97 protein-coding genes and 1 pseudogene are annotated in these 100,683 nt (G+C 55.0%); 43 read left to right on the top strand and 55 right to left on the bottom strand.

What is annotated here, in order from left to right:
* Positions 1-142: 142 nt before the first annotated feature.
* Positions 143-4,045: an ATP-dependent RNA helicase HrpA gene (gene hrpA, locus ACMWKA_RS19045; RefSeq protein WP_414760515.1), complete on the bottom strand. Its 3,903-nt coding sequence runs from the start codon at positions 4,043-4,045 to the stop codon at positions 143-145.
* 204 nt (positions 4,046-4,249) lie between these two features.
* Between hrpA and azoR the strand changes: the two genes are divergently transcribed.
* Together azoR and ACMWKA_RS19035 are read left to right on the top strand one after the other, a co-directional pair.
* Positions 4,250-4,855: an FMN-dependent NADH-azoreductase gene (gene azoR / locus ACMWKA_RS19040; protein WP_013096706.1), complete on the top strand. Its 606-nt coding sequence runs from the start codon at positions 4,250-4,252 to the stop codon at positions 4,853-4,855.
* Positions 4,856-4,945: 90 nt separating this feature from the next.
* Positions 4,946-5,632, top strand: a complete 687-nt coding sequence (locus ACMWKA_RS19035; protein ID WP_097533483.1) for an RluA family pseudouridine synthase — start codon at positions 4,946-4,948, stop codon at positions 5,630-5,632.
* 6 nt (positions 5,633-5,638) lie between these two features.
* Here the strand turns inward: ACMWKA_RS19035 and ACMWKA_RS19030 are convergent, their stop codons facing one another.
* Complete coding sequence (locus ACMWKA_RS19030; protein WP_013096708.1) at positions 5,639-6,178, bottom strand: DUF2058 domain-containing protein; 540 nt, start codon at positions 6,176-6,178, stop codon at positions 5,639-5,641.
* Between the two features lie 268 nt (positions 6,179-6,446).
* Here ACMWKA_RS19030 and ACMWKA_RS19025 point away from each other — a divergent pair, with 268 nt between their 5' ends.
* The 4 genes from ACMWKA_RS19025 (at position 6,447) to ACMWKA_RS19010 (ending at position 9,889) form a co-directional block, all read left to right on the top strand.
* Entirely contained in the window at positions 6,447-6,968 is a 522-nt protein-coding gene (locus ACMWKA_RS19025; RefSeq protein WP_047351759.1) for a DUF2778 domain-containing protein, read from the top strand.
* 253 nt (positions 6,969-7,221) lie between these two features.
* Positions 7,222-7,713, top strand: coding sequence for an Hcp family type VI secretion system effector (locus ACMWKA_RS19020; RefSeq protein ID WP_414760514.1), 492 nt, complete (start codon positions 7,222-7,224; stop codon positions 7,711-7,713).
* A gap of 145 nt (positions 7,714-7,858) precedes the next feature.
* Complete coding sequence (locus tag ACMWKA_RS19015; protein ID WP_414760513.1) at positions 7,859-8,833, top strand: DUF1852 domain-containing protein; 975 nt, start codon at positions 7,859-7,861, stop codon at positions 8,831-8,833.
* Between the two features lie 27 nt (positions 8,834-8,860).
* Entirely contained in the window at positions 8,861-9,889 is a 1,029-nt protein-coding gene (locus tag ACMWKA_RS19010; protein ID WP_045295212.1) for a methionine synthase, read from the top strand.
* On the opposite strand, the gene ACMWKA_RS19005 is transcribed toward ACMWKA_RS19010, so the two are convergent.
* Complete coding sequence (locus tag ACMWKA_RS19005; protein WP_414760512.1) at positions 9,890-10,831, bottom strand: LysR substrate-binding domain-containing protein; 942 nt, start codon at positions 10,829-10,831, stop codon at positions 9,890-9,892. It abuts the gene before it with no gap.
* 95 nt (positions 10,832-10,926) lie between these two features.
* Here ACMWKA_RS19005 and ACMWKA_RS19000 point away from each other — a divergent pair, with 95 nt between their 5' ends.
* A complete protein-coding gene (locus ACMWKA_RS19000; RefSeq protein ID WP_058660712.1) occupies positions 10,927-11,361 on the top strand; it encodes a DMT family transporter in 435 nt (144 codons plus the stop codon).
* A gap of 4 nt (positions 11,362-11,365) precedes the next feature.
* Entirely contained in the window at positions 11,366-11,824 is a 459-nt protein-coding gene (locus tag ACMWKA_RS18995; RefSeq protein WP_062729568.1) for a DMT family transporter, read from the top strand.
* 2 nt (positions 11,825-11,826) lie between these two features.
* Here ACMWKA_RS18995 and ACMWKA_RS18990 read toward each other — a convergent pair whose 3' ends face one another.
* From ACMWKA_RS18990 to ACMWKA_RS18955, 8 genes are read right to left on the bottom strand one after another with little or no spacing between them, the layout of a single operon-like run.
* Positions 11,827-12,354 (bottom strand): DUF3833 domain-containing protein, encoded by a 528-nt coding sequence (locus ACMWKA_RS18990; protein WP_020688129.1) that lies wholly within the window; start codon positions 12,352-12,354, stop codon positions 11,827-11,829.
* Positions 12,351-12,875: a hypothetical protein gene (locus ACMWKA_RS18985; protein ID WP_023621043.1), complete on the bottom strand. Its 525-nt coding sequence runs from the start codon at positions 12,873-12,875 to the stop codon at positions 12,351-12,353. Before ACMWKA_RS18985 ends, ACMWKA_RS18990 begins: the two co-directional genes overlap by 4 nt.
* Entirely contained in the window at positions 12,872-13,357 is a 486-nt protein-coding gene (locus ACMWKA_RS18980; RefSeq protein ID WP_414760511.1) for a DUF2878 domain-containing protein, read from the bottom strand. The genes ACMWKA_RS18985 and ACMWKA_RS18980 overlap by 4 nt, the downstream gene beginning before the upstream one ends.
* Positions 13,354-14,574, bottom strand: a complete 1,221-nt coding sequence (locus ACMWKA_RS18975; protein WP_230135486.1) for an SAM-dependent methyltransferase — start codon at positions 14,572-14,574, stop codon at positions 13,354-13,356. The genes ACMWKA_RS18980 and ACMWKA_RS18975 overlap by 4 nt, the downstream gene beginning before the upstream one ends.
* Entirely contained in the window at positions 14,571-15,293 is a 723-nt protein-coding gene (locus ACMWKA_RS18970; RefSeq protein WP_414760510.1) for a DUF1365 domain-containing protein, read from the bottom strand. The genes ACMWKA_RS18975 and ACMWKA_RS18970 overlap by 4 nt, the downstream gene beginning before the upstream one ends.
* Positions 15,290-16,552 (bottom strand): NAD(P)/FAD-dependent oxidoreductase, encoded by a 1,263-nt coding sequence (locus ACMWKA_RS18965; protein ID WP_414760509.1) that lies wholly within the window; start codon positions 16,550-16,552, stop codon positions 15,290-15,292. The genes ACMWKA_RS18970 and ACMWKA_RS18965 overlap by 4 nt, the downstream gene beginning before the upstream one ends.
* On the bottom strand, positions 16,549-17,268 hold the full coding sequence (locus ACMWKA_RS18960) for an SDR family NAD(P)-dependent oxidoreductase (protein ID WP_020688135.1): 720 nt from the start codon (positions 17,266-17,268) through the stop codon (positions 16,549-16,551). The genes ACMWKA_RS18965 and ACMWKA_RS18960 overlap by 4 nt, the downstream gene beginning before the upstream one ends.
* Complete coding sequence (locus ACMWKA_RS18955; protein ID WP_414760508.1) at positions 17,265-17,699, bottom strand: nuclear transport factor 2 family protein; 435 nt, start codon at positions 17,697-17,699, stop codon at positions 17,265-17,267. The genes ACMWKA_RS18960 and ACMWKA_RS18955 overlap by 4 nt, the downstream gene beginning before the upstream one ends.
* 257 nt (positions 17,700-17,956) lie before the next feature.
* Between ACMWKA_RS18955 and ACMWKA_RS18950 the strand changes: the two genes are divergently transcribed.
* From ACMWKA_RS18950 to ACMWKA_RS18935, 4 genes are all read left to right on the top strand, one after another.
* Complete coding sequence (locus tag ACMWKA_RS18950) at positions 17,957-18,154, top strand: hypothetical protein (RefSeq protein WP_013096722.1); 198 nt, start codon at positions 17,957-17,959, stop codon at positions 18,152-18,154.
* Position 18,155: 1 nt separating this feature from the next.
* Positions 18,156-18,926: a hypothetical protein gene (locus ACMWKA_RS18945; protein ID WP_029883111.1), complete on the top strand. Its 771-nt coding sequence runs from the start codon at positions 18,156-18,158 to the stop codon at positions 18,924-18,926.
* A 63-nt stretch (positions 18,927-18,989) separates the two neighbouring features.
* On the top strand, positions 18,990-19,583 hold the full coding sequence (locus ACMWKA_RS18940) for a TetR/AcrR family transcriptional regulator (RefSeq protein ID WP_038419347.1): 594 nt from the start codon (positions 18,990-18,992) through the stop codon (positions 19,581-19,583).
* Between the two features lie 74 nt (positions 19,584-19,657).
* The gene (locus ACMWKA_RS18935) at positions 19,658-20,254 is read left to right on the top strand and encodes an NAD(P)H-dependent oxidoreductase (RefSeq protein ID WP_020688138.1); all 597 of its coding nucleotides are present in this window, start codon (positions 19,658-19,660) and stop codon (positions 20,252-20,254) included.
* A gap of 51 nt (positions 20,255-20,305) precedes the next feature.
* Here the strand turns inward: ACMWKA_RS18935 and ACMWKA_RS18930 are convergent, their stop codons facing one another.
* Positions 20,306-20,884 (bottom strand): TetR/AcrR family transcriptional regulator, encoded by a 579-nt coding sequence (locus ACMWKA_RS18930; RefSeq protein WP_045901120.1) that lies wholly within the window; start codon positions 20,882-20,884, stop codon positions 20,306-20,308.
* Positions 20,885-20,986: 102 nt separating this feature from the next.
* Here ACMWKA_RS18930 and ACMWKA_RS18925 point away from each other — a divergent pair, with 102 nt between their 5' ends.
* The 6 genes from ACMWKA_RS18925 to ACMWKA_RS18900 all read left to right on the top strand — a co-directional run bounded on the left by ACMWKA_RS18925 (position 20,987) and on the right by ACMWKA_RS18900 (position 28,275).
* On the top strand, positions 20,987-21,454 hold the full coding sequence (locus ACMWKA_RS18925) for a DUF1348 family protein (RefSeq protein ID WP_414760507.1): 468 nt from the start codon (positions 20,987-20,989) through the stop codon (positions 21,452-21,454).
* A gap of 152 nt (positions 21,455-21,606) precedes the next feature.
* Positions 21,607-22,221: a TetR/AcrR family transcriptional regulator gene (locus ACMWKA_RS18920; RefSeq protein ID WP_014831802.1), complete on the top strand. Its 615-nt coding sequence runs from the start codon at positions 21,607-21,609 to the stop codon at positions 22,219-22,221.
* 74 nt (positions 22,222-22,295) lie between these two features.
* Entirely contained in the window at positions 22,296-23,402 is a 1,107-nt protein-coding gene (locus ACMWKA_RS18915) for an efflux RND transporter periplasmic adaptor subunit (protein WP_038419345.1), read from the top strand.
* Positions 23,399-26,470, top strand: coding sequence for an efflux RND transporter permease subunit (locus ACMWKA_RS18910; protein WP_414760506.1), 3,072 nt, complete (start codon positions 23,399-23,401; stop codon positions 26,468-26,470). Before ACMWKA_RS18915 ends, ACMWKA_RS18910 begins: the two co-directional genes overlap by 4 nt.
* A 244-nt stretch (positions 26,471-26,714) precedes the next feature.
* Positions 26,715-27,653, top strand: a complete 939-nt coding sequence (locus tag ACMWKA_RS18905) for an omptin family outer membrane protease (RefSeq protein ID WP_013096729.1) — start codon at positions 26,715-26,717, stop codon at positions 27,651-27,653.
* A gap of 151 nt (positions 27,654-27,804) precedes the next feature.
* Entirely contained in the window at positions 27,805-28,275 is a 471-nt protein-coding gene (locus ACMWKA_RS18900; RefSeq protein ID WP_013096730.1) for a hypothetical protein, read from the top strand.
* 46 nt (positions 28,276-28,321) lie between these two features.
* On the opposite strand, the gene ACMWKA_RS18895 is transcribed toward ACMWKA_RS18900, so the two are convergent.
* A complete protein-coding gene (locus ACMWKA_RS18895; protein ID WP_038419341.1) occupies positions 28,322-29,245 on the bottom strand; it encodes a LysR substrate-binding domain-containing protein in 924 nt (307 codons plus the stop codon).
* A 37-nt stretch (positions 29,246-29,282) separates the two neighbouring features.
* Positions 29,283-30,185 (bottom strand): LysR substrate-binding domain-containing protein, encoded by a 903-nt coding sequence (locus tag ACMWKA_RS18890; RefSeq protein WP_414760505.1) that lies wholly within the window; start codon positions 30,183-30,185, stop codon positions 29,283-29,285.
* Between the two features lie 134 nt (positions 30,186-30,319).
* Between ACMWKA_RS18890 and ACMWKA_RS18885 the strand changes: the two genes are divergently transcribed.
* A complete protein-coding gene (locus ACMWKA_RS18885; protein WP_058650343.1) occupies positions 30,320-30,862 on the top strand; it encodes a hypothetical protein in 543 nt (180 codons plus the stop codon).
* Complete coding sequence (locus ACMWKA_RS18880; RefSeq protein WP_038980540.1) at positions 30,859-31,698, top strand: MBL fold metallo-hydrolase; 840 nt, start codon at positions 30,859-30,861, stop codon at positions 31,696-31,698. Before ACMWKA_RS18885 ends, ACMWKA_RS18880 begins: the two co-directional genes overlap by 4 nt.
* A 24-nt stretch (positions 31,699-31,722) precedes the next feature.
* Here ACMWKA_RS18880 and ACMWKA_RS18875 read toward each other — a convergent pair whose 3' ends face one another.
* The 4 genes from ACMWKA_RS18875 to ACMWKA_RS18860 form a co-directional block, all read right to left on the bottom strand.
* Positions 31,723-32,226, bottom strand: coding sequence for a DUF523 domain-containing protein (locus tag ACMWKA_RS18875; RefSeq protein WP_097533528.1), 504 nt, complete (start codon positions 32,224-32,226; stop codon positions 31,723-31,725).
* Positions 32,227-32,349: 123 nt separating this feature from the next.
* On the bottom strand, positions 32,350-33,093 hold the full coding sequence (locus ACMWKA_RS18870; RefSeq protein WP_013096733.1) for an SDR family oxidoreductase: 744 nt from the start codon (positions 33,091-33,093) through the stop codon (positions 32,350-32,352).
* Between the two features lie 155 nt (positions 33,094-33,248).
* A complete protein-coding gene (locus ACMWKA_RS18865; protein WP_414760504.1) occupies positions 33,249-34,037 on the bottom strand; it encodes a phosphotransferase in 789 nt (262 codons plus the stop codon).
* Positions 34,038-34,111: 74 nt separating this feature from the next.
* On the bottom strand, positions 34,112-34,621 hold the full coding sequence (locus tag ACMWKA_RS18860; RefSeq protein ID WP_242465769.1) for a DUF1963 domain-containing protein: 510 nt from the start codon (positions 34,619-34,621) through the stop codon (positions 34,112-34,114).
* A 273-nt stretch (positions 34,622-34,894) separates the two neighbouring features.
* Between ACMWKA_RS18860 and ACMWKA_RS18855 the strand changes: the two genes are divergently transcribed.
* A complete protein-coding gene (locus ACMWKA_RS18855; RefSeq protein WP_045295241.1) occupies positions 34,895-35,305 on the top strand; it encodes an ASCH domain-containing protein in 411 nt (136 codons plus the stop codon).
* Between the two features lie 122 nt (positions 35,306-35,427).
* Here ACMWKA_RS18855 and ACMWKA_RS18850 read toward each other — a convergent pair whose 3' ends face one another.
* On the bottom strand, positions 35,428-35,739 hold the full coding sequence (locus ACMWKA_RS18850; RefSeq protein WP_040023215.1) for a YebG family protein: 312 nt from the start codon (positions 35,737-35,739) through the stop codon (positions 35,428-35,430).
* A 238-nt stretch (positions 35,740-35,977) separates the two neighbouring features.
* Here ACMWKA_RS18850 and ACMWKA_RS18845 point away from each other — a divergent pair, with 238 nt between their 5' ends.
* Positions 35,978-36,808 (top strand): alpha/beta fold hydrolase, encoded by an 831-nt coding sequence (locus ACMWKA_RS18845; RefSeq protein ID WP_020688164.1) that lies wholly within the window; start codon positions 35,978-35,980, stop codon positions 36,806-36,808.
* A 48-nt stretch (positions 36,809-36,856) separates the two neighbouring features.
* Here ACMWKA_RS18845 and ACMWKA_RS18840 read toward each other — a convergent pair whose 3' ends face one another.
* Entirely contained in the window at positions 36,857-37,219 is a 363-nt protein-coding gene (locus ACMWKA_RS18840; protein ID WP_013096738.1) for a helix-turn-helix domain-containing protein, read from the bottom strand.
* 334 nt (positions 37,220-37,553) lie between these two features.
* Here ACMWKA_RS18840 and ACMWKA_RS18835 point away from each other — a divergent pair, with 334 nt between their 5' ends.
* Positions 37,554-38,729, top strand: coding sequence for an efflux RND transporter periplasmic adaptor subunit (locus ACMWKA_RS18835; protein ID WP_194500172.1), 1,176 nt, complete (start codon positions 37,554-37,556; stop codon positions 38,727-38,729).
* A gap of 23 nt (positions 38,730-38,752) precedes the next feature.
* Positions 38,753-41,905, top strand: a complete 3,153-nt coding sequence (gene oqxB, locus ACMWKA_RS18830; protein ID WP_347500489.1) for a multidrug efflux RND transporter permease subunit OqxB — start codon at positions 38,753-38,755, stop codon at positions 41,903-41,905.
* 58 nt (positions 41,906-41,963) lie between these two features.
* On the opposite strand, the gene ACMWKA_RS18825 is transcribed toward oqxB, so the two are convergent.
* The 3 genes from ACMWKA_RS18825 to ACMWKA_RS18815 all read right to left on the bottom strand — a co-directional run bounded on the left by ACMWKA_RS18825 (position 41,964) and on the right by ACMWKA_RS18815 (position 44,680).
* Positions 41,964-42,443 carry an RrF2 family transcriptional regulator gene (locus tag ACMWKA_RS18825; RefSeq protein ID WP_013096741.1) on the bottom strand — a complete coding sequence of 160 codons (480 nt, stop codon included), beginning with the start codon at positions 42,441-42,443 and terminating at the stop codon, positions 41,964-41,966.
* Positions 42,444-42,614: 171 nt separating this feature from the next.
* Complete coding sequence (locus ACMWKA_RS18820) at positions 42,615-44,003, bottom strand: sensor histidine kinase (protein ID WP_414760503.1); 1,389 nt, start codon at positions 44,001-44,003, stop codon at positions 42,615-42,617.
* A complete protein-coding gene (locus tag ACMWKA_RS18815; protein WP_284155871.1) occupies positions 44,003-44,680 on the bottom strand; it encodes a response regulator in 678 nt (225 codons plus the stop codon). Before ACMWKA_RS18815 ends, ACMWKA_RS18820 begins: the two co-directional genes overlap by 1 nt.
* A gap of 205 nt (positions 44,681-44,885) precedes the next feature.
* Here ACMWKA_RS18815 and ACMWKA_RS18810 point away from each other — a divergent pair, with 205 nt between their 5' ends.
* The 3 genes from ACMWKA_RS18810 to ACMWKA_RS18800 all read left to right on the top strand — a co-directional run bounded on the left by ACMWKA_RS18810 (position 44,886) and on the right by ACMWKA_RS18800 (position 47,526).
* Positions 44,886-45,719 carry a MipA/OmpV family protein gene (locus ACMWKA_RS18810; protein ID WP_414760502.1) on the top strand — a complete coding sequence of 278 codons (834 nt, stop codon included), beginning with the start codon at positions 44,886-44,888 and terminating at the stop codon, positions 45,717-45,719.
* A gap of 266 nt (positions 45,720-45,985) precedes the next feature.
* Positions 45,986-46,702 (top strand): SDR family oxidoreductase, encoded by a 717-nt coding sequence (locus ACMWKA_RS18805; protein WP_414760501.1) that lies wholly within the window; start codon positions 45,986-45,988, stop codon positions 46,700-46,702.
* 128 nt (positions 46,703-46,830) lie between these two features.
* The gene (locus ACMWKA_RS18800) at positions 46,831-47,526 is read left to right on the top strand and encodes an alpha/beta fold hydrolase (RefSeq protein ID WP_414760500.1); all 696 of its coding nucleotides are present in this window, start codon (positions 46,831-46,833) and stop codon (positions 47,524-47,526) included.
* A 71-nt stretch (positions 47,527-47,597) separates the two neighbouring features.
* On the opposite strand, the gene ACMWKA_RS18795 is transcribed toward ACMWKA_RS18800, so the two are convergent.
* The 15 genes from ACMWKA_RS18795 to paaA form a co-directional block, all read right to left on the bottom strand.
* Positions 47,598-48,080, bottom strand: coding sequence for a hypothetical protein (locus ACMWKA_RS18795; protein WP_414760499.1), 483 nt, complete (start codon positions 48,078-48,080; stop codon positions 47,598-47,600).
* Positions 48,081-48,162: 82 nt separating this feature from the next.
* Positions 48,163-48,675 (bottom strand): N-acetyltransferase family protein, encoded by a 513-nt coding sequence (locus ACMWKA_RS18790; RefSeq protein WP_414760498.1) that lies wholly within the window; start codon positions 48,673-48,675, stop codon positions 48,163-48,165.
* A gap of 37 nt (positions 48,676-48,712) precedes the next feature.
* Positions 48,713-49,309 carry a phenylacetic acid degradation protein PaaY gene (gene paaY, locus ACMWKA_RS18785; protein WP_414760497.1) on the bottom strand — a complete coding sequence of 199 codons (597 nt, stop codon included), beginning with the start codon at positions 49,307-49,309 and terminating at the stop codon, positions 48,713-48,715.
* 9 nt (positions 49,310-49,318) lie between these two features.
* A complete protein-coding gene (gene paaX / locus ACMWKA_RS18780; RefSeq protein WP_029883661.1) occupies positions 49,319-50,251 on the bottom strand; it encodes a phenylacetic acid degradation operon negative regulatory protein PaaX in 933 nt (310 codons plus the stop codon).
* A 136-nt stretch (positions 50,252-50,387) separates the two neighbouring features.
* A complete protein-coding gene (paaK, locus tag ACMWKA_RS18775) occupies positions 50,388-51,704 on the bottom strand; it encodes a phenylacetate--CoA ligase PaaK (protein WP_023621640.1) in 1,317 nt (438 codons plus the stop codon).
* Positions 51,705-51,730: 26 nt separating this feature from the next.
* On the bottom strand, positions 51,731-52,936 hold the full coding sequence (gene pcaF / locus ACMWKA_RS18770; protein ID WP_414760496.1) for a 3-oxoadipyl-CoA thiolase: 1,206 nt from the start codon (positions 52,934-52,936) through the stop codon (positions 51,731-51,733).
* Entirely contained in the window at positions 52,936-53,358 is a 423-nt protein-coding gene (gene paaI, locus ACMWKA_RS18765; RefSeq protein WP_013096754.1) for a hydroxyphenylacetyl-CoA thioesterase PaaI, read from the bottom strand. The genes pcaF and paaI overlap by 1 nt, the downstream gene beginning before the upstream one ends.
* The gene (paaH, locus tag ACMWKA_RS18760; RefSeq protein ID WP_045901087.1) at positions 53,348-54,772 is read right to left on the bottom strand and encodes a 3-hydroxyacyl-CoA dehydrogenase PaaH; all 1,425 of its coding nucleotides are present in this window, start codon (positions 54,770-54,772) and stop codon (positions 53,348-53,350) included. Before paaH ends, paaI begins: the two co-directional genes overlap by 11 nt.
* Position 54,773: 1 nt before the next feature.
* Complete coding sequence (gene paaG, locus ACMWKA_RS18755) at positions 54,774-55,562, bottom strand: 2-(1,2-epoxy-1,2-dihydrophenyl)acetyl-CoA isomerase PaaG (protein WP_095439401.1); 789 nt, start codon at positions 55,560-55,562, stop codon at positions 54,774-54,776.
* Positions 55,562-56,329, bottom strand: coding sequence for a 2,3-dehydroadipyl-CoA hydratase PaaF (gene paaF / locus ACMWKA_RS18750; RefSeq protein ID WP_129328302.1), 768 nt, complete (start codon positions 56,327-56,329; stop codon positions 55,562-55,564). Before paaF ends, paaG begins: the two co-directional genes overlap by 1 nt.
* Positions 56,326-57,396, bottom strand: coding sequence for a 1,2-phenylacetyl-CoA epoxidase subunit PaaE (gene paaE / locus ACMWKA_RS18745; protein ID WP_414760495.1), 1,071 nt, complete (start codon positions 57,394-57,396; stop codon positions 56,326-56,328). The genes paaF and paaE overlap by 4 nt, the downstream gene beginning before the upstream one ends.
* Before the next feature lie 7 nt (positions 57,397-57,403).
* Positions 57,404-57,901, bottom strand: a complete 498-nt coding sequence (paaD, locus tag ACMWKA_RS18740; RefSeq protein WP_038980517.1) for a 1,2-phenylacetyl-CoA epoxidase subunit PaaD — start codon at positions 57,899-57,901, stop codon at positions 57,404-57,406.
* Positions 57,902-57,912: 11 nt separating this feature from the next.
* On the bottom strand, positions 57,913-58,659 hold the full coding sequence (gene paaC, locus ACMWKA_RS18735; protein WP_023621630.1) for a 1,2-phenylacetyl-CoA epoxidase subunit PaaC: 747 nt from the start codon (positions 58,657-58,659) through the stop codon (positions 57,913-57,915).
* A gap of 8 nt (positions 58,660-58,667) precedes the next feature.
* Positions 58,668-58,955 carry a 1,2-phenylacetyl-CoA epoxidase subunit PaaB gene (gene paaB / locus ACMWKA_RS18730; protein ID WP_003857353.1) on the bottom strand — a complete coding sequence of 96 codons (288 nt, stop codon included), beginning with the start codon at positions 58,953-58,955 and terminating at the stop codon, positions 58,668-58,670.
* A 12-nt stretch (positions 58,956-58,967) separates the two neighbouring features.
* Positions 58,968-59,897: a 1,2-phenylacetyl-CoA epoxidase subunit PaaA gene (paaA, locus tag ACMWKA_RS18725; RefSeq protein WP_246931869.1), complete on the bottom strand. Its 930-nt coding sequence runs from the start codon at positions 59,895-59,897 to the stop codon at positions 58,968-58,970.
* Between the two features lie 284 nt (positions 59,898-60,181).
* Here paaA and paaZ point away from each other — a divergent pair, with 284 nt between their 5' ends.
* From paaZ to ACMWKA_RS18705, 4 genes are all read left to right on the top strand, one after another.
* A complete protein-coding gene (gene paaZ, locus ACMWKA_RS18720) occupies positions 60,182-62,224 on the top strand; it encodes a phenylacetic acid degradation bifunctional protein PaaZ (RefSeq protein ID WP_414760494.1) in 2,043 nt (680 codons plus the stop codon).
* A 240-nt stretch (positions 62,225-62,464) separates the two neighbouring features.
* Entirely contained in the window at positions 62,465-64,741 is a 2,277-nt protein-coding gene (gene tynA, locus ACMWKA_RS18715) for a primary-amine oxidase (protein WP_414760493.1), read from the top strand.
* Between the two features lie 166 nt (positions 64,742-64,907).
* Positions 64,908-66,881 (top strand): alkyl/aryl-sulfatase, encoded by a 1,974-nt coding sequence (locus ACMWKA_RS18710; protein ID WP_047352532.1) that lies wholly within the window; start codon positions 64,908-64,910, stop codon positions 66,879-66,881.
* A 73-nt stretch (positions 66,882-66,954) separates the two neighbouring features.
* Positions 66,955-68,061 carry a diguanylate cyclase gene (locus ACMWKA_RS18705; protein ID WP_038419318.1) on the top strand — a complete coding sequence of 369 codons (1,107 nt, stop codon included), beginning with the start codon at positions 66,955-66,957 and terminating at the stop codon, positions 68,059-68,061.
* A gap of 99 nt (positions 68,062-68,160) precedes the next feature.
* On the opposite strand, the gene ACMWKA_RS18700 is transcribed toward ACMWKA_RS18705, so the two are convergent.
* Positions 68,161-69,660, bottom strand: a complete 1,500-nt coding sequence (locus ACMWKA_RS18700) for an aldehyde dehydrogenase family protein (protein ID WP_047023970.1) — start codon at positions 69,658-69,660, stop codon at positions 68,161-68,163.
* 241 nt (positions 69,661-69,901) lie between these two features.
* Between ACMWKA_RS18700 and feaR the strand changes: the two genes are divergently transcribed.
* Positions 69,902-70,810, top strand: coding sequence for a transcriptional regulator FeaR (gene feaR, locus ACMWKA_RS18695; RefSeq protein ID WP_414760492.1), 909 nt, complete (start codon positions 69,902-69,904; stop codon positions 70,808-70,810).
* Here the strand turns inward: feaR and ACMWKA_RS18690 are convergent, their stop codons facing one another.
* Genes ACMWKA_RS18690 through ACMWKA_RS18680 form a run of 3 tightly spaced genes read right to left on the bottom strand, consistent with a single transcriptional unit; the run spans position 70,811 to position 73,963 of the window.
* Entirely contained in the window at positions 70,811-71,128 is a 318-nt protein-coding gene (locus tag ACMWKA_RS18690; RefSeq protein ID WP_028028066.1) for a YdbL family protein, read from the bottom strand. It lies immediately after the preceding gene.
* A gap of 7 nt (positions 71,129-71,135) precedes the next feature.
* Entirely contained in the window at positions 71,136-71,327 is a 192-nt protein-coding gene (locus tag ACMWKA_RS18685; protein WP_020688201.1) for a YnbE family lipoprotein, read from the bottom strand.
* On the bottom strand, positions 71,324-73,963 hold the full coding sequence (locus ACMWKA_RS18680; protein WP_414760491.1) for a YdbH family protein: 2,640 nt from the start codon (positions 73,961-73,963) through the stop codon (positions 71,324-71,326). The genes ACMWKA_RS18685 and ACMWKA_RS18680 overlap by 4 nt, the downstream gene beginning before the upstream one ends.
* A gap of 210 nt (positions 73,964-74,173) precedes the next feature.
* On the opposite strand from ACMWKA_RS18680, the gene ACMWKA_RS18675 reads away from it, so the two are divergent.
* Complete coding sequence (locus tag ACMWKA_RS18675; protein WP_013096773.1) at positions 74,174-75,163, top strand: 2-hydroxyacid dehydrogenase; 990 nt, start codon at positions 74,174-74,176, stop codon at positions 75,161-75,163.
* A 39-nt stretch (positions 75,164-75,202) separates the two neighbouring features.
* Here the strand turns inward: ACMWKA_RS18675 and ACMWKA_RS18670 are convergent, their stop codons facing one another.
* The 4 genes from ACMWKA_RS18670 to dcp form a co-directional block, all read right to left on the bottom strand.
* Positions 75,203-76,411 carry an MFS transporter gene (locus tag ACMWKA_RS18670; RefSeq protein ID WP_347479880.1) on the bottom strand — a complete coding sequence of 403 codons (1,209 nt, stop codon included), beginning with the start codon at positions 76,409-76,411 and terminating at the stop codon, positions 75,203-75,205.
* Positions 76,412-76,611: 200 nt separating this feature from the next.
* Complete coding sequence (locus ACMWKA_RS18665; protein WP_348593572.1) at positions 76,612-79,194, bottom strand: EAL domain-containing protein; 2,583 nt, start codon at positions 79,192-79,194, stop codon at positions 76,612-76,614.
* A 210-nt stretch (positions 79,195-79,404) separates the two neighbouring features.
* Positions 79,405-80,523: an aspartate-semialdehyde dehydrogenase gene (gene asd / locus ACMWKA_RS18660; protein ID WP_284954060.1), complete on the bottom strand. Its 1,119-nt coding sequence runs from the start codon at positions 80,521-80,523 to the stop codon at positions 79,405-79,407.
* Between the two features lie 266 nt (positions 80,524-80,789).
* Positions 80,790-82,823 (bottom strand): peptidyl-dipeptidase Dcp, encoded by a 2,034-nt coding sequence (dcp, locus tag ACMWKA_RS18655; RefSeq protein WP_335280834.1) that lies wholly within the window; start codon positions 82,821-82,823, stop codon positions 80,790-80,792.
* A 143-nt stretch (positions 82,824-82,966) separates the two neighbouring features.
* On the opposite strand from dcp, the gene ydfG reads away from it, so the two are divergent.
* Positions 82,967-83,713 carry a bifunctional NADP-dependent 3-hydroxy acid dehydrogenase/3-hydroxypropionate dehydrogenase YdfG gene (ydfG, locus tag ACMWKA_RS18650; RefSeq protein ID WP_020688209.1) on the top strand — a complete coding sequence of 249 codons (747 nt, stop codon included), beginning with the start codon at positions 82,967-82,969 and terminating at the stop codon, positions 83,711-83,713.
* Positions 83,714-83,804: 91 nt separating this feature from the next.
* Positions 83,805-84,491 carry a GntR family transcriptional regulator gene (locus ACMWKA_RS18645; protein WP_414760490.1) on the top strand — a complete coding sequence of 229 codons (687 nt, stop codon included), beginning with the start codon at positions 83,805-83,807 and terminating at the stop codon, positions 84,489-84,491.
* Between the two features lie 32 nt (positions 84,492-84,523).
* Here ACMWKA_RS18645 and ACMWKA_RS18640 read toward each other — a convergent pair whose 3' ends face one another.
* Positions 84,524-84,955: a universal stress protein gene (locus tag ACMWKA_RS18640; protein ID WP_038419309.1), complete on the bottom strand. Its 432-nt coding sequence runs from the start codon at positions 84,953-84,955 to the stop codon at positions 84,524-84,526.
* Between the two features lie 289 nt (positions 84,956-85,244).
* On the opposite strand from ACMWKA_RS18640, the gene ydfZ reads away from it, so the two are divergent.
* Positions 85,245-85,448 carry a putative selenium delivery protein YdfZ gene (gene ydfZ / locus ACMWKA_RS18635; RefSeq protein ID WP_013096785.1) on the top strand — a complete coding sequence of 68 codons (204 nt, stop codon included), beginning with the start codon at positions 85,245-85,247 and terminating at the stop codon, positions 85,446-85,448.
* A 42-nt stretch (positions 85,449-85,490) separates the two neighbouring features.
* Here the strand turns inward: ydfZ and ACMWKA_RS18630 are convergent, their stop codons facing one another.
* The 7 genes from ACMWKA_RS18630 to ACMWKA_RS18600 form a co-directional block, all read right to left on the bottom strand.
* Complete coding sequence (locus tag ACMWKA_RS18630) at positions 85,491-86,954, bottom strand: mannitol dehydrogenase family protein (protein ID WP_100168506.1); 1,464 nt, start codon at positions 86,952-86,954, stop codon at positions 85,491-85,493.
* A gap of 224 nt (positions 86,955-87,178) precedes the next feature.
* Positions 87,179-88,717 (bottom strand): MFS transporter, encoded by a 1,539-nt coding sequence (locus ACMWKA_RS18625; RefSeq protein ID WP_414760489.1) that lies wholly within the window; start codon positions 88,715-88,717, stop codon positions 87,179-87,181.
* Positions 88,718-88,744: 27 nt separating this feature from the next.
* Complete coding sequence (uxaC, locus tag ACMWKA_RS18620; RefSeq protein ID WP_414760488.1) at positions 88,745-90,151, bottom strand: glucuronate isomerase; 1,407 nt, start codon at positions 90,149-90,151, stop codon at positions 88,745-88,747.
* Positions 90,148-91,533, bottom strand: coding sequence for an MFS transporter (locus ACMWKA_RS18615; protein ID WP_045901048.1), 1,386 nt, complete (start codon positions 91,531-91,533; stop codon positions 90,148-90,150). Before ACMWKA_RS18615 ends, uxaC begins: the two co-directional genes overlap by 4 nt.
* Positions 91,534-91,606: 73 nt before the next feature.
* Entirely contained in the window at positions 91,607-92,626 is a 1,020-nt protein-coding gene (locus ACMWKA_RS18610; RefSeq protein ID WP_029882822.1) for a Zn-dependent oxidoreductase, read from the bottom strand.
* Between the two features lie 14 nt (positions 92,627-92,640).
* Complete coding sequence (rspA, locus tag ACMWKA_RS18605) at positions 92,641-93,855, bottom strand: starvation-sensing protein RspA (protein WP_013096791.1); 1,215 nt, start codon at positions 93,853-93,855, stop codon at positions 92,641-92,643.
* Between the two features lie 111 nt (positions 93,856-93,966).
* Positions 93,967-94,293, bottom strand: coding sequence for a YnfA family protein (locus tag ACMWKA_RS18600; protein WP_013096792.1), 327 nt, complete (start codon positions 94,291-94,293; stop codon positions 93,967-93,969).
* Positions 94,294-94,446: 153 nt separating this feature from the next.
* Between ACMWKA_RS18600 and ACMWKA_RS18595 the strand changes: the two genes are divergently transcribed.
* Together ACMWKA_RS18595 and speG are read left to right on the top strand one after the other, a co-directional pair.
* Positions 94,447-94,785: a DUF1283 family protein gene (locus ACMWKA_RS18595; protein WP_013096793.1), complete on the top strand. Its 339-nt coding sequence runs from the start codon at positions 94,447-94,449 to the stop codon at positions 94,783-94,785.
* Positions 94,785-95,342, top strand: coding sequence for a spermidine N1-acetyltransferase (gene speG / locus ACMWKA_RS18590; RefSeq protein WP_013096794.1), 558 nt, complete (start codon positions 94,785-94,787; stop codon positions 95,340-95,342). Before ACMWKA_RS18595 ends, speG begins: the two co-directional genes overlap by 1 nt.
* A gap of 17 nt (positions 95,343-95,359) precedes the next feature.
* Here the strand turns inward: speG and ACMWKA_RS18585 are convergent, their stop codons facing one another.
* Complete coding sequence (locus ACMWKA_RS18585) at positions 95,360-96,070, bottom strand: YnfC family lipoprotein (protein WP_014831730.1); 711 nt, start codon at positions 96,068-96,070, stop codon at positions 95,360-95,362.
* Positions 96,071-96,317: 247 nt separating this feature from the next.
* Between ACMWKA_RS18585 and ACMWKA_RS18580 the strand changes: the two genes are divergently transcribed.
* The 5 genes and pseudogenes from ACMWKA_RS18580 to ACMWKA_RS18560 all read left to right on the top strand — a co-directional run.
* The gene (locus tag ACMWKA_RS18580; protein WP_038419302.1) at positions 96,318-96,800 is read left to right on the top strand and encodes an Hcp family type VI secretion system effector; all 483 of its coding nucleotides are present in this window, start codon (positions 96,318-96,320) and stop codon (positions 96,798-96,800) included.
* Positions 96,797-97,276 (top strand): DUF2778 domain-containing protein, encoded by a 480-nt coding sequence (locus ACMWKA_RS18575; RefSeq protein ID WP_071843268.1) that lies wholly within the window; start codon positions 96,797-96,799, stop codon positions 97,274-97,276. Before ACMWKA_RS18580 ends, ACMWKA_RS18575 begins: the two co-directional genes overlap by 4 nt.
* 410 nt (positions 97,277-97,686) lie before the next feature.
* On the top strand, positions 97,687-97,980 hold the full coding sequence (locus tag ACMWKA_RS18570; protein WP_013096796.1) for a DUF1161 domain-containing protein: 294 nt from the start codon (positions 97,687-97,689) through the stop codon (positions 97,978-97,980).
* Between the two features lie 146 nt (positions 97,981-98,126).
* Positions 98,127-100,565 (top strand): annotated as a pseudogene (gene ynfE, locus ACMWKA_RS18565) (selenate/tellurate reductase subunit YnfE).
* A gap of 10 nt (positions 100,566-100,575) precedes the next feature.
* Positions 100,576-100,683: 4Fe-4S binding protein (locus ACMWKA_RS18560; protein ID WP_166406541.1), on the top strand; the 108-nt coding region annotated here is incomplete at its 3' end.

Below are 100,683 nucleotides of genomic sequence, written 5' to 3'. Positions count from 1 at the left end.
GGAACATAAAGTGAACGGAATGACCTCCACAGCCGTATGTTCCCCCTCACCCCAGCCCTCTCCCAAAGGGAGAGGGGGCCGTCTGTGCAGGCATTATTTATGGGGATCCCTCAGCCCGGAGAGAGAGGGAGAAAATAGGGTGTTAAGCCGAAATCTGCTCCATCGCCTGCAAAATACGTTTATCCGAAATCGGATATGGCGTACCGAGCTGCTGGGCAAAGAAGCTGACGCGTAACTCTTCGATCATCCAGCGGATCGCCTGAACGTCTTCATCGTCACGACGTGCCGGTGGCAGTTTGTTTAACCACTGCTGCCACGCCTGCTGCACGTTTTCCACTTTCAGCATCTGGGCACGGTCACGATGCGGATCGATGGCCATTTTCTCCAGCCGTTTTTCAATCGCCTGCAGGTAACGCAGCGTATCGCCGAGACGGTTGAAGCCATTGCCGGTGACAAAGCCTCGGTACACCAGGCCCGCCATCTGCGCTTTGACATCCGACAGCCCCAGCGCCATGGTCATATCCACGCGCCCTTTCAGGCGTTTGTTGATATTGAACACGGTGGTGAGGATCTGCTCGACCTGTTTGGCAATATCCACCACGGTGTCGTTCAGCTCCGCGCGTACCTTTTCATGAAGCTGAGCAAAGCCCTCTTCTGACCAGACCGGACCGCCCGCCTCGTGGATCAGCTTGTCCACGCCGCAGGAGATGCAGTCGTCGATCAGATCCAGCACTTTGCCGTACGGGTTAAAGTACAGCCCCAGCTTGGCTTTGTTCGGCAGCTTCTCGTGCAGATACTTGATCGGCGACGGGATGTTGAGCAGCAGCAGGCGGCGCAGCCCGCGCCACATCATCTGCTGCTGTTCCTGCGGGTTATCAAACAGCTTGATCGCCACGCTGTCGCGCTCATCCACCAGTGCAGGCCAGGCCTTCACTTTGTAGTTACCGCGTTTTTGCTCGTAGCTTTCCGGGAGCTGACCAAAGCTCCAGATGTGCAGCCCGCTCTGCTCAATCCCATCATCCGCCACCGCGGACAAGGTCTCCTGCACTTTGCCTTTCAGCGCCTCTTTCAGCGCGGTGAGCGAACGGCCTTCCTGCAGCTTCTTGTTTTTATCGTCCACCACGCGGAAGGTGATTTTCAGGTGATCGGGCACCTGATCCCAGTTCCAGTCTTCGCGGTCGATCGTGGTGCCGGTCATGCGGCGGAACTCACGCTCCAGCGCATCCAGCAGCGGCAGTTCCAGCGGCGTGACGCGGCCTAAAAACGCTTCGGCGTAGTTAGGGGCCGGAACAAAGTTACGCCGCACCGGTTTCGGCAGCGATTTGATCAGCGCAATCACCAGTTCGCGGCGCAGGCCGGGAATTTGCCACTCAAATCCACTCTCATCCACCTGGTTTAGCAGTGGCAGCGGGATATGAACGGTGACACCATCCGCGTCCGTTCCCGGCTCAAACTGATAGGTCAGCCGCAGCTTAAGGTTGCCCTGATGCCAGAAGTTCGGGTAGTCGAGCTTACTGACCGACTCCGCCCCTTCTTTAATCAGCATGCTCTTTTCAAAGTTGAGCAGATCCGGCGTCTCTTTGCTGGCCTTCTTCCACCAGCTGTCAAAGTGACGGGCGGAAATGACATCGTGGCTGATGCGCTGGTCGTAAAATTCGAACAGCGTCTCGTCATCCACCAGAATGTCGCGACGGCGGGATTTGTGCTCCAGCTCTTCCACTTCGGCACGCAGCTTGAGGTTTTCACGGAAGAAGGCGTGACGGGTCTGCCAGTCGCCCTCCACCAGCGCGTGGCGGATAAACAGCTCGCGGCACAGCGCCGGGTCAATCTGGCTGTAGTTGACCTTACGCGCGGCCACCACCGGCAGACCGTAGACGGTCACTTTTTCGGTTGCCATCACCGCCCCCTGCGCGCGCTCCCAGTGCGGTTCACTGTATGAGCGTTTCAGCAGGTGTTGCGCCACCGGCTCCACCCATTCCGGATCGATACGCGCGGCAATACGCCCCCACAGACGGCTGGTTTCCACCAGTTCAGCAACCATGGTCCACTTGGGTGGTTTCTTGAACAACCCGGAGCCGGGGAAGATGGAGAAACGGGCGTTGCGCGCACCGGTATACTCCTGCTTTTCGGCGTCCTTCATGCCGATATGGGACAGCAGTCCGGTCAGCAATGCGATGTGAATCTCGCGGTACTCCGCCGGTTCACTGTTCACCGGAATACCCAGCTCTTTCACCACCTGGCGCAGTTGGGTGTAGATATCCTGCCACTCGCGCACGCGCAGGTAGTTGAGGAAATCCACGCGACACTGACGGCGGAACTGGTTAGAAGACAGCGCTTTCTGCTGCTCGCCGAGGTAGTTCCACAGGTTCACGAAGGCAAGGAAATCCGACTCTTTGTCGTGGAAGCGACGGTGTTTTTCATCCGACGCCTGCTGTTTGTCCATTGGCCGTTCACGCGGATCCTGAATGGAGAGCGCCGAGGTGATGATCATCGCCTCGCGCACACAGCCGTGTTTTTGCGCTTCCAGCACCATGCGCGCCAGACGCGGGTCCACCGGCAACTGGCTGAGCTGCCGTCCCAGCGGCGTCAGTTTATACGCGGTAGCCTGCTCGTCGGTGGTGATCGCCCCCAGCTCTTCCAGCAGGCGTACGCCATCCTGAATATTGCGTTTGTCCGGCGCTTCGACAAACGGGAAAGCGGCGATATCGCCCAGCCCCAGCGCGGTCATCTGCAGGATGACGGAAGCCAGGTTGGTGCGCAGGATTTCCGGGTCGGTAAACTCCGGGCGGGAGAGGAAATCGTCTTCTGAATAGAGACGAATACAGATCCCCTCCGACACACGTCCACAGCGCCCTTTACGCTGGTTGGCCGACGCCTGTGAAACCGGCTCAATCGGCAGACGCTGTACCTTGGTGCGGTAGCTGTAGCGGCTGATACGCGCCGTACCCGGATCAATCACATATTTGATGCCCGGCACGGTCAGCGAGGTTTCCGCCACGTTGGTTGCCAGCACGATGCGGCGCCCGCTGTGCGGCTGGAACACGCGGTTCTGTTCGCTGTTAGAGAGACGAGCGTAAAGCGGCAAAATTTCCGTGTGGCGCAGATCGCGCTTGCTGAGCGCGTCGGCGGTATCGCGGATCTCACGCTCGCCGCTCATAAAGATCAGAATGTCGCCCGCGCTCTCATTGCCCAGTTCGTCAACGGCGTCGAAAATTGCCTGCAACTGGTCGCGCTCGGTATCCTCCGCCTCCTCCACGATCGGGCGATAGCGCACTTCTACCGGATAGGTACGGCCGGAGACTTCAATAATCGGTGCGTTATTGAAATGTTTTGAGAAACGCTCCGGGTCGATGGTCGCGGAGGTGATGATAATTTTCAGATCCGGGCGACGCGGCAGTAGCTCTTTAAGGTAGCCGAGCAGGAAGTCGATGTTCAGACTGCGCTCGTGCGCCTCATCAATAATGATGGTGTCGTACTGCATCAGCAGACGATCCTGCTGAATTTCCGCCAGCAGGATACCGTCGGTCATCAGCTTGACCATGGTGTTATCGCTCACATGGTCGCTGAAACGCACCTTATAACCGATGCAGCCGCCCGGCTCCGTTTGCAGCTCCTCGGCAATACGGTTCGCCACGGTACGCGCCGCCAGACGACGCGGCTGGGTATGACCAATCAGGCCCTTCACTCCGCGGCCGAGCTCCATACAGATTTTTGGCAGCTGTGTGGTTTTACCCGAGCCGGTCTCCCCCGCCACGATCACCACCTGGTGGTCGCGCACGGCGTTGAGGATCTCCTGCTTCTTCTGACTGACGGGCAGATTTTTCGGATAGGTAATTGCCGGACGAGCCGCTTCGCGCAGCACAACTTTCCCTGCCGCCTGTTCAATCTCTTTCGCCATCTCCTGGAAAATGGCCTGTTGTGCATCAGGATTTTTAACCTTCTTCACCCCGTGCAAGCGGCGAGCAAAGCGCTGTTTATCGCGCAACATCAGTGAATCAAGCTGTTGCAGGAGCATCGGGAAGGTCAATTTTTGTTGTTCTGTCATAGCATTAACGGGCAGTGCACTGCCGGATAAAATCTCTTAGTAATGATTGCTATAGAGTACCACATCAGCGCTTTCCACGCCTTATTCAAAAAATTCGAACATAGGCTTCGATATATTGCGCTATCTCTGTGGCAGGATTGTGAATAAAGTGTCAACAAGCAACGGGGCAACCCCCTTCAATCAAATGCAAAACAGGAATCACCCATGAGCAAAGTATTAGTTTTGAAATCCAGTATTCTGGCAGGGTACTCTCAGTCTGGTCAGCTGTCTGATTACTTCGTTGAACAGTGGCGTGAACACCATTCCGCAGACCAAATCACCGTGCGTGACCTGGCTGCAAACCCAATTCCTGTGCTGGATGGCGAGCTGGTTGGCGCGCTGCGTCCAAGCGATGCACCGCTGAGCCCACGCCAGCAGGAAGCCCTGGCGCTCTCTGATGAGCTGATTGCTGAACTGCAGGCGCACGACGTTATCGTGATCAACGCCCCAATGTACAACTTCAACATCCCAACCCAGCTGAAGAACTACTTCGACCTGGTGGCTCGCGCTGGTGTTACCTTCCGTTACACCGAAAATGGCCCGGAAGGTCTGGTGAAAGGCAAGCGTGCCATCGTGCTGACCAGCCGTGGCGGTATTCATAAAGATACCCCAACCGATCTGGTTGCGCCGTACATGAGCCTGTTCCTGGGCTTCATCGGGATCACCGACGTGAACTTCGTGTTTGCAGAAGGTATCGCTTACGGTCCTGAAGTGGCGACCAAAGCACAGACCGACGCGAAAGCCGCGATCGACAGCCTGGTGGCTGCCTAAGATTTCCCCCTCTCACCGCCCGGTGAGAGGGTTTTTCTTTTCTCCCGCATTTCGTTATCATCCGCTCCCACTCTCCAGCCGGGCGGCCTGATGTCTGCGATTATTGATTCTTTTATAGCCCCACCGTGTCATGACGACATTGAGATCCTCTGGCAGGATGAACATCTGCTGCTGATCAATAAACCTTCCGGTCTGCTTAGCCTCTCGGGTAAAAATCCGCAAAATCTCGATTCGGTGCACTATCGTCTGGTTCAAAACTTTCCTGGCTGCACGCTGGTGCATCGCCTGGATTTTGGCACGTCCGGCCTGATGGTGATTGCACGTAATAAGTCGATCAACGCCGCCCTGTGTCAGCAGTTCAGCCAGCGCAGCGTGAAAAAAGTCTACAGCGCCCTGCTTTGCGGCCACCTGGAAAACAATGGAGGGATAATTGACGCGCCGATTGCCAAAGACCCGGCGCTGTTTCCGCTGATGTCGATCTGTGCCGTTAACGGCAAACCCGCCCGTTCACGCTATCGGGTGGTGGAACGCCTGCATCAAAACGCGGCGATGCCGCTCACGCGGGTAGAACTGACGCCTGAAACGGGGCGAACCCACCAGTTGCGCATTCACTGTCAGCTGCTGGGCCACCCGATTTTAGGCTGCGATTTATATGGGGGACGGACGTGGCCTGGCAGCGGAACAACGCCGAGGCTGATGCTGCATGCCAGTCAGTTGAATTTTATTCATCCGGTGAGCGGCGAGCCGGTTAACGCCCGTCACGCCGCACCGTTCTGAGCCGTATTACCACATCAAATCGTCAGGGATTTTGAAATCGGCATACGGATCGTCTTCATCCTGCTCTTCCTGACTCAGGGCGCTGTTTAGCACAATACTGTCGGCATCGCGCTGGGCAATTTTATCCGCCACCACCGCCGGGATAATGGCATATTCACAATCGCCGTTAGCGTTAATCACCAGACGCGCGATGGCCAGACGACCGTTAATCAACTGGGTCTGGGTTGCCTTATCCACCTCGATTTTTTTGATCAGATTGCCGTCGGTGAAGTTAAAGGTGATGTTGCCTTTTGCCACCGTGATGCGGTTCATCTCAATCAACTGCTTCACCTGCGCCTTAAACTCTTTGGCGAGCACGGCCTGTTTTTGCTGCTCGCTCAACTGTTTGTCACGCTCAAGCTGCGCTTTTTTGTTCTCTTCTACCGCCTCTCTGGCCTCACGCGCCTGCACGCGGGATTTCTTGGCCGTGCGCTGAACTTTGGCCATTTTCTTGCTGGAGACTAAGCCCGCTTTCAGCATCTGCTCTTGTAAGGTGAGTTTTGTCATGAGTGTGTTTAAACCGGTTGGAAATTTTGGGGATTATAGCGGGAATTGCGGAGCGTGTGTTAGAGAAGTAGGCATGGCGTTTAGTTGCCTGAGGCTGGTTCATTATTCATTCAGCATTTATTAACGTTAACGCCTAACGAGTGATTAAAAATTGTCAGGTCATTTTCTTAAAAAAAATGAGCAACTCATAAATATGATGTGAGTTCAGTATCTGTACCCTCTACAGGCGTAGGCTGCCTTTCTCTTATTATAAGGGTACGGAGAAAATATGGCCTTAAAAGGAACAATGCTGCTTAACGGTGCTGACTATGCGCCTTTTAACCTGCACGGTGTAGGCGTGTTTATGGCGCATTCCGGGCAGGGAATCTATCGAAACAATGGACTATGTGGCGCTGTTAAAGGCTCGGGACCTATTCCTCCGGGAAAATACTGGATAGTTGACAGAGGAACCGGTGGCTTCATATCAGGGTTAAAAGCTAAGTTGCAGGACCAGTGGAACAAAGTCCGATCCGGTGCAGAGTTTGGCCGTGATGAGTGGTTTGCTCTGTACAAGGATGACTGGGGTATCGACGATGGAACCTGGATTGATAACGTATATCGTGGATTATTTCGTTTGCATCCGGGTACGCAATCAGAAGGATGTATCACGATTGCCCATAATTCTGATTACGCATTGATCCGCAATGCTCTGATGAGTACCGAACTTATTCAGGTTCCCTGTATGCGTTCACTTATGGCACGCGGCTGGGTTGAGGTGATTAATAGTGGCTATACCAACACCTGCCCGTAAATGGAGCATCAGACTATTCAAAACGATCGGGTTTCTACTCATTAGCCTGATGGTAGGTCGCACGCTGGAGCCTGCTGAATTCTATCTTAATCATGACGTGGCTTCTTCCATATGTGATTTTATTTATGGTGATGTTAATGCTGAAACACTTTATGACACCTATACGTATATCGATATTTTAACTGTATTTACCCTTACTACGGTTATTTACCGATTAATAATGCTGCTAATCAATAGAATAAGGAAATAAAGAATGCCAATTCCCCCCTATATATGGCTAAAAGACGATGGCGGAGCACATATTAAAGGATCCGTAGACGTTCAGGACCGTGAAGGTAGCATTGAGATCATAGGGCTAAGTCATGGTCTAAACCTCCCGGTAGATAGTGCTAATGGCAAGATCACCGGCACGCGTCAACATTCTTCCATGCGGATTGAAAAGGAAGTTGATAGCTCCACGCCCTATCTCTATAAAGCAGCATCTACCGGGCAAGCGCTAAAAAGTGCTGAAATTAAGTTCTATCATATTAATGATGCTGGACAGGAGGTCTGTTATTACACCGTATTAATGGAGAATGTAAAGGTCACCGGTGTTAACTGCAGCGTGCCGAACGTGAAAATCGCGGCCAACGATAAAATGAACCATGTTGAAAGCGTAAGCCTGCAGTATGAAAAAATTACCTGGCGTATCGTCGATGGGAACATCATGCACAGCGACGCCTGGAACGAACGCCCTTCAGCCTGACATCAAGGGGCGCATGCCCCTTGAGCCTTCATGAAGTTCGCTCATGTTGCTGTGAAATTAAGTCACTTCCCCTGCGCCACCGCGTCAGGCATAAATTATGCATTGATAACTTCCTGGCAACATGAACTTAGGATGCATAACCAAGATGAGTAAAGCTTTTACATTTACCCTTAAGCGCAGTTGCTTCGATGAAAATTATAACCCGTCAGAGAATACGCGTACGACCACCAACTTTGCCAACCTCGCCCGCGGGGAAAAGCGTCAGGAGAACCTGCGTAATACTCTGGTGATGATCAATAACCGCTTTAACGCCCTGGCGCGCTGGGATAACCCCAATGCCGATCGTTACGCGGTCGAGCTTGAGATCGTCTCTGTGGATCTGAATATTGGTGCGGAGAAAACCTTCCCGGCCATTGAAATATTGCAAACCACAATCGTCGATAAAAAAACCAACGAACGCATCGACGGTATTGTCGGCAATAACTTCTCCTCTTACGTGCGCGATTACGATTTCAGCGTCCTGCTGCTGGAGCATAATAAAAACCAGCCCCATTTCACCATTCCGGAGAAGTTTGGTGTCTTGCACGGCAATATCTTCCGCCATTTTGTTAATTCACCGGAATACCGGGAGAATTTCAAAAAAGCACCGGTGATTTGCCTGAGCGTGTCCAGCAAAGACACTTATCGTCGCACGGGTAACCAGCACCCGGTGCTGGGCATTGAGTACACGCCGGATGGCGAGTCATTGACGGAGCAGTACTTCGCGAAAATGGGCCTGAAGGTACGCTATTTCATGCCTGAAAACAGCGTGGCGCCGTTTGCCTTCTTCTTCACCGGCGATTTGCTCAGTGATTACACCAATCTTGAACTGATCGCCACCATCAGCACGATGGAGACGTTCCAGAAGATCTATCGCCCGGAAATTTATAACGCTAACTCGGCAGCAGGACACTGCTATCGCCCCGATCTGAATCAGCAGGATCACTCATTAACCAAAATTGTTTACGACCGTGTCGAACGCAGCCAGCTGGCCATTGAGCAGGGTAAATTCACGGAAGAACAATTTATCAAACCTTACAAACACGTACTCGAGCAGTGGTCTGATAACTACGCGCATTAATTAATCGAATTTAAAAGGGTTATACATATGAAAACATTGCTCCCGACGTCAACCGCTGGCAGCCTGCCTAAGCCAACCTGGCTTGCACAACCAGAAACGCTGTGGTCACCGTGGAAATTACAGGATCAGGAGTTACTGGCCGGTAAGCAGGATGCGCTGCGTTTATCGCTTGATGAGCAGATCCGCGCGGGGATTGATATCGTCAGCGATGGCGAACAGACGCGCCAGCACTTTGTGACCACCTTTATTGAACACCTCAGCGGCGTGGATTTTGAAAACCGTCAGACCGTGCGCATTCGTAACCGCTACGATGCGAGCGTGCCGACGGTGGTCAGCGCCGTGGCGCGTCAAAAACCGGTGTTCGTGGACGACGCAAAATACTTACGCCAGCTCACGGATAAGCCAATCAAGTGGGCCCTGCCGGGGCCAATGACCATGATCGACACCCTTTACGACGCGCACTATAAAAGCCGCGAAAAGCTGGCCTGGGAGTTCGCTAAAATCCTCAATCAGGAGGCAAGAGAGTTAGAGGCCGCAGGTGTCGATATCATTCAGTTTGATGAGCCGGCATTTAATGTCTTTTTTGATGAGGTCAACGACTGGGGGATTGCGGCGCTGGAGCGTGCCATTGAAGGGCTGAAATGCGAAACAGCGGTACACATCTGCTACGGATACGGCATCAAGGCCAATACCGACTGGAAAAAGACCCTTGGCTCAGAATGGCGTCAGTATGAAGAGGCGTTTCCTAAGCTTCAGACATCGAATATCGACATCATCTCGCTGGAGTGTCACAACTCCCGCGTGCCGATGGATCTGCTGGAGCTGATCCGCGGCAAAAAAGTGATGGTAGGCGCCATCGACGTGGCAACCAACACCATTGAAACCGCGGAAGAAGTGGCTGACACCCTGCGTAAAGCGCTGCAGTTTGTCGATGCCGACAAGCTTTACCCGTCAACCAACTGCGGTATGGCGCCGCTTTCCCGTCAGGTTGCCAACGGTAAGCTGAAGGCGCTGAGCGCCGGAGCCGCGATTATCCGCAACGAGCTTGGCGCGTAATCACCTGCCCTGCGTTTGCCAGTAGAGCGGCGTACCGAAACACCCGACGTAATGATCAATCACCGCCCTGACGTTAAGGGGCGGATGCCGCGCGTTTGGGTAGATCGCCGCAATATTCAGGGGCTCCGTATGAATGGCGCACTCCAGCCCTGGCAGGAGTGCGACCAGCTCGCCCTGCTGCAGGCGGTCGCCAATCAGCCAGTCCGGAAACAGCACAATTCCCATCCCGCCCAGCGCGGCAGCAAGCAGCGATTCCGCATTATTTGACGTCATTAATGGCACCACCGGATAGTGAACCCACTCCTCCCCCGGACCGCGCAACAGCCAGCGGTTAGGCCCCGACGAACCACGGTAGACCAGGCATTGATGATGCGCCAGATCGTCCGGCCCTTGCGGTGCGCCGTGCTGTCGCAGATAGTCCGGCGAGGCGGCCAGATGGTAACGCTGCTGACCAAAAATGCGCGCGTGAAAGGTGGAGTCCGTCAGCACGCCGATGCGAAAGATCACGTCGGCGGCATTCTTGTGCGGGTCGATAAAATCATCGGTCAGCGTCAGCTCGATATTCAGCCGCGGATAGCGCGCCGTCAGACCAGGCAGCCCTGGCGCAATGTGCCGCTGGCCGAAAAAGACCGGTGCATTAATGCGAATCGTGCCGGAAGGCTCCGTTGAACGAGCATCCAGCTCACGACGAGCCTCCTCAAAACTCGTCATCATCTCCCTGGCATAGCGGATAAACAGATGACCACTTTCTGTGGGGATCACCGCCCGGGTATTGCGGTAAAAAAGCTGCTGGCCGAGCGCGTCCTCAAGCTGGTGGATGATGCGCGAAACCTGCGAGGCAGAAAGGCCCTCGCGGCGCGCGACCACGGAAAAATTTTCGGCTTCAAAAACCGCGATAAAAATCTTCAGCGAACGGAGGTTCATGCTCCCGGCGTCGTACATTCGTGCATATCCTGCAAAGGTGTTTCCTGCATTATGGCATTTTTCTCATGATCAGACCGACGTAATCTTCTCCGCCTGCAAACGGAGGAATAACAATGCAGCTTGTTTTGATTTTACTGGTGATTGCCGGGGGGATGGGGCTTTCCGTAGAGGCTGGCCTGCTGGGGCCGCTGGGTGGAAAAGTCGGTGATTTATGGGCCACGTTCAGCATTTTTGGCGTCGGCGCCGCGCTGACGTTTCTGCTGATGCTGTTCTTCAGCCCGCGCAACAGCCCGTCGTTTTTTGCCCAGCCTGGCTGGCAGTTGCTCGGCGGGGTACTTGGCCCGGTTTACGTGGTGATCCTGACCCTCGCCACCCCGGCCATCGGCATCGCCCTGACGATGATTGGCATTCTGGCGGGGCAGGTTTTTAAAAGCCTGCTGATCGACCATTACGGTCTGCTGGGCACACCGCACAGGAAGATCAACGCGAAACGGGTCGTCGCGCTGGGTTTTATTATTGCGGCACTGATTCTTGTCGCACAGGGGTAACACGATGACATTGATGATGATTATTCTGGCCGTGTGCGGCGGCGCGACGCTAAGCGTTCAGGCGGCGATCAACGGGCAACTTGGCAGCCGCGTGGGCGTATTCAAAAGCGCGTTCCTGACGTTCTCCGTTGGCGCGCTGGTCACCGCCTTGCTGATTTTTTTCTTTGAACCAAAACAGACAGTCACCCTGCTGGACGTGCCGAAATGGCAGCTTCTCGGGGCGATGTTTGGCGTGCCGTACATTGTGATCATGGTCGTGGCGGTGCAGCGCATCGGCACCGCCGTCGCCACGGTCGCGGTGATTTTTGGTCAGCTCACCATGAGTATGCTGATTGATAACTTTGGCTGGCTGGGCAATGCGGCCATTCCGTTTTCGATGAGCCGACTGGCCGCTGTCCTCTGCCTGGGTATTGCGCTGTTTTTCATTTACTCAGGCAGTAAAAACGCCCCTCCCCACGAGTAACGTTACGCCTTGCGGGTAAAGAACAGCGTCACCGTGGCGACGGTGACGCCAAATTTCTTCATCTCGGTTTTATTAAACAAGTGTGTACCATCCTGCAGGTACATCCAGTCGTCGAAGTGCAGCAGCCAGGTGCTGCCGTTGGCCTTCACGTTCATGCTGTACCGCCAGTTGAAGGCATTGCCCGCTGCCTGCCCCGTCGCCACGCCGTCAATATCGCCCGCCGTGCCCTCATAACGATCGGTCGCCACGCGGCGGATATGCCATACCCGCTGCTGTTTTTCACCATCGTCGTAGACAAAATGTTCATTCAGCGTCAGCGTGTCGCCAATCACGTCCCCGGCAATCTCCACGTGGAAGCGGCGGATCTGCTTCCCGCTGCGATCCTGCACCATCCCCCACGCTTCCGTTTTTCCCTGGAAATAGTGGAATATATCAAGCCGCGGCTGCTGCTGGCGGTACTCCGTCACGTCCGTGCTGCAGCCTGCCAGCAACATCGTCACACCCAGCGCCATGATCAAAAAACGTTTCATTGTTGTCCTCCGATTAACTGCTGACGCAGCTCAGGGTATTGCGTGCGGGGATCAAGCCAGATCCCCAGAAAACGGGTGCTGAACGCTTGCGACTGAGGCGGCCCCAGGGGTCTGAAAGTGCCCGATGCGGCAGGCGCGCGGTACCAGAACTGTCCCTGCTTATCGTTAAGCACGAACGCCAGCTGCGCTCCCGGCCCGACATCCGGCCACAGCGAGGCAAGCATCCGCAGCCAGGCTTCGCTCTGCGGTTCCTGCTGCAAAACCCCCTGTGCTCGCCACTGGTCGCGGGTTGCCTCGACCAGGTCTTCACTGTCGATGTCACGCGCGTAGGTGATAATGAGCGCCTGATCCTGCATCTTGCCGGTGTAGCGCCCTTCAGGGGTGCGCAACTGGGAGGTATAAACGGTGAAAGGCCCCCAGGTCAGCGTGGCATCCCCCACCTTACGCCAGCCAAGCCAGTCGGCTGCCTGGGCGAAAGGCGTCAGGGTGATGAGCCAGAGGAACAGGAGTGCGGCTCTCATTGTTGCCTCCCTGTCAGCAGGTGGTAAAACAGCATCAGCACCAGCCAGCCCGGCACCATCCAGCTGACGACGATAAAGGCTGGCTCCAGAAAGGTGATGGCACCGAGCCGCTCACCGATAAGATACGCCACCGGACCGCCCACGGAAGCCAGCAGCATCAGCATCCAGCCGGGTAACGTTGTGGTGCAGGTGAGCTGCGTCCAGACGGTGGCAAACATCAGCCACAGCGCCACCATCCACACGGGCATCAGCGATTCACCGGTGAAGGCGATCAGCCCCGTCAGCGCCCAGAGTGCATCCAGCAGAGTGCCCGCGAGTGCCAGCAGAATGGCATAAACGCGGTGTGCAGGCGGCAACATCAGGCAGGCGAAGATCGCCAGCACGCACCAGATAATCAGGCCGCGCTCGCGAAACAGCACCACCAGCGTCCAGTAGAGATCGAACGCGATAGCCAGGGCGAAAACCTGCACGTAACGTTTCATACGCGCTCGGCGGTCAGTTGCACCACGCTGATGGTGCGGGCGTTAAACCCGGCTTCGCAGTAGCCAAAGTAATAGAGCCACATCCGACGAAACCGCTCATCAAATCCCAGTTTTTCAATCTCCTGCCAGGCATGGAGAAAGCGCTGACGCCAGTGCGCCAGCGTGCGCGCGTAGTCCGGCCCCATATCAAACAGGTTGCGTACCACAAAATCGGTATGGCGCGTCATCAGCGCATTCATCGCCGTTATGCTCGGCAAAAAGCCGCCGGGGAAGATATACCGCTGAATAAAATCCACGCTTTTGCTGTAGTCGCGATACCGCTGATCCTGAATGGTGATGGCCTGAATCGCCATGCGCCCACCCGGACGCAGACGCGCCTGACAGGTGCGGAAGAACGTTGGCAGATAGCGTTGCCCGACGGCTTCAATCATCTCAATCGACACCAGCTTGTCATACTCGCCGGTTAAATCGCGATAGTCGCAGAGCAACACCTCAACGCGGTCCTGCAGACCGGCCCGGGCAATCCGCTCTGTCGCCCAGCGATACTGCTCCTGCGACAGCGTGGTGGTGGTCACCCGGCAGCCGTAGTGACGGGCCGCGTATTCCGCCATCGCCCCCCAGCCGGTGCCAATCTCCAGCAGATGATCGCTGGGGTTCAGCGCCAGCTGTTCGCACAGACGCGCCATTTTCGCCCGCTGCGCGTCGCCAAGATCTTGCTCCTCCCCGCTAAACAGCGCGCTGGAATAGAGCAACTCCTTGTCCAGAAAATGGGCATAAAACGCGTTACCCAGATCGTAATGTGCCGCAATGTTTTCCCGCGCCTGCGCCCGGGAGTTGCGCCGCGTCCAGTGGCGAAGCCGCTCCAGCGGTCTGCCAAGCAGGCGGAACCCTTTTTCGAGCCGCCCCAGTACCTGGCTGTTTAGCGCAAGCAGTTGCAGAAGCGGCGTGAGCTGCGTGGTTTCCCATTCGCCGTCCATCCAGGCTTCCGCGGCAGCCAGGCTGCCTCCGGTCAGGACGCGCCAGTAGACGCCCGGGCTGAGGATCTCAACGTCGGCATGCAGCGCGGCAGACAGCTCACCGAAATGAAAGGTCTGCGCCCCTTCACGCAGCGTGAGCGAGCCGCCACGAAGGCCGCTCAGCACGCGAAAGAGCAGCCAGCGCGCGACGCGAACGTTGCGCGGGATATCGGGTTCAAGCGCAAAGACAGGATCGGTCATGAGCGTTCACTCCTGCTGACAGGATGGTTATACAGAGGCACGCGCTTAAGCCACAGCCGCAGCGCCTGCCAGTAAATCGCGAAAACGGTTTTGAGCGTCATCAGCGGAATACGCAGCAGCAGCCCACGCAGTGCCGGACGGGTCAGCGGCGCGCGGCGAAGCGCCAGCGTGGCATCAAATACCTTTGACGCCTGATGATTTTCAATGTGCATATGCAGCGTGTTATCCGGGTTGTTGAAGCGCCAGTGGTAAATCATGTCCATAGGGTTAAACGGCGAAACGTGAAAGGCTTTCTCCGTGGGCTGGGCGTGCTGACCATTGACGGCGTAATAATGTCGTTCGTTCCAGGGCGTATTGCGCACTTCGGCCAGCACCCAGCGCAGCGTCTCTGCCGGGTCATAGCAGTAGTAAAAATTGACGGGATTAAAATGAAAGCCGAAGTAGCGCAGCTGCGTCAGGAGCATCACCCGCCCCTCAGAACGTTCGCCGGTCAGGCTTTCCAGCCGATTCAGCACGTTCTCTTTAAGCGGCGAGCCCAGCGGATAATCCGCATCATGGAACGATGCGGCGGCAAACCGGTTGCGCCGCACGCCAACGGTGGGCAACATCTCCAGTTCGTCGAGATCGAGCCAGGCCATAAAGACGCCGTAGCTGAACTCATGCGTTTTCGGCTGGAGACGGCGGTGGCGTAATACGCCGTGATAGAGGCAACTGTTCATCGTTTTCCCTCCCCGGCTGTTATCGCATTGACGACGTCCAGCGCGCTGCGCACGCCATCTTCATGAAAGCCGTTGTACCAGTACGCGCCGCAGAACCAGCTCCGCTGGTGACCGTTGATTTCGCTGCGGCGCGCCTGTGCCCGCCAGCTTTGCGGGTTAAACAGTGGATGTTCATACACAAAGCGCCGCAGCACGAAGCGTTCGTCCACTGGCGTTTCCGGGTTTAAGGTGACGCAGAACAGCGGGCTACCGGCGGGCAGCCCCTGCAAGATATTCATGTTGTACGTTACGCAGGCGCTGGCCTGATCCTGGTCGCTCAGGCGGTAGTTCCAGCTGGCCCAGGCGCGCTGACGCACCGGCAGCCAGCGCGGATCGCTGTGCAGTACCACCTCATTACGCTGCCAGCCAATATCGCCCAGCACCTCCTGCTCAGCGGCGGAAGGTGCGTCGAGGATGGCCAGCGCCTGGGCGGAGTGACAGGCAAAAATCACCTGATCAAAACGGTGGCTCGATTCTTCAAGATGGAGGGTGACCCCCTGTGCATCACGGCTTACCCGCTGCACCGGCGCGTTGAGGTGCAGCGTGAGCCGGTCACCCAGCTGTGCCAGAATAGCGCGGATATACTCCCGTGAGCCGCCGGGCACCACGTACCACTGCGGGCGCTGAGTGATATCCAGCAGACCATGATTCTCAAAGAAGCGTAAAAAGAGCGGCAGCGGAAAACGTTTCATCTCCTGTAGCGACGACGACCAGATGGCCGCCCCCATCGGGAGAATATAATGACGCGCAAAGAACGGCGTAAAGCGATGCTGTTCCAGGAACGTTTGCAGCGTCGCGCCGGGCTCCACGTCCTCTTTCAGCGCCTGTTTCGCCAGGCGGTTAAAACGGACAATCTCCCCAAGCAGACGCCAGAACGCCGGGTTCACCAGATTACGACGTTGTGCAAAGAGCGTCGTCAGGGTGTGGCCGTTGTACTCCAGCCCACTCTGCGGATTGTGTACCGAGAAGCTCATCTGCGTTTTTTGCCCGCTGATGCCCAGCTCGCTAAGCAGCCCCATAAAGCGCGGATAGGTGCGGTCGTTGTAGACGATAAAACCGGTGTCGATGGCGTAGGTACCCCGTGGCGTCGGCACGTCAACCGTGGCGGTATGGCCGCCGGGGGTGGCACCGGCTTCAAACAGGGTGACCTCATGATGCCCGGCAAGCCGCCAGGCGCAGGTCAACCCGGCGATGCCGCTGCCGATTATGGCGATCTTCATGAGCGCACCATCCTGCGCAGCAGTGCACGCTGTAAGAACGCTGGCAGCCCGGAAAGCAGCCGCAGTGTCAGACCAAATCCCGCCGGAAACGCGATGTGGTTTTTCCCTTTTTCCAGGCCACGGCGAATGGCTTTTACCGCCTCTTCAACGCTCACCCTGCCCGGCATGGCGAAATCATTTTTGCGGGTCAGCGGGGTGTCGACAAAACCGGGCGATACCACGGTGACTGCAATCCCTTTTGGCTCCCAGTCGAGACGCAGGCTCTGCGCAAACCAGGTGAGCGCGGCTTTAGATGCACCGTACGCTTCAGCGCGTGGAAACGTCAGCCAGTGAGCCATAGAGCTCACCAGCACCACGCGGTTACCGGCCACAAGCTGTGGCTGCAGCGCGGCAAGGCAATTGACAGGCCCCTGAAAGTTAGTGGTCATCACCCGCTCTACCAGCGCGGCGTCCACCACGCCATGTTCCAGATATTCGCAGGTTCCGGCACAGAGGATTGTCAGGTCGGCCGCGCAGCCCGTCAGCGCCTGGCGACAGGCGTCCCTGTCTGTCATATCGAACAGGCGTACCGTAATGTTTGAACTGTGCTGATGCAGGGCTTCCAGACGCGCCGGATCCCGCCCGCAGGCGATGACATGGTGACCGTCACGGGCAAAAGATTGTGCCAGCCCCGCCCCAATGCCTGAACTGGCGCCGGTAATCAGGACCGTCATCATGATTTCACCCTCCGCTTCACGCCGCGAACCGCCCAGCCAAGCAAAGGCAGATGTTCATAGATCATCTCTCCGGCATCGTAGTAGTCCCGCTGGCGAATAATCAGATCCTTTTCTACGTCCACCACGGAGCAGCCAGGCAGTTCCAGAGGCTCGCCACCGGCAATGCGCGGGTGCGACCAGTGCATGACCCAGGTGACAACAAAGCGATGCTCGCCAATCAAAGGGGAATCAAGCGTGAAACGACAGTGTTCGACATTCGCCAGCAGATGGGTGAAATAGCGCTGCAGGGCGAACAGGCCGTTATGTTCACCAAACGGATCGATAAGCGTGGCATCGGGATGGTAAAGCCCCGCCAGCGCCGAGGGCGGCTGGGAATCCAGCGCGGTGTAGTAATCAACAAACCGACTGATGACGTCAGGCAAAAGGTTCATGGGTCACATCCTGGCGGTAAACAACGTAGCGTAAGCGCATAATTAAAACTTACACAATTCGAGTTATTTGTCCAAGTTTGTGCGGAAATATATTTTTATTATTTTAATTATCAGTGAGTTAGGCAAGTTTCTTTCGTGCCGGAAGTTGAGGCGCAATAAGGGCTGACCGCCATCGGTTTTTTTTTCAGGTTAACCCTAAGGTAAATTCCCCCGTTCTCTTCCAGGCTTATTCTTTTTATTCATAAGGATGACATGCGATGAGACGTTTCTTTCTCTCCCTTTTCTCCAGCCCGGAATCGTTACTTCAGGTGATGAGTCAGCAGGAAATCATTGAAGCCGTTGAGGATGGCGACCGGATTATCATCGACCAGGATGGTAATGCCTCGGTGAACTATAAAAGCAACGAGGTACGCCAGGATTTTCTGCGCCACGTCAATGCGTTAAAGAGGGCGTAATATGGGAACGGCGATATTTATGGTGCTGATGGTCTGCGGGTACTGGTACACCAGCCGCGACCTCTCTACCCGCTTCAAAATCAAGCGATCCTTCGGCTGGGATGTCTATTTTCTGGTTGCCCTTTACGGCTCGATCTTCGTTCTGCAAGGCGTGATCGCCACCGGGCTGCTCTGGCTGCTGCTGCTCGCCCTCTCCGCGGCTGACAACACCTTCCACTTTACGTCAGAGCGTTATGCCGACTGGCAAATGGACTTTATGAACTGGAGTTTCCTGGGCATCCAGGCGCCCGTAGTGGTGATGCTGGCCTTCGCCATCCTGTTTTGTCTTTACCGCTCAAACTGGGCGGGCAGCGCCCGACTGGACGGTGAAGGCAGGAAAAAGCTCTATAAGCGCCTGGCGCAGGCGAGCGGGATTGAACAACTGCTTTATCAGTGCATGGAGCAAGGCGAGCTGGCGCAGGTGACGCTACGGTCGGGGCGTATCTATGTCGGCATGATCCATACGGCGACGCTGGAATATGAGAAAACGGCCAATATCGTGCTTATTCCCATGCTGAGTGGCTATCGCGATCGCCAGACGATGAATTTTCGCATCGAAAATAACTACAGCAAATGGTATGACGGGCATGACATCACCCTCGACTCTGAGCCCAGAAGTGCGATGGATTTCAGAAAGGTGATTATGCTCAACCAGATTGAGAGCCTTGCGCTGTTCGACCCGGCAAGCGCCAGCGTGCTCGACATGGCTCAGCAGGAAAAAGCCGCGCAATGAGCTTCTCATCCGTTCAGTAAGGCGTGTAAACTACCTTTAGTAGTTAACTGATTTGAGGAAAAGATGGTTGTTAAGCGCTTAAGAAAAGAAGAACGCCGCGCACAGCTGCTGGAAGTCGCGCGCGGAATTGTGCGCCAGCAAGGCACTGAGGCCCTTACGCTGGGTTTCCTGGCCGAGCGCGCCAACGTCACCAAACCCATTCCTTACGATCATTTTGGCGATCGTGAAGGGCTGCTGATGGCACTCTACCAGGACTTCAGCGACAGGCAGCTTAAGAAATTTCGCGAGACGTTGAACAGAGACAATAAAACGCTGGCACAGACGATCCGTTTTTTCAGCGCCGCGTATATCGACTGCGCGATCTCTGCGGGCCCCGAAACGGGCCCCATAGCGGCGGCTCTGTCCGGCTCGCGGGCGCTGCAGATTTTCCGCGAGGCCTGCGTGGCCGACTGCGCAGACTGCCTGCGGATGGCGCTTGCCCCTTTTATTGTGCTGCAAGGGGTAACAGGTGAAGCGGCCCTGACGGCCATTATTGGGGCCGCGGATGCGCTCAGTACGGCTGCCGGAAATGGGATCCTCGCGCGTAACGTTGCGGAAGAGATGCTCAGCGGCGCGATGACCGGCGTCCTCAATACCTATCTGGACAGCACAAAATGAGTGCCCTGCCAGATTGACAGTTAAGTTACCAATAGTAACATAGAGACATCTTCACTCACCCTGTTGAGGTCTCTATGTCTGCATCAAACGTCATCAATACTGCCCTGATCGTGACGGCTCACCCGGTCGAAAATTCGTTATCCCAATCCCTCGCGCAGCGAATTGCCGGGAAGTTACAGGAACAGGGTACGCAGGTTGAAATAGCCGATCTGCATGCCGAAGGTTTTTCCCCGACCATGATTCGTCCCGACCTTGACCTCTACCACGGCGATGCCCGCGCGCTGCCGGACGAGGTGCTGCGCGAGCAGCAGCGTGTCGAGCGCGCGGATATGCTGGTATTTGTCTTCCCGATTTACTGGTGGTCCGTTCCCGCCCTTCTGAAAGGCTGGTTTGATCGGGTGCTGACCGTAAACTGGGCCTATAAAGTGGCTGAAGATGGTCGCATCGTGGGTAATTTACGTGATGTGCCCGTGCGCCTGGTCGCAACGGCGGGCAGCGATCTGGCCGGGTTCGATAAACACGGTTATTCCGGTGCCATTCAGACCCAGATTGTTGAAGGGGTGTTTGGCTTCTGTGGCCTTAAAAACGTGACGCTCGATATCCTCTATCAGGCCGATTCAGCCACTCCTCAGCAGGTGGACGATTTCCTGCAAAGCCTCACTAAGATCTGAATCGTACGGCGCAGCCATTCCCGAGGTTTGGCTGCGCACGCAAAGCCGTAATTAGCGCGGTATCAGCGCTTCAAGTCCCCTTCGCAACTGACTGACCACCTCTTTGGTATCCATACCCATTTGCGCATGTATGATGGCACCGTCTATCAGCATTAAAATCTGCGTGTTAATAGCCTCATCGGCAATACCGGTGAGGGAGGCAATTTTTTCCCGGGTTTCAGATTTATGGTTGCGGCAAATGGCTTTTATTTCACTTTCATTGTCTTCTGATTTTGCTTCTGCGCTGGCATTAATAAACGCACAGCCATGAAACAACGGGGAAATAAACCACCCGTTAAGCGTTGCAGCTAATGCGTCCGATGCAGCCCGCCCCTCTTCGAGATATTGTCGAAGCGTGGTTTCAAACCAGGTAATCCACAGCTCGTGCCGATATTGCAGATAGGCAAGAATAAGCAAACTCTTACTCGGGAAATGGCGATAAAACGTCACTTTAGTCACTTTTGCCTGTTTGATAAGCGTATCAACGCCCGTTGCTCTGAACCCGGTGGAATAAAAGAGTTCGTGCGCGGTGAGTAATATTTTATCCCTGACGCTGACTTTTTGATCGTTATTCGTAGTGAGAGTATTCACGCTTATCTGGCCTCAAACAGTGTGTTGACAGACGGTATTTACAGGCATAGATTAACGCAAGTAGACAGACCTGTCTACATACTATCAACCGAGGTAGCCGAGATGAACACACGCCCCCCTTTACCGCCGTTTACCCGTGAAAGCGCCATTGAAAAAGTCAGGCTGGCAGAAGATGGCTGGAATAGCCGCGACCCGGCAAAAATCGCACTGGCCTATTCGCTGGACACGCAGTGGCGTAACCGTGCGGAGTTCGCCACGAACCGCGCGGAGGCGCAGGCGTTCCTTGAGCGGAAATGGAAGAAAGAGCTGGATTATCGCCTGATAAAAGAGCTTTGGGCATTTACCGACAACCGCATCGCCGTGCGCTATGCCTATGAATGGCATGATGATTCAGGTAACTGGTTCCGCTCTTACGGCAATGAAAACTGGGAGTTCGAGCCGGACGGCCTCATGAAGCGGCGTTTTGCCTGCATCAACGATATGCCCATCAAGGGATCTGAACGGCTCTTTCACTGGCCGCTGGGCAGACGCCCGGACGATCACCCGTCCCTGAGCGATCTGGGGTTATAGGATTTTTCATCTCTCCGGGCTTGTGCAATAACTCCGGGCAAAGAGTGATACACTCTGGCTCACAGCACTGAAAGATACATGATTAAAAGAGTGACCAAATCATATTATGGTCACTCATTGTCAACTGATGCCCGTCGCGCTAAGCTGAAACAATGACGAAAAATATGAACACCCCATCCACGCGTGGTCCTCTTGACCACTCTGTCCGCGAGCAAATCGTCGAAGCGGCTTTTGAGCACTTCGGCCATTACGGCTATGAAAAAACCACCGTGGCAGAACTGGCTAAATCCATCGGTTTTTCAAAAGCCTATATCTATAAATTTTTCGATTCCAAACAGGCAATTGGCGAGGTTATCTGCGCTAACCGCCTGGCGCTGATCATGACGGCAGTGGAAACAGCCATCGCCGACGCGCCGTCGGCCAGTGAAAAAATGCGCCGCCTTTTCCGGGCGTTAACCGAGGCTGGCAGCGAACTCTTTTTCCACGATCGTAAACTTTATGATATCGCCGCCGTTGCCGCGCGGGATAAGTGGCCGTCTACCGAGCGGTATACCGAGAGCCTGATGAAACTGATTGAAAGCATCATTGTTGAAGGCCGCCAAAGCGGGGAGTTCGAAAGAAAAACGCCCCTGGATGAGGTGACCTACGCCATATACATGGTGATGTGCCCTTTCATCAACCCCGTGCAGTTGCAATATAACCTCGAAACCGCCCCGACCGCAGCACTCCTCCTCCCTTCCCTGATTTTACGAAGCCTGGCCCCCTGATTTGTGACCATTGACTTTATTGGTCACTAGTCTGAGAATGCGGAAACCGTCCTTTGATACGATAAGGTTTCCCCATGCTCAGGCTTCATTCCGCCCGTTTTGCCGTTTGCCTCCTCCCTTTCGCCCTGGTGGCATGCGGTGATAACCCCGCCACCGACGATCCGCGCACCCAGCCACCGCTTGTCAGATCCGCCTCCGTTGAACCGGCGAACGATGCGTCCCGCGCGTTTACGGGTGTGGTCGTTGCCAGAACGCAAAGCGATCTCGGTTTCCGGGTTCAGGGCAAAATCCTTGAACGCCTTGTTGATACGGGGCAGACCGTTAAGCAGGGCCAGCCGTTAATGCGTCTGGATCCGGTTGACCTGAAGTTACAGGCACAAGCACAGCAGCAGGCGGTGGATGCCGCCCAGGCCAGGGCGAGAAAAGCCACCAGCGATGAGGCGCGCTATCGCGGCCTGGTGGCAACAGGTGCTGTCTCTGCCTCGGAGTATGACCAGATAAAAGCGGCGGCGGATGCCGCCAGAGCTGAACTCAGTGCCGCACGCGCTCAGGCCACCGTCGCGCAAAATGCGACCGGCTATGCCGTGCTGCTGGCCGATTCCGACGGCGTGGTCATGGAGACGCTTGCAGAACCCGGGCAGGTGGTCAGTGCGGGTCAGGCGGTGATCAGACTGGCCCGCTCAGGGCAACGCGAGGCGCTCGTCCAGTTGCCAGAGACATTGCGCCCTGCCGTCGGTAGTGAAGCGTTGGCAACGCGTTATGGCAGCGAGGCACAGCCTGTTACCGCGACACTGCGCCTGCTCTCTGATGCAGCCGATACCACCACCCGCACTTATGAAGCACGCTATGTGCTGGAAGGCTCGCTGGCTAACGCGCCGCTGGGTGCGACCGTCACCCTGTATATCGAACAAAATGCTGAACGTCAGGTAATGCAGGTTCCGCTGGCATCTCTGTACGATGCAGGCAAAGGGCCCGGCGTGTGGCGGATCTCCGCGCAACCTGCAAAAGTGATGTGGCAGCCCGTCAACGTGCTGAGTGTGAGCGACGATGCCGCGCAGGTGACGGGCGGCGTCAAGCCGGGCGAGAAAATTGTGGCGTTGGGCGCGCATCTTCTGCATGACGGTGAAGCTGTCCGTCTGGCTGAACAACGCGGTACGGCTCTGGCGGGGAGTCAGCCATGAGCGACGGACGCTTCAACCTCTCAGCGCTTGCCGTGCGCGAGCGTGCCATCACGCTGTTTCTGATTATTCTGGTGACGCTTGCCGGTATTTACGCCTTCTTTGGACTGGGACGGGCTGAAGATCCGCCCTTCACGGTAAAGCAAATGACGGTGATTACCGTCTGGCCCGGCGCAACCGCACAGGAAATGCAGGATCAGGTTGCTGAACCGCTGGAAAAACGGCTGCAGGAACTCAAGTGGTATGACCGTACCGAAACCTATACCCGCCCGGGCATGGCGTTTATCACCCTCTCCTTACAGGACATGACGCCCCCCTCCGAGGTGCAGGAAGAGTTCTATCAGGCGCGCAAAAAGCTTGGCGATGAGAGCAAAAATCTCCCGGCGGGCGTGATGGGCCCGATGATCAATGACGAGTTTGCGGATGTCACCTTTGCCCTCTTTGCGCTAAAGGCAAAGGGTGAACCGCAGCGTCTGCTGGTGCGTGATGCTGAAAGCCTGCGCCAGCAACTCCTGCATGTGCCTGGCGTCAAAAAAGTGAACATCATCGGCGAACAGGCCGAGCGGATTTATATCGCCCTCTCTCATGACCGTCTGGCAACGATGGGGCTGGCGCCGCAGGATATTTTCAACGCGCTGAACAGTCAGAACGTTCTCACGCCAGCAGGCTCCATAGAAACACAGGGTGCACAGATCTTTATTCGCCTTGATGGTGCTTTTGATACGTTGCAGAAGATCCGCGATACGCCGCTGGTCGCTCAGGGTAAAACGCTCAGGCTGTCTGATGTGGCAACGGTTGAACGCGGTTATGAAGATCCTCCCACGCTGCAGATCCGTAACCAGCGTGAACCGGCGCTGCTGTTAGGTATTGTGATGCGGGAGGGCTGGAACGGTCTGGCGCTGGGGAAAGCGCTGGATGCCGAAACGGCTAAGATCAACGAAAACCTGCCGCTGGGAATGACCCTGACCAAAGTCACCGATCAGTCCGTGAATATCCGCTCGTCGGTGGATGAATTTATGATCAAATTCTTCGTCGCCCTGCTTGTGGTGATGGTGGTGTGCTTTGTCAGCATGGGCTGGCGCGTGGGCGTGGTCGTCGCGGCGGCGGTTCCCCTGACGCTGGCAGTCGTCTTCGTGGTGATGGAGGCGGCGGGGATAAACTTTGACCGCGTAACGCTGGGCTCACTGATCCTTGCTCTGGGTTTACTGGTTGATGATGCCATTATCGCCATTGAAATGATGGTAGTGAAAATGGAGGAAGCCTACGACCGAATCAAAGCCTCCGCTTACGCCTGGAGCCATACCGCCGCCCCCATGCTGGCCGGTACCCTCGTGACGGCGATTGGCTTTATGCCAAACGGGTTCGCCCAGTCGACCGCCGGGGAATACACCAGCAATATGTTCTGGATTGTCGGCATCGCCCTGATTGCCTCCTGGCTGGTTGCGGTGGTGTTCACGCCCTATCTTGGCGTTAAGATCCTGCCAGATATCGCCAAAGTCGAAGGGGGCCATGCCGCCATCTATAACACCCCGCGCTATAACCGTTTTCGCCAGCTGCTGGCCCGGGTAATTGCCAGAAAGTGGATCGTGGCCGGTTCCGTGGTCTTCATTTTTACACTGGCCGTAGTGGGTATGGGACTGGTAAAAAAACAGTTTTTCCCAACGTCCGACCGCCCTGAAGTGCTGGTGGAAGTGCAGATGCCTTATGGCACCTCAATTGAGCAGACCAGCGCCGCAACGGCGAAAATCGAAGCGTGGTTAAAACAGCAGCAGGAAGCCAGCATCGTGACCGCCTACGTCGGGCAGGGTTCACCACGTTTTTACCTGGCCATGGCACCTGAATTACCCGATCCCTCTTTTGCGAAAATCGTGGTGATGACGGACAGCCAGACGTCACGCGAGGCGCTCAAGTTCCGGCTCCGGGAAGCGGTCGCCGGTGGACTTGCGCCGGAAGCGCGCGTGCGTGTCACACAACTGGTGTTTGGCCCCTACTCCCCCTTCCCGGTTGCCTGGCGTGTGATGGGGCCCGATGTCGATACGCTTCGCGACATCGCCGATAAGGTTAAAGGCGTTCTGCAGGCCAGCCCGATGATGAGAACCGTCAACACCGACTGGGGTTCACGGGTGCCCACACTCCATTTCACCCTCGATCAGAACCGTCTGCAGGCTACCGGCTTGACCTCAAATAGCGTGGCTCAGCAGCTCCAGTTCCTGTTATCGGGTGTACCAATTACTGCCGTGCGTGAAGATATTCGCGCTGTACAAGTAACAGGACGCGCTGCGGGCGATATTCGTCTTGATCCGGCGAAGATCGACGGGTTTACCCTGGTTGGCAGTGCGGGACAGCGGGTGCCGCTGTCGCAAATCGGTCAGATTGAGGTCAAAATGGAAGATCCGCTCCTGCGTCGTCGCGACCGCACGCCCACCATTACCGTGCGCGGAGATATCGCCGACAATCTTCAGCCACCGGATGTGTCGGTGGCGATCATGAAACAGCTAAAACCGATCATTGATACGCTCCCGCCCGGATACCGCATTGAGATGGCAGGCTCAATTGAGGAATCAGGTAAAGCCACACAGGCCATGGTGCCGTTGTTCCCGATAATGATTGCCCTGACGTTACTGATCATCATTGTGCAGGTGCGATCTCTCTCCGCGATGGTGATGGTTTTTCTGACTGCCCCGCTGGGTCTGGTCGGCGTGGTTCCCACGCTGCTGCTGTTCAATCAACCTTTTGGGATCAATGCACTTGTCGGGTTGATTGCGCTTTCGGGCATTCTTATGCGAAATACATTGATCCTTATCGGGCAGATTACGCATAACCAGAAAGAAGGTCTCGCCCCGTTCGATGCGGTAGTCGAAGCAACCGTCCAGCGGGCACGGCCGGTGTTACTGACAGCCCTGGCCGCCGTGCTGGCATTCATACCGCTGACCCATTCCGTATTCTGGGGGACGCTGGCCTATACGCTGATTGGCGGGACGCTGGGCGGAACGATCATCACCCTTGTCTTCCTGCCGGCGATGTATGCGATCTGGTTCAGGATCCGTCCTGCGAGTAGCGTTTCAAATTAACGGGGAGAATACGTTAAGTTTATTACATCCGGGAGTGCATTTTTAATTACCGACAGCTATTTTGCACCGACTCAATGTTTATTCATCCCACCTTTCGCCGCCTCACTGAGGCGGCCCAAAGTTAAATATCGCTCCTTGGGTCAAATAATAAAAAAAATACCAAAACTGGCAGTTGATTCTTATTTGTATGACTTTTAAGATTTGTCTGCAAGGCATTGATAAAATTTGATTTAGGGAAATTAAAATGACAAAAAATATTGTTGCCGGAATGATGATGGCCGCGTTTTCAGGGGCAGTATATGCAGGATCCGCACAAGCCATACCGGATTTTTCACCGGAAAGTTTATCGGTTTCAGCCTCTGCCGGGATGCTGAGCGGAAAATCCCATGAAATGGTGTACGACGAAGTCACAGGAAGAAAAATCAGCCAGCTCGACTGGAAAATCAAAAATGTCGCCATTCTGAAAGGCGATATTTCCTGGGATGCTTATTCATTTTTGACACTGAACGCCCGCGGCTGGACGTCTCTGGCATCAGGCTCGGGTCATATGGATGACTACGACTGGATGAATGCAAAACAATCCTCCTGGACAGACCATTCATCCCATCCTGCGACCAACGTCAATTACGCCAATGAATACGATCTCAACGTTAAAGGCTGGATCTTCCAGGGCGATAACTATAAAGCTGGCGTAACCGCAGGTTATCAGGAAACGCGCTTCAGCTGGACGGCGACCGGTGGCTCTTATAATTATGATAACGGCACCAATACGGGCAACTTCCCGGCAGGTGAACGCGGTATTGGCTATAGCCAGCGCTTCTCCATGCCGTATATTGGTCTGGCGGGTCAGTACCGTTTCAATGATTTTGAATTCAATGCCCTGTTTAAATTCAGTGACTGGGTACGCGCGCATGACAACGACGAGCACTATATGCGCGATCTGACCTTCCGTGAGAAGACCTCTGATTCCCGCTATTACGGTGCGTCGGTTGACGCAGGTTATTACGTCACGCCGAACGCCAAAGTGTTCGCAGAATTTACCTATAGCAGTTACGAAGAAGGTAAAGGCGGTACGCAGATTATTGATACCAATACTGGCGAATCGGGCTCTATTGGCGGAGATGCTGCCGGTATTTCAAACCGCAACTATACCATTACCGCGGGTCTGCAATACCGCTTCTGATCCCGTTGTGGTTAATCAAGATCGGGCCCCTGACGGGGCCTTTTTGTGATGTTGAGTTAAACTCACATTGATTCTCACTATTTGTCGTTTTTCAAACGCGACGTCCCTGAAATATCATCCTTCAAAATTGATAAATGTTCAGGGAGCAAACATGACGCTTGACGTTATATTTCATTTAATGAAGCTGGTCTCACTAGATGAATATTCATCCGGCGCCAATTTATCGGCACTGCTGGAATCGCTGTCAGCAGAAAAAGAGAACGATGTCACCCTTGCGGCCTTTGTGCATCGCCTTCACATTCTGTGTGCCGCTCACAACGACCCCATGCAAGCTGAAGCGTTGCTCGCCGCTAATCTGCCAAAAGAAGGTGAGCCCCTTCCCGTACTGGATTTTTCAGGATGGCCGCTGGTGCGTTACGCCCTTTCAGGTGAATTACAAACACCCGAGTCCGAGGCGTACTTTCAGAACGTCACGTCGGCTGCCACTATATTGCGTGCAGCGATAGTAGATTCAGAGCGCGCAAACAATACGCCTGCGATCGCTATTCTCGATAAACTTCTCAACCTGAACGGTGCATTGCCGGAAAGGTATAAAAAAATGGCAAATATTCCTTACGCCTGAAGTTTATAGGGCAGGATACGCCCGCGGCATATCCTGCTTTTGATAACTACAGCCGATGCTCGTCGTATTCCAGACAGATGATATCAAGAGAAGGAATGACCGGGGCATGCAGGTCAAGCCAGTCCAGCAGACATTCAATACTCTTTTTCCTGAGTGAATTTTTCGGCCAGACAATGTAATAACCGTCTCCGGTGGCGATGGCTTCTTTGAAAGGCAGCGCAAGCAGGCCGCTATTCAGCGCGTCAAGCGAAAGCAGCAGGTCGGCAATCGCGACGCCATGGCCGTTCATGGCGGCACTACTCCCCTGTTCAAGGGTGTCGAAAACCGCTCCGCGACTCATATCAAGCCCGGGGAATAACCCCGTCCTTCTCAGCCACCGCCGCCAGTCGCGTCTGTCCGGGGAAGGATGGATCAGATCGCACTGCGAAAGTTGCTCTCGGGCAGATTCCAGTAAAGCGGGGGTACAGACCGGAATAAGCCATTCACTGAAAAGCAATCGGCTCTCCGTTGACTCGCCAAAATGGCCGTTGCCCAGCAGGATCGCGCAATCATAGGGCTCTCGCGTGAAATCAACGGTATCGATGTCCATCCAGACGCTGGCTATTTCAACGTTGGGTTTTTCATGATGTTCACGAAACGATCGCAGGACGTTAAGCAACCATCTCATGGTGAGCGTACTGGGTGCCTTCAGCCGCAACAGGTGGTTTTCACTTCTGAAAGCCCGACAGGCCCACTCGATACTCCTGAACCCTTCGTGAAGCTGCCCGGCCAGAACACGCCCCGCCTCACTGATCTCCACTCTCGGCCCCTGCCGTTTGAACAGCTCACAGTCGAACCACATTTCCAGGGTGCGGACATGTCTGCTGACCGCGCCCGGCGTAATATTGAGCACCTCAGCGGCTTTACTGAAGGAGTTTACTCGCGCAGCGACTTCAAAGGCGCGCAGGGCATAGAGTGGTGGTAAGGACATAATTCCCCTTTACAGGATGGCGGCCGAAACCAGAGCTTCATCTTGAGTGACTGGCAGGCGTAGTGATTTCAGCCAGCAGCCAGCGTTCAAACGTCACTAACGCCGCGTCATTGATTCCCGTTTCCGCCGGTTTAATGAAACAGAATGTCTTAATTAACCTTTCTGAGGCAGGCCATGGCGAAACCAGCATGCCGCTGCGTAGTTCGTTTTCGATATACATGCGTGGTATCAATGCGACGCCGTGACCTGCCAGCACAGCAGCGATCGCCATTTCATGAAGATCGTACCGTACGCCCTGAGACGGGTTATCAAGACTGATCCCGCTTTCCAACGCATAGCGATGCCACGCATCCGGATTCTGCCGGCGATGGATCCGCGCAAGTGCATTGAGTTGCTCACCGGGTTCCTTATCCATTAACAGTGCAGGATGACACACCGGCACCAGTTTTTCCTCAAACAACGGCTGCAGTCGCATCCCGGCCCAGGCGGGATGTTGAAAATGAACGACGGCATCAAAGCCGCTCCCGGGCAAAATAAACGGATCCGTTCTGGCCGCAAGATTGACTGAGATCTCAGGGAACTGCGAGGTAAAGCGGCTCAGGCGGGGAATGAGCCAGCGGCTGCAAAACGTCGGCAGCACGGCAATATCCAGACTCTGAATCCCCTCCTGCATGCCCATGATGTCCTGAGTCTCCCTTTCGAGCCGCTCAAGAGTTTCACGTACATGATGAGCATAGCGCGCGCCAGCAGGATTCAGCTTTACGCGGCTCCCGGTACGGTCAAACAGTTTGCAGTTTAACAGCGATTCCAGACGTGCAATCTGGCGGCTAATCGCCCCTTCCGTCAGAAAGAGCTCCTCTGCAGCCCGGGCAAAATTACCATGCCTGGCAGCGGCAACAAAAGCCTGCAAAGAGGCGCTACTGGGTATCTTTTTGCGCATTAAGCCTGGTCCTGAGGCCGCGCATATTCTGCGCAGTCGATGAGTTAATGTCACTGAACCATGACATAGTATCGATTTAAAGCACGAAAAACAGCCTGTAGCATGATGAAAAGTCATTAAGTGAAGAGGTTGTGATGTTCTATATCGTGGAATGTTCGTATAACGATCCGCCAAGCGAAGCTGAGTGGAGCACGTTTTATAGTCAGGAGAAATTGCCCGCTCTTCTCTCCGTGACCGGATTTATGACGTCTCAGCGTTTTCGGGCCATCACGCCTGGCTGCCCGGTTTATCTTGCCCTGCATACCGTTACCAACGCGGATGTTTTGCACAGTGAAGAGTACCGTCTGAAAGGCGGCGGTAATTTTTCTCGCTGGCAGAGGTGCATAACTGACTGGCACCGTAATCTCTATGCCTGTGAAGATCCGGCGCCCGCTCTCTCCTGCGATCAAATTTTGCTGTTAAGCACTCATCTCGTTAGTCCTGCCGGACACAGGGCCATCGACATGCAGGCCGTGGGGCTGGATTGTTCCCCGGAACGTCGCGTTGCGTGGGTGTTGCCTCGTGAAACTGCCATCCAGGCTTCGCCTCTTCCTGAGGTCTATCTCTACGAACCACTGACACCCCAGTTGCAGCGTTCAGGCATCAATACGCAACCAGAACAGCGGAGTACGCGATGATTCAGTCCACCTTCCCGGTACGCCAGATTGGCGATTTTGAGATTACCGCGCTCAGTGACGGCGTTCTGTCAGCTCGTCTCGATTTGCTCTCAGGAATAGAAAACGCAGCGGCAAACGAAATCCAGGAGCATGCAGGCGTCGCGGAACCCGGCGATATTCACATCAATGGCTACCTCATCCGGGGCCGGGGGAGAATTATTCTGGTTGACGCTGGCGCAGGTGGGGTGAACAACGTGGGGGGTGACCTTATCACCCATCTCGCCGCGGTTGGCGTGGTTCCTGACGAGGTGGATACCGTTTTATTAACGCACTGTCATCCGGACCATATTGGTGGTCTGCTGGATGCTGAACAGCGTCCTGTCTATCAACATGCAGATATTTTTCTTCACCCTCTGGAAGCGGAACACTGGTGGGACGATAACACGCTAAACAGTGCCGATGCGCGTGCAGCGCGTAATTTCAGGTTCGTGCGCCAGACGTTACAGGCGTGTAGTAAACAGGTGCGTTTTTTCGATGAGAACAGTGTTACCGAAGGGATCCTGCCGGTCTGGTTACCCGGCCACACGCCCGGACATACCGGGTTTCTCATTCACTCGCATGACAAGGACTTACTGATATGGGGAGATATTGTCCACTACCCGCATATACAGTCTGCCCTGCCGGAGGTTCGCATCGCCTTTGACGCGGATCCTGCACAGGCCGAAGCAACGCGCAAAGAGGTGCTGGAACGCGCGGTCAGGGAAAATCTGCTCGTTGCGGGAATGCATATCGGGCCGCAAGGTTTTGCGCGCGTTCTCCGTATGGGAAGTGGATATCGACTCTCTTACTCTGGTTAAGACGTCAGGCTTGTTCATTCGCGTTCAGCATACGGGCTTTTCTCTTTCGTCAATCCAGCGCATCAATTCCGGAAGCTGCGTTTCTGAGAATACCGCGATCCCATGTTCAGCGAGTAATGCTGCCGCGACACCCATCCCCGTGTTGCGCACGCCGCTAAAAGAACCATCATAGATATGCTGGCTCCCGCAGGTTGGGCTGCCATCCGTGAGCAGCGCCGCGCGACAGCCATGCTCCTGTGCGGTACGTAGCGCCAGCCAGGCGGCAAGCTGATAGTGCTCGGTGACATCCTGGCCCGTATTCTCAATGATTCTGGCCTGCCCGCGCATGACATCCCGACCGTCGGCCGACAAAATCTCTGCTGGTGGTCGGGGCACCGGCAACCCGGCAGCCAGTTCAGGACAGTGGATCACTAACCGCTGCTCCGCTTGCCAGCGGGAGAGTTGCGCCATCGCCTTCGCTTTTTCGCTGCCGTTATAACGCACCCTGAACCCCATCAGGCACGCACTGACCAGAATTTTATTTATCATCGCTTCCCTGTCGTGTAGATGATGAAAGTGAGGAAGTGTAACACGCTGCGGGTACTGGCGTGGATGGTGAGGGTTGGCTGTGTGCGCGACGTGCACGTACTTATCACATCAACGTCAATCAATTCAGCCCCTGCTAACCAGATCTTCGCGCGTTGGGCCTTGAAAATAGATGTGGCTGATATGGCAACTGCGAGGTTGCATCAGTACAAAACGAATGGTTTCCCAGACCGAGCGCCCGTTCAGCAGACCGTCCCCCATTCTGGATTGATCATCAAAAGCTGGCTCTAATCCGGTATTTTCGAAATCGGGTGGATACAGACCAGTAACACGTATGTTTTCTTCAGACATTTGCCGCGACAGTTTCGTTATAAACCCGCTCAGCCCATGTTTACTGGCGAAAAAAGCGGGATGCGCAATTGAATCGGTGAAATTCGGGATCCCACAGGTAGAGATAATCGAGATGATATCAGCGCTGGCTGAACGTCTTAATCCGGGCAGTAATGCCTGAGTCAAGAGAATCGAACCCGTCAGACCTGAACTGATGGTATTGATAATTTCTGTGTCTGGCTGATCGTCAAACCTTCCTGACAACCACTGAGCAGCATTGAGGATTAAAATGTCTACAGGCTTGTCTGACGTTAACAGCTGTGAAGAAAACTGAGAAATGGAATCAGGTTGGGTTAAATCACAGAGATACCCTTTTGCCATGCCGCCTTCAGCAGTGATGATGCTGCAGGTGTTTTGAATATCATCAGCGCGCCGCGCGCAAAAATCCACCTCGACGCCTTCTCGTGCCAACCACACGCACAACGCCTGTCCAAATCCCCCGCCGCCGCCAGTAATGACGGCTCTTTTACCTCTCAGCATCTTCATGTCTCCGTTTGTAGTGATTATGTGTTGGTGGAGATATAGCATGGGGAGGCGGAGCGACATCTTTCCGTTAGTGCCATTTACATGTAAGAAAGACAGGCAACATCGAATATTGTCTACTCAATATGTCGATGAAGCCTGAAGATGATCATTCATAGCATCGTGATGACATCATTTAACCAGCCAGGAAGATGTTCCCTGTACCAGTCGAGATATAAAGGAAAGTCTGCGTTTTGCCGCTCATTAAGTAGCACAATGACTTCGGTGACAATCCATGCTTTGGCAATGGCAATTTCTCTCGCTAACGCATTACGGTCATGATGGAAAGAGAACTGGCAATAGCGTTCAGCAATATCAGTAAACATTAGCTTCGAACCCATCCCTTTTATCAGAGGGGCAAGATCGATCGCAGGACTCCCTTTTCCAAATCGTTCCCAGTCGAAAAGAACCAAATCACCGTTTTCTCTTCTTCCCCAATTGCCAGCATTGCTATCGCCAGAGATTAGGCTTGGGTAAGCGAACAAAACATCACTACATTCCTGAAATAGCCGAAATTGCTGCGTACTTTTATCTGGTAACGCTAAAAGCATGAGGGACTTTTCGAGCGCCAGTTCTGACCACGAGTGGCTGTGGTAAATCCATTCAGAATTTGCGGGGAAACCATGCAAGCGTGCCAACATAGCGATGGCGTCGTCACCTGCGACATCGTTCTGTTCAACCTTTTCAGGAATATATTCCAGTATTAACTTGCGTAAAGGGGCATCAGCGGAAAAGAGCATTGGGGTAACAATGCCAGCCTGATTAAGCTTCGTTGCAGCGTACTGATAAAAGCTGTACTCCACCTCTCCGACAGGACATTTTTCAATCACTTTATGCCCGCAGTCACTTACACTCAGCATTACTTTCGCGGTGCCCATTTTTGATAAATCCGTAGCAGACATGCACTGTCTCTTATGAATGAGTTGGGACGGTGGCACGGAGAATCCACCTGAAGCAAGACGCTAACGTTGTATGCTCAGTAAAACTGACACGAAAACGTCCAAAGTCCCTCCGGTGATTTGTGAAAATAGCCGATACCATTATCCGCCCACATCCAGTTGACCTTTTCCTCTGATCCCACCTGAAAGACAAAGTCTTCTATCCCCACGCCATGTTGTATCTCCATCGGGTATCCTCCGACCTTGGTTCCCCTGTAGCGTTTAAAATCATCATGGAAGCGGTCACTTGCCTCCTGATCATCGTTTACGTCAGAAAGGTCGATAATATCCCAGGCATCTTCCCATCCCGGCGCATCATCATTAACGCCTATCCATCGAACCGGAAATGCGCGATAAGGCGTGTCTGTCGCAGGCAATAACTCAAGCCCTTCAAGGGTGGCATATTCTCGTATGAGCCAACCTTCACCATGAGGTTTATCAAATGGATGGCTTTCAATATTGTGAAAGAGCACCAGGAGTGCCACGTCCTTCAGTTGCTCAGGGATAACGGGAAGCTCATCTATACGAATCTGAAGAAGCGGAAACATCGGCTGCCCCTTCCAGAGTGGTAATCCTTCACCGGGAAGAGCGACACCGTTTAAAAACCAGGATGTAAGGGGGTCTGCCGGGGGACGAAAACCGCCCACTTGTGCCACCGATGCAGGACGTAATTTGGATCTGAGCTCGTCTAAAACTAACGCACTCCTGGATTTCATATTTGTCGCCTTACGTATGAAGATGCTCTATACAGTCTGAAATAAAGACGTTTTTATTATATCGTAATCATTATTCATCAGACCTGCATATAAAAAGGGCTTGTCATGTTTGTGGTTGAGAAATTAAAAGTGAAGTACCCAGGCGCCGGTGCCTGGCAAATGGGCGACAGCCCGGAACTGGCCAGCGAGCTTGCAGACCTGATTAAAAAAGGGATCAAAACCGCTTCCTGCGGATCTTTTGCCTCTTATCAGCAGGAGGAGTCTGCCCCTCGGATCGGGAGCTATAACATTATTCTTGATGGCCAGAATGTTCCGGTCTGTGTAACCCGGCTGGTTTCAATGCGACTGGTGCGTTTTTGTGATGTGACCGAGGCGTTTGCCCGTAAAGAAGGTGAAGGCGATTTAAGCCTTGAATACTGGCAGAAAGAGCATCAGCGATTTTTCACCCGAGAAGGTCATTTTTCTGAAGATATGGAGTTGATCGCAGAAGAATTTGAAGTGGTTGAGGTGCTGTGAAATGAGAGAAAATTAATCGCCCGGTCCAGGACGTAGCAGTCAGGGTATGAAAGGCGCCACCGGCGCCCTGGTGTAAGACGTATTGCAGTACCTCGACTGTTTTTCCACCGTTAATGTCCCTGTCAGGCAGCTTTCACGGCTCTGATTTTTTTACTGCCCGCTTCATCAGATTCTGTTTTTTCGGTTACAGCGTTGAGATCGGGCAGTTTGCTGGTACGCAGAATATGCTGCACGGCCTCTTTCTGCTCGGCGAGATACAGCCCCAGATCTTCAGCCTGCGTTTCGTCCATCTGCAGTCCGCTTTGCAGCAGCCAGTCGGTGAACGCGTCTGCCATGTCGAGCAGTTTGTCGTGCGCGTCAGCCTCTTTCTTACTGGCAAATGTCATTTTCTCTTCACCTTTTCTTACAACAACATATTTTGTTTCAACCGCCATGATGCGCCCCTTTCACTGTATTTATATACAGTATAACCCTTCACGGTGTAGGTTGCAGCTAAAATTTATTTTCTGTCCGTCCCCCTTACCGCTGCCCCACTCTGCCCGCCTGTGGGTGAGCCTTAACCCAGACGGCCAGCGTATGAACTACACTTCTTAATTCGCGGCGGAGTCGGGCCGTATACCGCATTTCATTTCTGCCTTTCATGCAATCTGTCTATCTGAGTGGAGAATAATCATGGGTTATGTAACAACTCGCGATGGCGTCAATATCTACTACAAGGACTGGGGTCCAAAAGACGGGAAAGTGATCTTTTTCCATCACGGCTGGCCGCTAAGCAGTGATGACTGGGACGCCCAGATGCTGTTCTTCGTCAATAAAGGATTTCGCGTTGTGGCCCATGACCGTCGCGGTCATGGTCGTTCAGATCAGGTGTGGGACGGCCATGATATGGATCACTACGCTGACGATGTGGCCGCCGTTGTAGAACATCTTGGCGTACAGGGTGCGATGCATGTCGGGCATTCAACCGGCGGCGGTGAGGTGGTGCGTTATATCGCCCGGCACGGTGAAGACAAAGTTTCCAAAGCCGTATTGATCAGTGCTGTACCGCCCCTGATGGTGAAGACGGAGAGTAATCCTCAGGGTACGCCAAAGTCAGTGTTTGATGATTTTCAGGCCCAGCTGGCGGCGAATCGTCCTCAGTTTTATTATGACGTGCCCGCGGGACCCTTCTATGGATTTAATCGCCCGGGGGCGAAGCCTTCCGAAGCGGTCATCTATAACTGGTACCGTCAGGGGATGATGGGAAGCGCCAAGGCGCATTACGATGGGATTGTGGCCTTCTCGCAGACTGACTTCACGGAAGACCTCAAAGGGATATCCATCCCTGTTCTGGTCATCCATGGGGATGACGATCAGGTGGTGCCGTATGCAGATTCCGGCGCGATGTCAGTCAAGCTGGTCCAAAACGGAACCCTGCATACGTATAAAGGCGCGCCTCACGGTATCCCAACGACACATGCCGATCAGGTTAATGCCGATCTTCTCGCCTTTATAAACAGTTAACCCCGCGCCTTACCCCCTCAGGCGGGAGCGAAACGGTTCCCGCCCAGGCTAGGGGGAGGTCTGGCATAAATGCCGCGTTTTGGGGCTGACAATGCTGCGACGCCATGCCCCCGGCGCCTGACCATACTGACGCTTAAAGCTGCGGTTGAAAGACTGCTGGGAGTCAAAGCCCAACGCAATCGCCACGTTCAGGATCGGCTCATCGCTATGGGTTAACCGCTCCATCGATTTTTGAAGTTTCTGCGCACGGATATACTCGGCAATAGGATAACCCGTGTGTTCTTTGAAGATCCGCTGAAGATGCCATTTTGAATAGCCTGCACGCTTTGATACGGTCTCAATGTCCAGACGACTATCCAGGTTGTTATCGATCCAGTCGAGCAGATCGTGAATAAATGCGCCAGTGTCCATCTTCTCCCCCACACGCCACGTAGTAAAAAGCACCTTTGTTTGTTGCATTTAAAGATGGCCCGTTTTGATGTTAAATGCAAGTTTTATTGTTGCATTTAAATCCCTGCCGAAAACGCGCCTTTTTCCCCGGCCTCAAATAGCACATAAAGTGCAACAATTATTCTTGCACTAAATTTAGCGCCTACCTACAATCGCCGCGATAGTGTATTCACAATTGTTACAGTTTTGTGGCGATGAACGACACAAATGGCCTTAAGCCAGCCCGGACAAAGGAAGTGGCGCGGCGTCCCCCGTTGCGTCTTGCCCGGCGGCTACAACTACCGGAATAAAAATAATGAGCCTGCAAAAAACCTGGGGTAATTTTCATCTGAACGTGTTGGGCGCGGTGTTACTCTCCGCCCTGCTCGTCGGGTGTGACGAGGGTGTCGCGCAAAATGCCGCGCCACAAGCGCCCACCGTCAGCGCCGCTGACGTGGTCGTCAAATCCATTAGCCAGTGGGATAGCTTTAATGGCCGGATCGAAGCGGTGGAAAGCGTACAGCTCCGCCCCCGCGTCTCCGGCTACATTGATAAAGTGAATTACACCGACGGTCAGGAGGTCAAAAAAGGCCAGGTATTGTTCACGATCGATGACAGAACCTATCGCGCCACGCTGGAACAGGCGCAGGCAGCGCTGGCAAGAGCCAAAACGCAGGCCAGCCTGGCGCAAAGCGAGGCAAACCGTACCGATAAACTGGTCAATACCCATCTGGTATCCCGTGAAGAGTGGGAGCAGCGCCGCGCTGCTGCCGTCCAGGCCCAGGCCGACATTCGCGCCGCACAGGCGGCGGTGGATGCCGCGCAGCTGAACCTGGATTTCACTAAAGTGACCGCCCCTATCGACGGGCGCGCCAGCCGCGCGTTGATCACCAGCGGGAACCTCGTTACCGCCGGTGACAGCGCCAGCGTGCTCACCACGCTGGTCTCGCAGAAGACGGTTTACGTCTACTTTGACGTGGATGAGTCAACCTACCTTCACTATCAAAAACTCGCCCTCAGCGGGCAAGGTGCCGCCAGCACTCACCAGGCGCTACCGGTTGAGATTGGACTGGTGGGTGAAGACGGCTATCCCCATCAGGGCAAAGTCGATTTTCTTGATAATCAGTTAACACCCAGTACCGGCACCATCCGCATGCGCGCGCTGCTGGATAACACACAGCGTCAGTTCACGCCGGGACTGTTTGCCCGCGTCCGCCTGCCGGGCAGCGCGGAGTTCCAGGCCACGCTTATCGACGACAAAGCGGTGCTGACCGATCAGGATCGTAAGTATGTCTATGTCGTTGATAAAGAGAGTAAAGCGCAGCGTCGTGATATTACGCCAGGGCGTCTGGCCGACGGTTTACGTATCGTCCAGCAGGGGCTGAAGCCTGGCGATAAAGTCATCGTCGACGGTTTACAAAAAGTGTTTATGCCGGGCATGCCGGTAAACGCGAAAACCGTTGCCATGACCACCCGCGCCGCCCTTAACTGATCCCTTATCTGAGAATCCGACCCATGGACTTTTCCCGCTTTTTTATCGACAGGCCAATCTTTGCTGCGGTGCTGTCGATACTGATTTTTATCACAGGATTAATCGCCATCCCGCTGTTGCCGGTGAGCGAATACCCTGACGTTGTGCCGCCAAGCGTGCAGGTGCGCGCGGAGTATCCCGGCGCCAACCCGAAGGTGATTGCAGAGACCGTGGCGACGCCGCTGGAAGAAGCGATCAACGGCGTTGAAAACATGATGTACATGAAGTCCGTCGCCGGCTCCGACGGCGTACTGGTGACCACCGTCACGTTCCGCCCAGGAACCGACCCGGATCAGGCCCAGGTTCAGGTACAAAACCGCGTGTCACAGGCCGAAGCGCGCCTGCCGGAAGACGTTCGCCGTCTGGGTATCACCACCCAGAAGCAGTCGCCGACACTGACGCTGGTGGTGCATCTGTTTTCGCCCGGCGGTAAGTACGATTCACTCTATATGCGTAACTACGCCACGCTGAAAGTGAAGGATGAACTGGCGCGTCTGCCCGGCGTCGGCCAAATCCAGATTTTTGGCTCGGGCGAATACGCGATGCGCGTCTGGCTGGATCCGAATAAGGTGGCAGCACGCGGCCTGACCGCCTCGGACGTGGTAACGGCGATGCAGGAACAAAACGTGCAGGTGTCCGCCGGACAGCTGGGCGCCGAGCCGCTGCCGAAAGAGAGCGATTTCCTGATCTCCATTAACGCGCAGGGTCGTCTGCATACTGAAGAAGAGTTTGGCAATATTATCCTGAAAACCGCGCAGGACGGCTCGCTGGTGCGACTGCGCGATGTGGCGCGCATTGAAATGGGCTCCGGCAGCTATGCGCTGCGCTCCCAGCTCAACAATAAAGACGCGGTCGGGATTGGTATCTTCCAGTCGCCGGGAGCGAACGCCATCGATCTGTCTAACGCGGTGCGCGCTAAAATGGCAGAACTGTCTAGCCGTTTCCCGGAAGACATGAAATGGGCGGCACCGTACGATCCGACGGTATTCGTGCGTGACTCCATTCGCGCGGTCGTGCAGACGCTGCTGGAAGCGGTGGTGCTGGTTGTACTGGTGGTCATTCTGTTCCTGCAAACCTGGCGTGCGTCAATCATTCCGTTGATCGCGGTGCCGGTCTCGGTGGTGGGCACGTTCAGCGTTCTTTATCTGCTGGGCTTTTCGCTTAACACCCTGAGTTTGTTCGGGCTGGTGCTGGCGATCGGTATCGTCGTGGACGATGCCATTGTGGTGGTGGAAAACGTCGAGCGAAACATCGAAGAGGGGCTGGCTCCGCTGGCGGCAGCGCATCAGGCGATGCGTGAAGTCTCCGGGCCCATTATCGCGATTGCGCTGGTGCTGTGCGCGGTGTTCGTGCCGATGGCGTTTCTTTCGGGGGTTACGGGTCAGTTCTACAAGCAGTTTGCGGTGACGATTGCGATATCAACGGTGATCTCCGCCATTAACTCGCTGACGCTTTCGCCTGCGCTGGCCGCCCTGCTCCTGAAGCCGCACGGCGCGCCGAAGGACCTCCCTACCCGGCTTATCGATCGCCTGTTCGGCTGGATTTTCCGTCCGTTCAACCGCTTCTTCCACCGTAGCTCGAACGGTTATCAGGGGCTGGTGGGCAAAACGCTCGGACGACGCGGTGCGGTGTTTGTGGTCTATGTGCTGCTGCTCTGTGCCGCAGGCGTGATGTTTAAAGCCGTACCCGGCGGGTTTATTCCCACTCAGGATAAGCTGTACCTGATTGGCGGCGTGAAAATGCCGGAAGGCTCATCGCTGGCACGTACCGATGCGGTGATCCGCAAAATGAGCGAAATCGGTATGAACACCGAGGGCGTGGATTATGCGGTCGCCTTCCCGGGGCTGAATGCGCTGCAGTTCACCAATACGCCGAATACCGGGACGGTCTTCTTTGGCCTGAAACCGTTTGACCAGCGTAAACACACGGCGGCGGAAATTAACGCCGAGATCAATGCCAAAATCGCGCAAATCCAGCAGGGCTTTGGCTTCTCCATTCTGCCGCCGCCTATTCTGGGGCTGGGTCAGGGGTCGGGTTACTCGCTGTACATCCAGGATCGGGCCGGTCTGGGATACGGTGCGTTGCAAAATGCGGTGAACACCATGTCGGGCGCAATTATGCAGACGCCGGGAATGCACTTCCCTATCTCCACCTACCAGGCGAACGTTCCGCAGCTGGATGTGCAGGTCGACAGGGATAAGGCCAAAGCCCAGGGCGTGTCGCTGACCGATCTGTTCGGGACGCTGCAAACCTATCTGGGATCGTCTTATGTGAATGACTTTAACCAGTTCGGGCGCACCTGGCGCGTGATGGCGCAGGCCGACGGGCCGTATCGCGACAGCGTGGAAGATATTGCGAATCTGCGCACCCGTAATAACCAGGGTGAGATGGTGCCGATTGGCAGTATGGTCAATATCAGTACCACTTACGGGCCCGATCCGGTGATCCGCTACAACGGCTATCCGGCGGCGGACCTGATTGGCGATGCCGACCCGCGCGTCCTCTCCTCTACCCAGGCAATGACGCAACTGGAGGGGATGTCTAAGCAGATCCTGCCGAACGGGATGAATATCGAGTGGACGGATCTGAGCTTCCAGCAGGCCACTCAGGGGAACACGGCGTTAATCGTCTTCCCGGTCGCGGTTCTGCTGGCGTTCCTGGTCCTGGCGGCACTGTACGAAAGCTGGACGCTGCCGCTGGCGGTGATCCTTATCGTGCCGATGACGATGCTCTCTGCCCTGTTTGGCGTCTGGCTGACCGGCGGTGATAACAACGTGTTCGTGCAGGTGGGACTGGTAGTATTGATGGGGCTGGCGTGTAAAAACGCGATTCTTATCGTGGAGTTCGCCCGCGAGCTGGAAATCCAGGGCAAAGGTATAATGGAAGCGGCGCTCGAAGCGTGCCGCCTGCGTTTACGTCCGATTGTGATGACCTCCATCGCCTTTATCGCCGGGACCATCCCGCTCATCCTCGGCCACGGTGCGGGTGCAGAAGTGCGCGGCGTCACCGGGATCACCGTATTCTCCGGTATGCTGGGCGTAACGCTGTTTGGCCTGTTCCTGACGCCGGTGTTTTACGTGACGCTGCGTAAATTTGTCACGCGCGGCAAAGTGGAAAGAGAGGTCTTGCCCGCGTAATACGCTGCAGATAACAAAAAACCGCCTTCACGATGAAGGCGGTTTTTTTATGCAGCCATTAATGCGCTTTCTTGTACTGGGCAATCAGTTCGGGCACCGGATCGCACCCGCTGGTATCCGCTTTCTTGAGCTCTTCCAGCGCGCTTGCCACGGTATGACCGGCTAAGACCGCGAGTGACGCCTGCTCGGCCTCTTCAGCAATGGATTTAAAGTACCAGCACGTATTCGCGCTCACCACGCAGCGCGCCGGTACGTCGGGGCGCGACGCCCACAGCTTTTTATCTTCTATAACAGAAAGGTAGATATCACGCAGGGTGATCTGTTCCGGCGGGCGGCCAAGATGAATTGAGCCGTTGCGACCAAGCGTTGAGACGATAATACCGTCACGCGTGAGGGGAACCATCAGTTTGCGGATGAAGCTCGGATTCGCTTCCAGGCCGTAGGCCAGAATCGCACTCGTCGAACGTTCACCCAATTGCTCCGCCATCGCTACGCTGAGAACCATCTGCAAAGCTGTCGGGAAGCGGTAATCTAACATTTACGTATCCTGGGTTGCGGTGAATCTTATTCTTTTTGGCACCGCAGAGGTGAATAATCAATAAGCAACAATATAACAAATACCGTAATTATTTTGAAGCTATCTACTTTGACCCGCCCCGTAAAAAAGAGTTTCCATCGCGCACGAAATGGGATCACCCTCCCGTTTTCTTCAGGCAAACACCGGGTTGGGGAAATCCACCGTCACCCTGAGCCCACCGTCAGCAGAGGTACTCAGGCTCACGCTGCTGTTGTGCTGCTGCGCCACCGCTTTAACGATGGCCAGACCCAGCCCGCTCCCGTTCTGCACCTGATTCGGATCGCGGAAAAACCGGTCAAACACCCGTTCCCTCAACGCAACCGGAATACCCGGCCCGGCATCGGAGACGCTGAATTGAGTGGACGTCTCCGCCGAAAAGAGATCGACCGCCACCCGCCCGCCTTGCGGGCTGTATTTAATGGCATTTTCAATCACGTTATCGATAAGCGACATCAGACGTTCTCTGACACCGCTCACCCAGCTTTCTTCCAGAGCGTAGAATTCAAGCTCAATATTGCGTTCCGCGGCGAGCGGTGCCAGCACCGCCATGCGCTCCTGGATGAGCGTCGTAAGCGGTACCGGCTCCATCGCCGTATCCACGCTTGCTTCGCTGTGCATCATCAGCAAAAGCTGATTAACCAGACGCGCTGCCCGGCTATTGCTGCGAATAATTCCCGCCAGCAGCGCCTGTTGATTATCACTGCTGACGTAGGCCTGCAACGCCTCCACATTGATTCGCATCGCAGCCAGCGGCGTGCGCAGTTCGTGAGCGGCATCGGCAATAAATACCCGCTCCCTTTCCGTGCTTTCTCGCACCCTGGCAAGGAACTGATTAATCGCACTCACCATCTGGCTAAGCTCCCTGTGCGTTGGCACGGCTTTTAACGGAGAGAGATCTTCTGGCGCGCGCGAGGCAATTTCATTCACGACGTTGTTCCACGGGCGCATAGCGATGCGGATTGACAGCCATGCGGGAAACAGCAGAAAAGGAATACACACCAGCAGCGGCATGATGTAGTAGCCGCGCGAGTTGAGGTAGATAAAGAAATTCCACCCCGCAGCAGGCGTCACCAGCGTCACCTCCACGTCGGAATTCGCGGATTTTAGCGTGCGGCTTGTCCAGCTACGTCCGTCGCTGTGAATTCGCTCTATCTTACCCAACCGGGTATTTTTCACGCCTATCGGTGCGCCAGCAGAGGCATACAGTATTGCGTTATGCTTGCGAATAATCATGGTGATGGAGAGTCCCGCATCGTCCCCTCCGCCGTAATCTTCCCGCAACGCCTGGCTGAACTGCTCCAGCACCTCGCTTCGCTCCTGCGTACGTCCTTCCATGCGTTCAACAAGGGTAAATATGGTTTTATATGTCTTATCGCCGGTCAGGATCGGGGGGCTACGTAAGTCATCCCACAGCATCCAGGTTAAAAAAAGACACCACAGCAGGGTCAGCAGAAGCATCTGAGCGACCATGATTCGCCGCACCAGCGTGGGCACCCGCAGAAAACGCCACAGGTTTCGCATCAATTTGCTTCCTTCTGAATCGCAACGGTGTCAATGACATACCCGACGCCCCGTACCGTTCGTACATAGCCCTCGCCAATTTTTCGACGCAGGTTCCCCATATGCACATCAAGCGCATTACTCATGTTTTCTTTCGCACCAAAGATCCTTTCTTCCAGAAAACGGCGCGTAAGCACGCGGTCAGCACGCAACATCAGGGTTTCAAGCAGCGCGTATTCGCTGGCCGTAAGCTCAATATGGCGGGAACTCACCGTGACGCGACGCGTCGGCACATGCAGGGATAATCCTCTGATTTCTACCGCCTCGTTTTGATAGCCATAACTGCGCCGCGCAAGCGCCCTCACCCGGGCCAGCAGCTCGGCGAGCACAAACGGTTTAACCAGATAGTCATCGGCACCGGCATCCAGCCCGCTCAGGCGATCCTGCAGCGTTCCTCGCGCCGTCAGGATAATAACGGGGATGCCTTTTAGCTGCTGACGTACGTACGCCATCAGACTCATGCCATCGCCATCCGGCAGCCCCAGGTCGAGCAGAATAAGTTCAGGCGCGCAGACAGCAAGTTGATGCAGCGCATCCTCTTTGCGGCGGACCCATATGACATCTAATCCTTGATCTGCAAGGGCAATACGCACGCCATTGCCGAGATCAAGGTCGTCTTCAACAAGTAATATTTTCACAAGGGCAACTTTATCAACCGTGAATGAAGAACGTCTTAAGAAAGAGACGGTAACAGGTAATTTAACAGTTTTGCATCATCGGCATCTGCTTCAGTCTTTCTTCATTTTGAGCTCATAAGAACCTTAGGGTGGACATTCAAACTGGGCGCTCTGGCGATTAACACCGCTTGTAACGTAATCATTTGAATCCAAAAGGACTTCTTTAATGAGACATATCGAACTGCGTCACTCGTTCCCCCTTTCGCTCCCGGGGCTCAGTCTGAAGAACATCGTGCCAGGCGCGCTGCTGGCATTACTGGCCACCCCGGTACTGGCCGCAGAACAACAGGGCAACGTGCTGACCTTAGGCGGAGGCGTGGATGTTGCGCCCCGCTATTCGGGTTCGGATAAAAACCGCGCCACCACGGCGGTGGTGGTGGATTACGCGATGTATAACGGATTCTTCGTCAGCACCACGCGAGGGATCGGTTACGGCAACAACATCGGCAACCTGGATTACAGCGCGGCGCTGAGCTATCGCGCGGGCCGTAAGGATCGGGACGTGGATAGCGATTCGATCAGCGGCGGCAGCGATTATTTGCGCGGTATGGGCGACATCAAAGGTTCGGCTCTGGTAGTGCCAGGGCTGGGGTACAAAGTCACCGACTGGCTGAATCTGCAATTACAGGCAGAGGTGCCGGTTTCGGAGCGAGACAACGGCGAAGCGCTGCATTTCGGCATTTCCAGCCCGCTCTTTACCTCACCGAACAACGCGGTGACGCTGTCGCTGACCGGTAGCTGGGGCAGCAGCAAGTACATGCAGACTTACTACGGGGTGAATGCATCCCAGTCCGCCGCATCCGGGTTTGCCCGATATGACGCTAGCGCCGGAATTTATGCCTGGTCAACGAATCTCGACTGGACGCACAAGCTCACCCAACGCTGGAGCGTGGTTGCCGGTGCAGGCGTTACGCAGCTGATGGGGGATGCAGCCGACAGCCCGATTGTTCAGCGAAAAACCTCGCCGACGGGAAGTTTGAAGGTTACGTACAGTTTCTGATTTATTTGGATGGAACGCCAAAACCCGCCCCGTGTTAGATGACGGGGCGGCACTTGATAGGGATAAGGAACGTATCGCGTCAGGTTGACAGGTCATGATTGCAGGCTGGCATGTGTACCACGTTATTCTGTTACTGCGCGAGCGTCGGTTTTGAGCGATGAGCAAACGTTGGCAATTATTCTGCTAGCCTAATAGAGGGTTAGTAAAAATGGGATTTCAGTTAGCATTGGATTCTCATTCTGCCAAACGAAACTGAGGATTTTAATATGGGGCCTTATCGCACTTATCTAATCACTGGTGCAACAAAAGGGATAGGAAGAGCACTCAGTGACAAATTATCAGAACAGGGTCACCAGGTTGTGGGTATTGCCCGTAATGTTGATGCCAGCTTTCCGGGGGTTTTATATACGGCTGACCTGAGTAGCGCTGATGAGACTAACTTAATTTTATTGAAAATAGTCGAAAATCACGAAATTCACGGCATTGTAAATAATGTGGGTGTAGCCTTACCTCAACAACTTGGAGGCATTGATATTCAAACGTTCCTGAAGGTCATGGATATAAACGTACGGGTGGCAGTTCAAATAACACAAGCGCTCATCGGCAACATGAAGAGCAGAGGCTGGGGAAGAATAGTTAATGTATGTAGCCGTGCCATCTACGGTGCGATTGACCGAACAGCTTACTCAGCAGCAAAAAGTGCTCTGGTAGGTTGTACACGGACCTGGGCATTAGAGCTTGCTCAATTCGGGATCACCTCAAATGCGATTGCTCCTGGGCCAATAGAGACAGAGCTTTTTCATAAAACACGACCTGTTGGAAGTGAAGCAGAACAACGTATTTTATCGACAATTCCAATGGGCAGACTGGGTTCTCCTGCTGAAGTGGCTTCAGCGATAGCCTTTCTTTTATCACCAGAAGCGAGTTTTATTACTGGCGTAGTAATGCCTGTTGATGGTGGAGGAAGCCTGGGAGGACGTTAGAAACGTTCAGAAACTCTGTGGAAATAGATAACGCCTATCCAGGGCAGAAATTTGATATTGTCGCAGTTAGTAAGATATTTTTAACCTGTCTAATCCAATAAATACACTGATGCATTTAAGCGAGATCTATGAGTTTAAAGCCGCGTAAAATCGTTTTAATTCCAGGGTTTATGCTGAATGAAATGCTTTGGCATGAATTTGAAACATACCTCCCGTCAAACTGTATTGTTCATCATGCAGCTGTAACTGAAGGACGAACCATTCATGATGTAGTGCAGCATTTGATTACTCTTCTGCCTGAGAAGTTTTCTTTGATAGGTTTTTCGATGGGAGGGTATATTGCCCGGCAACTGGCAGCAGAATTCCCTGAACGTGTAGAGTCCTTAGTGCTTATTGCCAGTTCCTTACGGGAAGATACGCCGTTAGAGGCTAAAGCAAAGCGGAAAAGCGTGCAGTCATTGTCCCCCACAACGTTTAAGGGGCTGAGCAGACATGCTATTGCCCGGTCACTCCACCCTCTAAACACATCAAATCAGGATATGATTTCAGCTATCCAGAAAATGGGATGCTCTCTGGGATTTGAAGCCTTCATCACGCAATCATCCTTGTCCAGGCAAGGTATACCTTCTGCAACGATACGTTGTCCAACACTGGTTATCGCCAGTGAAGATGATGCCATCCGTTCGATGAAGGAGGCAGAAGAATTGGTCGAAGCCATACCTTATGCGTCGTTAAGAATCATTCTGGATTGCGGCCATATGATTCCGCTCGAACAGCCCAGGGAGTTGGCAAGAACTATTGTTGAATGGATCCCGGCCACGTAAATTATTGGGGGTTTATCCGGCAAATATCCTGACTTACTTCATCAGGGTATGTAGCGCAACAGCCCCATATTTCACGCCTCCCTCCAGGGCACAGGCTCACCAATAAAGGTGTGCGTACAGCAGCGGCAAGTCACTTTTACGTCCCTGGCACTAATCGATGGGTTAACCTGTTGTAAAACGCCATTCTCGTCAACAAACAGGCCCGGATAAAAGCTGCTATCGCCAATACAGACTAAATCCCTTTGCTGATGCTCATGCAACGCGACTAACCAGAACACAGGCTCGGTAGTATCAAGACGTCCACAAACTTCGCTGAAAACGTCATCCCACGGCTTGCCAATCTGTTTGAACAAAAAGTAAAACAATGGCGTGTAGTCACGTCCTCGCTTTTGTCCACTGTGCATGGTTTCACGTGTTACCAGCAGCTCATCCCCGGATTTTTTACGATTACGTTCCCAGCGATACTCAGCGCCAGGGTTGTTAGAATAGTGTCGTGTCGTCGTGTTGACGCTACGATACAATTTACGTGACTTGTGCTGTTGATGAGCCCGCATAGCCAGATCTCCCCCATCCCTCTTTCTGAACCTATAATCCCTGTCTGACGAAGACGAAAAGCCCCCTATAAGCAAAGGAAAGCTATAACTCCATTCCCATGATCTTCAATACACTCCGCTGCGACGCTGTTTCGAAGACCGTATCCTTGATAAACCGCATCCCCTGCTTTTCATAAAATCGCCGGGCACGTTCATTCTGTTCAAGCACCTCGAGCCACAGAAATTTTTTGCCATGACTTCGGGTAAGTTCGATGACGCTGCTAAACATGCTCTGACCGTAGTGATTACTCGTCTTAGTCGGATCAAGATAGAGTTTATTAAGAAGCACACCGCTGATGTCGGTATCAGGGATTGTAGCTTCCCATGTCAGTTTCATAAAACCAATCGGCTGATCAAGGTCCGCCACATACCAGCTTGTGCCGCTGTCTCTCAGACTCTGTTCTATCGCCGCAACAGAATATTCTGACTCCAGAAAATCGTTTAGCTCTGATTCCGACTTCCACAGATGCTTAAAGTGCGCGGGATAGATGCGATAGCCCAGTTCACTGAGTAATACTGAATCTGCTGATGTTGCTTGTCGTATGAGTAATGTCACAGGATGCTCCCTTGCCCGGTAATATACATTCCCCACGCTACACCGCCGATTTCGGCCGTAAATTCTCATCAAACGTCAGTCGTTTGCGTCCCGGCTCTTCTTCGCGCAGCGGCTCCACCTGATACATCGTCAGCTTACAGCGCTCCACCAGCACCTGATACTCGCGCGTGCCCTGCTTCTTCCATGCCAGTTCCTGTTCGCTCAGCTCACGAATCGCTTTCGCCGGACTGCCGATAATCAAATGGTTAGCGGGCATCTCGGCTTTCGCCTTCACAAACGCCGCCGCGCCGACGATGCTGTTTTCGCCAATCACCGCCCCATCCATCACCACCGCGTTCATCCCTACCAGGGCGTTGCGGCGGATAATACAGCCGTGCAGAATGGCGCTGTGGCCGATATGGCCGTCCTCTTCCACCACCGTATCCTGCTCCGGGAAGCCGTGCATCACGCAGTTATCCTGAATGTTCGCGCCATCTTTCACCACAATACGGCCAAAGTCGCCGCGCAGGCTGGCATTGGGGCCGACATACACACCTTTCCCCAGGATCACATCGCCAATGAGCACCGCTGTCGGGTGGACATAGCTCTCGTCTGGCACCACCGGCGTCAGACCGTCAATTTGATAAACAGGCATCCTCACTCCTTATGCGGTCGCAAGACCACCAAAGCGTTGATAATAAAGCGTGCCGGGCACGGGCAGTTCACCCACCGAGGTTTCGCCTTTCTCGCTGACAAACGCCAGCGCTCCCGGTGCCACACGCTGATAGATGTTGATGCAAAGCTGTCGTGCGCTTTGACCCGCCCAGTGCGCAGGCAGTAGCTCCTCTGGTAGCAGCGGATCTTTCAGCACCACGCGACGATAAAAGTGGATCAGTAACAGCTGGATGTGGAAGCAACGCTCTGGCGTAAGCTCTTCCGGCGTAGCCTCTTTCAGCAGCGGCAGCAGCGGACGGAACGACTGAATAAACGTCTCGTACATCGCGTTCTGTTCGGTCAGCTGCCAGCACTCCTCAACGCGGGAACGCAGCGCCGCGCGGGAAAGTGCCAGCGGTGAATGGGCTTCGAAGAAGATGACATTTTCCGCCACGCCCGCGTCATGAAGCAGCGACTGCACATCCGCCAGATGCTGCGAGGGCGAAGCCATCAGGCTGGGCGCCAGCGTGCCAAATCCTTGCCAGATAAGCTGTTTTTTCACATCGGCAAGCGTGGTTTTATCGAGACCTTCGGAGAGCAGCAGCAGCCATTTACCATCCCAGGCGGGCAACTCCGCGCGGTAGATCTTATTCTCCGCCCGGCGGGTTAAACGCAGCCCTTTGTCGCTCAGGCGGTAATAGCTGCGACGCCCGATGCGGGAGACATCCAGCCAGCCCTCTTTATTGAGCCGAAACAGCGCGGTTCGCACGAAGCGCTCGCCAAAGCCCATCCCTTCGAGCAACGCGGCCAGGCTGCCAAGCCAAATCTCGCCGCCGCGATGGGAAAGCGCGTCACCGTATAACGAGGAGATTAGCGACGTCCCGCTGATGGGAACCGAACTGACCGCATGCTGAATAAAGGCGTCGAGTTTCATGTGATTCATTCTGTTGGTGTTTTTGTCCTGGATGAATCATAGCATACGAATCCTGGATAGACCCTCACCCTAACCCTCTCCCACAGGGAGAGGGAACTCAATACACCCTCTCCCTGTGGGAGAGGGAACGTAGAATGAGGATAATTCAACCGTTGGCCGCCACTTTACGCAGGTCAAACACCCGGCAGGCTTTCCCCTCCGAGCGCGGGATGCTGCCGCAGTTAACGATCATGACGTCCGTGGAAATCCCGACCATCGATTTTATGCGATGACGCAGCTGATGGCAGACCTGACAGCGCTGTTCGTGGGTCAGCGAAAGACTGCTCTCTTTCAGCTCCACTTTTACAGAAAGTGAATCAAGATGCCCCCGACGGTTCACCTCCAGCTGGTAATGCGGAGAGAGATGCTCAAACTTCACAATCTCCTCTTCCAGCTGCGACGGGAAGACGTTCACACCGCGGATAATGAGCATGTCATCGCTGCGACCGCTGATCCTGTCCATGCGGCGCATGGTGCGGGCGGTACCCGGCAGCAGACGGGTCAGGTCGCGGGTGCGATAGCGGATCACCGGCAGCGCCTCTTTGGTCAGCGTGGTGAACAGCAGTTCGCCCTGCTCGCCGTCATTAAGCGGGGTGCCGTCGTTCGGGTTGACGATCTCCGGGTAGAAGTGATCTTCCCAGATGGTCGGGCCGTCGGCGGTTTCGAGACACTCCATCGCCACGCCCGGCCCCATCACTTCCGAAAGGCCGTAGATATCCAGCGCCGTAATGCCTAACCGTTTTTCGATCTCATGACGCATCGCCTGGGTCCACGGCTCGGCACCGAACACGCCCACGCGCAGGGAGCAGGCGCTGGCATCGCCGCCCATCTGGCGCTCCAGCTCTTCAATCAGGTTGAGGCAGTAGGAAGGCGTCACCATGATCATATCCGGCTTAAAATCGCGGATCAGCTGCGCCTGCTTCTCGGTCTGGCCGCCGGACATCGGGATCACCGTGGCCCCTAAACGCTCGGCACCGTAGTGAGCGCCCAGCCCGCCGGTAAACAGACCATAACCATAGGCCACATGGATTTTGTCCTTCGCGCTGCCCCCGGCGGCACGCAGGGAGCGGGCCACCAGATTGGCCCAGTTGTCAATGTCGCCCTGGGTATAGCCCACGACGGTCGGTTTCCCGGTTGTGCCGGAGGAGGCGTGAATACGCACCACCTGCTCCATCGGTACGGCGAAGGTATCGAACGGATAGTTATCGCGCAGATCCTGCTTGGTGGTGCACGGGAACTTGCGAATATCGGCCAGTTCGCGGAAATCGTCAGGGTGAACGCCCGCGGCATCAAACTTACGTTTGTACATCGGCACGTTGTTATAGGCGTGGTTCAGCGTCCATTTCAGACGTTGGGTCTGCAACGCCTGTAATTCGTCAATGGACGCGGTTTCGATCGGATCAAGCTTTGTTGTATTTATCATCGCAGGGTACTCACATTATTGTTCGCTCAAACACGCTCAAGGATCATGGCAATGCCCTGACCCACACCGATGCACATCGTACACAGCGCGTAGCGCCCGTGGCGTCGATGCAATTCATTGCTCGCGGCCAGCACCAGCCTGGCACCGCTCATTCCCAGCGGATGGCCTAACGCAATGGCCCCTCCGTTCGGATTGACGTGTGCGGCATCGTCCGGCAAACCCAGCTGACGCAGCACGCCCAGCGCCTGCGAGGCGAAGGCTTCGTTCAGCTCAATCACATCCATCTCGTTAATACTGAGCCCCGCTCGCTCCAGCACTTTACGGGTGGCGGGCACCGGCCCTAGCCCCATCAGACGTGGCTCCACGCCTGCGGTGGCCATGGCCACAATCCGCGTGCGCGGCACAAGCCCCTGTGCGAGCGCCATCTGCTCGCTGGCGATAATCAGCGCAGCGGCGCCATCGTTCACCCCAGAGGCGTTACCTGCAGTAACGACGCCATTTTTGCGAAACGGCGCTTTCAGGGCGGTAAGTTGCGCCAGCGTGGTGTCGGCGCGCGGGTGCTCATCAACAGAGACCTCCGTGACGGTCCCTTTTTTTCCCGGCACCAGCACCGGCACGATCTCTTGCGCCAGAATGCCGTTTTGCTGCGCCCGGGCGGTACGCTGCTGGCTGCGCAGCGCGAACGCATCCTGATCGGCACGGCTGATATTTAACAATTCAGCTACATTCTCTGCCGTTTCCGGCATGTTGTCAGTTCCGAACGTCTGATGCATGAGCGGATTCACAAATCGCCAGCCAAGGGTGGTATCGAAGATCTCCGCCTGGCGCTGAAACGCCGCGGTGGCTTTCGCCATCACAAACGGCGCGCGGGACATCGACTCCACGCCACCGGCAATCAGCAGATCGCCATCACCGGATTTTATGGCGCGTGCAGCAAAGCCAACCGCATCCAGCCCCGAGCCGCACAGGCGGTTGATCGTCGTGCCAGAGACGGTCTGCGGCAGCCCGGCCAGCAGCGACGCCATACGCGCCACGTTGCGGTTGTCTTCCCCCGCCTGGTTAGCGCAGCCGAAGATCACATCATCAATCCGCTCCGGGTCGAGCTGCGGATAGCGCTCCAGCAAGGCACGCAGCGGTATGGCGCCCAGATCGTCCGCGCGTACAGCGGATAACGCCCCGCCGTACCGCCCCACCGGGGTTCGCACCCCATCACAAATAAATGCGTCACGCATCAGGCTTCTCCTGTCACATTGCCGCCGATGCGGTGGGATTTTCCGCGAAAGAGAGCGACGGTTTTCTGTTGTTGGTTCTGAATTTCGATGTCATATACGCCGGTCAGTTTGCCCTGATGCTTAACCCGCGCGGTGGCGGTCAGCTTGTCTCCGACAAAACCCGGTCGAAGGAAATCGATTGTGCAGCCAGAGGCCACCGCCGCCAGCCCCTGGCTGTTGCAGGCGTAGGCAAACGCGGTGTCGGCCAGCGAGAAGAGCTGTCCGCCGTGGCAGGTTTTATGGCCGTTAAGCATCTGCGGGGTGATGGTCATGGTCACCACTGCGTAACCTTCGTCCATGTCGATAATGTCCATCCCCATTGCCTGCGCGCAGGCATCCTGTTCGTACATGGTGCGGGCGTTATGCCAGGCGTTATGACTCATAGCTACTCTCCAGAAGCGCACGCTGGCGCAGCAGTGAACAGGGGCGATAACGTTCTTCACCGTAATGACGCTGCAGGTTTTCCAGCAGCGTTAACAGACGTTGCCAGCCCAGCCGCGCGCCCCAGGCAATCGGCCCGGACGGGTAGTTCACGCCCAGACGCATGGCGGTATCGATATCTTTTTCGCTGGCGACCCCTTTTTGCAGCGCATCCAGCGCTTCGTTGGCAATCATCGCCACCGTGCGCCAGACCAGCAGGCCAGGGTAATCGGCAATCTGCACCACCCGCTTTCCCTGCTGTTGCAGGTAGCGGATGACTTTTTGCGTCGCGGTATGCGGGTTGCTGGCCGCCGACGCAATCACCGCCACGTCGCGCTCAATGCGATCAACCACCACCACCGGGCAGTTGAGGCGCAGCGCCAGCGCCTGAGCGGTTTCGCCCTGCGTTTCAATCAGCAACACATCATCGATTTCCGTGACACCGTCACGTTTTCGTTCAACCCGCATTGGGCTAAAGCTGTCGTTGACCGCGTCGAGCCATGGCACCTGTGGCGATTCGCCGCGCCAGTCGTAAACGCCCTTCCCACTTTTTTTGCCCAGTCGCCCCGCCAGCACCAGCTCCTGCTGCACCAGTGAAGGGAGAAAACGCCGCTCCTGCCAGAATGCGTTAAACACCGAACAGGTCACGGCGAAGTTAACGTCCTGACCAATCAGATCGGTCAGTTCCAGCGGCCCCATCGGGAAACCGCCGCCTTCGCGCAGGGCAGCATCAATGACTTCAGGAGCTGCAACCTGTTCCTCCAGCGCGCGCCAGGCTTCGGAATAGAAGGGACGCGCCACGCGGTTTACGATGAAGCCCGGCGTTGACTGGCAGCGCACCGGCTGTTTCCCCCAGTTCAGCGCCAGCTCGCACAGCGCGTCGGCCACTTCCGGCGAGGTCGCCAGCCCGCTCACCACCTCCACCAGCTTCATCACCGGTGCCGGGTTAAAGAAATGCAGGCCTGCCACCCGCTCGGGATGACGGATATCCGCCGCAATCGCCGTGATCGAGATAGAAGATGTGTTGCTGGTAAGCAGGGTCTGCGGCGGGCAGATCTCCGCCAGTTCGGCAAACAGCGCTTTTTTCACCTCAAGGCGCTCGGAGGCGGCTTCTATCACCAGGTCCGCCGCGGTTAGCGCACTGATATCCGTGACCGGGGTCAGCCGGGCGAGGATCTGCCCACAGGCCTCCTCAGTGAGTTTGCCCCGCGTCACCCGGGAGGCCAGGCGCTGGCGAATGCCGTCAATGGCGCGGGAAATGGCGTCTGAGGCGATGTCGTACATCATCACCTGATGCCCATGGCTTGCCGCGACTTCGGCTATTCCGGCGCCCATTGTCCCGCTTCCAATGACGGCGACAGTACGAATGTTCAGCATCTTACTTCCCCGTAAAATTCGGCACGCGCTTCGCCAGAAAGGCGCTCACGCCTTCGCGGTAATCGTCGCTGCGTCCGGCCAGCCGTTGATAATCGCGCTCCAGGTCAAGCTGTGCGTCCAGGGTATTGGTTTCCGCGGCGTTAATCGCCTGCTTGATCAGCCCCAGCCCAAAGGTGGGCTGCGAGGCAAAGTGCAGCGCCAGCTGCTGCGCCGTGCTGGAGAGCTGGTCGTCATCCACCACTTGCCAGATCATTCCCCAGGCGTGCGCCTGTTCGGCGCTCAGTTTGTCGCCAAGCAGCGCCAGCCCCATAGCGCGGGCACGTCCGGCCACGCGCGGCAGGAACCAGGTTCCGCCGCAGTCCGGGACTAACCCCAGCTTGCTGAAGGCCATCACAAAGGTGGCGGAACGCGCGGCAATCACCATGTCGCACCCCAGCGCCAGCGTGGCTCCTGCTCCTGCCGCCACGCCGTTGACCGCGCAAATCACCGGTTTTGGCAGCGCAGCCAGACGACGCACCAGCGGGTTATAAAAGGTCTCGACGGACATCCCCAGATCCGGCGCCGGACCGTTCGGGTCGACGTTACGGTCGTTCAGATCCTGCCCGGCACAGAAGCCGCGCCCTGCGCCGGTGATCAGCAGACAGCGGATCGTCTCATCGCGCTCGGCCTGCTTCAGGCATTCTGCAAGCTGCTGGTGCATCACATCGTTAAAGCTGTTCAGACGCTCCGGACGGTTCAGCGTCAGGGTCATTACGCCTTGCTCTACATGACTGAGAATAAATTCCACAATTAGCGTCCTTTAAAGTCGGGAGTACGTTTCTGTAAGAAGGCGTCGATGCCTTCTCGCCTGTCTTCCGTGGCCGAGAGCAGCGTGAACAGTTGACGCTCCTGCGCCAGACCCGCCTGCAGCGGCACCTCCTGCGACTGGCGCAGCGCCTGTTTAGCCGCCTGTAGCGCCAGCGGCGAGTGGCGCGCCATCAGCGCTGCCTGTTTCAGGGCGTATTCCAGCGTCAGCGAGGCCGGGAAAATGTCGCTGACCAGACCGGCTCGCTGGGCCTGCTGCGCCGTAATGCTTTCCCCGGTCAGTACCATTTTGCTGGCGAGCGATTTACCCACGCAGCGGATCAGGCGCTGCGTGCCGCCCGCACCAGGCATGATCCCAAGCGTAATTTCCGGCAGTCCGAAGCGGGCGTTGTCACCGGCAATCACTACGTCGCACAGCAGGGCCAGCTCGCAGCCAGCCCCGAGTGCAAAACCGTTCACGGCGGCAATCAGCGGTTTATTGAAGGCGTCTATCCGCTTCCACAGCTGAGGACGACTATCGTTCAGGGTGGCAGGCAGATCTTTTTCTGCCATTTCGTTGAGATCGGCTCCGGCCGCAAAGCAGCGCTCGCTGCCGTAAATTACACAGGCAGAGAGGGTGTTATCGCTTGCCGCCGCCTCCAGCTGTTCTGCAAGCTGTGTCAGCAGCGCATTGTTAAGGGCGTTGCGTGCCGCCGGCCGGTTGAGCGTGAGTTGCAGCACGCGGTCATAACGGGTGACCAGAAGTTCGCTCATGCCATCCCCTTAGCGTCAAAGTCGACGACCACGTCGGCGGTTAGCGGCAGCGCCTGACAGCTCAGCACATACCCGGCGGCCAGTTCGTCCGGCTCCAGGCTGTAGTTGGTCGCCATGTCCACCTTGCCGCGCAGCACTTTGCATTTACAGGTGGCGCAGACGCCTCCCTTGCAGGCATACGGCAGATCCGCCCCCTGGCGCAGGGCGGCATCAAGAATGCTCTCGTCGTCCGCCGTGAGGACGATCTCGCGGTCACGTCCGTCCTGGCGCACGATCACCTTCTGGCCTTCCGCCTGCACGCTCACCGCGCGCTTAACGGCCGTGCCCGGCGTATTGAACCGCTCAAGATGAATGGATTTTTCGGCCATTCCCAGCGCTTTTAAGGTCGCTTCAGCCTCGTCCATCATCGCGGCCGGGCCGCAGATAAAGGCCTCGTCGTACTGGCGGAAGTTGATCAGCGTTTTTGCCAGCGCCTGCAGCTTTTCACCGTCGATACGGCCGTAAAGCAGGTCGCTGTCCAGCCGCTCCTGGCTGAAGATGGCAAGCAGCTGCAACCGCTGCGGGTATTTATCCTTCAGGTCTGCCAGCGCCTGACGGAACATCATGCTCTGGCTGCTGCGGTTGCCGTAGATCAGGGTGAAGTGGCTGTTCGGTTCGGCGGCCAGCGTGGCGGATAAAATCGCCAGCATCGGGGTGATGCCGGAGCCCGCGGCAATCGCCAGATAGTGACCTTCCCGTTCAGGCTGTGGCTGATAGCCAAAATGCCCCTGGGGAACCATCACCTCCAGCGTCATGCCCGGTTTGATCTCATCCCGGGCATAACGAGAGAAACGCCCGCCTTCAATGGCTTTAACCGCGACGCTGATCTCCCCCGGCGCGCTACTCCGGCAGATGGAGTAACAGCGGCGCAATTCGTCTGCACCCAGTCTGGTTTTCAGGGTCAGGTGTTGGCCGGGACGAAAGCGGTAAGCCTCCTGCAACGCCTGCGGAACCGAGAAGGTGATGGTCACCGCATCGCGGGTTTCGGGTTCTACTTTTGCCACTGTTAATGAATGAAACGTTGTCATGGCAACCTCAAATACATTTGAAATAGTCGAAGGGTTCGCGGCAGGTATTACAGCGATACAGCGCCTTACAGGCCGTAGAACCAAACTCACTGATAAGCGAGGTGTCGGTGCTGGCGCAGCGCGGGCAGCTCACCTCAGCGGGAACGTGGATATGACAGCTGTGCCCCACGGGTGGGCTGATGCCATACGCGCGCAGACGTTCACGCGCATCGGCGGTCATCCAGTCGGTCGTCCAGGCGGGTTCCAGCTGCAGCACAATGTGCACCGGCGTATAACCGTGCGCCGTCAGGGTGTCGCGGATGGCGCCAAGCAGGTGTTCCGTCGCCGGGCAGCCTGAATAGGTTGGCGTAAAGCCAATCACCCAGCCTTCGCCCTGCGCGGTGACGCTACGCACCATGCCTAAATCGGTGATGGTGAGCACCGGCACTTCCGGGTCCGGGATCTGGCTTAACAGGGACCAGATGTGCGGAACCTGTGGGGGTGCGATGTCGACAAGACGTTGCATGGCGTTCTCCTTTACCACTGCTGACCGGGATACGCGCGCTGGAGATACTGCATCTCTGCCAGCATCGGGCCCAGATGCTCGGTATGCAGCCCGCGTTTTCCGCCGGTGCGATAGGCCGTCTCATCGGGCACGCGCAGGGTGGCTTCCCGCAGTCCGGCAAACACTTCGTGTTCCCACGGCTGGCGCAGGGTGCGCGGATCAACCGCAACGCCGGACTCAATAAGCTCAAGCTCAACGTCATCCGCCTCGAACAACTCGGCCGTAAAGCGCCACAGGTTGTCGATGGCCTGCTGCATTTTTTGCGACGAGATTTCGGTGCCGTCTCCCAGGCGCACCAGCCAGCCGCGGCTAAAGCGCAGGTGATAACGCGCCTCTTTAATCGCCTTGGCGGCGATAGCGGCAAGCTGACTGTCGCTGCTGTGGATCAACCGCTCGTAGAGGGCAACATTCCACGCGTCCATCAGATACTGGCGGGCGATCGTGTCGGCGAAGTTGCCGTTCGGCTGTTCTGCCAACAGTAAATTGTGAAACTGACGCTCATCGCGGCCGAAGGCCAGGGTGTCTTCATCGCCCTGACCTTCCCGCTCAGCCGCGCAGGCGAGGAAGTTGCGCGCCTGCCCCAGCAGATCGAGACCGATGTTGGCGAGCGCAAGGTCGATTTCCAGCTCCGGCGCGTGTCCGCACCAGGCTCCGAGGCGCTGCGAGAGCACCAGACCGTTGTCGCCCAGACGCAGGGCGTATGCAGATACTGTTTTCATCCCTGACCTCACATATGCTCGATGCCATCAGGGATGGTGTAAAACGTCGGGTGGCGATAGACCTTGCTTTCCGCCGGGTCGAAGAACTCGCCGCTCTCTTCCGGCTGAGAGGCAACGATCTCGCTCGCCTTCACCACCCAGATCGAGCAACCTTCGCTGCGGCGGGTATAGGCGTCCCGCGCGTTTTCCAGCGCCATGCGATCGTCAGCGGCATGCAGACTGCCAACATGGCGGTGGGATAACCCTTGTTTGCTGCGTACGAACACTTCGTACAGCGGCCAGTAGACATTGCTCATCGTGATTTCCTCTTATGCGGCCTGACGGGCGCGTTGTTTTTCTGCATGCGCCAGTGCGGCTTCACGCACCCACGCCCCCTCTTCCCAGGCTTTGCGCTTGGCGGCCAGGCGTTCGTGGTTGCAAATCCCGCGTCCGTTGATCACCTCGTCAAACTCCTGCCAGTCAATCTCACCGAAGCGGTAGTGGCCTGTTTCCTCGTCAAAGCACAGGTCGGGATCGGGTACCGTCATCCCCAACATCTCCACCTGCGGGATGGTGTTGTCGACGAAGCGCTGACGCAGTTCATCATTGCCAAAGCGTTTAATTTTCCAGGCGAGACTGCGGGCGCTGTTCGGCGAGTTGTCGTCGTTTGGTCCGAACATCATCAGGGCGGGCCACCAGAAACGGTTGATGGCGTCCTGCAGCATCTGCCGCTGGGCGTCGCTTCCCTGCGCCAGCGCCATGCAGGCTTCAAACCCCTGACGCTGGTGGAAGCTCTCTTCTTTACAGATTTTCACCATCGCGCGGGCGTATGGCCCGTAAGAGGTCCGGCACAGCGCCACCTGATTGACGATGGCGGCACCGTCCACCAGCCAGCCGATTACGCCGATATCGGCCCAGCTCAGCGTCGGATAGTTAAAGATGGAGGAGTATTTCATCTTGCCGTCGAGCATTTTCTGGTAGATGTCTTCCCGCGCGCAGCCCAGCGTTTCAGCCGCGCTGTAGAGATACAGCCCGTGCCCGGCTTCGTCCTGCACTTTCGCCAGCAGGATCGCTTTGCGGCGTAGCGTCGGGGCGCGGGTGATCCAGTTCCCTTCCGGCAGCATGCCGACAATTTCAGAGTGGGCGTGCTGACCAATCTGGCGGATCAACGTCTTGCGATAGGCTTCCGGCATCCAGTCCTGAGGCTCAATCGCCGTCTCCTGCGCTATGCGCTGCTCAAAGCGTTGTTCTTGCGTCACGTCATCACCTTTATGATTCGTTGGTTTGCAACTTAAAGCGTAATTGTGAATCACTTTGTTTTTTAAAAGTTACACAAAGGTTAAATATACCCCCAAGAAATGTTTCCTGATTTTGTGATGTCGCTCGCAGGGCTTTTGTGCAAAGGCCGCCACATCAGGGCTACAACCGCCGCACACCTTCCTTTGAGATCACATTGTTAACAATTCATTAAAACTCAGCTTGATTTTTATGATTCATGATCAAACTATTGATAGTGAAATAACGAAACATGTGGAGATAAGAGATGCAGCAGTTAGCCAGTTTCTTGTCCGGTGTCTGGCAGTCTGGCCGGGGCCGCGAACGTACTATTCATCACGCCATCAGCGGTGAAGCGCTCTGGAGCGTGACCAGCGAAGGGCTGGACATGGCGGCGGCACGTCGCTATGCCATTACGCATGGCGGTGAAGCGCTCCACGCCATGACCTTTATCGAACGCGCGGCGATGCTGAAAGCGGTGGCGAAGCACCTGCTCAGCCTGAAAGAGACGTTTTATGCTCTTTCAGCCCAGACCGGCGCGACAAAGGCCGACAGCTGGGTAGATATTGAAGGTGGGATTGGCACGCTGTTCACCTATGCCAGTCTGGGGAGCCGTGAATTACCGGACGACACGCTGTGGCCCGAGGACGAACTGATCCCGCTGTCGAAAGAAGGCGGCTTTGCGGCGCGCCATGTGCTGACGTCAAAATCGGGCGTGGCGGTGCATATTAACGCCTTCAACTTCCCCTGCTGGGGAATGCTGGAAAAACTCGCCCCCACGTGGCTTGCCGGGATGCCGGCGATCATCAAACCCGCTACCGCCACCGCGCAGGTGACGCAGGCGATGGTGAAAGCGATCGTGGAGAACGGTCTGGTGCCGGACGGCGCCATCAGCCTGATCTGCGGCGGCGCGGGCGATCTGCTGGACCATCTCGACAGCCAGGATGTGGTGACGTTTACCGGCTCCGCCAGCACCGGCCAGACCCTGCGTGTTCACCCGAATATTGTGGCAAACGCGATCCCGTTCACCATGGAAGCCGACTCCCTGAACTGCTGCGTGCTGGGAGAAGACGTGACGCCGGAACAGCCCGAGTTCGCCCTGTTCATTCGCGAGGTTGTACGTGAGATGACCGCCAAGGCCGGACAGAAATGTACCGCCATCCGCCGCATTATCGTGCCGCAACACCAGATTGACGCGGTAAGTCAGGCGCTGATCGCCCGGCTGGAAAAGGTGGTGGTGGGCGACCCGGCGCAGGAAGGCGTAAAAATGGGTTCCCTGGTCAACAACGAACAGCGTGCGGATGTGCAGGAGAAAGTGGATCAGCTTGTGGCCGCAGGCTGCCAGGTTCGCCTGGGCGGAAAAGCCGATCTGCAGGCCGCCGGAGCGTTTTACCCGCCAACCCTGCTCTTTTGCCCGCAGCCGGATGAGACCCCGGCGGTGCACGCCACCGAAGCGTTCGGCCCGGTGGCGACTCTCATGCCATATCGCCACGCAGACCATGCGATGCAGCTTGCCCGCGCGGGCGGCGGTAGCCTGGCCGGGACGCTGGTCACGGCGGATCCCGCGCTCGCCCGCCAGTTTATTTCTGGTGCAGCGCGGGCACACGGTCGCATTCAGATCCTCAATGAAGAGTCAGCAAAAGAGTCTACCGGCCACGGTTCTCCGCTTCCGCAGCTCGTGCACGGCGGTCCCGGACGTGCGGGTGGCGGCGAGGAGCTGGGTGGCCTGCGTGCGGTCAAACATTACATGCAGCGCACCGCCATTCAGGGCAGCCCGACCATGCTGGCCGCCATCGGCAAACAATGGGTACGCGGCGCGACGGTGCATGAAGATCGCGTTCATCCGTTCCGCAAATACTTCGAGGAATTACAGCCGGGCGACAGCCTGCTGACGCCGCGCCGAACCCTGACGGAAGCCGATATCGTTAACTTTGCCTGCCTGAGCGGGGATCATTTCTATGCTCACATGGACAAAATTGGCGCAGCGGAGTCGATCTTTGGCGAGCGGGTGGTACACGGTTACTTCCTGATTTCCGCTGCCGCCGGGCTGTTTGTTGATGCAGGTGTGGGGCCGGTAATTGCCAACTACGGCATGGAAAACCTGCGCTTTATCGAGCCGGTGAAACCGGGCGATACCATTCAGGTGCGCCTGACCTGCAAACGTAAAACCCTGAAGAAACAGCGTACGGCGGATGAAAAACCCACCGGCGTGGTCGAATGGGCGGTTGAGATTTTCAATCAGCACCAGCAGGCGGTGGCGTTGTACTCCATTCTGACGCTGGTGGCTCGCCAGCAGGGTGATTTCAGCTAACGTCCCCTCACCCTAACCCTCTCCCGATGGGAGAGGGAATTGTTCACTGCGCGTATCAATTTGTGGAGCCTCATCAGTGCGCCTGGATAGATGAAAAGGCTCGGCATGTGATTTATTCCCGGTCTTTTTCTAACCTGGCAAGACTGACAAATAACCTGGCAGATGCAGGCAAACGCTTTTTTCACGCGCCTGTCAGGATAAGACTCACAACACAATAAACACAACAAGATGAGGTCTACGATGAGAAGCAATTCTTCATTTTCTGCCCGTAGAACGGCACTGGCTCTGGCCGTTGCGCTCTGCTGTGCCTGGCAATCTCCCGTTTTCGCTCACGGCAGTGAGGCGCATATGGTCCCAATGGACAAAACGCTGGCAGATTTTGGCGCAGAGGTACAATGGGATGATTACGCACAGATGTTCACCATTGCGAAAGACGGTGCGTTCGTAAAGGTGAAGCCAGGCGCTAACACCGCCATCGTTAACGGCAAACCCCTTGCGCTGTCGGTGCCGGTAGTGATGAAAGACAACAAGGCCTTTATCTCGGACACCTTTATCAATGACATCTTCCAGTCCGGCCTCGACCAGACGTTCCAGGTTGAGAAAAGCCCCCATCCGCTTAATGCATTAACGGCGGATGAGATTAAGCAAGCCGTGGCGATCGTCAAAGCCTCAAAGGATTTTAAACCGAACACCCGCTTCACCCAGATTGCCCTGGCCGAGCCCGAGAAAGCCAAAGTGTGGGACTTTGTGCTGAACGGCACAGCGGTGGATGCCCCGCGTCAGGCGAATATCACCATGCTGGATGGCAAACATGTCATCGAAAGTCGTGTGGATCTGAAGGATAAGAAAATCCTGCGCTGGGAGGCCGTGAAGGATGCGCACGGCATGGTGCTGCTGGATGATTTCACCACCGTGCAGCAAATCATCAACGAGAGCCCGGAATTTGCTGAGGTGCTGAAAAAACGCGGCATCAGCGATACGAAGAACGTGATCACGACCCCGCTGACCGTCGGCTATTTTGACGGCAAAGACGGCCTGAAGCAGGAAGACCGTCTGCTGAAGGTGGTGAGCTATCTGGATGTGGGCGACGGTAACTACTGGGCACACCCGATTGAGAATCTGGTGGCGGTGGTTGATCTCGAACAGAAGAAGATCCAGAAAATTGAAGAAGGCGCGGTTGTTCCGGTGCCCATGACTCCGCGTCCGTATGATGGCCGTGACCGCATCGAAACGCCGAAAAAACCGCTTGAGATCATCGAACCGGAAGGCAAGAACTACACCATTACCGGCGACATGGTGCACTGGCAGAACTGGGATTTCCACCTGAGCCTGGACTCCCGCGTGGGGCCGATGATCTCGACCGTCACGTACAACGACAACGGTAAGAAACGCCAGGTCATGTATCAGGGTTCCCTGGGCGGGATGATCGTCCCTTACGGCGATCCGGATGTGGGCTGGTACTTTAAAGCCTATCTCGATTCGGGCGACTATGGCATGGGCACCCTGACCTCCCCGCTGGTGCGCGGCAAAGATGTGCCGTCCAACGCCGTGATGCTCAATGAAACCATCCCGGATTACACCGGTACGCCGATGGAGATCCCACGCGCCATCGCCATTTTCGAGCGCTACGCCGGGCCTGAATATAAGCATCAGGAGATGGGCAAGCCAAACGTCAGCACCGAACGCCGCGAGCTGGTGGTGCGCTGGGTAAGCACCGTTGGCAACTACGATTACATCTTCGACTGGGTATTCCACGAAAACGGCACCATCGGCATTGATGCCGGAGCCACCGGGATTGAAGCCGTGAAAGGCGTGCAGGCCAAAACGATGCATGACGCCACTGCCAAAGACGACACCCGATACGGCACCTTAATCGATCACAACATCGTCGGTACCACCCACCAGCACATCTATAACTTCCGTCTCGATATGGATGTGGATGGCATCAACAACAAACTGGTGGCGATGGATCCGCAGGTGAAACCGAACACGGCTGGCGGCCCGCGTACCAGTACCATGCAGGTCAATCAGTACGATATCGATAGCGAACAGCAGGCGGCGCAGAAATTCGATCCGGGTACCATTCGCCTGCTGAGCAACACCCGCAAAGAGAACCGTATGGGGAACCCGGTCTCGTACCAGATCATCCCTTATGCGGGCGGCACGCACCCGGTAGCCACGGGCGCGAAGTTTGCACCGGACGAGTGGATCTACCATCGCCTGAGCTTTATGGATAAACAGCTGTGGGTGACGCGTTACCATCCTGACGAAATGTACCCGGAAGGGAAATTCCCGAACCGCTCCACGCACGATACGGGGCTGGGTCAGTACAGCAAAGACAATGAGTCACTCACTAATCAGGACGATGTGGTCTGGATGACCACCGGAACCACGCACGTTGCCCGCGCGGAAGAGTGGCCCATCATGCCAACGGAATGGGTGCATACATTGCTTAAGCCGTGGAACTTCTTTGACGAAACGCCAACGCTTGGCAGAAAAAAAGACGAACAAAAATAATCACCGACCGGGCGTAATGCCCGGTTTTTTATTCATTTATTTGCCGAATCTCTCAGCCTGATTATAGTTATTTAACCACTCATTCTAATGACATCTTTTCAAACATTTTCAGCCAGGACACGACGTTTAATCACCGTAACGTAGTACTTTCTCTGAGAGGTTTTAGATGAAATTGAATTTGATTGTCAGAAGTCTTGCTCTGGCTGGGCTTCTCGTTTCCGTCAGTCCCTCTTATTCCGCCGAAGCCCCAAAGGACGCGACCGCGGCGACGCAACAGGCGAATAATGCCCTTTTCAACCAACTCCCTTTCTCCGATAACACCGACTTCACCAATGCACATAAAGGGTTTATTGCCCCACTGCCGCAGGAGATTATCAAAGGGGAGCAAGGGAATGTTATCTGGGATCCGCAACAGTACGCCTTTATTAAAGAGGGTGATAAAGCACCGGATTCCGTTAATCCCAGTTTATGGCGTCAATCTCAGCTGATTAATATCAGTGGCCTGTTCGAAGTGACCGACGGGGTATATCAGATCCGCAACCTCGATCTGTCGAATATGACGATTATCGAAGGTAAAGAAGGAATTACCGTTGTCGATCCGCTGGTATCAGCAGAAACCGCAAAAGTCGGCATGGATCTGTATTACAAAAACCGGGGTAAAAAGCCGGTGGTCGCCATCATTTATACCCACAGCCATGTGGATCATTACGGCGGCGTTCGCGGCGTGGTGGATGAAGCTGACGTGAAATCCGGGAAAGTGAAAGTCTATGCCCCGTCCGGGTTTATGGAAGCCGCGGTGGCTGAAAATATCATGGCGGGCAACGTCATGAGCCGTCGCGCCAGTTACATGTATGGCAACCTGCTGAAACCCGATGCCAAAGGACAGGTGGGTGCAGGGCTGGGTACCACGACCTCTGCCGGTACCGTTACCCTGATCGCACCGACCAACATCATTGAGAAAGATGGTCAGAAAGAGGTTATCGACGGGCTGACCTATGATTTTATGCTGGCACCGGGCTCAGAAGCGCCTTCAGAGATGCTCTGGTATATCGAAGAGAAAAAGGTCATTGAATCTGCCGAGGATGTCACTCACACGCTGCATAATACCTATTCGCTGCGCGGCGCAAAAATCCGTGAACCACTGCCCTGGTCGAAGTATATCAATCAGGCAATTGTCCGCTGGGGTGACAAAGCAGAGATCATCATGGCACAGCACCACTGGCCAACCTGGGGCAACGATAATGTGGTCAAGCTGCTGAAGAGCCAGCGCGATCTTTACCGTTACATCAACGATCAGACGCTGCGCATGGCGAACGAAGGTCTGACGCGCGACGAAATCGCCGCGAATTTCACCCTCCCTGACTCGCTGGCCCATACCTGGGCTAACCGGGGCTACTATGGTTCAGTCAGTCACGACGTAAAAGCCACCTATGTCCTTTATCTGGGCTGGTTTGACGGCAACCCGGCAACGCTTGATGAGCTTCCTCCTGTTGATGCCGCGAAGAAATTCGTGGAGTACATGGGAGGCGCTGACGCCATTCTGAGTAAAGCCAAAACCGACTACGACCAGGGTAACTACCGCTGGGTGGCACAGGTGGTCAGTAAAGTGGTCTTTGCCGATCCGAACAACCAGGCCGCACGTAACCTGGAAGCGGATGCGCTGGAGCAGCTCGGCTATCAGGCTGAATCCGGGCCGTGGCGTAACTTCTACCTGACCGGTGCGCAGGAGTTGCGTAACGGCGTCGTGAAAGGCCCAACGCCAAACACGGCAAGCCCTGATACCGTTCGGGCGATGACGCCGGAAATGTTCTTCGACTATCTGGCTGTGCATATTAATGGTCAAAAAGCCGGGGACGCAAAATCGGTATTTAATATCGATCTGGGCAGCGATGGAGGTAAATATAAGCTTGAGCTGGAAAACGGCGTGTTGAATCACACGGCCAATGCCGAAGCGAAAGACGCCGATGCGACGCTCACGCTGAACAGAGACACGCTTAACAAGATCATCCTCAAGGAAATCACGCTGAAACAGGCGCAGGACAGTGGCGATGTCAAAATCAGCGGTGACAGTACCAAACTTGATGCCATGCTTGGCTACATGGATAAGTTTGATTTCTGGTTTAATATTGTGACGCCGTAACATCACGGATTTACGGGCGGTTTACCCGCCCGCTTTTATTTCTCTTTCTCCCTGGACGGGGTAAACATCATCAATGGAAAAAAGAAAAAACCTCCCCCCCGAACGAGCCACCTGGCCTACACGTCAGGCCATGGTGCATCACGGGCTGGCGATGAACCTGCCCTGGCTGGCCTTTGTAAACGTCAGCTTTGCCCTGATGATCCTGCTGCGCCACATCCTGCTGGAAAACAGCGCGGTGCTGTACCCCGGTTCACAACACCTGACCCGGATTGTCGATGCCTCAATGCTGGGCATTATTATACTGTCCGCTGCATTAATTCTGATGGCCTGGCGCCGTATCGCCGGGATAAGCGTAGTGCTGTTTGTCTGCAGTGCCTTCTGGTCGATGTGCAGTTACTGGTTCATTACCGCCCTGCACCTTCCCCACGTCTGGCCGCTGTGCGTGATTTTATTGCTCTCCGGTTTGACGGCGCTCTATTTTTACCCGGAGGGATTACTCTCGTTTGTGCTCCCGCTCTGGCTCACCCTGCCGGTCGCCAGCTGGGTGCTGAATGATGGCCTTAATCTTCGCTTTGTCACCATCTGGAGCGTATTCACGCTGATTATGCTTTGCGGGCGGTTTATCCTGTTAAGCTGGTTTGACGAGGCCTGGCGGCGGAATCAGCAAAACCAGCTGTTAATCTCCAGGCTAGATGCGCTGGCACACCAGGATCCCCTCACCAAAACCGCCAATCGCCGGATGATGGAAGTGGTGCTGGAGAATGCCGTTGAGCAGAATAAAGCCTTCTCGCTGATCATGCTGGATATCGATTATTTCAAGCTTTACAACGATACCTACGGACATCAGGCCGGTGACGACTGTCTGACACGCGTGGCGCAGGTGCTGAAGCAGGCCGTGCGCACCCCGGACGATGTGGTGTCACGCTACGGCGGAGAAGAATTTGTGGTGATCCTGTTTAATTGCCCGGAGAACGTTGCACAGCAGGTTGCCCGCCGCATTCAGGACGGCCTGCGCGCGGCGGCGATACCGCACGGTACGTCCAAAGTCAGTGAGCATGTGACCGTCAGCATGGGGATTGCAGGAATTGCACCGGGCCTGGCGGGCCCGGAACTGATCGCCCGCGCCGATGCGGCGCTGTACCGCGCGAAAGAGGCCGGGCGGGATCGGTGGTCGCTGTAAAACTAACCCGCCAGGGCCTGATGCCCTCACCCTGACCCTCTCCCACGGGAGAGGGAACAAACACTAAAAAGGCAACCTCCCGGTTGCCTTTTGCTTTTATTAATAGCGCACGCACACCGATTTGGTTTCACACCAGCCGTCCAGCCAGTCCGGGCCGAAGTCGCGTCCGGTGCCGGACTGCTTCATGCCGCCGAACGGCAGGTTGGCGTCAATCAGCGTATGGCTGTTCACCCAGACGGTACCCGCCTGCAATCTGTCGGTATACTCCAGCGCCTTACTGATATTCTGCGTCCAGACGCTGGCGGTCAGGCCATATTCGGTATCGTTGGCAAGGGTTAGCGCCTCTTCGCCATCGGCTACGCGTACCAGGTTGACCACCGGGCCGAATACCTCTTCGCGGGTCAGCCGGAGTCCCGGATCCGGGTTGACCACCAGCGTCGGCGAGATGTAATACCCTTTTCCGTCCGGGCCACGGTTACCGGTGATCAGCTCTGCATTGCGCGATTTTGCTTCATCCAGAAAGGTCTGCACCTTGTCGCAGTGAGCGCGGGACACCAGCGGGTTGATAAACGCCTCCGGCGACATGCCCGGCCCCACGCTCAGGGATTTCACCGCCTGCTCAAACCCGCTGACCAACGTGTCAAAAAGCGGCGCTTCTATATAGATACGCGAGCTCGCGGCGCAGACCTGGCCCTGATTAAGGAAGCTGCCGGTCATCAGCCCCTCAATCACCCACGCCGGATCGGCGTCTTTCAGCACGATGGCCGGGTTTTTGCCGCCCAGCTCCAGCGTCACGCCGGTCAGCGTGTCCGCCGCCGCGCGGGCAATCTGTTTCCCCGTCGCCGTGGAGCCGGTGAAGCTCACTTTGGCAATATGCGGATGCGAGGTCAGCGCTGCACCGCACACCGCGCCGCTTCCGGTCACCACGTTAAACACACCGTCAGGGATACCGGCTTCGCTCGCCAGTTCCGCCACCCGCAGCATGGTCAACGGCGTGGTTTCTGACGGCTTAATGACGATAGAGCAACCCGCTGCCAGCGCAGGCATCACCTTCCACATGCCGATCATCAGCGGGAAGTTCCACGGCACAATCCCGGCCACCACGCCCACCGGCTCTTTACGCGTCCACGCCTGATAGCGTGCACCTTGCGGCAAGGGAATGGAGAGATCGAGCGTTTTGCCGGTTATTTTGGTGGTCAGCCCGGCGGTATAGCGCATCCAGTTCAGGGTGCAACCCACTTCAAAGAGACGGGAAATATTGATGGATTTCCCCTGCTCCAGCGTTTCAAGCTGGGCCAGCTCCTCGCTGTGCTGCTCCACCAGGTCGGCAAAGCGCAGCAGGATGCGCTCGCGCTCTGCCGGTAATTTCCCGGCCCAGGTGCGGGCGACAAAGGCTCGCCAGCCGGACATCACCGCGCGGTCGACATCATCGACGCTGGCATCTGCCGTAGAGGCGATAACCTCCCCGGTGGCCGGGTTATAAATATTCAACCGTTTTTCACTCTCCGACGCGGCCTGCCGCCCCTCAATCCACAGCCCGTGATGTCGGTCCAGAAACTGCTGTACGCCTGGCTGGATGGCGACCTGTGATTCAGACATAGGGTACTCCTTCGTTATTATTCGTAGGGTGTTACTGCAGTCTAAGAGGCCTTTCGCATTCCCGCTTTTGTCTGTGTGACATTCGCTTTGCCACCTGTGACAGGTGCCGCAATTCGTGATAATTCCGCCTTATAACGCTGTTACCGGTGAGTGTTCTTTCCTATAGTCAGCCTCATGACTCTGACAAAACGCAACACAAATGCAACAATGCGAAAACATTGATGGCGCAGCGAGATAAACGATGGCATGTGTAAGCGAACAGGAACGGTATCAGCAGTGGCTGGCGCAAATTAACCATGTCTGCGGGCGCTTTAACGCGCGTCCTTTAGAGGGGGAATTCTTCGGCGAGCTGGAAACCAGCTACGCCCGAAGCCTGAAGTTAAGCACCGTCACCGCAGGCGGGGTTAACCTGTTCCGCTCCCGTCAGGAGATCGCTCAGAGCAATGATGCCTGGTTTTATACCGTGTTCCAGCTTGAAGGCAGCGCGCAGATTGAGCAGGACGATCGCCGCGCGGTGCTGAACGTCGGCGACATTACGCTTCTTGATGCCGCTCGTCCTTGCTCCATCAACTGGCAGCAAAAATCCCGACAGATTTCCCTGCTGGTTCCCCGTCAGATTATTGAGCAGCAGTGTCGTTTTCAGGAGGTAAGCTGCGCCCTCGCGCTCTCCCGCTCGTTGCCAACCGTACAGCTAAGCCATCGCCTGCTACTGGAGAGCATGGGAAATGCCAACCTGAGTGACCGGGAGAGCGAAGCCGCGCTGGAAGCGATGATCTGCCTCCTCCGCCCGGCGTTTCAGCAGCGCGACGCGGTGCAGCCGCGTAAGGAGCGCCAGTTCAGGAACGTTCTGTCACTGATTGATGACCATATTCAGTCGGAATCCCTGCGTCCGGATTGGATTGCCGCAGAGAGCGGCATGTCGGTGCGCAGCCTGTACCGCATGTTTGCCGATAAGGGGCTGGTGGTAGCGCAGTACATCAAAAATCGTCGGCTGGATCTGTGCGCGCAGGTGTTACGCTCCGCCAGCGACGAGGAAAAGCTGGCGGGAATTGGCTACAGCTGGGGATTTGCCGACCATAGCCATTTTTCAACGGCGTTTAAGCAGCGTTTTGGCGTCTCACCGGGCGAGTACCGCAAGCGCTTTCGCTGATTACTTCTTCAGCCATTTTCCGTTAATGCCCTTCACGTATTCTCCCGGCTGCGCGCGGGCCACCAGCTTCTGCCCGGCCATCTTCGCCACTTCATCAACCGGCAGGTTATTGCTGTCCGCCAGCTTCTGGTAGCTTTCCGTACGCGCCGCGTTGATGCGGCTCACCAGCGCCAGCGTTTCGGGGTCTTGTTTCACCGGGGCAAGATACCCGCTCAGGGTTTCCCCGACACGCCCCTGCGCCCGGGCCTCGTTTAAGGTCAGGGTTGCCGCCTGCACGTTCATGCCCAGCGCCAGTAACATCAGAGCTAATCGTTTCATGGCGTCCTCAGAACAGATCGCTGCGCGATTTCAGCAGGGTTTCAACGTCTTTATCGACTTTAATGTGGATCTCATGTTCGATTTTGACGTTCATATTGATGGTGATCGGCTCCTTCGGCGCAGCGACTTCAATGCGCGGCGTACAGCCGGTCAAGAGCGCGGCAACGGCGACGGTGAGTACACCAGCCCTCATTTTCATTGTTGTTCCTCACTTTCCTTGCCAGTCGAATTGCGGATACCAGGTAGCGCCGCGTGTTGCTCAAACCAGGTTTGTAGATTGTCTCCAAAGCGCAGGCTACGCCAGAGAGTAAAGACGTTCTCGTCATGGGTGTAGTTAAGATTTACGGAACTGCTTTTGCCATCAACCCGGCTGGTGCCTTTGAGGGTCGCCTGCATGGTTAATTCACCCAGATTATCTAAATTGAGTCTTGTCCACGACTGTGAAATTTCCATATAGCGGAGCCAGTTAATCGCTGCCCCTGCAACCATATTATCGTTAACGATGGCATCAGCGGTGTCTTTATCAATACGCAGCGTCATCGGCCCCGGGTTGGTTAGCCAGCCATCTTTAATGATCCATTTTTCATTGTCCAGCCAGAAAGGTAGCGCCCCGCTTATCGGGCCAGACAGGGCAAACTGCTTAGGATTAATGGCGCTGATCAGCTCGCTGGAGGAGATATTGTCCACGCGCAGCAGCGCCGGGTCATGCTGCGGCATTCTGAGCTGCTGCATGGTGATTTTCCCGCCGAGGGTCTCCACCTTGACGTTGGTCAGCAGCAGCGGGTTTTCCTCGCTCCACGGGTAGTCACCCTGCAGGTCTGCGGTGATGTTGCGCGCGGTCACCAGGTTTTCCACTTCACCAATGCGCAGCGTAACGGGGCCGCGCGTGCCCAACGACCAGGTACCCTCGCTAAAACGGAACGGCAGCACAAAATCCACACCGTTGATCTGGTTGTCTGGCATCCAGGCGCTACCGGATTTCAGTACACCGTGGCCGCCAGCCTCAAAGCCCTGATCGGCAGCGGCAGAGAAGGCCACCTGCGCATAGAGCTCACCGTCGCGCAGCGTCATTTTCCAGTCTGGCGGGATCAGTGGCTGGAACACGGTAAGGGATTGTTTTGGCCACCAGGCCTGACCGCGAAGGCGTTCCCCGTCCCAGCGACCGTTGACCTGCACCGGGCCGATGGCCTCGGCATGCAGATCGCCTTTGAACTGGAATATCGTCGGGTCTGTTCCGTCAACGCTGAAGGTCAGCACCGACGGGGGCAACACACTGCCGCCCGCAAAACGGGTCTCTCCGGCATTGAGCGACAGCGCACCGCTAAATGTCGGCGTGACAGGGTCACGAACCCAGCGTACCGGTTTATCCAGCACCAGACGCGGTTTGCTGACTTCCATGGTGCCGTACTGCAGCTTGTCAAAGCCGGTTGAGAGCGCGGTCAGCTCGATGAGTTTGTCGCGCCATTCGCCTTTTCCGGCCACATCCCAGCGCGCGTTCATTGGCGTAAAGCCACCTTTGCCCCAGTAACGCCACTGCCACAGGCCGTTATCGGGTAAAAAGTCGTTGGCCTGGCCGTCCAGGTGGAGTTCAAAATCTCCCATCTCGTTCTCATGGGCGCGCAGAATCGCCTGCAGACGACCATCCACGCCCTTTTGCGTGAGCTTCACGCCCGCCAGCGGCCAGCGAATTTCGTCGATATCCAGCGAATCAATAATGCGTCCGCGCGAACGCAGCAGCGCACCAGGCTCAAAGGCAAGCTGCGGATCGTTCAGGCTGCCGGTCAGTCTGGCCGGGAGTCTGGCGTAAAGCACCAGATCGTCCTGTTTGGCCTCGCCGCTCAGGTGAAGCGGCATGTCGCTGTTTTCCAGGCTGAGCCTGCCCGGCCCGAGATTCAGCACGGCGTTACCCTTCCCGGCATCGCCCTGAGTCAGAACATTGAGGCGTCCGGTAAAGGCGGCTTTTTCCAGCCCCTGCTGCCAGTTATCCACCCGGAGACCCACGCGGCCGCTCATCGGCATGCCGGACAGGTTCCAGTTCCAGCGCCCGTCGCTGATATTCAGCTGTTGTGCCGTGATCTGCCACGGTAAATCGAGCAGCGGATCGGGGTTGTCCCGCGCCATCACCAGCAGTTGCCCCTGATTCTCCTCCCAGTCCAGATCGGCATCGACCAGCGAGGTGAGCTGTGGCACGTTAAAAGTCGCGACCGCATGGCCTTTCACCGGCACGCCATCCGGCACCAGCGGCAGGGTAAACTCACCCACCAGCTTTACGGGCGGCACCTGGCCGGGGAGTTGTACATCAAGCTGACTGACCGAGAGAGTCTGGCCGCGTAACTGCCCTTTGAAACTGACCTGCTCACCGTTGTAGGTCACCGCCTGTACCGCAGGCGTCAGTGAGGCATGCAGTTCCCCTTCCCACTGTTGCCAGGGAGACAGGGTAAGACGGCGGATAGTGAGCCAGGTATTAGGCAGCACCGACTGCCATTGTGCCAGGGTTTTTGGCGCAACGGTTGAGGGGGCAGACTGGGGAATTTTACTGAGGCACACCGTGTTAAGTTCAAGCGCACCAATATCCAGATTCCAGCGGCTGGGGTGCGACAGCGTGGCGTTTTCAACCCTGGCAATCTCGCAATCCTCAACCAGATAGCGCAGATTGGGGATCACCAGCGCGTGACGGGTCAGTTTGGGGCTTTCCTCAAAGGCGATACGTGTACCGACAGGCAACCAGATACCGGCGAGGGTCGGTACCCACTGGGCGAGCGTCATCAGCAGCGTCAGCGGCAATAAAATCAACAGCAATAAGAGCGCAATCGCGGCTTTGTATTTACCCTTCATGGGCAGTTAATATCCTGATTTAGCGAGAGAATTAAGCCGACAGTGCCGATCATTGTCGCATGTTTAGTCAATCAGTTGAAGTAAATGCCAGTTTTAAGAATAGATGCTCTAAAATAATTGATAGAACTTATTGATTTAAATAATATTTTAGAAATTGTAAGATTATTTTAATCATGCTAACGTGGATGTAAAATCACTGGAGAAAGTCTTATGAAACTCGCGGTATATAGCACAAAGCAGTACGACAAAAAGTATCTGCAACATGTTAACGAGGCTTACGGGTTCGATCTTGAATTTTTCGACTTTCTGCTGACCGAAAAAACCGCTAAAACGGCGCACGGCTGTGAAGGCGTCTGCATCTTCGTGAACGATGACGGTAGTCGTCCGGTACTGGAAGAGCTGAAAAAGCACGGCGTAAAGTATATCGCCCTGCGCTGCGCGGGCTTCAATAACGTCGATCTTGATGCGGCGAAAGAGCTGGGGCTGAAGGTGGTTCGCGTTCCGGCCTACTCCCCGGAAGCGGTCGCGGAACATGCTGTGGGTATGATGATGTCCCTGAACCGTCGTATTCACCGCGCTTATCAGCGTACCCGAGATGCGAACTTCTCTCTGGAAGGACTGACCGGCTTTACCATGTACGGTAAAACCGCAGGCGTGATCGGTACCGGTAAAATCGGCGTGGCCGCCCTGCGCATTCTGAAAGGCTTTGGTATGCGCCTGCTGGCATTTGACCCGTACCCAAGCGCCGCCGCGCTGGAGCTGGGCGTGGAATATGTCGATCTCCCGACCCTGTTCTCCCAGTCTGACGTGATCTCCCTGCACTGCCCGCTCACACCGGAAAACTACCACCTGTTGAATCAGACCGCGTTTGAGCAGATGAAAGACGGCGTGATGATCATCAACACCAGCCGCGGCGGGTTAATTGACTCTCAGGCGGCAATTGAAGCACTGAAAACCCAGAAAATTGGCGCGCTGGGGATGGACGTGTATGAGAACGAACGCGATCTGTTCTTTGAAGACAAGTCTAACGACGTCATTCAGGACGACGTGTTCCGTCGCCTGTCAGCCTGCCATAACGTACTGTTTACCGGGCACCAGGCGTTCCTGACCGCAGAGGCGCTGATCAGCATTTCCGAAACCACGCTGGGGAATTTACAGCAGCTGGAAAACGGCGAAGCGTGTCCTAACGAGATAGTCTAAGCCTGGCATGCCGGGTGGCGGTTGCGCCCGGCACATACGCTACGCCCCGTCCGGGGCGTTATCGGTCTGCCAGGTCCGGTTCGGGAAACGCCACCAGAGCAGGACCGCCGCCAGGGCAATAGCGCTCAGCACACTGAAGGCCGTCGCAAAAGAGTAGTGTCCGGCGATCGTCCCGGTTAAGGCAGGGCTCATCGATGCGCCAACCCCCTGCATCAGCATGACCACGCTCTGCCCGGCATTAACGTGCCCGCTCCCACGCAAAAGCACCACGATAAATGACGGCACCACCACGCCCAGGATCCCGGCGGCAAGACCATCAAGAATTTGTACCGGGATCATCATAAACGGTGCATCGGTAGACGCAGCCAGCGCCGCGCGTACCGGCATGATTAACAGCGCCAGCATGATTAAACGCCAGTAGCCATCGCGTTCGATTCGCCTGGAGGCCAGGATAGCCACCGGGATCATCACCGCCTGCGAAATAATCACCGTCGCCGCAGCAAACACGCCGGGATTAACGCTGGCCGGTGCGGCAGCGACCCGCATGCTGAGCATCGGCAACAGGGCCGCATTCGCCAGATGGAACAGCAGCAGCGTCAGCCCGGTCACGAACAGGGCTCTGTTTTTCATCAGTACGGCGAAACCCGGCACCGGCTGATGTTCTGACGCGTTCAGGCCGCGCGCCGCCTCATTGTCGATATCCTTATTGCGTATCGCCAGCAGCGAACAGAGCGTTAACAGCGTTGTACAGGTCATCAGCAGGAAGATGCCCCCAATGCCCCAGTACCACGCAATGCCCCCGGCGATCAGTGCCGTGAGGAAATTTCCACCGTGATTGAACGCCTCATTTTTGCCCATCTGCGCGCTAAACCCGCTCTGCCCCGTCAGCCCCAGAGTGATCCCGGTGATAAGTGGCCCCACGAACGCCGCGCAGATCCCGGTGACAATTTGCGAGAGCGCGACAACGCCACTCTGCTGGCTAAACCAGAGCAGCAGCGTACTCAGGGTGATCAGCAAACAGAGCAGCGCCAGAACGGAACGTTTGTTTTTGGTGGTGTCGGTGATGAACCCCGCCGGCAGCGTGGCCAGAAGTCCTGCCAGACCTCCGGCGGTCATCAGCAAGCCGATGTCATCCGGCGTCCAGTGCCGCTGCGTCAGGAAGATACCGAGAAAAGGACCGAGACCGTCACGGACGTCAGCGATAAAAAAACTCGTCAGGCACAACGCCCGCAGTGAACGAAGAGACATACTTCCTGCCTTTTGTCGGGATGGCTGGCTCGGTTAGCGGCGGCCTGAATCTCAAGTTCGCCCGGAAATCAAAACGTTGAGCCGAGTTTATCAGCCAGACGTCAGAGCGAAAACTACGCGATTTGATTACAGGCACGCCGGGTAACGCTGCGCTTACCCGGCCTACCGGATCAGCAGGCCCAGGCAAGCAGCATGTACCCTTAATAAATTACGTGGTTGGTTTTTAGATTTAAATCTGCAATCGCCGCCGGTTTGCCGAGTAAATATCCCTGGACTTCGTCACACTTATTTTTCTTCAGGAACGACAATTGTTCTACGGTTTCGACACCTTCTGCGGTGACCTCCATGGAATAGGCTTTACCCAGATCGATGATCTTCTCGACCACCGACTGGTTCTGTGTCGAATCCCCTAAAGAAAAAATAAAGCTTTTATCGAGCTTTAAGCCATCAAACTGGAACTTCCGCAGATAGCTCAGAGAGGCATAGCCGGTACCGAAATCATCAATCAGAATACGCACCCCCATTTTTTTCAGGGCCATCATGGTCTGCAACGTTTTCTCTGGATTAGAGAGCGTGACATTTTCAGTCACCTCTATTTCCAGCCGGGTAGGCTCAAGCCCGGTTTCATCAAGAATAGCTTTTATTCTTTCGGCGAGATCGCTTGCCTGGAATTCAATGGCTGAAATATTGACTGAAACCGAAAGCCCCGGCAGTTTTTCATGCGTCTCTGTACAGGCCTTACGAATGACCCAGTTGCTGAGGTTGATGATGAGCCCCGTTTCTTCAGCGAGTGGAATAAACTGATCGGGCATCATGTTTCCACGTTCAGGATGCTGCCAGCGAACCAGGGCTTCTACGGCGTCGATGCGAGAATGTCTGAGGTTATAACGCGGCTGATAAACCAGATAGAGCTGGTCTTCCCGAATTGCGGTCTTTAGCGCTAATTCCAGCTTTCTGCGCTCGGTCAGCTTTTCCGACATATCCTGACGATAATAGACCCATCGGTTTCGACCGGATTGTTTAGCCTGATAAAGCGCAATATCAGCATAGCGTAAAAGGTCGTTTGCACTGGTACTGTCCTGGGGAGCCAGAGCAATGCCCATGCTGACGCCGATGGTCACATCATTGCCATCAATGGTGAACGGGCGGTTGAGTTCTTGCACGATGCGATGACACACCTCTTCTATGTGGTCCAGGTGCCGGGTGTTGTCGAGAAGCAGCATAAATTCGTCCCCGCCCTGTCGTGCGACAAAATCACCGCGACGAACACATTTTTTAAGCCGTAAGGCAACCTCGCCAAGCAGGGCATCGCCCGTTGAGTGGCCGAAAATATCATTCACGGGTTTAAACTTGTCCAAATCAAGGCAAATCATGGCAAAGGGGGAATTGTGGATATCCTCTTTAGCCAACTGTCCTGTGAGGAACTCCTTAATATGATACCGGTTGGGAAGGCCCGTTAATTCGTCATGGCGTGACAGAAACTCAACACGTTTGGTGGCTTCCACTTCCAGAGAAACATCCGATGCCGCCCCCCGTAAAACCACCGTGCCATCAGGCTGAGCAGAGAATTTTGCCAGAAGTGTGCAGTACGAAGTTGACCGTTGAGCGTTAGTGTACGGGCAGTTCTTAAATTCAAAGCGCCCCGATAACTCACGCCGCCTGACGCACGTATTTAATAAACCGTTTGTCGAAGGAAAAAGCGCATCCAGCTTGCGTCCCAGCCACTGACTCTCGTCATAGCCCGTGACAGTCGTAAAACGCCCTGATAGCCAGGTGATCGTTAACGATAAATCCGTTTCCCAGAACCAGTCACTGGTGGTTTCACTGACATCCCTGAAGCGTTTTTCACTGGTAATCAGATTTAACCGAGCCTGCTCAAGGAGAAAGATATTTTCGTCATGAATTTTTGCCTTATGCAAAATATGACGCATCAGGATCGCCGTCAGCGCGAGGGTCAGAAGGACAGACAGAATGAGCAAGGGTAAAAAATAAATGATCAATGCCTGGCCGGGGTTTTCTGTGTCCCAGATAATATGGACTGGGCCATTCTGGGTACGTAACGTCAATGCTGTCAGACTGTCTGTCTCAGCAAGGGCGTCAGAAGAGACCGCGCGGACGTTTTCGATCCCTGCATCGTGCCCAATCGCAAGCAGTTTCTTAGCCGTTAAGGTGTCGATAAACAACATGGTTGATGGCTTACCGGGCAACGACTGCACGCTGGTATCATCTCCCGTCGTTATCCATGCCGCAGAAACGATGGCGGGGACGGAATGGATAAGCGTGAGCATGGAGACCGGCAGTCCATTTTTACTGCCCGTCTCACTGAGTAAATGGTCTATGGTGGATTGATCTAACCAGCGTTCCAGCTCTTCGTGCTTCAGTTTCCCGTCAAGCACGCTGTAACGGGTGGTTCCCTCCGGGGACAGCACAAACACGCCTTCGTAGCCAAAGTTATCATACAGAGACTTGCCCAGATTCTGCTTATCCCATGCCCAGTTCAGGTCAGTTTTTTGATGAAGATGTTTGTAAGCATCTCCCCACTCAGCATTATCTTTCAAATGGCTGCGCATGTTTTCCTGGCGGGCGTCTAATGCTTGCCTTAACAAAAACTCGTCATGTTTATCGCTGATTTTATTAACATTGTTTTTAATGATCAGCAATGACACTATCGCTGCGATAAAAATACCTATCAACAAGGTAACAATATAGGTAAACGTTTTATTTATCAGTCCTTTAGAATGCTCGCTATCCGTAAAGCCAGGGGTCTTCTGAGGTATGGTCATTCTTCGCCTTCTCAACTGCTATTACGTCATTTTTGTGCTATCCACAGTTATCGGCAAAAAAACACAAATTTTTATAGCGAAGCCTCCTTAAGCAAAACATTGTTTATTTTTTTAACCCAGATCAAATTATTCCGCATTAACGCGCATAAAAAACCGGACTGTCCGCCCGGTTCTGTTTTCAGCTAATAATGAACAACAGGTCTAAACCCATTATATTCTGTTAAGCAAAATATTAAGCATGCGGCGTAATGGTTCCGCTGCCCCCCATAATAGCTGATCCCCAACGGTCAATACCGAATAAACAGGTTCATTATTTAGCGCCATTTTTTTATAACGCCCTACGCCAACCTTAAGCGTGCCGCTAATATGTGCGGGAGTAAGCAGGCTGACGCTGGCCTCTTTATTATTAGGGACGTATTTTACCCAAGGGTGAGCGTCGCTTACCCTTTTAGCAAATTCAGCTTCATCCACTTCGCGTTTGAGTTTCATTGTAATGGCCGCACTATGGCACCTGATTACACCAACACGAATGCACAGACCATTAACCGGGATGGTGCCTTTTTTCAGGCCAAGGATTTTATTTGTTTCTGCTTCACCCTTCCACTCTTCGCGGCTATTGCCATCCCCCAGGTCGCTATCAATCCAGGGAATGATGCTCCCCATCAGCGGCGCGCCAAAATTCTCAACAGGCAAGTCACTGCTGTTAATCAGTTCGCTGACTTTATTGACCAGAGGAAGCACCGAGCCTGCGTTTTCCAGCTCATCGGGGGTTAAATTTCGGGTGACAAATGCACTTTGGGCGATCAACTCGCGGACATGCTTTGCACCCGCCCCCGAAGCTGACTGATAGGTCATCACGCTCATCCATTCAATGAGATCGGCCTTGATCAAACCGGCGAGCCCCATCAGGCTTAAGGTGATTGAACAGTTACCGCCTACAAAAAGTTTACCGCCCTTTTTGATGGAATCATCGATATTTTCACGGTTCACAGGATCCAGGATGATACAGGCTCTTTCGTCCATTCGCAGCGCTGATGCGGCATCGATCCAGTAACCTTCCCAACCATGATCAATTAATGATTGATACATCGATTTTGTATATTCACCGCCCTGGCAGGTAATGATGATATCCATTTCCGCCAGCGCATCCAGTGAATACGCATCTTTAAGTACCGAACGGACACCATTAATGACAGGCCCAGGTGCCCCAACAGAAGACGTACTAAAAAAACTGGCTGCAATATCATTAAAATCATTTTCTTCGAGCATGCGTTGCAGCAATACTGACCCAACCATACCGCGCCAACCAACAATGCCAACCTGCTTCACGGGTTTACCTCAATGACGTTACAGAAGTGTTAAGAGAGGTAAAGTTTATAACCCGTTAAATCCCGCACGTCATTCTTTATTTTACTCGTTTTTGCAATAATAAGAATGTTTAATAAGGGGTTAGCGAAACTGATGAATATTGTGTTTGTGTTCACTTCTACAGAATATAAGGATTCATATGAGGAAAAAATGAGAGGTATTCTGAAGAGTAAAACTGGACAAAAAAATCGGGCTTCCGCCCGGTCCTGTTTAAGCCAAAATTGACGCTACTCGCTCAGCCCGCGATTCTCCAGCATAGGCTCAATCTTCGGATCGTGCCCGCGCCAGTTTCGGTACAGTTCTGCTAAATCCGTGCTGTTCCCGCGCGACAGAATCGCCTCGCGGAATTTTTGCCCATTCTCGCGGGTTAAACCGCCCTGCTCGACAAACCACTGATAGCCATCATCCGCCAGCATCTGCGTCCACAGGTAGGCGTAATAACCTGCCGCATAGCCGCCGCCGAAGATATGCGCGAAGTAGCTGCTGCGATAACGTGGCGGTACGGCGGGCAGATCCAGCCCCTCTTTTTCCAACGCTGCTTTTTCAAATTCCTCTACGCTCGAAACGGCCTCACGAATGCCGTGCCAGTTCATGTCCAGCAGCGCGGCGCTGAGCGTTTCCGTCATGTCATAGCCTTTGTTGAAATGCGTTGCGTTGAGCATGCTTTCGCGCAGCGCGTCCGGCATCGGTTCGCCGGTCTCGTAATGGCGGGCATAGTGGGTAAATACCTGCGGGTGGCTGGCCCAGTGCTCATTGATTTGCGACGGGAACTCAACAAAATCACGCGGGGTATTGGTCCCGGACAGCGTGGCGTAGCGCTGACTGGCAAACAGGCCGTGCAGCGTATGACCAAATTCGTGGAACAGGGTTATTACATCATCCCAGGAGAGCAGCGCGGCGCCTCCGTGGCTGGGTTTTTGATAGTTACACACGTTGTAGATAACCGGATGGGAGGCAAATTCATAAGATTGCTCGACGAAATTCCCCATCCACGCTCCGCCCTGTTTCGAATCGCGGGCGAAGAAATCGCCGTAGAACAGCGCCATGCCTTCTCCAGTGTGGTCGAAAATTTCCCACACGCGGACGTCCGGGTGATACACCGGAATATCGAAGCGCTCGACGAAGCGGATACCAAACAGCTGGCTGGCCGTCCAGAATACGCCATCATGCAGTACGTTATTGAGCGCAAAATACGGCTTAATTTGCGACTCATCCAGGGCATATTTCGCCTGACGCACACGCTCGGCATAAAAGGCCCAGTCCCAGGCCTGCACGGTGAAGCCGCCCTGCTCATCAACAATGACTTTCTGGATATCGGCCTGTTCCTGCACCGCACGGGTGCGCGCCGCAGGGACAATTCCACGCATAAAGGTCAGTGCGGCCTCCGGCGTTTTTGCCATCTGGTCGGCGATGCTCCAGCTCGCAAAGTCGTCAAAGCCCAAAAGCTGCGCCTGGCGCGCACGCAATGCCGTGAGACGAAGGATCAACTCGCGGGTATCATTTTCATCGCCTTTCTGCGTACGCAGCCAGCCTGCGTTGAACAGGTTTTCACGGGTCTGTCGATTGCGAAGCAGTGAAAGCGCAGGTTGTTGGGTGGTGTTCAGGAGGGGGATTAGCCAGCGATCCTTCAGCCCTTTATCGGCGGCGGCCTGAGCAGCCGTGGCGATCTCCTCTGCGCTTAACCCCTCGAGCTGGTGAACATAATCCACCACCAGCCCGCCCGCCTTATCTGCGGCCAGCAGTCGCTGGTTGAACTGGCTGATCAGTGAGGCGACTTGTGTGTTCAGGTCTTTCAGTTCAGCTTTTTCAGCGTCGTTCAGTCGCGCCCCGGCCAGCACGAAGCGCTGGTGCGTCACTTCAACCAGTCGGCGGGACTCAGCATCCAGCGCCTCACGATCCTGCCAGACGCTCTCCACGCGGGAAAACAACGTGTCGTTGAGCCAGATATCATTGGCCAGCGCGGCCAGCTCGGTTGAGAGCTGTTCTTCCAGCTCCTGAAGGCGGGCATTGGTGTGCGCCGACGTCATGGCAAAGAAAATACTGCTGACGCGCGCGAGCATGGCACCGCTTTTCTCCAGCGCCAGTACCGTATTATCGAAATCGGGTGCTGCCGTTTGCGCGACGATGGCGTCAATATCTGCCCGCTTCTGGCGTATGGCCTCATCAAATGCCGGGCGATAGTGGCTGTCGTTGATTTCATCAAAACGCGGGGCCTGATAAGGCAGCAGGCTAATGTCAAAAAAAGGGTTACGGGTTGACATCTTTTACTCCTGATAACGGTTAACTTTCCCAGAGTAGGCCAGGCCGCCATTGACCGCAATGCGGTCATACAAATGATGCCTTAACGCACCCTCTCAGGGCGTGCTATGTTAGTACAACACAAAAAGCGTTGAGGAACAGTGAGATGATTATTTTAGTTACCGGGGCAACGGCAGGTTTTGGTGAATGCATCACGCGTCGCTTCGTCGCCAACGGCCACAAGGTGATTGCCACCGGCCGCCGTCAGGAGCGTCTGCAGGAGCTGAAAGAAGAGTTGGGTGACAATATCCTGACCGCGCAGCTTGATGTGCGCAACCGCGCCGCCATTGAAGAGATGATTGCCAACCTTCCCGCGCAGTGGCGTGCCATTGACGTACTGGTCAACAACGCCGGTCTGGCGCTGGGTATGGAGCCCGCGCACAAAGCCAGCGTGGAAGACTGGGAAAACATGATCGACACCAACAACAAAGGGCTGGTGTATATGACCCGCGCCGTACTGCCAGGCATGGTGGAGCGCAATCGCGGCCACATTATCAATATCGGCTCGACCGCCGGAAGCTGGCCGTATGCGGGCGGCAACGTCTATGGTGCGACAAAAGCGTTCGTGCGTCAGTTCAGCCTGAACCTGCGTACCGATCTGCACGGCACCGCCATTCGCGTCACGGATATCGAGCCGGGCCTGGTGGGCGGTACCGAGTTCTCCAACGTGCGTTTCAAAGGCGATGACGCGAAAGCAGATAAAACCTACGAAAATGCCAACGCGCTGACGCCGGAAGATGTCACTGAAGCGGTCTGGTGGGTCGCGACGTTGCCAAACCACGTCAATATTAACACCGTAGAGATGATGCCTGTCAGCCAGAGCTTTGCCGGACTTAACGTCCATCGAGGCTGACTCTGCCCTTCCCGGCCTGCGGGCCGGGTCTGTATCAGGGTATAAAAGAATGGTAGTATGTTCAGGCTAACTCTCTGAGAAATGACAACTCATGGCCGCTGAATCGCAACTCAATCCCACCCAGCCCGTTAACCAGCAAATCTATCGCATATTACGACGTGATATTGTGCATTGCCTGATCCCGCCTGGTACCCCGCTTTCAGAAAAAGAGGTATCCGTGCGTTTTGACGTTTCCCGTCAGCCCGTACGTGAGGCGTTTATCAAGCTTGCTGAAAACGGCCTGATTCAGATCCGCCCGCAGCGCGGCAGCTATGTGAATAAAATATCGCTTTCTCAGGTCCGTAACGGCTGTTTTGTCCGTCAGGCCATTGAGTGCGCGGTGGCCCGGCGTGCGGCCACGCTGATGAATGACAACCAGTGTTACTGGCTGGAGCAAAACCTGCATCAGCAGCGTATTGCCATCGACCGCAAACAGCTTAACGACTTCTTTCAGCTCGATGATGAGTTTCACCAGAAGCTGGCGCAAATTGCCGATTGTCAGCTGGCCTGGGATACCATTGAAAACATTAAAGCCACGATCGACCGTGTGCGTTATATGAGTCTTGACCACGTCTCGCCACCGGAAATGTTGCTTCGACAGCATTATGATATTTTCAGCGCGCTGGAAAAACGCGACCCTGACGGTGTGGAAAAAGCGATGACCGTCCATCTGCAGGAGATCAGCGAATCCGTGCTGCTTATTCGGCAGGAAAACAGCGAGTGGTTTAGCGAAGATTAAATTCGCCGCACCCTTTCGGCGCGGCGGAGAGATTAGCGTACAACCAGGACCGGAATAGTGGCGTAGCGCAGGATAGATTCCGCATTTGAACCCAGCAGATGCGTGGTGATAGTCGGGTTTTTTGAACCGATAACAATCACGTCATATTCCCCTTCTTTGCTCATCCTGATAATTTCATCGCGCACGTTGCCGAAACGCACCTCACAATGAATGTCCTCCGGGGAGAGATCGAAGAGACGCGTTAACTCCTTCATCTTTTTGCTGGATTCCGCGGTCATATACTCTTCAAACTTCCTGATATCTGCATTGAATCCGCGCAGTAACGAGCGGCTGCTGTTGGGCAGAATGTTGACCAGGGTTATCGATGCACCTTCAGCCTTCGCCAGGTTGGCCGCGTGCCGCACCGCTTTATCGCTTAAATTCATTTCAAACACATCAACAGGCATCAAGATTTTCTTATACATAAGCCTGACTCCTTATTTCCAGGAAACGTTATTTACTGCATCCAGAGTGCCATCAGGAATATAAACCAGACTTAAACGCTCACCCGTTGAAATTATCAATTAAAGAAAATAACTGTCCGCTTTGTAAATTACCGTCGTGAACCGTCATCGCCCTGCCGAAATGAAGAAAAAAGTGTGAGTTTGATCAAAAACAAAAAAAAGATGTCCAGAGAGGCGTATTTATAGTGCCCCGTGGACGGCACAACCTGAAATAGCGCCGTAACGGATGTGTTAGCGAGGAGAAAATACCATGATGACTTACGACCGTAACCGTAATGCAATTACCACCGGCAGCCGCGTAATGATTAACGGCACCGGGCATACCGGGGTAATTAAAGCGATCCACAGCGAGGGACTGGATGCCGCGCAGGTACGTCGCAGCAAAACGGTGGAAGTGGAAGGATGTGAAGGTAAGTTCGAACCGATTGAACTGATTCGCCTGGGTATGCACTAACCGGTGCGACATCATGCCGCCGCGAACGGCGGCATGACTGAATTACAGCTGTGCCGCGTACTGCGCAACTGTGGCTTTCGCGCCCTTTTGCAGAAGGGTCTGATACGCCGTCATGACCGCCTCCACAAAGCACGTGTCGTGCGGCAGTTCCTTACCGAAGATGGCTTCAATGCCCAGCAGGGCTTTCACCCGACTTTCCCCTTCCGCGCTCCCGTTGACCGCGGCCTGAATCACCGCCAGCTGAGGATCGCTCACGTCGATGGCGTTCCCCTGTTCATCCACCCCGCCGACATAGCGCATCCAGCCCGCCACACCCAGCGCCAGCAGTGGGAAAGGTTTCTGATGCACCAGATGCCAGCGCACGGAATCGAGCATACGCTGCGGAAGTTTCTGGCTGCCGTCCATCGCGATTTGCCAGGTCCGGTGGCGCAGGGCCGGGTTGCTGTAGCGCGCTATCAGCAGATCGGCATAGTGGCCTAAATCAACCCCTTTTACTTTCAGCGTCGGCGCCTGCTCTTTCAGCATCAGCGCGTGGGCGGCACGACGGTAGTGTTCATCTTCCATACAGTCGTTAATGTGCTGATAACCCGCCAGATAGCCAAGGTACGCCAGGAAAGAATGGCTGCCGTTGAGCATCCGCAGCTTCATCTCTTCAAACGGAATAACGTCGGCCACCAGCTCCGCCCCCGCCTTTTCCCACTGCGGACGTCCGGCGACAAAGTTATCTTCAATCACCCACTGACGGAACGGCTCGCAGGCCACGCCCGCCGGATCGCGTACGCCAGTAAGCTGTTCGATTTTATCCAGCGTTTCCGGCGTCACCGCTGGCACAATACGATCCACCATGGTTGACGGGAAGGTGACGTTGGCCTCAATCCACGCGGCCAGCTCCGCGTCGACCGCGCGGGCATAGGCACAGGTGACATTGCGCATAACGTGGCCGTTCTCCGGCATGTTGTCACAGGACATAACGCTAAAGGCAGGCAGCCCCGCCGCTTTGCGTCGCGCCAGCGCTTCAACCACCACACCCGGCGCAGATTTGGGCTGATGCGGGTTTTGCAGGTCGGCCGCAATCAATGGATGATCGAGCATCAGTTTGCCCGTGGCCGGTGAGTGGCAGTAGCCTTTTTCGGTGATGGTGAGCGACACAATCGCCACCTGCGGCTCACACATCGCCGCCAGTACGGCCTCCAGCCCGTCAACCTGCGCGTGCAGCGCATTTTTGACCACACCGACGACCCGTGATGTCCACGCGTCCGCCGACATTTCGGCCACGGTATAGAGGTTATCCTGCGCGTTCAGATCGGCAATCTGCTGTTCGCCACCAATCAGGTTCACTTCTGTGTAACCCCAGTCGCTGCCGTGTTCAGCGGCCAGAATATCGGCGTACACCGCCTGGTGTGCACGGTGGAACGCGCCAAACCCTAAATGAACAATGCGTGCCTGGAGGCTGCCGCGATCGTACTGAGGCAGCGTCGCTTTCGCCTGTAATAATCGGTTTTCCATGGTTGAGACTCGTTTAATTAATGAAGCTGAGTTCTGCGACCGCACGTTGGCGCGCGGTCGCGCATGTTGACTACACCAGCCAGAATGGCAGTAACCCCCTGGGGCCTTGCCCAACACCATACGGGTTATGTTCAGCGGAACATTGATTTACATTAACTTTGCGCCAACTGGTGTGATATCAAAATTAAGTTGTGTGACATCTTTCAAAAAGATATATACCAACGTCACACAGGATTACGCGCCGGTACTGCGCCTGAACGGCCAGCGGGCTCACGGCACAGCCTGTCGTAGGAATACCCCGTCAAATCTTCCACCACACGGCGTGCTTCGGCGGAAACCAGCTGGGGAGAACCGTTTGCTTTCAGGCGGTCCAGTTCATCCACGAAGATCTTGTGCGTACGCTTGTTCAGATGGAACGTTAATGCCTGCCACAACGCCAGGATGAGTAAGCCCGCAGTCCCGATGAACATCAGCATTGCGATGGTATGAATGGCCTCCTCCGGCTGTGTCTGGCTGCCCTTCACAAAGCCGCCATTCTGTAACAGCAGCCCCACAATAAAGGTGGCGATAGCCACGGTCGTTTTGCGGGAGAAGGTCATCACCGCCGCGAACAACCCCTCGCGACGCTGGCGACTAACCATCTCGTCAATATCGGGGATGAACGGGAAAACGTTCCACGGCGTAAACTCCAGCACACAGCGACCGACCTGATATAACCCAGCCAGAACAACCAGCGTCGCGACGGTATTAAGTGCCGGAATTTGATACACAGCGAAAAAGCCGCCCAGGCAGAGCATCATCAGCGAGTAGGCAAACACATACAGCTTCGACGGCCCGAATTTAATGATCCCCACTCCCGCAATCAGCGTGACAGGCAGGCCGACGATACTCATCGACAGCAGTGTGCCGGCAAGCGACGAAGAGACATTCAGGCAGTAAACACAGAAGAAGACAAACACGGTGTTGTAGACATCTTTCCCGGTAAACGACAGCAGGTAGATGGCAAGGTGTTTTCTGAAGGCCCGGATTTTCAGCGTTGAACCATACTCTTTAAAGAGGCGACCAAAGGCAGCCAGCTTTTGCGTCAGCGTTCGGGGCGCCGTGCTTGTTTCAAGCTCGGCCAGCATCTCCGGGGTTAACTCGCGTTCCCAGGTCACCTTCCACGAGATAAAGACGCAAACCATAAACAGGACGGCAAAAATAACGCCGTTAATCAGATAAGCATGGGCGCTGTTTTCCCCAAAATAGCCAATCAGCAGCCCCGGAATGAACGTCGCCAGGAAGGTACCGGACGCAGAAAGGAACATGCGACAGGTAGAAAGTTTGGTGCGCTGGTTAAAGTCTTTTGTCATTTCCGATGGCAGCGTTTCCCAGGGGATCAATACCATCGCGGCGATAATTTCAAACGCCAGATAGACCGCGAGATAAAAACCGTAGGTCATGCCATCAAGCCACAGTAACGCATAGACCAGCATTAACGGCGCGCCGATCAGCAAAAAGAAGCGTCGACGACCAAATTTTTTACCAAAATAATTTTTGTAAAAATGATCGGTGAAACTTCCCATAAACAGACTGACAATGGCATCAACAATACGCGCGATGGCGACAATGGAGGCTGCCTCAACCGGCGATAGCCCAACGAATGTCGTATAGAAAAATAACAGCCAGGCGCCGATCACGGTAAATGCACCGCCACCCATAATATCCGTTAGTCCGTAGCCGATACTAACCGGAATGGTAATTTTTTTAGCCGCACGAGACATATTTCATCCCCACTTGATGAAGTGAATTTAAAATTTGAAATAATTCTTAGCGTTGTCGTGGCAAATATTTTTAATCATCCGCGTGAGAATATCGTTATTATCAGGGACTTCTCCCCGCTCCACCCAACCGCCGATCATATTGCACAGAATGCGGCGAAAATAATCGTGGCGGGTATAGGAGACCAGGCTGCGGGAGTCGGTCAGCATGCCGACAAAATTCATTAACAGCCCCTGATCTGCCAGGCTGTTGAGCTGGTTTTCCATCCCGCGACGGGTGTCGTTAAACCACCAGCCTGAGCCGAATTGCATCGGTGATTTCACTCCCAGTTCTGCACTCTGAAAATTGGCGATCGTCGTCGCGACAATATCGTTGTAGCTGGGGTTGAGGTTATACAGGATGGTTTTTGGCAGCGCGTCTGCAAGGGCCATGGCATCCAGCAGCTGATTAATATTCGCAGCAAGATTGACCTGATCCGTCAGTGAATCAAACCCGGTATTTATGCCCAGGGCACGGTACATGCGGGTATTATTATTGCGTATCGCACCGAAGTGTATCTGCATGGCCCAGTCATGCTGTCGGTAATAACGCGCCAGCATGATAAAAATAGCACTATCAAGAATCGCGCTATCCCGCGCGTTGAGATGTTCACCCTGCCGTTTACGGACAAATATCGATTCCACGATACTGTCATCCGCAGCCTGATAATGGATCTCCACAGGGCCATGATCCGAAATACGGCACCCCATGTCGTGAAACCTGGCAATACGCTCGCCGAGCGCAGCAGCAAAATCGCTAAAGGCGTGAATGGACCGCCCCGTCAGCTCCGCTAGTCGATCGGTAAAGTCGGCAAACTGATGCGCATCCGGCGTAAAAACGTCATCCGGGCGGAATGTCGGTAATACCTTGACGTTGAATGTTGCGTCATCGCGCAATAACTGATGGTAACGCAGGTCATCCAGCGGTGCATCTGTGGTACAAATGACCTCCACCTTTGAGCGTTTAATCAGTTCGCGGGGCGTAAAATCAGGCTGTTGTAATAAACGATTACAGCGCTCCATTATTTCACGCCAGTTATGGCTGCCCAGCGGTTCATCACAGGAAAAATAGTGATGCAGTTCTAAATGCGTCCAGTGATAGAGCGGATTGCCATAACTGGCGTCGACCGTTTCAGCCCACGCCGCAAATTTTTCTTCTGCGGTGGCGCTGCCCGTAATGTATTTTTCATCTATACCGTTGGCGCGCATAGCGCGCCATTTGTAGTGATCGCCTGCAAGCCAAAGCTCGGTAATATTCTCCAGCGGTTTATTTTCGAAAATATCTTTCGCAACCAGATGACAGTGATAGTCAATTATCGGCAATTCTTTCGCGATGTCGCGATATAACGCAACGCCCCTGGCGTTGCTAATCATAAAGTTATCATTAATGAAACTCATAGCAGCGCTCCATATTTGCGTGACTCACCAGCCTTATTGTCCAGTACCTGTGGTTCAGCCGCGTCTTGTGCCGCGCTCAAATCACGGTCGCGCACTTCCGGCATGAAAATGGCTGAAACCAGACCAATTACGGAATAGGCAATCAGCATCGCGACAATCGGCCACCAGGAGCCGGTCATGTTGCAGAAGATCCCCGCCAGCACCGGACCAAAGCCCACCGCCACCAGACCGCCCGCCTCTTTGGAGATGGCCATGCGGGTAAAGCGATTACGCGAGCCAAACATCTCCGCCATGGTGATGTTTTCCAGCGCGAACAACCCCAGCACCGCGAAGTTATGAATGACAATAATCGAGAGCATAATGACGCCCGGCGCATAGCTTTTATCGACGATAATCGACAGCATCGGGTACGCCAGAATGATGGCGGAAACGTTGAGGAGGATATACGGCAGACGGCGACCGACTTTGTCCGACAGCCAGCCCAGCAGCGGGATAGAGATAAACCCGAGGATTGAACTTATCATCAGCGCATCGGTGGGGATCGCTTTATCAAACAGCAGCGTCTGTACCAGATACCCGGCAAGGAACGTCTGGATCAGACCGGAGTTACCCGCCTGACCAAAACGCAGCCCGGTGGCCAGCCAGAAGGATTTGCTTTTCACCATCGCCCCAAGGGAGGTATCCGGCTTCGCCACCGGTACGGCAGCTTCAGCGTCGTTCACTTTTTCGAAGACCGGGCTCTCTTTCAGATTCATACGCAGCCAGATGGCAAAGATCATCACGACGACGCTGGCCAGGAACGGCACGCGCCAGCCCCATGCCACCAGTTCTTCACGATCGAGAGCAAAGAACATCACCGCCCAGATCGCCGTGGCACTCAGGGTTCCGCAGTTGGTCCCCATCGCCACCAGCGAGGAGATGATCCCGCGTTTGCCCTTTGGCGCATACTCGGCCAGCATGGTTCCCGCACCGGAGATTTCTGCCCCGGCACCCAGCCCCTGAATAATGCGCAGCGTCACCAGCAGAACCGGCGCAAAAATGCCAATCTGGCCGTAGGTCGGCAATACGCCAATCAGGGTGGTACAGATCCCCATCATGGTGATGGTAATAAACAGTACCTTTTTACGGCCAATCCGGTCGCCCATTCTGCCGAAGATAAAGGCGCCGACGATGCGCGCAATATAGCCTGCGCCGTAGGTCCCCATCGCCAGGATCAGCGCCATGGCCGCGGACTGTTCCGGGAAAAAGATCTCATGGAAAACCAGCGCGGCCCCCAGCGAGTAGAGCTGAAAATCCATAAACTCCAGCGCGGTGCCCAGCCAGCCGGATACGGCAGCTTTCACCAGATCTGAAGTCGTTCTTTGAGGTTGTGCTTGAGTCATAATGGCTATCTCTGCAAGGTAAGATGCGTACCACTCAGAGCCTGTCTGCGCAGGCTCTTAACCGCGTAAATTATTATTGGTCGAAGGTGAGCAAGACTTTGCAGCACTGCCGCTGGTCTTTCTCAAACAGTTCGATGGCGTCTGTCACGTGGTGGTAGTCAAAGGTGTGGGTAATCAGTTTTTCAGGATCGATCAGCCCCTTTTCCAGCCAGTCGATCACGACCGGGAATTTGTTGGCATTCAGGCGCGAGGAGAATATCGAGAGCTCTTTGCCGGTGATCCCCTGCTGAACAATCTGGCTCGGATCGCTGGAAAAGCCCATCAGCACGATACGTGCCGCCGGGGAAGCGAGAGTTATCGCTTCCTGCAGAATCGACGGATGACAGGCGGCATCAATGATTAACGTCGGTTTGATGCCTTTTTCTTCCAGCGCCTTGTGTAAATCGAGATTACCGTTGTTCAGGACCCAGTCCGCGCCGCTGCGTTGCGCCATCGCCAGCCGTTCATCAATGCGGTCGACGACAATCACCTGCCTGACGTTGTAGACACCTTTCAGCGCCTGCACGGTAACCAGCCCCATCGGGCCCGCGCCATACACCAGGGCGATATCCTGGTCCGTCGGTTTTGCCTGCCCGGTGACGTTGGCGGCAATGGTAAAGGGCTCGACCATCACGGCGTGTTTATCGGGAATGGCGTCCGGGATGGGCCACGCATTTTTCGCCGGTACCACGGCGTATTCCGCAAAACCGCCGTCGCGATGCACGCCGAGCACGACAAGGGAGGTACACACGTTCGGTTTACCCACCGAGCACGGATAGCAGTGCCCGCAGCTGATCACCGGATCAACGGAAACCCGCTGCCCCAGGCGTCCGGGGTCAACGCCCTCGCCCGTGGCGTCAATCACACCAAAAAATTCGTGGCCGATAACGCGCGGATATTTCGCGAAGGGGTTATGTCCGCGGTAGATATGGCTGTCGGAGCCGCAGATCCCGGCAAGTTTAATGCTGACGCGCACTTCCCCTGCCCCCGGTTGCGGGAGTGGACGCTCTTCAATTACCAGCTGGTTGGGCTGTTGGATCACTACGCTTTTCATCGTTCGCTCCTCGTTTACCAGTTCCACAGCGTGCCGTCTTCAAGACGAGCCACAGGCAGGTAGGCCGGATCGTACGGGTATTTCGCGGCCAGCTTTTCGTCGAACTCAATACCCAGACCCGGCTTGTCGCCCGGGTGCATATAGCCGTTGTCGAAGCGCCAGTTGTGTGGGAAGACTTCAAGCATCTGTTCGGAATAGCCCATATATTCCTGCACGCCGAAGTTCGGCACCCACAGGTCGAAGTGCAGCGCGGCAGCATGGCAAATCGGCGACAGATCGGACGGGCCGTGTGACCCGGTCCGCACCTGGTAGAGCGAGGCAAAGTCTGCAATACGACGCATGCCGGTGATCCCGCCTGCATGGGTAATGGTGGCGCGAATGTAGTCGATAAGCTGCTCTTCAATCAGCTGCTTGCAATCCCAGATGCTGTTAAAGACTTCACCCACGGCAATCGGCGTGACGGTGTGCTGGCGGATCAGGCGGAAGCACGCCTGGTTTTCAGCAGGCGTAGGATCTTCCATCCAGAACATGCGGAATTCTTCGATGCTCTTACCGAAACGCGCCGCTTCAATCGGCGTCAGGCGGTGGTGCATGTCATGCAGCAGATGTTCGTTGAAGCCAAATTTACTGCGCACCGCGTCGAACAGCTTCGGCGTGAAGTCGAGGTATTTCTCGGTGGACCACAGCTGCTCTTCCGGCCAGTCCCCTTTGGTGGCAGGCTCATACGCCAGCCCTTTTCCTTTGGACATGCCGTAGGTGGTTTTCATTCCCGGCACGCCGCACTGGACGCGGATCGCCTTAAAGCCCATCTCTTTATGACGGGCGTAATCTTCCAGCACGTCGTCAATGGTATGCCCGGTGGTGTGGCAATAGACCATTACGCCTTCACGGGAAGCGCCCCCCAGCAGCTGGTAAAGCGGCATATTGGCCGCTTTGGCTTTGATATCCCACAGCGCCATATCCACGGCAGAGATTGCCGACATGGTGACCGGGCCGCGACGCCAGTACGCGCCTTTATAGAAAAACTGCCAGATATCTTCGATGCGGTGCGCATCGCGACCAATCAGCTGCGGGCAGAGGTGGTCTTTCAGGTAAGAGGCGACGGAGAGTTCGCGTCCGTTTAGTGTGGCATCGCCAAGACCGACGATGCCTTCATCGGTCGTAATTTTAAGGGTGACAAAGTTACGCCCCGGGCAGGTGACAAATACTTCAGCCCCGACAATCTTCATAATTCCTTTCCTTACATCGCATGTTGTGATGCAGGAAATTTACGCAACTGAGCTACTACCATACAAGTATAATGATCAAAATATCCGCGAGCGATCACAAAATCAGGGCGCTCATGCGCGCCCCCAGCCCGCCACGATTATCAGCATGCCGCACAGGGCAATCAGGGCCCCGGCCCAGTCGTAGGCGCTCAGTTTTACCCCATCGACCACACGTAACCATAGCAGCGCGGTGCAGACATAAACCCCGCCGTAGGCGGCATAGACGCGACCACTGGCCGCCGGATGGAGCGTTAACAGCCAGACAAACAGCGCCAGCGCGATGCCCGCCGGGATCAGCAGTAACACGGTTGCCCCTCTCTTCAGCCAGAGCCAGGGAAGGAAGCAGCCGATAATTTCACAGAGCGCGGTGGCAAAAAATAACAGCGTTGTTTTGATCATATTTCATTTCAGGTGAGGATTTATTTAACCATCATACCTGATGATACGGTTTACTTTTCCATACCCGCGCCGCGGGTATGCCGTCATTTCTGTTTGGTGTAGAATCTGAACAGGGGAACGTGATTATCTGCACCGATTCAAAAAGGAAACGCTATGAGTACATTAAGCAAACGCCTTTGTCTGACCGCCGCACTGGCGCTGTCAACGCTCGCCTTCGCTGCAACGGCTACCGCCGAAACCAGCAAACTCATTATTGAGTCTGGCGATAGCGCGCAGAGCCGCCAGAATGCCGCAATGGACAAAGAACAATGGAATGACACCCGCAGCCTTCGTCAGAAGGTGAACAAGCGTGCTGAGAAAGAGTGGGACAAAGAAGATGTCGCCTTTGACGCACGTGATAAGTGTCAGCAAAGCGCGAACGTTAATGCCTACTGGGAGCCAAACACCCTGCGCTGCCTGGATCGTCGTACGGGTCGTACGGTAGCACCGTAATGCCGGGTCTTGAGGTTAAACTGCGTCCGCTGGAGCGTGAAGATTTGCGCTTCGTCCACCAGCTCGACAACAACGCCAGCGTGATGCGCTACTGGTTTGAAGAGCCGTACGAGGCGTTTGTCGAGCTGTCCGATCTGTACGATAAACACATTCACGATCAAAGCGAACGCCGCTTTGTGGTGGAGTGTGAAGGCGAAAAAGCCGGGCTGGTTGAGCTGGTGGAGATCAACCACGTGCATCGCCGGGCGGAATTCCAGATCATTATCTCCCCGGAGCATCAGGGTAAAGGCCTGGCCTCGCGGGCGGCGAAGCTGGCGATGGACTACGGTTTCAACGTTCTGAATCTGTATAAGCTCTATCTCATCGTCGATAAAGAGAACGAAAAAGCGATCCATATCTACCGTAAGCTGGGCTTTATGGTGGAAGGCGAGCTAATCCACGAGTTCTTTATCAACGGGGAATACCGCAACACCATTCGCATGTGCATTTTCCAGCACCAGCATCTGGCCGGACACAAACCGTCTGGTGCCAGCCTGCTGAAACCTACCGCGCAGTAACCTGCGCGGCTTTACTCTCAGTAGTATTCAATGGTGTTTTTTATGCTGTACTTGCGCTCAACCGCGGGTTTAACGCTGTCGTCGGTGATGGTCAGGTCGCAGCTCACCGGGTTATTGTGCCGGTCGTAATCGCAGCTCTGCTTCACATTCCCCAGCGGTTTGTCATTCAGTAAACTCACGGCCGAGTAATCCATTCTTTTGCGCAGATCCTTCGAGGGTGTCGACTGTACGGATAAGTGCTGATCCCCGGAAACGGTGGTTTTACCGAGCGGGTAGCCGTCCGCGTCATAGCGATATTTCACTTCCATCTCTTTACCGTGCGCCGCGACCACAAATCCGTTGTCATCGGTATCCCACGTTACACCGGCAGACGGCAGCTCGGCCAGCTGGCATTTGCCCTGCAGTTTCACTTTTCGCTGCTGGGTTTCTGCATCGATGTAGTAGTTGGCATCCAGCACCAGCGCAACGCCGGTATTCGCTTCAAGATCGTGCAGCTCAAGCGTATCAAAGCACCCTTCTGTCGACATCGTCCCGGTCACCCGTTTGGAGACCTCGCCCTTGTCGTTAAACAGCGTCTGGGTAAAGTCTTTGACCGGGCCGCGCAGCGGGTCAAAATCAAACTCATTCGAAAAACTCGCCATCTCAGGCGTGAACGACAGCGGCGCGGAATTGTTGTCGCACCCCACCAGTGTCGCGGCCAGTAGCGTTATCGCTGCGTATTTCTTCACATCATTTACCGATTCAGGGAGATTATTCCCAATCATATTAGCAAATACAGAGAGTTAACGAATAGTGATTCGTTTTTCTTCGTTTCACACCAGACGGTGATGTGACTTATAGCAAATTCCAATAGCACGTCAGAAATGTATAACCACCTGAAATATATGTAATTTCAATAACATTTTTTGCCTACTACAACTGTAATTCAGGATATTAACTGACCCTTCTTTTTAACAACGAGAATGGGGTTTCAAAATGGCAATTCCTGCATACCTTTGGCTAAAGGACGATGGCGGAGCAGATATTAAGGGCGCTGTTGATGTACAGGATCGTGAAGGAAGTATCGAAATTTTAGGCTTCGGACATGGCCTGCATCTACCCACCGACAGCTTAACGGGAAAGATAACAGGCACGCGCGTGCATAGCGCTCTGGTTTTTGAGAAGGAATTCGACAGCTCAAGCCCTTACCTCTATAAAGCCGTAGCAAAGGGGCAGACGTTTAAAAGTGCGGAGTTCAAATGGTACAAGATTAACGACGCTGGCCAGGAAGTCGAATACTTCAACATGTTACTGGAAAACGTCAAAGTTGTCGCAATATGCCCTCTTATGCATGACATAAAAAACCCGGCTACTGAAAAGCATAATCATCTCGAAAGTATCTCATTGCGTTATGAAAAAATAACATGGAGACACTGTGACGGTAACATTATTTTCTCAGATGAGTGGAAAGACAGATGATTCGATGCACTTTTCATTTAAATGGAGGACAATTGTCAACATTAAGTTGTCCAGGTCTGGGATTTTTTCCTGCATATTCCGGAAATGCTGGACCGAACAGAAATAATCCCGACGCAGTTGCGATTCCGAAAGTCGGTCCATTACCACCGGGGTTGTATTACATCGTTACCCGGCCGCGAGGGGGATTAAAAGCACGCTGGAAAGATACCATCAAAGAGCTTGAAAGTGGCTCCAACCGTGACTTTTGGTTTGCTCTTTATCGTGCCGATGAACATATTGATGACATTACATTTATTGATAACGTAGAGCGTGGTTCTTTCCGCTTGCACCCCGCTGGGCAGTCTGGGATCAGTAACGGATGCATTACACTGCCAAACCATGCGCACTACACAATCTTAATGCATGCTTTGTTAGCTTCGGGAGCGATGATGATCACCTCTGAATTAAAAGCCCTTGGTACAATACAGGTATATTAATGAGCGCAAAAAAAAGAGCATTCACCTGGATAGTCGAAACCATGATGCTGTTTGTCATATATTCTGCGTTGTGCTATTTCCTTCCAGACATTGAACTTTACCATTTCTACACAAGTCATTTCGGTTTTGTTACCGAACTGACGTGGAATGAAAACTATACGCTAATACTGTTTATTCTCTCGTTTTTCTTTAACGCCCTGTTGATATATCTGTGGGCTTTAAAAAAGGAAATATAATTATTGGGCGGTGATAATGCCGCCTTTTTTTGTCGCACGAATATTATTTTCTTCCATCGGCATGAAGCCATAAATTTAAACAAATTATAAGAAAATTCAGAATGTGCAGCCAAAAACAAATACTTACATAAACTCTGCTAAAATTAATCTACACACAGAGAAAAGGAGCTACAGATGAAACGGTTACCCTGGATTACCGCCCTGCTGTTAATGAGTGCCTCTACCGCCGCGCTGGCGGCACCGGATTCCTGCGAACGTGTAAAAAGCGACATTCAGCAGAAAATCATCAACAACGGCGTGCCGGAATCTGGCTTTACGCTGAACATCGTACCCAACGATCAGGCCGATCGTCCGGATGCGCAGGTTGTTGGGCATTGTGCCAATGATACCTTCAAAATTTTGTACACTCGCACAGGCAGCGGCGCTGCTGCTGGCGCGCAGGAGAGTCCGCAAGGCGAACCGCAGTGATTTTTAACCACTTTCCTTGCATCAATCCCCCTTGAATTGATGAGGATTAATATTTAATACCTCCAAATAAGTAACACTCACCCCATCATTAGCCCGGTTGTAATCACGGGCGAAAATAATAGTCAATTAAAATGATGGGGTGAGTCATGTCCGATGTCGAACATCACGGTGGAATTAGCCGCCGAACACTCGTTAAGTCCACCGCGATAGGTTCTCTGGCGCTTGCCGCCGGTGGTATCTCGTTGCCGTTTGGATTGAAAAGCGCCGCTGCTGCGGTGCAAAACGCCGTACAGCCTGCTGAAGATAAAGTGGTCTGGGGAGCCTGCTCGGTTAACTGCGGCAGCCGCTGCGCGCTGCGTCTGCATGTCCGTGACGACGAAGTTTACTGGGTGGAAACGGATAATACCGGGGAGGATATCTAAGGCAATCATCAGGTGCGCGCCTGTCTTCGCGGACGCTCCATCCGCCGTCGCATTAATCACCCTGACCGCCTTAACTACCCGATGAAGCGCGTGGGCAAACGCGGTGAAGGTAAATTTGAGCGCATCTCCTGGGATGAAGCGCTGGATACCCTGACCCGCAGCCTGAAAAATGTAGTGGAAAAATACGGCAACGAAGCGGTGTACATTAACTACTCCTCCGGCATTGTGGGCGGCAATATCACCCGCTCTTCCCCTTACGCCTCGCTGGTGGCGCGCCTGATGAACTGTTACGGCGGCTTCCTGAGCCACTATGGCACCTATAGTACCGCGCAAATTTCCTGCGCGATGCCGTACACCTACGGCAGCAACGATGGCAACAGCACCTCCGACATTGAAAACACTAAACTGGTGGTGATGTTCGGCAATAATCCGGCGGAAACGCGTATGAGCGGCGGCGGGATCACCTACTACCTCGAACAGGCGCGTGAACGCTCAAATGCGCGGATGATCGTCATCGACCCGCGTTATACCGACACCGCTGCCGGACGTGAAGATGAATGGATCCCGATTCGTCCGGGTACCGATGCCGCGCTGGTAGCCGGACTTGCATGGGTATTAATCAACGAAAATCTGGTTGACCAGCCGTTCCTCGATAAATACTGCGTTGGCTATGACGAAAAAACGCTGCCGGAAGGCGCGCCTGCTAATGGGCACTATAAAGCGTATATCCTCGGCCAGGGCGACGATAATACGCCAAAAACCCCGGAGTGGGCTTCGCGCATCACCGGTATTCCGGCGGATCGCATCGTCAAGCTGGCGCGCGAGATTGGCTCGACAAAACCCGCCTATATCTGCCAGGGCTGGGGACCGCAGCGCCAGGCCAACGGTGAACTGACGTCGCGCGCCATCGCCATGCTGCCGATCTTAACCGGCAACGTGGGTATCAACGGCGGTAACAGCGGCGCGCGCGAATCGACCTATACCATCACCATCGAACGGATGCCGCTGCCGGAAAACCCGGTAAAAACGCAGATCTCCTGCTTTAGCTGGACAGATGCCATCGCCCGCGGCCCGGAAATGACCGCCCTGCGCGACGGCGTGCGCGGCAAGGATAAGCTGGATGTGCCGATCAAGTTCATCTGGAACTATGCCGGTAACACCATCATCAACCAGCACTCCGACATCAACAAAACCCACGATATTCTGCAGGACGAAAGCAAGTGCGAAACCATCGTAGTGATCGACAACTTTATGACCTCTTCGGCGAAATACGCCGACATCCTGCTGCCGGACCTCATGACCGTCGAGCAGGAAGACATCATCCCGAACGATTATGCGGGCAATATGGGCTATCTGATTTTCCTGCAGCCCGTCACCGCGCCGAAGTTTGAGCGTAAGCCCATCTACTGGATCATGAGCGAAGTGGCGAAACGCCTCGGGCCGGACATCCATCAGAAATTCACCGAGGGCCGGACACAGTCGCAGTGGCTGCAGTATCTGTACGCCAAAATGCTGGCGAAAGATCCGCAGCTTCCGTCCTATGACGAACTGAAAAAAATGGGCATTTATAAGCGCAAAGATCCCAACGGACACTTCGTGGCGTATAAAAAATTCCGCGATGATCCGGATGCCCATCCGCTCAAAACCCCGTCAGGCAAGATTGAAATCTACTCCAGCAAGCTGGCAGAGATTGCCGCCACCTGGGAGCTGGAAAAAGATGAAACCATCAGCCCGCTGCCGGTGTACGCCTCAACGTTTGACGGCTGGGATGCCCCAGAACGTAAAACATACCCGCTGCAGCTGTTTGGCTTCCACTTCAAGGCGCGCACCCACTCCAGCTACGGCAACGTGGATGTGCTGAAAGCCGCCTGTCGTCAGGAGGTGTGGCTCAATCCGGTTGATGCGGCACAACGCGGTATTCAAAACGGCGATATGGTGCGCGTGTTTAACGACCGCGGCGAAGTGCGCATTGCCGCAAAAGTCACCCCGCGCATCATGCCCGGCGTCAGCGCGATGGGCCAGGGGGCCTGGCACGACGCCAACATGAACGGCGATCGGATCGACCACGGCTCATGCATCAACACGTTGACCACCCATCGCCCGTCACCGCTGGCGAAAGGCAACCCGCAGCACACCAATCTGGTGCAGATCGAGAAGGCGTAAGGAGTAACCGATGACGACTCAGTATGGATTTTTTATTGACTCCAGCCGTTGCACCGGGTGCAAAACCTGCGAGCTGGCCTGCAAGGATTACAAAGACCTGACCCCGGACGTCAGCTTC

Source organism: Enterobacter sp. 03-F-07-AD-ECC (genome assembly GCF_047530935.1).
In the GTDB taxonomy this organism is placed as follows: Bacteria; Pseudomonadota; Gammaproteobacteria; order Enterobacterales; family Enterobacteriaceae; genus Enterobacter; species Enterobacter cloacae.
The sequence above is the reverse complement of the archived record's forward strand: the minus strand, read 5'-3'. Positions and strand labels throughout refer to the sequence as shown.

Excerpts from the sequence above, each read along its gene's own strand:
- ACMWKA_RS18890 (WP_414760505.1), bottom strand. The coding sequence starts at position 30,185 with ATGCGCAAAAAGATACCCAGTAGCGCCTCTTTGCAGGCTTTTGTTGCC.
- ACMWKA_RS18855 (WP_045295241.1), top strand. The coding sequence starts at position 34,895 with ATGTTTGTGGTTGAGAAATTAAAAGTGAAGTACCCAGGCGCCGGTGCC.
- hrpA (WP_414760515.1), bottom strand. The coding sequence starts at position 4,045 with ATGACAGAACAACAAAAATTGACCTTCCCGATGCTCCTGCAACAGCTT.
- ACMWKA_RS18865 (WP_414760504.1), bottom strand. The coding sequence starts at position 34,037 with ATGTCTGCTACGGATTTATCAAAAATGGGCACCGCGAAAGTAATGCTG.
- ACMWKA_RS18965 (WP_414760509.1), bottom strand. The coding sequence starts at position 16,552 with ATGAAGATCGCCATAATCGGCAGCGGCATCGCCGGGTTGACCTGCGCC.
- ACMWKA_RS18630 (WP_100168506.1), bottom strand. The coding sequence starts at position 86,954 with ATGGAAAACCGATTATTACAGGCGAAAGCGACGCTGCCTCAGTACGAT.
- ACMWKA_RS18645 (WP_414760490.1), top strand. The coding sequence starts at position 83,805 with ATGGCCGCTGAATCGCAACTCAATCCCACCCAGCCCGTTAACCAGCAA.
- ACMWKA_RS18805 (WP_414760501.1), top strand. The coding sequence starts at position 45,986 with ATGGGGCCTTATCGCACTTATCTAATCACTGGTGCAACAAAAGGGATA.
- ACMWKA_RS18820 (WP_414760503.1), bottom strand. The coding sequence starts at position 44,003 with ATGCGAAACCTGTGGCGTTTTCTGCGGGTGCCCACGCTGGTGCGGCGA.
- ACMWKA_RS19005 (WP_414760512.1), bottom strand. The coding sequence starts at position 10,831 with ATGTACGACGCCGGGAGCATGAACCTCCGTTCGCTGAAGATTTTTATC.
- ACMWKA_RS18945 (WP_029883111.1), top strand. The coding sequence starts at position 18,156 with ATGGGAACGGCGATATTTATGGTGCTGATGGTCTGCGGGTACTGGTAC.
- paaC (WP_023621630.1), bottom strand. The coding sequence starts at position 58,659 with ATGAAAACAGTATCTGCATACGCCCTGCGTCTGGGCGACAACGGTCTG.
- paaH (WP_045901087.1), bottom strand. The coding sequence starts at position 54,772 with ATGCTGAACATTCGTACTGTCGCCGTCATTGGAAGCGGGACAATGGGC.
- uxaC (WP_414760488.1), bottom strand. The coding sequence starts at position 90,151 with ATGAGTTTCATTAATGATAACTTTATGATTAGCAACGCCAGGGGCGTT.
- ACMWKA_RS18615 (WP_045901048.1), bottom strand. The coding sequence starts at position 91,533 with ATGACTCAAGCACAACCTCAAAGAACGACTTCAGATCTGGTGAAAGCT.
- ACMWKA_RS19000 (WP_058660712.1), top strand. The coding sequence starts at position 10,927 with ATGCAGCTTGTTTTGATTTTACTGGTGATTGCCGGGGGGATGGGGCTT.
- paaD (WP_038980517.1), bottom strand. The coding sequence starts at position 57,901 with ATGCAACGTCTTGTCGACATCGCACCCCCACAGGTTCCGCACATCTGG.
- ACMWKA_RS19030 (WP_013096708.1), bottom strand. The coding sequence starts at position 6,178 with ATGACAAAACTCACCTTACAAGAGCAGATGCTGAAAGCGGGCTTAGTC.
- pcaF (WP_414760496.1), bottom strand. The coding sequence starts at position 52,936 with ATGCGTGACGCATTTATTTGTGATGGGGTGCGAACCCCGGTGGGGCGG.
- dcp (WP_335280834.1), bottom strand. The coding sequence starts at position 82,823 with ATGTCAACCCGTAACCCTTTTTTTGACATTAGCCTGCTGCCTTATCAG.
- ACMWKA_RS18625 (WP_414760489.1), bottom strand. The coding sequence starts at position 88,717 with ATGTCTCGTGCGGCTAAAAAAATTACCATTCCGGTTAGTATCGGCTAC.
- ACMWKA_RS18850 (WP_040023215.1), bottom strand. The coding sequence starts at position 35,739 with ATGGCGGTTGAAACAAAATATGTTGTTGTAAGAAAAGGTGAAGAGAAA.
- ACMWKA_RS18915 (WP_038419345.1), top strand. The coding sequence starts at position 22,296 with ATGCTCAGGCTTCATTCCGCCCGTTTTGCCGTTTGCCTCCTCCCTTTC.
- ACMWKA_RS18610 (WP_029882822.1), bottom strand. The coding sequence starts at position 92,626 with ATGAAAAGCGTAGTGATCCAACAGCCCAACCAGCTGGTAATTGAAGAG.
- ACMWKA_RS18795 (WP_414760499.1), bottom strand. The coding sequence starts at position 48,080 with ATGCGGGCTCATCAACAGCACAAGTCACGTAAATTGTATCGTAGCGTC.
- ACMWKA_RS18985 (WP_023621043.1), bottom strand. The coding sequence starts at position 12,875 with ATGAGAGCCGCACTCCTGTTCCTCTGGCTCATCACCCTGACGCCTTTC.
- ACMWKA_RS18940 (WP_038419347.1), top strand. The coding sequence starts at position 18,990 with ATGGTTGTTAAGCGCTTAAGAAAAGAAGAACGCCGCGCACAGCTGCTG.
- ACMWKA_RS18895 (WP_038419341.1), bottom strand. The coding sequence starts at position 29,245 with ATGTCCTTACCACCACTCTATGCCCTGCGCGCCTTTGAAGTCGCTGCG.
- ACMWKA_RS18825 (WP_013096741.1), bottom strand. The coding sequence starts at position 42,443 with ATGTTAGATTACCGCTTCCCGACAGCTTTGCAGATGGTTCTCAGCGTA.
- ACMWKA_RS18580 (WP_038419302.1), top strand. The coding sequence starts at position 96,318 with ATGGCAATTCCTGCATACCTTTGGCTAAAGGACGATGGCGGAGCAGAT.
- paaY (WP_414760497.1), bottom strand. The coding sequence starts at position 49,309 with ATGCCTGTTTATCAAATTGACGGTCTGACGCCGGTGGTGCCAGACGAG.
- ACMWKA_RS18810 (WP_414760502.1), top strand. The coding sequence starts at position 44,886 with ATGAGACATATCGAACTGCGTCACTCGTTCCCCCTTTCGCTCCCGGGG.
- ACMWKA_RS18870 (WP_013096733.1), bottom strand. The coding sequence starts at position 33,093 with ATGCTGAGAGGTAAAAGAGCCGTCATTACTGGCGGCGGCGGGGGATTT.
- ACMWKA_RS19025 (WP_047351759.1), top strand. The coding sequence starts at position 6,447 with ATGGCCTTAAAAGGAACAATGCTGCTTAACGGTGCTGACTATGCGCCT.
- ACMWKA_RS18845 (WP_020688164.1), top strand. The coding sequence starts at position 35,978 with ATGGGTTATGTAACAACTCGCGATGGCGTCAATATCTACTACAAGGAC.
- ACMWKA_RS19020 (WP_414760514.1), top strand. The coding sequence starts at position 7,222 with ATGCCAATTCCCCCCTATATATGGCTAAAAGACGATGGCGGAGCACAT.
- ACMWKA_RS18875 (WP_097533528.1), bottom strand. The coding sequence starts at position 32,226 with ATGATAAATAAAATTCTGGTCAGTGCGTGCCTGATGGGGTTCAGGGTG.
- ACMWKA_RS18640 (WP_038419309.1), bottom strand. The coding sequence starts at position 84,955 with ATGTATAAGAAAATCTTGATGCCTGTTGATGTGTTTGAAATGAATTTA.
- ACMWKA_RS18600 (WP_013096792.1), bottom strand. The coding sequence starts at position 94,293 with ATGATCAAAACAACGCTGTTATTTTTTGCCACCGCGCTCTGTGAAATT.
- paaE (WP_414760495.1), bottom strand. The coding sequence starts at position 57,396 with ATGACAACGTTTCATTCATTAACAGTGGCAAAAGTAGAACCCGAAACC.
- ACMWKA_RS18990 (WP_020688129.1), bottom strand. The coding sequence starts at position 12,354 with ATGAAACGTTTTTTGATCATGGCGCTGGGTGTGACGATGTTGCTGGCA.
- paaX (WP_029883661.1), bottom strand. The coding sequence starts at position 50,251 with ATGAATCACATGAAACTCGACGCCTTTATTCAGCATGCGGTCAGTTCG.
- ACMWKA_RS18835 (WP_194500172.1), top strand. The coding sequence starts at position 37,554 with ATGAGCCTGCAAAAAACCTGGGGTAATTTTCATCTGAACGTGTTGGGC.
- ACMWKA_RS18800 (WP_414760500.1), top strand. The coding sequence starts at position 46,831 with ATGAGTTTAAAGCCGCGTAAAATCGTTTTAATTCCAGGGTTTATGCTG.
- ACMWKA_RS18700 (WP_047023970.1), bottom strand. The coding sequence starts at position 69,660 with ATGTCTGAATCACAGGTCGCCATCCAGCCAGGCGTACAGCAGTTTCTG.
- ACMWKA_RS18900 (WP_013096730.1), top strand. The coding sequence starts at position 27,805 with ATGACGCTTGACGTTATATTTCATTTAATGAAGCTGGTCTCACTAGAT.
- paaZ (WP_414760494.1), top strand. The coding sequence starts at position 60,182 with ATGCAGCAGTTAGCCAGTTTCTTGTCCGGTGTCTGGCAGTCTGGCCGG.
- ACMWKA_RS18570 (WP_013096796.1), top strand. The coding sequence starts at position 97,687 with ATGAAACGGTTACCCTGGATTACCGCCCTGCTGTTAATGAGTGCCTCT.
- paaK (WP_023621640.1), bottom strand. The coding sequence starts at position 51,704 with ATGATAAATACAACAAAGCTTGATCCGATCGAAACCGCGTCCATTGAC.
- speG (WP_013096794.1), top strand. The coding sequence starts at position 94,785 with ATGCCGGGTCTTGAGGTTAAACTGCGTCCGCTGGAGCGTGAAGATTTG.
- ACMWKA_RS18670 (WP_347479880.1), bottom strand. The coding sequence starts at position 76,411 with ATGTCTCTTCGTTCACTGCGGGCGTTGTGCCTGACGAGTTTTTTTATC.
- paaF (WP_129328302.1), bottom strand. The coding sequence starts at position 56,329 with ATGAGCGAACTTCTGGTCACCCGTTATGACCGCGTGCTGCAACTCACG.
- ACMWKA_RS18925 (WP_414760507.1), top strand. The coding sequence starts at position 20,987 with ATGAACACACGCCCCCCTTTACCGCCGTTTACCCGTGAAAGCGCCATT.
- ACMWKA_RS18920 (WP_014831802.1), top strand. The coding sequence starts at position 21,607 with ATGACGAAAAATATGAACACCCCATCCACGCGTGGTCCTCTTGACCAC.
- azoR (WP_013096706.1), top strand. The coding sequence starts at position 4,250 with ATGAGCAAAGTATTAGTTTTGAAATCCAGTATTCTGGCAGGGTACTCT.
- ydfG (WP_020688209.1), top strand. The coding sequence starts at position 82,967 with ATGATTATTTTAGTTACCGGGGCAACGGCAGGTTTTGGTGAATGCATC.
- ACMWKA_RS18840 (WP_013096738.1), bottom strand. The coding sequence starts at position 37,219 with ATGGACACTGGCGCATTTATTCACGATCTGCTCGACTGGATCGATAAC.
- ydfZ (WP_013096785.1), top strand. The coding sequence starts at position 85,245 with ATGATGACTTACGACCGTAACCGTAATGCAATTACCACCGGCAGCCGC.
- ACMWKA_RS19015 (WP_414760513.1), top strand. The coding sequence starts at position 7,859 with ATGAGTAAAGCTTTTACATTTACCCTTAAGCGCAGTTGCTTCGATGAA.
- ACMWKA_RS18680 (WP_414760491.1), bottom strand. The coding sequence starts at position 73,963 with ATGAAGGGTAAATACAAAGCCGCGATTGCGCTCTTATTGCTGTTGATT.
- ACMWKA_RS18955 (WP_414760508.1), bottom strand. The coding sequence starts at position 17,699 with ATGAACCTTTTGCCTGACGTCATCAGTCGGTTTGTTGATTACTACACC.
- ACMWKA_RS18910 (WP_414760506.1), top strand. The coding sequence starts at position 23,399 with ATGAGCGACGGACGCTTCAACCTCTCAGCGCTTGCCGTGCGCGAGCGT.
- ACMWKA_RS18980 (WP_414760511.1), bottom strand. The coding sequence starts at position 13,357 with ATGAAACGTTACGTGCAGGTTTTCGCCCTGGCTATCGCGTTCGATCTC.
- ACMWKA_RS18960 (WP_020688135.1), bottom strand. The coding sequence starts at position 17,268 with ATGATGACGGTCCTGATTACCGGCGCCAGTTCAGGCATTGGGGCGGGG.
- ACMWKA_RS18905 (WP_013096729.1), top strand. The coding sequence starts at position 26,715 with ATGACAAAAAATATTGTTGCCGGAATGATGATGGCCGCGTTTTCAGGG.
- paaI (WP_013096754.1), bottom strand. The coding sequence starts at position 53,358 with ATGAGTCATAACGCCTGGCATAACGCCCGCACCATGTACGAACAGGAT.
- ACMWKA_RS18975 (WP_230135486.1), bottom strand. The coding sequence starts at position 14,574 with ATGACCGATCCTGTCTTTGCGCTTGAACCCGATATCCCGCGCAACGTT.
- ACMWKA_RS18935 (WP_020688138.1), top strand. The coding sequence starts at position 19,658 with ATGTCTGCATCAAACGTCATCAATACTGCCCTGATCGTGACGGCTCAC.
- paaB (WP_003857353.1), bottom strand. The coding sequence starts at position 58,955 with ATGAGCAATGTCTACTGGCCGCTGTACGAAGTGTTCGTACGCAGCAAA.
- feaR (WP_414760492.1), top strand. The coding sequence starts at position 69,902 with ATGGCATGTGTAAGCGAACAGGAACGGTATCAGCAGTGGCTGGCGCAA.
- ACMWKA_RS18690 (WP_028028066.1), bottom strand. The coding sequence starts at position 71,128 with ATGAAACGATTAGCTCTGATGTTACTGGCGCTGGGCATGAACGTGCAG.
- oqxB (WP_347500489.1), top strand. The coding sequence starts at position 38,753 with ATGGACTTTTCCCGCTTTTTTATCGACAGGCCAATCTTTGCTGCGGTG.
- ACMWKA_RS18885 (WP_058650343.1), top strand. The coding sequence starts at position 30,320 with ATGTTCTATATCGTGGAATGTTCGTATAACGATCCGCCAAGCGAAGCT.
- ACMWKA_RS19035 (WP_097533483.1), top strand. The coding sequence starts at position 4,946 with ATGTCTGCGATTATTGATTCTTTTATAGCCCCACCGTGTCATGACGAC.
- ACMWKA_RS18595 (WP_013096793.1), top strand. The coding sequence starts at position 94,447 with ATGAGTACATTAAGCAAACGCCTTTGTCTGACCGCCGCACTGGCGCTG.
- ACMWKA_RS18665 (WP_348593572.1), bottom strand. The coding sequence starts at position 79,194 with ATGACCATACCTCAGAAGACCCCTGGCTTTACGGATAGCGAGCATTCT.
- ACMWKA_RS18995 (WP_062729568.1), top strand. The coding sequence starts at position 11,366 with ATGACATTGATGATGATTATTCTGGCCGTGTGCGGCGGCGCGACGCTA.
- ACMWKA_RS18685 (WP_020688201.1), bottom strand. The coding sequence starts at position 71,327 with ATGAAAATGAGGGCTGGTGTACTCACCGTCGCCGTTGCCGCGCTCTTG.
- ACMWKA_RS18675 (WP_013096773.1), top strand. The coding sequence starts at position 74,174 with ATGAAACTCGCGGTATATAGCACAAAGCAGTACGACAAAAAGTATCTG.
- ACMWKA_RS19010 (WP_045295212.1), top strand. The coding sequence starts at position 8,861 with ATGAAAACATTGCTCCCGACGTCAACCGCTGGCAGCCTGCCTAAGCCA.
- rspA (WP_013096791.1), bottom strand. The coding sequence starts at position 93,855 with ATGAAGATTGTCGGGGCTGAAGTATTTGTCACCTGCCCGGGGCGTAAC.
- ACMWKA_RS18705 (WP_038419318.1), top strand. The coding sequence starts at position 66,955 with ATGGAAAAAAGAAAAAACCTCCCCCCCGAACGAGCCACCTGGCCTACA.
- ACMWKA_RS18575 (WP_071843268.1), top strand. The coding sequence starts at position 96,797 with ATGATTCGATGCACTTTTCATTTAAATGGAGGACAATTGTCAACATTA.
- ACMWKA_RS18950 (WP_013096722.1), top strand. The coding sequence starts at position 17,957 with ATGAGACGTTTCTTTCTCTCCCTTTTCTCCAGCCCGGAATCGTTACTT.
- ACMWKA_RS18880 (WP_038980540.1), top strand. The coding sequence starts at position 30,859 with ATGATTCAGTCCACCTTCCCGGTACGCCAGATTGGCGATTTTGAGATT.
- ACMWKA_RS18710 (WP_047352532.1), top strand. The coding sequence starts at position 64,908 with ATGAAATTGAATTTGATTGTCAGAAGTCTTGCTCTGGCTGGGCTTCTC.
- ACMWKA_RS18970 (WP_414760510.1), bottom strand. The coding sequence starts at position 15,293 with ATGAACAGTTGCCTCTATCACGGCGTATTACGCCACCGCCGTCTCCAG.
- ACMWKA_RS18860 (WP_242465769.1), bottom strand. The coding sequence starts at position 34,621 with ATGTTTCCGCTTCTTCAGATTCGTATAGATGAGCTTCCCGTTATCCCT.
- tynA (WP_414760493.1), top strand. The coding sequence starts at position 62,465 with ATGAGAAGCAATTCTTCATTTTCTGCCCGTAGAACGGCACTGGCTCTG.